The 93,751-nt window shown below is 63.2% G+C and carries 88 protein-coding genes and 1 tRNA gene; 33 read left to right on the forward strand and 56 right to left on the reverse strand.

Going from position 1 to position 93,751, the window contains the following annotated elements; all coding sequences use genetic code 11:
- Positions 1 to 496 precede the first annotated feature (496 nt).
- The 4 genes from AWB65_RS20850 to AWB65_RS20865 all read left to right on the forward strand — a co-directional run bounded on the left by AWB65_RS20850 (position 497) and on the right by AWB65_RS20865 (position 4,496).
- Positions 497 to 1,711: a DUF2863 family protein gene (locus tag AWB65_RS20850; protein ID WP_087668956.1), complete on the forward strand. Its 1,215-nt coding sequence runs from the start codon at positions 497 to 499 to the stop codon at positions 1,709 to 1,711.
- Between the two features lie 195 nt (positions 1,712 to 1,906).
- Positions 1,907 to 2,719 (forward strand): LuxR C-terminal-related transcriptional regulator, encoded by an 813-nt coding sequence (locus tag AWB65_RS20855; protein ID WP_087668957.1) that lies wholly within the window; start codon positions 1,907 to 1,909, stop codon positions 2,717 to 2,719.
- Between the two features lie 384 nt (positions 2,720 to 3,103).
- Positions 3,104 to 3,778 carry an energy-coupling factor ABC transporter permease gene (locus AWB65_RS20860; RefSeq protein ID WP_087668958.1) on the forward strand — a complete coding sequence of 225 codons (675 nt, stop codon included), beginning with the start codon at positions 3,104 to 3,106 and terminating at the stop codon, positions 3,776 to 3,778.
- Between the two features lie 127 nt (positions 3,779 to 3,905).
- Positions 3,906 to 4,496 carry a BspC domain-containing protein gene (locus AWB65_RS20865; RefSeq protein ID WP_087668959.1) on the forward strand — a complete coding sequence of 197 codons (591 nt, stop codon included), beginning with the start codon at positions 3,906 to 3,908 and terminating at the stop codon, positions 4,494 to 4,496.
- A gap of 88 nt (positions 4,497 to 4,584) precedes the next feature.
- On the opposite strand, the gene AWB65_RS20870 is transcribed toward AWB65_RS20865, so the two are convergent.
- Positions 4,585 to 5,739, reverse strand: a complete 1,155-nt coding sequence (locus tag AWB65_RS20870; protein ID WP_087668960.1) for a M14 family metallopeptidase — start codon at positions 5,737 to 5,739, stop codon at positions 4,585 to 4,587.
- Positions 5,740 to 5,757: 18 nt separating this feature from the next.
- Positions 5,758 to 6,537, reverse strand: a complete 780-nt coding sequence (gene yaaA / locus AWB65_RS20875) for a peroxide stress protein YaaA (protein WP_087668961.1) — start codon at positions 6,535 to 6,537, stop codon at positions 5,758 to 5,760.
- 56 nt (positions 6,538 to 6,593) lie between these two features.
- Between yaaA and AWB65_RS20880 the strand changes: the two genes are divergently transcribed.
- A complete protein-coding gene (locus AWB65_RS20880; RefSeq protein WP_087668962.1) occupies positions 6,594 to 7,079 on the forward strand; it encodes a putative toxin-antitoxin system toxin component, PIN family in 486 nt (161 codons plus the stop codon).
- A gap of 34 nt (positions 7,080 to 7,113) precedes the next feature.
- Positions 7,114 to 8,295: a pyridoxal phosphate-dependent aminotransferase gene (locus AWB65_RS20885; protein ID WP_087668963.1), complete on the forward strand. Its 1,182-nt coding sequence runs from the start codon at positions 7,114 to 7,116 to the stop codon at positions 8,293 to 8,295.
- 33 nt (positions 8,296 to 8,328) lie between these two features.
- On the opposite strand, the gene AWB65_RS20890 is transcribed toward AWB65_RS20885, so the two are convergent.
- Positions 8,329 to 8,976 carry a glutathione S-transferase family protein gene (locus AWB65_RS20890; RefSeq protein ID WP_087668964.1) on the reverse strand — a complete coding sequence of 216 codons (648 nt, stop codon included), beginning with the start codon at positions 8,974 to 8,976 and terminating at the stop codon, positions 8,329 to 8,331.
- A 109-nt stretch (positions 8,977 to 9,085) separates the two neighbouring features.
- Here AWB65_RS20890 and AWB65_RS20895 point away from each other — a divergent pair, with 109 nt between their 5' ends.
- The 6 genes from AWB65_RS20895 to AWB65_RS20920 all read left to right on the forward strand — a co-directional run bounded on the left by AWB65_RS20895 (position 9,086) and on the right by AWB65_RS20920 (position 15,398).
- Positions 9,086 to 10,621 (forward strand): 3-hydroxyacyl-CoA dehydrogenase, encoded by a 1,536-nt coding sequence (locus tag AWB65_RS20895; RefSeq protein WP_087668965.1) that lies wholly within the window; start codon positions 9,086 to 9,088, stop codon positions 10,619 to 10,621.
- A gap of 3 nt (positions 10,622 to 10,624) precedes the next feature.
- A complete protein-coding gene (locus tag AWB65_RS20900) occupies positions 10,625 to 11,413 on the forward strand; it encodes an oxepin-CoA hydrolase, alternative type (RefSeq protein ID WP_087668966.1) in 789 nt (262 codons plus the stop codon).
- Positions 11,410 to 12,138: a histidine phosphatase family protein gene (locus AWB65_RS20905; protein ID WP_087668967.1), complete on the forward strand. Its 729-nt coding sequence runs from the start codon at positions 11,410 to 11,412 to the stop codon at positions 12,136 to 12,138. Before AWB65_RS20900 ends, AWB65_RS20905 begins: the two co-directional genes overlap by 4 nt.
- A gap of 84 nt (positions 12,139 to 12,222) precedes the next feature.
- The gene (locus AWB65_RS20910) at positions 12,223 to 13,329 is read left to right on the forward strand and encodes a phosphotransferase (RefSeq protein WP_087668968.1); all 1,107 of its coding nucleotides are present in this window, start codon (positions 12,223 to 12,225) and stop codon (positions 13,327 to 13,329) included.
- Positions 13,330 to 13,358: 29 nt separating this feature from the next.
- Positions 13,359 to 14,585 (forward strand): acyl-CoA dehydrogenase family protein, encoded by a 1,227-nt coding sequence (locus tag AWB65_RS20915; protein ID WP_087668969.1) that lies wholly within the window; start codon positions 13,359 to 13,361, stop codon positions 14,583 to 14,585.
- A 123-nt stretch (positions 14,586 to 14,708) separates the two neighbouring features.
- Positions 14,709 to 15,398 carry a glutathione binding-like protein gene (locus AWB65_RS20920; RefSeq protein WP_087668970.1) on the forward strand — a complete coding sequence of 230 codons (690 nt, stop codon included), beginning with the start codon at positions 14,709 to 14,711 and terminating at the stop codon, positions 15,396 to 15,398.
- A gap of 6 nt (positions 15,399 to 15,404) precedes the next feature.
- Here AWB65_RS20920 and AWB65_RS20925 read toward each other — a convergent pair whose 3' ends face one another.
- The 28 genes from AWB65_RS20925 to AWB65_RS21060 all read right to left on the reverse strand — a co-directional run bounded on the left by AWB65_RS20925 (position 15,405) and on the right by AWB65_RS21060 (position 42,352).
- Positions 15,405 to 15,866: a MaoC family dehydratase gene (locus AWB65_RS20925; protein WP_087668971.1), complete on the reverse strand. Its 462-nt coding sequence runs from the start codon at positions 15,864 to 15,866 to the stop codon at positions 15,405 to 15,407.
- Positions 15,863 to 16,321 (reverse strand): MaoC family dehydratase, encoded by a 459-nt coding sequence (locus AWB65_RS20930; protein ID WP_087668972.1) that lies wholly within the window; start codon positions 16,319 to 16,321, stop codon positions 15,863 to 15,865. Before AWB65_RS20930 ends, AWB65_RS20925 begins: the two co-directional genes overlap by 4 nt.
- A gap of 19 nt (positions 16,322 to 16,340) precedes the next feature.
- Positions 16,341 to 17,447, reverse strand: coding sequence for an acyl-CoA dehydrogenase family protein (locus tag AWB65_RS20935; RefSeq protein WP_087668973.1), 1,107 nt, complete (start codon positions 17,445 to 17,447; stop codon positions 16,341 to 16,343).
- A 10-nt stretch (positions 17,448 to 17,457) separates the two neighbouring features.
- Complete coding sequence (locus AWB65_RS20940) at positions 17,458 to 18,654, reverse strand: acyl-CoA dehydrogenase family protein (RefSeq protein WP_087668974.1); 1,197 nt, start codon at positions 18,652 to 18,654, stop codon at positions 17,458 to 17,460.
- Positions 18,655 to 18,712: 58 nt separating this feature from the next.
- Positions 18,713 to 19,162 (reverse strand): DUF1178 family protein, encoded by a 450-nt coding sequence (locus AWB65_RS20945; protein ID WP_087668975.1) that lies wholly within the window; start codon positions 19,160 to 19,162, stop codon positions 18,713 to 18,715.
- A 204-nt stretch (positions 19,163 to 19,366) separates the two neighbouring features.
- On the reverse strand, positions 19,367 to 19,966 hold the full coding sequence (locus AWB65_RS20950) for an NUDIX domain-containing protein (RefSeq protein WP_087668976.1): 600 nt from the start codon (positions 19,964 to 19,966) through the stop codon (positions 19,367 to 19,369).
- A gap of 41 nt (positions 19,967 to 20,007) precedes the next feature.
- Complete coding sequence (locus tag AWB65_RS20955) at positions 20,008 to 20,310, reverse strand: DUF2818 family protein (protein ID WP_087668977.1); 303 nt, start codon at positions 20,308 to 20,310, stop codon at positions 20,008 to 20,010.
- Positions 20,310 to 21,782 carry an NADH-quinone oxidoreductase subunit NuoN gene (nuoN, locus tag AWB65_RS20960; RefSeq protein ID WP_087668978.1) on the reverse strand — a complete coding sequence of 491 codons (1,473 nt, stop codon included), beginning with the start codon at positions 21,780 to 21,782 and terminating at the stop codon, positions 20,310 to 20,312. Before nuoN ends, AWB65_RS20955 begins: the two co-directional genes overlap by 1 nt.
- Before the next feature lie 25 nt (positions 21,783 to 21,807).
- A complete protein-coding gene (locus AWB65_RS20965; RefSeq protein ID WP_087668979.1) occupies positions 21,808 to 23,298 on the reverse strand; it encodes an NADH-quinone oxidoreductase subunit M in 1,491 nt (496 codons plus the stop codon).
- 13 nt (positions 23,299 to 23,311) lie between these two features.
- Positions 23,312 to 25,378, reverse strand: coding sequence for an NADH-quinone oxidoreductase subunit L (nuoL, locus tag AWB65_RS20970; protein ID WP_087668980.1), 2,067 nt, complete (start codon positions 25,376 to 25,378; stop codon positions 23,312 to 23,314).
- 17 nt (positions 25,379 to 25,395) lie between these two features.
- Positions 25,396 to 25,701, reverse strand: coding sequence for an NADH-quinone oxidoreductase subunit NuoK (gene nuoK / locus AWB65_RS20975; protein WP_007588140.1), 306 nt, complete (start codon positions 25,699 to 25,701; stop codon positions 25,396 to 25,398).
- A gap of 19 nt (positions 25,702 to 25,720) precedes the next feature.
- Positions 25,721 to 26,410 carry an NADH-quinone oxidoreductase subunit J gene (locus tag AWB65_RS20980; RefSeq protein ID WP_087668981.1) on the reverse strand — a complete coding sequence of 230 codons (690 nt, stop codon included), beginning with the start codon at positions 26,408 to 26,410 and terminating at the stop codon, positions 25,721 to 25,723.
- Between the two features lie 157 nt (positions 26,411 to 26,567).
- Positions 26,568 to 27,056 carry an NADH-quinone oxidoreductase subunit NuoI gene (gene nuoI, locus AWB65_RS20985; RefSeq protein ID WP_062637266.1) on the reverse strand — a complete coding sequence of 163 codons (489 nt, stop codon included), beginning with the start codon at positions 27,054 to 27,056 and terminating at the stop codon, positions 26,568 to 26,570.
- A gap of 19 nt (positions 27,057 to 27,075) precedes the next feature.
- Complete coding sequence (nuoH, locus tag AWB65_RS20990; RefSeq protein ID WP_087668982.1) at positions 27,076 to 28,140, reverse strand: NADH-quinone oxidoreductase subunit NuoH; 1,065 nt, start codon at positions 28,138 to 28,140, stop codon at positions 27,076 to 27,078.
- On the reverse strand, positions 28,141 to 30,480 hold the full coding sequence (nuoG, locus tag AWB65_RS20995; protein ID WP_087668983.1) for an NADH-quinone oxidoreductase subunit NuoG: 2,340 nt from the start codon (positions 30,478 to 30,480) through the stop codon (positions 28,141 to 28,143).
- Positions 30,481 to 30,510: 30 nt separating this feature from the next.
- On the reverse strand, positions 30,511 to 31,833 hold the full coding sequence (gene nuoF, locus AWB65_RS21000) for an NADH-quinone oxidoreductase subunit NuoF (protein ID WP_087668984.1): 1,323 nt from the start codon (positions 31,831 to 31,833) through the stop codon (positions 30,511 to 30,513).
- Complete coding sequence (gene nuoE / locus AWB65_RS21005; protein WP_087668985.1) at positions 31,830 to 32,315, reverse strand: NADH-quinone oxidoreductase subunit NuoE; 486 nt, start codon at positions 32,313 to 32,315, stop codon at positions 31,830 to 31,832. The genes nuoF and nuoE overlap by 4 nt, the downstream gene beginning before the upstream one ends.
- Before the next feature lie 147 nt (positions 32,316 to 32,462).
- On the reverse strand, positions 32,463 to 33,716 hold the full coding sequence (locus tag AWB65_RS21010; RefSeq protein ID WP_087668986.1) for an NADH-quinone oxidoreductase subunit D: 1,254 nt from the start codon (positions 33,714 to 33,716) through the stop codon (positions 32,463 to 32,465).
- A gap of 9 nt (positions 33,717 to 33,725) precedes the next feature.
- The gene (locus AWB65_RS21015) at positions 33,726 to 34,328 is read right to left on the reverse strand and encodes an NADH-quinone oxidoreductase subunit C (RefSeq protein ID WP_087655557.1); all 603 of its coding nucleotides are present in this window, start codon (positions 34,326 to 34,328) and stop codon (positions 33,726 to 33,728) included.
- Positions 34,329 to 34,347: 19 nt separating this feature from the next.
- Positions 34,348 to 34,827 carry a NuoB/complex I 20 kDa subunit family protein gene (locus AWB65_RS21020; protein WP_087655712.1) on the reverse strand — a complete coding sequence of 160 codons (480 nt, stop codon included), beginning with the start codon at positions 34,825 to 34,827 and terminating at the stop codon, positions 34,348 to 34,350.
- A gap of 61 nt (positions 34,828 to 34,888) precedes the next feature.
- Positions 34,889 to 35,248: an NADH-quinone oxidoreductase subunit A gene (locus tag AWB65_RS21025; protein WP_087655558.1), complete on the reverse strand. Its 360-nt coding sequence runs from the start codon at positions 35,246 to 35,248 to the stop codon at positions 34,889 to 34,891.
- Positions 35,249 to 35,421: 173 nt separating this feature from the next.
- Positions 35,422 to 35,506, reverse strand: a tRNA-Leu gene (locus AWB65_RS21030).
- Between the two features lie 127 nt (positions 35,507 to 35,633).
- Entirely contained in the window at positions 35,634 to 35,999 is a 366-nt protein-coding gene (gene secG / locus AWB65_RS21035) for a preprotein translocase subunit SecG (protein WP_087668987.1), read from the reverse strand.
- Between the two features lie 79 nt (positions 36,000 to 36,078).
- On the reverse strand, positions 36,079 to 36,852 hold the full coding sequence (gene tpiA / locus AWB65_RS21040) for a triose-phosphate isomerase (protein WP_087668988.1): 774 nt from the start codon (positions 36,850 to 36,852) through the stop codon (positions 36,079 to 36,081).
- Between the two features lie 175 nt (positions 36,853 to 37,027).
- Positions 37,028 to 38,053: an NAD(P)H-quinone oxidoreductase gene (locus AWB65_RS21045; protein WP_087668989.1), complete on the reverse strand. Its 1,026-nt coding sequence runs from the start codon at positions 38,051 to 38,053 to the stop codon at positions 37,028 to 37,030.
- Between the two features lie 146 nt (positions 38,054 to 38,199).
- Positions 38,200 to 40,344: a polyribonucleotide nucleotidyltransferase gene (gene pnp, locus AWB65_RS21050; RefSeq protein ID WP_200821756.1), complete on the reverse strand. Its 2,145-nt coding sequence runs from the start codon at positions 40,342 to 40,344 to the stop codon at positions 38,200 to 38,202.
- Positions 40,345 to 40,659: 315 nt separating this feature from the next.
- Entirely contained in the window at positions 40,660 to 40,929 is a 270-nt protein-coding gene (gene rpsO / locus AWB65_RS21055) for a 30S ribosomal protein S15 (protein ID WP_035924595.1), read from the reverse strand.
- A gap of 184 nt (positions 40,930 to 41,113) precedes the next feature.
- Complete coding sequence (locus tag AWB65_RS21060) at positions 41,114 to 42,352, reverse strand: branched-chain amino acid ABC transporter substrate-binding protein (protein WP_235007711.1); 1,239 nt, start codon at positions 42,350 to 42,352, stop codon at positions 41,114 to 41,116.
- Positions 42,353 to 42,568: 216 nt separating this feature from the next.
- On the opposite strand from AWB65_RS21060, the gene AWB65_RS21065 reads away from it, so the two are divergent.
- The 3 genes from AWB65_RS21065 (at position 42,569) to AWB65_RS21075 (ending at position 45,585) form a co-directional block, all read left to right on the forward strand.
- Entirely contained in the window at positions 42,569 to 43,084 is a 516-nt protein-coding gene (locus AWB65_RS21065) for a hypothetical protein (RefSeq protein ID WP_087668992.1), read from the forward strand.
- Positions 43,085 to 43,294: 210 nt separating this feature from the next.
- Positions 43,295 to 43,939 (forward strand): carbonic anhydrase, encoded by a 645-nt coding sequence (locus AWB65_RS21070; RefSeq protein ID WP_087668993.1) that lies wholly within the window; start codon positions 43,295 to 43,297, stop codon positions 43,937 to 43,939.
- 77 nt (positions 43,940 to 44,016) lie between these two features.
- Positions 44,017 to 45,585: a SulP family inorganic anion transporter gene (locus tag AWB65_RS21075; RefSeq protein ID WP_087668994.1), complete on the forward strand. Its 1,569-nt coding sequence runs from the start codon at positions 44,017 to 44,019 to the stop codon at positions 45,583 to 45,585.
- An 84-nt stretch (positions 45,586 to 45,669) separates the two neighbouring features.
- Here AWB65_RS21075 and AWB65_RS21080 read toward each other — a convergent pair whose 3' ends face one another.
- The 6 genes from AWB65_RS21080 to AWB65_RS21105 all read right to left on the reverse strand — a co-directional run bounded on the left by AWB65_RS21080 (position 45,670) and on the right by AWB65_RS21105 (position 52,638).
- Positions 45,670 to 47,211 carry a 2-isopropylmalate synthase gene (locus AWB65_RS21080; RefSeq protein ID WP_087668995.1) on the reverse strand — a complete coding sequence of 514 codons (1,542 nt, stop codon included), beginning with the start codon at positions 47,209 to 47,211 and terminating at the stop codon, positions 45,670 to 45,672.
- A gap of 334 nt (positions 47,212 to 47,545) precedes the next feature.
- On the reverse strand, positions 47,546 to 48,409 hold the full coding sequence (pssA, locus tag AWB65_RS21085; protein ID WP_087655567.1) for a CDP-diacylglycerol--serine O-phosphatidyltransferase: 864 nt from the start codon (positions 48,407 to 48,409) through the stop codon (positions 47,546 to 47,548).
- Between the two features lie 34 nt (positions 48,410 to 48,443).
- The gene (locus AWB65_RS21090) at positions 48,444 to 49,088 is read right to left on the reverse strand and encodes a phosphatidylserine decarboxylase (RefSeq protein ID WP_087668996.1); all 645 of its coding nucleotides are present in this window, start codon (positions 49,086 to 49,088) and stop codon (positions 48,444 to 48,446) included.
- 105 nt (positions 49,089 to 49,193) lie between these two features.
- Entirely contained in the window at positions 49,194 to 50,210 is a 1,017-nt protein-coding gene (gene ilvC, locus AWB65_RS21095) for a ketol-acid reductoisomerase (protein ID WP_062637307.1), read from the reverse strand.
- 70 nt (positions 50,211 to 50,280) lie between these two features.
- Positions 50,281 to 50,772, reverse strand: coding sequence for an acetolactate synthase small subunit (gene ilvN, locus AWB65_RS21100; protein ID WP_035939651.1), 492 nt, complete (start codon positions 50,770 to 50,772; stop codon positions 50,281 to 50,283).
- A 102-nt stretch (positions 50,773 to 50,874) separates the two neighbouring features.
- On the reverse strand, positions 50,875 to 52,638 hold the full coding sequence (locus AWB65_RS21105) for an acetolactate synthase 3 catalytic subunit (RefSeq protein WP_087668997.1): 1,764 nt from the start codon (positions 52,636 to 52,638) through the stop codon (positions 50,875 to 50,877).
- Positions 52,639 to 53,014: 376 nt separating this feature from the next.
- On the opposite strand from AWB65_RS21105, the gene AWB65_RS21110 reads away from it, so the two are divergent.
- From AWB65_RS21110 to AWB65_RS21155, 10 genes are all read left to right on the forward strand, one after another.
- Entirely contained in the window at positions 53,015 to 53,578 is a 564-nt protein-coding gene (locus AWB65_RS21110) for an RNA polymerase sigma factor (RefSeq protein WP_087655714.1), read from the forward strand.
- A complete protein-coding gene (locus AWB65_RS21115; protein WP_087668998.1) occupies positions 53,575 to 54,015 on the forward strand; it encodes a DUF3619 family protein in 441 nt (146 codons plus the stop codon). Before AWB65_RS21110 ends, AWB65_RS21115 begins: the two co-directional genes overlap by 4 nt.
- An 18-nt stretch (positions 54,016 to 54,033) precedes the next feature.
- Positions 54,034 to 54,786, forward strand: a complete 753-nt coding sequence (locus AWB65_RS21120) for a DUF3106 domain-containing protein (protein ID WP_087668999.1) — start codon at positions 54,034 to 54,036, stop codon at positions 54,784 to 54,786.
- A 4-nt stretch (positions 54,787 to 54,790) separates the two neighbouring features.
- Positions 54,791 to 55,306: an RDD family protein gene (locus AWB65_RS21125; RefSeq protein ID WP_087669000.1), complete on the forward strand. Its 516-nt coding sequence runs from the start codon at positions 54,791 to 54,793 to the stop codon at positions 55,304 to 55,306.
- 396 nt (positions 55,307 to 55,702) lie between these two features.
- Complete coding sequence (locus tag AWB65_RS21130; RefSeq protein ID WP_087669001.1) at positions 55,703 to 56,638, forward strand: UDP-2,3-diacylglucosamine diphosphatase; 936 nt, start codon at positions 55,703 to 55,705, stop codon at positions 56,636 to 56,638.
- A 26-nt stretch (positions 56,639 to 56,664) separates the two neighbouring features.
- On the forward strand, positions 56,665 to 57,696 hold the full coding sequence (locus tag AWB65_RS21135; RefSeq protein WP_087669002.1) for a glycosyltransferase family 4 protein: 1,032 nt from the start codon (positions 56,665 to 56,667) through the stop codon (positions 57,694 to 57,696).
- Entirely contained in the window at positions 57,693 to 58,292 is a 600-nt protein-coding gene (locus tag AWB65_RS21140; RefSeq protein ID WP_087669003.1) for a diacylglycerol kinase, read from the forward strand. Before AWB65_RS21135 ends, AWB65_RS21140 begins: the two co-directional genes overlap by 4 nt.
- 148 nt (positions 58,293 to 58,440) lie before the next feature.
- Positions 58,441 to 59,172 carry a TetR/AcrR family transcriptional regulator gene (locus AWB65_RS21145; RefSeq protein ID WP_087655577.1) on the forward strand — a complete coding sequence of 244 codons (732 nt, stop codon included), beginning with the start codon at positions 58,441 to 58,443 and terminating at the stop codon, positions 59,170 to 59,172.
- Positions 59,172 to 59,756 carry an LOG family protein gene (locus tag AWB65_RS21150; protein ID WP_087669029.1) on the forward strand — a complete coding sequence of 195 codons (585 nt, stop codon included), beginning with the start codon at positions 59,172 to 59,174 and terminating at the stop codon, positions 59,754 to 59,756. The genes AWB65_RS21145 and AWB65_RS21150 overlap by 1 nt, the downstream gene beginning before the upstream one ends.
- A 27-nt stretch (positions 59,757 to 59,783) precedes the next feature.
- Positions 59,784 to 60,530, forward strand: a complete 747-nt coding sequence (locus AWB65_RS21155; protein WP_087669004.1) for an SDR family oxidoreductase — start codon at positions 59,784 to 59,786, stop codon at positions 60,528 to 60,530.
- On the opposite strand, the gene AWB65_RS21160 is transcribed toward AWB65_RS21155, so the two are convergent.
- From AWB65_RS21160 to sugE, 6 genes are all read right to left on the reverse strand, one after another.
- Positions 60,527 to 61,105 (reverse strand): DUF924 family protein, encoded by a 579-nt coding sequence (locus AWB65_RS21160; protein ID WP_087669005.1) that lies wholly within the window; start codon positions 61,103 to 61,105, stop codon positions 60,527 to 60,529. The genes AWB65_RS21155 and AWB65_RS21160 overlap by 4 nt on opposite strands.
- Complete coding sequence (locus tag AWB65_RS21165) at positions 61,105 to 61,836, reverse strand: alanyl-tRNA editing protein (protein ID WP_087669006.1); 732 nt, start codon at positions 61,834 to 61,836, stop codon at positions 61,105 to 61,107. The genes AWB65_RS21160 and AWB65_RS21165 overlap by 1 nt, the downstream gene beginning before the upstream one ends.
- Before the next feature lie 238 nt (positions 61,837 to 62,074).
- Positions 62,075 to 62,479, reverse strand: coding sequence for a group II truncated hemoglobin (locus AWB65_RS21170; RefSeq protein ID WP_087669007.1), 405 nt, complete (start codon positions 62,477 to 62,479; stop codon positions 62,075 to 62,077).
- 26 nt (positions 62,480 to 62,505) lie between these two features.
- Positions 62,506 to 64,995, reverse strand: coding sequence for an ABC transporter permease (locus tag AWB65_RS21175; RefSeq protein WP_087669008.1), 2,490 nt, complete (start codon positions 64,993 to 64,995; stop codon positions 62,506 to 62,508).
- A 59-nt stretch (positions 64,996 to 65,054) separates the two neighbouring features.
- On the reverse strand, positions 65,055 to 65,684 hold the full coding sequence (locus AWB65_RS21180; protein ID WP_087669009.1) for a DUF4126 domain-containing protein: 630 nt from the start codon (positions 65,682 to 65,684) through the stop codon (positions 65,055 to 65,057).
- A gap of 229 nt (positions 65,685 to 65,913) precedes the next feature.
- Positions 65,914 to 66,234 (reverse strand): quaternary ammonium compound efflux SMR transporter SugE, encoded by a 321-nt coding sequence (gene sugE / locus AWB65_RS21185; RefSeq protein ID WP_087669010.1) that lies wholly within the window; start codon positions 66,232 to 66,234, stop codon positions 65,914 to 65,916.
- Positions 66,235 to 66,580: 346 nt separating this feature from the next.
- Here sugE and AWB65_RS21190 point away from each other — a divergent pair, with 346 nt between their 5' ends.
- Together AWB65_RS21190 and cydB are read left to right on the forward strand one after the other, a co-directional pair.
- A complete protein-coding gene (locus AWB65_RS21190) occupies positions 66,581 to 68,008 on the forward strand; it encodes a cytochrome ubiquinol oxidase subunit I (protein WP_087669011.1) in 1,428 nt (475 codons plus the stop codon).
- 14 nt (positions 68,009 to 68,022) lie between these two features.
- Positions 68,023 to 69,027, forward strand: coding sequence for a cytochrome d ubiquinol oxidase subunit II (cydB, locus tag AWB65_RS21195; RefSeq protein ID WP_087669012.1), 1,005 nt, complete (start codon positions 68,023 to 68,025; stop codon positions 69,025 to 69,027).
- Between the two features lie 10 nt (positions 69,028 to 69,037).
- On the opposite strand, the gene AWB65_RS21200 is transcribed toward cydB, so the two are convergent.
- The 3 genes from AWB65_RS21200 to AWB65_RS21210 all read right to left on the reverse strand — a co-directional run bounded on the left by AWB65_RS21200 (position 69,038) and on the right by AWB65_RS21210 (position 71,445).
- Positions 69,038 to 69,520, reverse strand: coding sequence for a hypothetical protein (locus tag AWB65_RS21200; RefSeq protein WP_087669013.1), 483 nt, complete (start codon positions 69,518 to 69,520; stop codon positions 69,038 to 69,040).
- 19 nt (positions 69,521 to 69,539) lie between these two features.
- Positions 69,540 to 70,103, reverse strand: a complete 564-nt coding sequence (locus tag AWB65_RS21205; protein ID WP_087669014.1) for a peroxiredoxin — start codon at positions 70,101 to 70,103, stop codon at positions 69,540 to 69,542.
- Positions 70,104 to 70,164: 61 nt separating this feature from the next.
- Positions 70,165 to 71,445 carry an EAL and HDOD domain-containing protein gene (locus AWB65_RS21210; RefSeq protein ID WP_087669015.1) on the reverse strand — a complete coding sequence of 427 codons (1,281 nt, stop codon included), beginning with the start codon at positions 71,443 to 71,445 and terminating at the stop codon, positions 70,165 to 70,167.
- 450 nt (positions 71,446 to 71,895) lie between these two features.
- Between AWB65_RS21210 and AWB65_RS21215 the strand changes: the two genes are divergently transcribed.
- Together AWB65_RS21215 and AWB65_RS21220 are read left to right on the forward strand one after the other, a co-directional pair.
- Positions 71,896 to 73,737, forward strand: a complete 1,842-nt coding sequence (locus AWB65_RS21215; RefSeq protein ID WP_087669016.1) for a putative bifunctional diguanylate cyclase/phosphodiesterase — start codon at positions 71,896 to 71,898, stop codon at positions 73,735 to 73,737.
- A 147-nt stretch (positions 73,738 to 73,884) separates the two neighbouring features.
- On the forward strand, positions 73,885 to 75,360 hold the full coding sequence (locus AWB65_RS21220) for an HDOD domain-containing protein (protein ID WP_087669017.1): 1,476 nt from the start codon (positions 73,885 to 73,887) through the stop codon (positions 75,358 to 75,360).
- 149 nt (positions 75,361 to 75,509) lie between these two features.
- Here the strand turns inward: AWB65_RS21220 and AWB65_RS21225 are convergent, their stop codons facing one another.
- The gene (locus AWB65_RS21225) at positions 75,510 to 77,162 is read right to left on the reverse strand and encodes a methyl-accepting chemotaxis protein (RefSeq protein WP_087669018.1); all 1,653 of its coding nucleotides are present in this window, start codon (positions 77,160 to 77,162) and stop codon (positions 75,510 to 75,512) included.
- 366 nt (positions 77,163 to 77,528) lie between these two features.
- Between AWB65_RS21225 and AWB65_RS21230 the strand changes: the two genes are divergently transcribed.
- Positions 77,529 to 78,779 (forward strand): MFS transporter, encoded by a 1,251-nt coding sequence (locus AWB65_RS21230; protein WP_087669019.1) that lies wholly within the window; start codon positions 77,529 to 77,531, stop codon positions 78,777 to 78,779.
- A gap of 74 nt (positions 78,780 to 78,853) precedes the next feature.
- Here the strand turns inward: AWB65_RS21230 and AWB65_RS21235 are convergent, their stop codons facing one another.
- The 5 genes from AWB65_RS21235 to AWB65_RS21255 form a co-directional block, all read right to left on the reverse strand.
- The gene (locus AWB65_RS21235; RefSeq protein ID WP_087669020.1) at positions 78,854 to 80,746 is read right to left on the reverse strand and encodes a propionate--CoA ligase; all 1,893 of its coding nucleotides are present in this window, start codon (positions 80,744 to 80,746) and stop codon (positions 78,854 to 78,856) included.
- Between the two features lie 62 nt (positions 80,747 to 80,808).
- Positions 80,809 to 81,291, reverse strand: a complete 483-nt coding sequence (locus AWB65_RS21240) for a hypothetical protein (protein WP_235007710.1) — start codon at positions 81,289 to 81,291, stop codon at positions 80,809 to 80,811.
- The gene (locus tag AWB65_RS21245) at positions 81,288 to 81,527 is read right to left on the reverse strand and encodes a hypothetical protein (protein ID WP_087669022.1); all 240 of its coding nucleotides are present in this window, start codon (positions 81,525 to 81,527) and stop codon (positions 81,288 to 81,290) included. Before AWB65_RS21245 ends, AWB65_RS21240 begins: the two co-directional genes overlap by 4 nt.
- An 88-nt stretch (positions 81,528 to 81,615) precedes the next feature.
- Positions 81,616 to 82,362 carry a 5'-methylthioadenosine/adenosylhomocysteine nucleosidase gene (locus AWB65_RS21250; protein ID WP_087669023.1) on the reverse strand — a complete coding sequence of 249 codons (747 nt, stop codon included), beginning with the start codon at positions 82,360 to 82,362 and terminating at the stop codon, positions 81,616 to 81,618.
- 5 nt (positions 82,363 to 82,367) lie between these two features.
- Entirely contained in the window at positions 82,368 to 84,731 is a 2,364-nt protein-coding gene (locus AWB65_RS21255; RefSeq protein ID WP_087669024.1) for a UvrD-helicase domain-containing protein, read from the reverse strand.
- Between the two features lie 150 nt (positions 84,732 to 84,881).
- Here AWB65_RS21255 and AWB65_RS21260 point away from each other — a divergent pair, with 150 nt between their 5' ends.
- Positions 84,882 to 87,749: a valine--tRNA ligase gene (locus AWB65_RS21260; RefSeq protein ID WP_087669025.1), complete on the forward strand. Its 2,868-nt coding sequence runs from the start codon at positions 84,882 to 84,884 to the stop codon at positions 87,747 to 87,749.
- A 65-nt stretch (positions 87,750 to 87,814) separates the two neighbouring features.
- Complete coding sequence (galU, locus tag AWB65_RS21265; protein ID WP_087669026.1) at positions 87,815 to 88,696, forward strand: UTP--glucose-1-phosphate uridylyltransferase GalU; 882 nt, start codon at positions 87,815 to 87,817, stop codon at positions 88,694 to 88,696.
- A gap of 78 nt (positions 88,697 to 88,774) precedes the next feature.
- Here the strand turns inward: galU and AWB65_RS21270 are convergent, their stop codons facing one another.
- The 4 genes from AWB65_RS21270 to AWB65_RS21285 are packed head-to-tail and all read right to left on the reverse strand — an operon-like array spanning position 88,775 to position 91,961.
- The gene (locus tag AWB65_RS21270) at positions 88,775 to 89,002 is read right to left on the reverse strand and encodes a sulfurtransferase TusA family protein (RefSeq protein ID WP_062637362.1); all 228 of its coding nucleotides are present in this window, start codon (positions 89,000 to 89,002) and stop codon (positions 88,775 to 88,777) included.
- 55 nt (positions 89,003 to 89,057) lie between these two features.
- Positions 89,058 to 90,089, reverse strand: a complete 1,032-nt coding sequence (locus tag AWB65_RS21275) for a Gfo/Idh/MocA family oxidoreductase (protein WP_087669027.1) — start codon at positions 90,087 to 90,089, stop codon at positions 89,058 to 89,060.
- Positions 90,086 to 91,090 (reverse strand): inositol 2-dehydrogenase, encoded by a 1,005-nt coding sequence (iolG, locus tag AWB65_RS21280; protein WP_087669028.1) that lies wholly within the window; start codon positions 91,088 to 91,090, stop codon positions 90,086 to 90,088. Before iolG ends, AWB65_RS21275 begins: the two co-directional genes overlap by 4 nt.
- Positions 91,080 to 91,961 (reverse strand): MurR/RpiR family transcriptional regulator, encoded by an 882-nt coding sequence (locus AWB65_RS21285; RefSeq protein WP_087669030.1) that lies wholly within the window; start codon positions 91,959 to 91,961, stop codon positions 91,080 to 91,082. Before AWB65_RS21285 ends, iolG begins: the two co-directional genes overlap by 11 nt.
- Positions 91,962 to 92,154: 193 nt before the next feature.
- On the opposite strand from AWB65_RS21285, the gene AWB65_RS21290 reads away from it, so the two are divergent.
- Positions 92,155 to 93,207, forward strand: coding sequence for a sugar ABC transporter substrate-binding protein (locus AWB65_RS21290; RefSeq protein ID WP_087655605.1), 1,053 nt, complete (start codon positions 92,155 to 92,157; stop codon positions 93,205 to 93,207).
- Positions 93,208 to 93,751: the final 544 nt, after the last annotated feature.

The following is a 93,751-nucleotide window of genomic DNA, read 5'->3' on the forward strand; positions in this document are numbered from 1 at the left end:
CCGAAAACCTGGAAGCCGCGTCGCCATCAAGCGCCCACACTTATCGGCTGTTAGTTTTTAAAGAACATTCGCGAGAACCCGCACCCAACCTTCAGCGCTTCGTTCTGCGTCGCTGCATCAGCAGCAGAGAAACGAGATTATGAAGAACGTTTTGTGACTCGTCAACCGGTTTTTTTAACCACCCAACCTGTCGAGCGCGTCGTAGCACCCATCCAGCAAGGCTCTCCGACTTAAGCACCCACCCCTCCTTCCCGCTCCCTTCGCCGCCCAGTGAGCTGCGAAGGAACGGAATTCTAGTGCCCGCCTACGCGTTTCGCAAGCGGTTTTTCAAAGATTTTTACTAACGCTTGTCGCGTCCATTTATGTACGTGAATTTATGCACGTGACGATAGCAAAGCGGGCTTGGCCGATTGGTCGGCTTTCGGCGTCGACCGGTAAAAGCGGCTGCATAGCGACTACAATTAAAGGTTCTCTGCACCTGACCACTCCAATACCTATGCGCTCGCGAATCGCCAAACGTCTTCCTCCGGATGCCGACAAGCTCGTCGGCCTCGCACTAGCCTTGTTCGCGTCCGGCAGCCGCATCGAGGATCGCTTCTGGGAAGCGCGCCTCGATGCGCTTCTCGCGAAAATCGTGCGCAACGGCAATCAGACGACGCTCGACGCCGCTCTCGATCACCTTCAGCAAAATCATCCCGACGCCTACGGCGCGCTCGCCGACATGGCCGAGACGCACAGTGAATCGTTCACGACCGACATCGACGGCACGTCCCACGAAGCCCTCCTGATCGCCGCGCCGGTCCTCGCGTGGACGCGCTATGCGATTCCTTCAGGGCCGCTGAAGGCCGACGTCGCCGACGCGCTGCGCACGCAAATGCAGGCGCACGTGCTCGGCGCGGGCGCGCGCATCGCGGTCGCGCCCTATCTATACAGCATCGACCAGTTGCCGCGCCATCACATCGATACCGCGCGTCTCGCGCAACAGCTCATGCAGACCGCCCTCGGCGGCCCCGCGGCGCGCCTGAATCTTTCCGATTTGCCCGAAACGTCGCCGATTCTCGCCGACCCGCGTTTTCTGCTCGCCATCGCCGTCGTGCCGGCTGGCGCGCCGCTCTTTCGCTGGCAGGAAGACGAGAACGGCAACCGGATTGAGCGCGGACAATGCCTCGAACAGTGGACCGCGCAGGGCGGCCCGAGCTTCGCCGCGATCCTGCCGGGCTGCGAACTGGAGTGCCTGCTGCCGGACGCCTACTACTCCGCTTGCCGCGACGCCGACGAGCAAGTCCGCCCGCACACCGTGCGCACGGCAGTTCGCTATCTCTTCGATACGCTCGGCGCGGCGCCCCAGGAATTGCGCGCGGTGATCGCCGGCTTCGGCGAGCGGCGAGTCGACGAATACCGCATCGGCTTTACGCGGCGCGGCAGCAATGAGGTGATCTACGGCGTCGTCTGGCCGCTTTATGGTCGCGAGAACGGCGAGATCGGCATGGAGGACGAGGCGGTCGATCTCGAAGGCGCAGATGGCCCGGTCGAGGAAATCGTTGCGCTCTTGAAGAAAACCGGCGTCTCGGAAGTGCGCCGCCATGCGGGCCGCTTCGAACCGGAATACTGCGACGACTGCGGCGTGCCGCTCTACGCCGATCCGCTCGGCGAAATCGTCCACGCCGAAATGCCCGAGGACGCCGAGCCCGCCCAGCCGCATTTTCATTGAAAGGCGCTGCGTCACATCCTTGAAAAGCAAGCCCCGCCATCGAGCGGGGCTTTTTGCATTTCGGCCTATGCCATCCGGACAGGGCGCCAAACCGCGCGGATTTTGTCACTATTGGATCGGCGGCGCATCGATCGTCGCCAAAGGGTTCGGCCGGAGAGAGCCGACCGCGTAAAACCAAAACCATAAGAGGCAGGCATGAAATTCACACTGATCAATTCGAATCCGGAACGGCGCGAGGGGCTCAAGACGCTGCTGCGGCATATCGACCGCCAAGGGCAGTTCAACGAGGCGAAGGACTGGCGGCAGGCGCGGCACGCCATCGCGCGGCTGAAGCCGGATCTGATCGTGATCGACTGGCAGGAAAGCATGAAACCATCCGATCTGCACGACTTGTTGCTCCTTTGCCCCGGCACCCCTGCAGCGGTCATCGTCGACGATGTGACGGGCGACCGCGCCCGGCGTCTCTTGATGGCGGGCGCGCTCGGCGTCGTCCCGCGGGCGCTCGATCCGCAATTGCTGGTGCGCGCGCTCGAGATGGTGCTGCTCGGCGGTCACTACGTGCCGGCAGGCGCGCTCGACCCGAACCTCACGGCCGAGTTCGCGCCGCGCCGTTTCGCCGATCCCCTGAAGTTCATGCAAACCACGCGGCGCTGCACGACGCTCTCGCCGCGCCAGCAACAGATCATGCGCTGCGTGCACATGGGCAATACCAACAAAGTAATCGCAAAGACGCTCGGCATCAGCGAAGGCACTGTGAAGATCCACCTCGCGAGCATTTTCCAGCAGCTCGGCGCCGTCAATCGCGCGGCGGCCGTCGCGATCTACAACGGCTGGCAGAACGGCTGTCTCGAAGTTCTGCGACGCGAAGACCATGCCGCGATTCGCCCGACACTTGGGCAAGCCGGGCCGATTCCCTTGCGCGCGGCGAACGCTCGCTATCCCGATCCGGCCGACAATGACGAGCAGATGCTGCTCGCGGCCGAGCCCGTCAAGCCTTTCGGGCCGTGATGAAACCTGTGGCAGACGCCGATATGCCGGACGGGCCGTGACGAAGCGGGTGGCGAGGCATGCAATTCGGGCGGTGATAAAACTCGTGGCCGGGCGCCGCGCATTCTCGTTGCGCCTTAATGAGGTTCGTGGCGGGGCCCGGCACGTCGTCGGACCATGACAAGGGCGACGGAGGCCGGCCCGCCGGACAGGCCGTAACGAAGCTGGTGGTGAGGCATGCTATTCGGGCAGTGATAAAGCTCGTGGCCGGGTTCCGCGTCCCCGTTGCGCCGTAATGATGCTCGTGGCAGGGCCCGGGAGGTCGTCGAACCATGACAAAGCCTGCGGCCGTTTGTTGCGCCACTTGGCGCGCATGTTTTACGCGCAACGAGTAATATGCGACTCATGGGGTTCTTCTACACACCGCTTCCGCTTTGGCTCTCGGCCGGTGGCTGGATCGTCGCCGCGGGCGCGCTCGCGCTCGCGTTTGCGCAGAAGCCCTTTCGCCGTGTGCAGGACCCAACGCTTCAACATGTGTGGCTCGGCATCATCGTGGCGATTACCGTGCTGTGGGCGTGCAATGCCTGGTTCGACGACGGGCCGGTCATCCACCTGCTCGGCGCCACGCTGATGGTCACACTGTTCGACTGGCAGCTTGCGCTGATTGGCATGGCCGCCACCACCGCCCTGGCGGCGGTCGTGCTCGATGCCTCCTGGCTCACCGCGCCGTTCACCTATCTCCTGTTCGGCGCGTTGCCCGTCGGCGTGTCGACGCTCTTCGAGCGCGCGAGCAACGCCTGGCTGCCGCGCAATCTCTTCACGTTCATCATCGGTCACGGCTTCATCGTTTCGGCGCTCGCCGTCGGCGCGGCGTGCGGTGCGATGGTGCTGTTCGAATTCGCGCTCGCCGGTCGAATGCTCCCCGTTCCTCCAGCCTTTATGCGCGGGTCGCTGTTGCTCGGCGCCGGCGAGGCTCTCTTCACCGGGCTTCTTACCATACTCATTTCGGTCTACAAGCCCGCGTGGGTCACGACTTACGACCTCCGGCGCTATCGTCTCGATCGCGGACCGCGTGTCTGAATCGAGTGCTGCAACGTTGCGGCAGCCCTTGTGCTGAAGGCAAATCGTTGCAGTAATTGCGATAAGATGGAACTCCTTCCCCCTGCAAGGCATCTTACGTGCCTGTGTCTTTTTTGCGCCGAAATTGATGGAAAGAAATCACGCATCGCGCCGACTGCTTCGGCTGGCCGGCCGGTTGGTCGTATGCGCCTCGCTCGCCTGCACCGCCACCGCTTTTGCCGACTCGCTCGATGAACGCAACGAACTCGTCCACCACTTCGTCACCGATTTTCACGCCAATCCGCTGATCGCCGATTGCGCCGCACATGGCAGCTTCGTCGCGAGTACGTCGACGGCGTTCGATCACGTCGAGTTCCCCGCTACTTCGTTCGATGCATCGCACTCGTCGCTGATGCCATGGAACGATTCCTTCGATGATCACAAGCAGCGCATCAAGGTCGACAACGTGGTGACGGTCGAAGGACTCGGCGTCGGCAAGAACGCCGATCGCGATCCGGCCACGCTCAAGTTCCGCTGCGGATACGTCGGCAGCCAGATGCTCGCGTTCGGGTGGAACGATCCGGTGCCGCCGTCGAAAGCCCGCGCCGAACCGCGCTCGACGCGTGGAGGCAAAGGCAAGCACTCGACGAAGGGCAAGTCCAAGTCGTCGAATGCGGCGGCCAAGTCGTCGAGCAGCAAATCCACGAAATCAAATTCGAAATCGACCAAGAAACACTGAGCCATCAACCGCGGAGAAAGACCAAGGGCGTGATCACCAAGCGGTGATCACGCCCTTCTCTTTTGGCGCCGTAGCTACAACAGAAACGTCAGAACGTTTCGACGTGACGCAAGATCGCCTGCAGCATCGACGCCCCCAGCGCCGCGCTGCGCTCGCCGTTCCAGCCGACGCGCTCGTCCGGCAAGCCCGCGTTGTCCTTGAACGGCATTTCGAGCGTCAGCGACAGGCAGCCGAACGCATTGCCGATGTATTTCGACGCGAGCTTCAGCGCATCCGTCTGATACTTGCTCGACTCGTAGCCGTGCACGTCCTGGAAGTCCGGGCTCGACTGCTTGAAGAATTCGATGAACGCCGCCTGTTCCTTCGACTGCCGTTCCGTGAAGCCGGGCAGCATTTCCGACCCAGCGACGAACACGTAGGGAATCGCTTCGTCGCCGTGGATATCGAAGAAAAGATCGCAGCCGCGCGCGTGGATCGCGTTGCGCACGCACAGCACTTCGGGGCTGCGAGCGGCGTCCGGCTCCATCCACTCGCGGTTCAAGTTCGCCCCCGCCGCGTTGGTGCGCAGGTTGCCGAGCACGCTGCCGTCCGGGTTCATGTTCGGCACGATATGGAAGACGGCGCGATCGAACAGCTTGCGCGCAACCGGATCGCCCGACCAGTCGCCCCAGCCCGCGAGACGCTTGACGAGCCCTTCGACGAACCATTCCGCCATCGTCTCGCCCGGATGCTGACGCGCGATGATCCAGATGTTCTTCTTCGGCGCGGCGTCGTCGGCGCTGGAGACGCCGAGCGTGAGCACCGACATCGGCCGGCCCTGAACGGTCTGGCCGATCTCGGTGAGCGCGGCATGCGGCATCTGCTGGACGGCGCCGAGGAACTCCGAATGACGCTCCTCGCTGTACGGCTCGAAGTACGCGTAATAGATGCGGTCGAAGTCCGGCGTGTGGTCGATCGTCATCACGCGGCCGTCGTAGGACGTCGGCACGCGGAACCAGTTCACGCGATCGTAGCTCGCGACCGCCTCATAGTCGCGCCAGCCTTCGGCGAACGCGCAGTCGGCGGCGTTTTCGAACGTCATCACGAGACGCTCGCCGCGCGCGCCCGACACCCGGAAATAGAACCACTGCGCGAATTCGGCGTGGCTGTCGGGGCGAACGCGCAGGCGGACGTCGGCGGGATTGTCTGCTGCCACGACGTCGATGGCGCCGGCGTCGAAGTTGCTCGTAATTGAAATGCTCATGACGTTTCCTTTATTCCATCACTCGGCGATACGCCGGCGAAACACGTAAGTCGTATCGTTCGATGCTTTTTTGTCGAACTTGTAGCCTTCGCTGTGAAAGCCTTGCAGCCCTTCGGGCGCGTCGATGCGGTTTTCCACCGCATAGCGCGCCATCATCCCGCGCGCGCGTTTCGCGTGGAAGCTGATGATCTTGTAGCGGCCGCCCTTCCAGTCCTCGAAGACGGGCGAAATCACGGGGGCCTCCAGCTTGTTCGGCCTGACCGACTTGAAATACTCCTCCGACGCGCAATTGATCAGCACGCGCGCGCCGCGCTGCTTTTTCATCTGCGTGTTGAGCGCCGCCGTGATGCGCTCGCCCCAGAACGCGTACAGGTCGCGGCCGCGCGCGTTTGCGAACTTCGTGCCCATCTCCAGCCGGTAAGGTTGCAGCAAATCGAGCGGCCGCAGCAAGCCGTACAGCCCGGAGAGCACGCGAACATGATTCTGCGCGTAGTCGAGATCGCTCGCCGACAGCGACTTCGCGGCGAACCCTTCGTACACGTCGCCGTTGAACGCGAGCATCGCCTGCTTCGCGTTGTCCGGGCCGAACCGCTTCGACCAGTCGGCGTAGCGCTGGAAGTTGAGCTGCGCGAGCGGGTCCGAAATGCTCATCATGCTGCCGATTTGCTGCGGCGAGAGCTTTCTCAGGCCGTCGATCAGTTCGGCGGCGTCGTCGATGAATTCGGGGAGCGTGTGCTTCTTGACGTGCGGCGGGGTCTCGTAGTCGAGCGATTTGGCTGGCGAAAGAACGATTATCATGGAGGCTCGCCGGCGCACCGCCGACGATCAAGGACACAAACCTCCGATTGTATCGAATGGAAAATTCCCCTGCGTCGCCCGTATTGAGCGTGGTGCTGGATTCGAACGTGTGGATCGACATCCTCGTGTTCGACGATCCCGCCACCCGCCCGATCCGCGCCGCGCTCGAAGCGCGCACGCTCATCGCGCTGATCGACGCGCGCTGCCTGAACGAACTCACGCGCGTGCTCGACTATCCGCAGTTCGTGCGGATGGCCGTCGACAAGACCGCTGCGCTCGCAACCGTCGCGCGCCTGTCGCAACTGATCGCGCCCGAGCCGCCGGCCGACGAACGCCCGCTGCCCAAATGCCGCGATCGCGACGACCAGAAGTTCCTCGAACTCGCGCATGCATCGAGGGCGGCGTGGCTCGTGTCGAAGGATCGCGCGGTGCTGAAGCTCGCGCGCCGCACCGCGCGCGACTTTGGCTTCCGGATCGCGCAGCCCGCGCCGTTCGTCCTGGCTTTCGAAGCTGAGGACCTCGCCGAATCCGCTGCTGTTTAAAATAGACCGCGAAACCGTACACGCCACCGCCACCATGAACGCCACGCACGAACTCACTCAAACGCCCGCCGAACTCGCCTTTCCTTCGCGCCTGCCGAACGTCGGCACGACGATCTTCACCGTGATGAGCGCGCTCGCCGCGCAAAAGGGCGCGGTCAATCTCGGCCAGGGCTTCCCCGATTTCGATTGCGATCCGCGCATCGTCGATGCGGTCGCCCAGGCGATGCGCGACGGCCACAACCAATACCCGCCGATGGCTGGCGCCGCGCCGCTGCGCCAGGCGATCGCGAAGAAGATCGACCGCCTCTACGGCCGCGAATACGACGCCGATCGCGAAATCACCGTCACCGCCGGCGCGACGCAGGCGCTTTTGACCGCGATCCTCTGCTGCGTGCATCCGGGTGACGAAGTCATCGTGATCGAGCCCATGTACGACAGCTACGTGCCGTCGATCGAACTGGCGGGCGGCACGCCGGTGTTCGTCGCTCTGGAAGCGCCGGACTATGCGCTGCCCTTCGACAAGATCGCCGCCGCAATCACGCCGAAGACACGCCTTTTGATGATCAACACGCCGCACAATCCGACCGGCCGCGTCTGGCGCGAAGCCGACATGCGGAAGCTCGAAGAGATCGTGCGCGGCACGAACGTGCTGATCGTCTCCGATGAAGTCTACGAGCACATGGTCTACGACGACGCGCCCCACGAAAGCGTATCGCGCTATCCGGAACTCGCGAAGCGCAGTTTCGTGGTGTCGAGCTTCGGCAAGACGTTTCATGTGACGGGCTGGAAGATCGGCTACGTGGCCGCGCCGACCGCTCTGACCGCCGAGTTCCGCAAGGTTCACCAATTCAACGTGTTCACCGTCAACACGCCGATGCAAATCGGCCTCGCGCACTATCTGGAGGACCCGGCGCCGTATCTGAACCTCCCCGCGTTCTATCAGAAGAAGCGCGACTTCTTCCGCGCCGGCCTCGCGAACTCGCGCTTCAAGATGCTGCCCTGCGACGGCACGTATTTCCAGACCGTCGATTACTCGGCGATCAGCGACCTCCCTGAAGCCGATTTCGCGCAATGGCTCACGAGCGAGATCGGCGTCGCGGCGATTCCGGTCTCGGCGTTCTATCACGAGAGCCACGAATCGGGAGTCGTGCGCTTTTGCTTCGCGAAGAAGGAAGAGACGCTGCAACTCGCGCTCGACCGTCTCGCGAAACTCTGACCGATGGCGCGGGCGATGCGAAAGCCGTTTCGTTCACCCGCGCTTCTGCGCTTCCATATAGGCGAGCCGGTCCGCCGTCACCTGTTGCGCGGCGGGCCGCTCGCCGACCTTCTTGACGTGCGCCTTCCAGTCGATACCGGCGTCGAGCAGGAAATCCCTTCCGTAGACCACCTTCGTCGCCAGCCCGACGAGTGGCAGGCTCACGAACGCGCAGACATCGGCGATACTGAAGTCAGGGCCCGCGACATACGGCCCGAATTTCGCGATCCGCGCGAAGCCCGCGGCATGCCGCGTCAACAGCTTTTCGACGCGCGATTTCGTGTAATCGGTGACGGTGCCGCCGAAGAACGCCTGCTTGTACAGATCGCGCGCGACGAGTTCCAGATGCATGTCGATGAACACCGACAATTCGCGCGCCTTCGCGGCGGCGTAAGAATCGGCGGGGAAAATGGGCTTGTCCGGATACGCCGCCGCCAGATATTCGACGATCACCTGCGACTCGCAAAGCGGCCCGGCATCGGTGTCGATGTACGGCACCTTGCCGAGCGGCGAGCGCGTGAACGTGATCTCGTCCTGGGCGAAACCCGCGCGCACTTCCTCGAACGGGATGCCGTGCTCGAGCAGTACGAACTTGACCTTGTTGAAATAATTGGACAACGGAAACCCGTACAGCCTGATCATTGCAGCATCTCCTTGTTTGAATCCAAGCGTCTCCCTTGCGAAGACGTGACACTATCCCAAAAACAGCACGGCCGTGCTAACTTGCAGATATCAGGAGTCGAGACACACCATGAGCTTTCGCGATTTTGACGTGGGGACAATCGGTATCGTAGGCAGCGGCGCGATGGGGCGCGGCATCGCGCAGATCGCGGCCCTCGGCGGACTCACCGTGCGTCTCTTCGATACGAACCCGCAAGCGGTCGCCGCCGCGCGCGACTATCTTTCCGACACACTGAACAAGCTCGCGGCAAAAGGCAAGATCAAGGAAGCCGACGCGCACACCGCGCTCGCGAACGTCCACGCGGCGAACGAGATCGGCGCGCTGTCGGATTGCCAGGTCGTGATCGAGGCGATCGTCGAGAAGCTCGACGTGAAGCGTGCCCTCTTCCGCGATCTCGAAGCCGTGGTCGGCGAGCGCTGCATTCTGGCGTCGAATACATCGTCGCTGCCGATCACCGCGATCGCCGCCGGATGCGCGCATCCCGGGCGCGTCGTCGGCTATCACTTCTTCAACCCGGTGCCGTTGATGAAAGTCGTCGAAGTGATCGACGGCCTGCGCGGCGACCCGACCGCCGGCGACGCGCTCATGGAACTCGCGCGCCGCATCGGCCACACGCCGGTGCGCGCGAAGGACATGCCCGGCTTCATCGTGAACCACGCCGGACGCGGGATGAACACCGAAGGCTTGCGGATCGCGAGCGAGGGCGTGGCGAGTTTCGTCGACGTCGACCGGATCATGCGCGAGCAGGCCGGGTTCAGGCTCGGGCCGTTCGAACTGCTCGACCTGACCGCCCTCGACGTGTCGCATCCGGTGATGGAGTCGATCTATCACCAGTTCTACGAGGAGCCGCGCTTCACGCCGTCGCCGATCACCGGCACGCGGCTCGCGGGCGGGCTGATCGGGCGCAAGGCGGGCGAAGGCTTCTACAAGTACACCGACGGCAGGCAGCAGACGCCTGACGAAGCACCCGCGCCGACCGCGATGCCGCGTCGCGTATGGATCAGCCGCGCGTCGCATGGAGCGCGCGAGCAGGTGCTGAAGCTGATCGCGAAGTCGGACGTCGCCGTCACCATCGATACCGGCAACACGCCCGCGCCCGACTCGCTGATCATCGTGACGCCGCTCGGGCACGATGCGACGACCGCCGCGCTCGCCGAGAATCTCGACGCAACGCGCGTCGTGGCCGTCGACACGCTCTTTCCGCTCGATACCGTCGCGCGCCGCACGCTGATGACGACGCCCGCGACCTCGCACGCTGCGCGCGACGCCGCGCACGCGCTTTTCGCCGCCGATGGCGTGCCCGTCACCGTGATCCGCGATTCGACCGGCTTCGTCGCGCAACGCGTGGTGGCGACGATCGTCAACATCGGTTGCGACATCGCGCAGCAGCGGATCGCGACGCCGCAGGACATCGACCTCGCCGTGACGCTCGGCCTCGGCTATCCGCACGGGCCGCTCGCGCTCGGCGACACGCTCGGCGCGAAGACGATCCTCACGATCCTGCGCAACATGCACAGCGTGCTGGGCGACCCGCGCTACCGGCCTTCGCCGTGGCTCGCGCGCCGCGCGCAGCTGGGCCTTTCCCTCACCCACCCCGAGGAATAAGCGATGAGCGCCGAACTTCTGACCCACCGTCCCGCCGGCAGCGACTCCACGCTCGTCCTCAAGCTCTCGAACCCGGGCGCGAAGAACGCGCTGCATCCTGACATGTATGCCGCCGGCATCGAGGCGCTCAACACGGCCGAGCGCGATGCGTCGGTACGCGCGATCATCCTGACCGGCGCCGACAACTTCTTCTGTGCGGGCGGCAATCTAAACCGGCTGCTGGAAAACCGCGCGAAGGAGCCGTCGGTGCAAGCGTCGAGCATCGACTTGCTCGGCGAATGGATCAGCGCGATCAGGGCGTCATCGAAACCGGTGATCGCGGCGGTAGAAGGCGCGGCGGCGGGCGCGGGCTTTTCGCTAGCGCTCGCGTGCGACCTGATCGTTTCCGCCGACGACGCCCGCTTCGTGATGTCGTATGCGCGCGTGGGCCTCACGCCGGATGGCGGCGGCTCGTGGTTTCTCACACGCGCCCTGCCGCGCGCGCTCGCGAGCGAAATCCTGCTGGAAGCGAAGCCGATCGGCGCGGTGCGCCTGCACGACGTCGGCGTAGTCAACCGTCTGACTCGACGTGGCACCGCGCTCGATTCGGCGGTCGCCTGGGCCGACGATCTCGGCAGCCTGTCGCCGAAATCGCTCGCCCGCATCAAGTCGCTGATCACGTCCGCCGACGTCCAGCCACTCGCCGCGCATCTCGACGCCGAACGCGACAGCTTCGTCGATGCCCTGCATCACGGCGACGCGCTCGAAGGCATCAACGCGTTCCTCGAAAAACGCCAGCCAAACTACAAATGAGCGCCTACGAGTTGCCTAAACGCCGCCGCATCTTTCTGATGCGTCACGGCGACGTCACCTATTTCGACGACTCCGGCCGTGGCATCGATCCCGTCAGCGTGCCGCTGAACGAACGCGGCCGCGAGGAAGCGAGTGCGGCGGGACGCGAGTTCGCGACGCAAGGCGTGCGCTTCGATCGCGTGATCGTGAGCGGCTTGCCGCGCACGCTCGAAACGGCGCGGCGCGTGCTGGACGAGTGCGGCCAGTCGGTGGACATCGAAATCTGGCCGGAATGGGAAGAGATTCGCGGCGGCCATCTGAAGAATCTTTCGACGGACGACATCGAGCGCGCGTTTCTCTCCGTGTTCGATGGCGTCGTGCCGGAGGAGACGCAGTTTCTCGGCGGCGAGACGATCGGCGAATTGCTCGATCGCGTGCTACCGGCAATGGCGCGGCTGCGCGCGGACGCATCGTGGGATACCGTGCTGCTCGTGCTGCACGGCGGCGTGAATCGCGCGCTGCTGTCGCATGCGATCACCGCCGGCGGTCGCGCGTTCTTCGGGCATCTGTCGCAGGCGACCGGCTGCATCAACGCGCTCGATGTCGGCGAGAAGAGCGGCGACTGGGTCATCCACGCGATCAATCATTCGCCGCCCTCGCCGCTTCACACCGGCGTGCGCAATACGACGATGGAACTGCTCTACGCGCAATTCATCAAGTTCTCACGGTCGATCCGCAGTTCATGAAGTGACATCCCATCGATCCGGGCGCGCATACACAGCGTCGTCGACGACGCGGCCCAGCGCCCGGACCAGAACACGGAGGAGACAATGCCAGACAGCGACGCCCAGCAGCCGCAGGATTTTTCCGCGTTCGAAGGAACGCGGCCCGTCAACGAGCGCCTGCGCTTCGACACCGATGCGCTCGCCGCGTGGCTCGCCGCGCACGTCGATGGTTTCGTGGGACCGCTCACCGTCGAGCAGTTCGCGGGCGGCCAGTCGAATCCCACGTACAAGCTGATCACCCCCGCGCGCAGTTATGTAATGCGCTCGAAGCCCGGTCCGGCGGCGAAGCTCCTGAAGTCGGCGCATGCGATCGAGCGCGAGTATCGCGTGATGCATGCGCTTGCCGCCACTGACGTTCCCGTCGCGAAGATGTTCGCGCTCTGCGAGGACGAAAGCGTGATCGGCCGGGCGTTCTATGTGATGGAGTTCATCGAGGGCCGCGTGCTGTGGGACCAGGCGCTACCCGGCATGACGCTGGCCGAGCGCGGCGCCATCTACAACGAGATGAATCGCGTGATCGCGGCGCTGCATTCCGTCGATGTCGATGCGATCGGCCTCGCGGACTACGGCAAGCCCGGCAACTACTTCGAGCGGCAGATCGGGCGCTGGAGCAAGCAGTACGTGGCATCCGAGACCGAGCCAATCGAATCGATGAACAAGCTCATCGACTGGCTGCCGAAACACATTCCGCGCGGTTCATCCGAAGCAACCGAGCGCGTCTCGATCGTTCACGGCGACTATCGCCTCGACAACCTCATCTTCCATCCGAGCGAGCCGCGCGTGCTCGCCGTGCTCGACTGGGAACTCTCCACACTCGGCGATCCGCTCGCCGACTTCGCTTACCACTGCATGGCGTGGCACGTCGATCCGTCGCAGTTTCGCGGCATCGGCGGACTCGACTGGGCCGCACTCGGCATCCCCGACGAAACCGCCTATGTCGCGAAGTATTGCGAGCGGACCGGCTTCACTATCGAAGGCGACTGGAATTTCTATCTCGCCTACAACATGTTCCGCATCGCCGCGATCCTGCAGGGGATCATGAAGCGCGTGTCGGAGGGAACGGCATCGAGCGAGCAAGCCATCGACGCCGGCAAGCGCGCAAAGCCGATGGCCGAACTCGCCTGGCTTTATGCGCAGAAAGTCGGCGAGTGAGCGCGTCAGGCAAAACAAAAGGGAATCGCATGAATTTCGACTACACCCCGAAGGTGCAGGCGCTGCGCGAAAAACTGCTCGCCGTCTTCGATGAACACATCTATCCGAACGAGCGCGCGCTCATCGATGAAATCGCCGCCAATCGCTCGAACGGCAACGCATGGGTTCCTACTGAGCTTGTCGAAAAGCTGAAGGACAAGGCGCGCGAGGCCGGGCTGTGGAATCTGTTCCTGCCCGCCTCGGCGCGCGGCGCGGGGCTGACGAATCTCGAATACGCGCCGCTCTGCGAAATCATGGGACGCGTGCCGTGGGCGCCGGAAGTGTTCAACTGCAACGCACCCGATACCGGCAACATGGAGACGATCGAACGCTACGGCAGCGACGAGCAAAAGCAGCAATGGCTCGAACCGCTGTTGCGCGGCGAGATCCGCTCGGCGTTCCTGATGACGGAGCCGGAGGTGGCATCGTCGGATGCGACGAATATCCAGTGCAGCATCACGCGCGATGGCGACAGCTACGTGATCGACGGCCACAAGTGGTGGTCGTCAGGTGCAGGCGATCCGCGCTGCAAGGTCTATATCGTGATGGGCAAGACCGATCCGGAAGCGCCGAAGCACCAGCAGCAGTCGATGATCCTCGTTCCGGCGGATGCGAGCGGCATCACGGTGCATCGGCCGTTGAGCGTGTTCGGCTACGACGACGCGCCGCACGGCCACATGGACATCGCGCTCCAGAACGTGCGTGTGCCCGCATCGAACATCCTGCTCGGCGAAGGACGCGGCTTCGAAATCGCGCAGGGACGCCTCGGGCCGGGTCGCATTCATCACTGCATGCGTTTGATCGGCTTGGCCGAGCGCGCGCTCGAATTGATGTCGAAGCGCACGCTCGCACGCGTCGCGTTCGGCAAGCCGATCGCGCAGCATGGCGTGACGCAGGAACGCATCGCCGAGGCACGCATCATGATCGAGCAGGCGCGGCTGCTGACGCTCAAGGCCGCGTACATGATGGATACCGTCGGCAACAAGGGCGCGCGCGGCGAGATCGCGATGATCAAGGTGGTCGCGCCGAACGTCGCGTGCCAGGTGATCGACTGGGCGATCCAGGCGCACGGCGCGGGCGGCGTCAGCGACGACTTTCCGCTCGCGTATGCGTATGCGTCGGCGCGCACGCTACGCCTCGCCGACGGTCCCGACGAAGTGCATCGCAACGCGATCGCGAAACTCGAACTGTCGCGCTACATGGAACCGCACGGCTGAACCGGCGCACCGGCCGCTTCAGCACGGCTAATCGAAACATGGTCTAATTTTCGCCTGACTTTTGCGGCGTTTTGCTTGCTTGCACGACGCCGCCCCAATCATCGACGGGATTCAGGAGCGAAAATGATCGACGTCTATAGCTGGGCGACGCCCAACGGCCACAAGATCCACATCATGCTCGAGGAGACGGGGCTCGAGTACAGCGTGCATGCCGTCGATATCGGCGCGGGCGACCAGTTCACGCCCGACTTCCTCGCGATCAGCCCGAACAACAAGATCCCCGCGATCATCGACAACGCCGGACCCGAAGGCACGCCGCTCGCGCTGTTCGAATCGGGTGCAATCCTGCTGTATCTCGCCGAAAAGACCGGCAAGTTCCTGCCGGCCGATCCCGTCGGACGGTACGAGACGATTCAATGGCTGATGTTCCAGATGGGCGGTGTCGGACCGATGCTTGGGCAGACGCATCACTTTCGAAACTACGCGCCGGAGAAGATCGAGTACGCGATCAACCGTTATTCAAACGAGGCGCGGCGGCTCTATGGCGTGATGGACAAGCAGTTGGGCGTGACGCAGTACCTCGCGGGCAACGAATACACGATCGCCGATATCGCGACGTTCCCGTGGACGCGGTCGTGGGAAAACCAGGGCATCGTGCTCGACGAATTCCCGAACGTGAAGCGCTGGTTCGATGAGATTGCCGCGCGGCCGGCGGTGAAGCGCGGCGTAGAAGTGCTCGCGCGGGAGCGCAAGCCCTTCACCGACAAGGAAAAGGAAGTGCTCTTCGGTGCGACGCAGTACGCGAAGCACTGAGCATGTCTAGAAGTAGTGGCGCGTGATGAACTCGGCGACGCACACCGGCCGCTCGGCGCCCTGCCGCTCGACGGTCACGAGCCACTCGACCTGCACGCCGCCCGCATCGACATCGGCAACTTTTTCGATCGCGAAGGTCGCGCGCAGCATCGAGCCGACCGGCACCGGCGACATGAAGCGCACGCGGTTCAGGCCGTAGTTCACGCCCATCCGCTGCACGAGCGGCACGCATCGCTCGAGCCACATCGGCACGAGCGCGAGGGTCAGGAAGCCATGTGCGATCGCCCCGCCGAACGGCGACTCGCGCCGTGCGCGGTCAGGATCGACGTGGATCCACTGATGATCGTCGGTGGCATCGGCGAAGCGGTTCACGCGCCCCTGATCGACCTCGGTCCATTCGCTCTCGTACCGCGCGTGGCCCGCCGCCGCATGAAAATCCGCGGGACTGGCGAGGCGTGCCGCTGTCATCGGTTCGCTGCCGGGTTGCGCAAGCCGAAGAGCGCCGCCGAATCGACGGTCAGCACGAGTTCGCCGCGCTGGTTGTGCGCTTCCCAGCGCGTCGAGACGATGCCGCGATCCGGCTTGCTCGCCGAGACACGCTTGTCGAGCACGCGCACGGTCAGGCGCACCGCATCGCCGACGCGCACCGGCTTGAGCCAGCGGATGTTGTCGAGGCCGGGCGAACCCATCGACGTGGAATCGGCCAGCATGTCGCGCACGAGAATGCCCATCATCGCGGAACAGGTGTTCCAGCCGCTCGCGACGAGGCCGCCGAAGTGCGACGCCTCGCCCGCTTCCTCCGATGTGTGGAACGGCTGTGGATCGTACTTCGACGCGAATTCGACGATCTCCTCGCGCGTGAAGGTATGCGCGCTCAGTTGCCGCGCCTCGCCGACTTCAAAATCTTCGTAGCTGTAGGTCATGCTTGTTTCCCTGTCTCGTTTAAATGTCCGCGAAAGTCGAGAGCGACGCAAAGCGCGCGAGATGGTGATCGACGTCGCCGAGCGTCGTTTCGATGATCGCGAGGCGCTTGAACCAGTGCGCGGCCGCGACTTCGTTCGTCACGCCCATGCCGCCGTGCAGTTGCACCGCCTGCTGTCCGACGAAGCGCGCAGCCTGTCCGACGCGTGCCTTGGCGGCGGAAATCGCCTGACGACGCGCGTCGGCATCCGTGCTCGCGTAGCGCGCGGCGGCGAGATACGTGATCGAACGCGCCTGTTCGGCGTGGATCAGCATCTCGACCATGCGATGCTGCAGCGCCTGAAAGCGCGCGATCGGCGCGCCGAACTGCTGGCGGTTCTTCGTGTAGTCGACGGTGGCGAGGTTCAGGGCATCGAGCGCGCCGATGGCTTCCGCGCATAAGAGCAACGTCGCGTAATCGGCGATGTGTTCCAGCGTGGCCGCGCCAGTTCCGAGAGGCGTCGCGGGCGTGCCGGTGAATCTGAGCGTCGCGGCGCGCTGGCCGTCGATCGTCCGGTAATCGATGATTTCGGTGTTGACGGCATCGCGCGCGATCACGAAGAGCGCGATCTCGCCGTCCAGTCGCGCCGGCACGATCCAGTAGTCGGCCTGCGCGCCGTGCTGGACGATCGACTTCTCGCCGGTGAGAGCGTGAGTGTCGCCTTCGGCGCACGCGGTCGTGCGGATGTCGAAGAGGTCGTAGCGCGCGTGCGGTTCGTGGAATGCCACGGCGAGCCGGATCTCGCCCAGCGCGGCACGCTCCAGGAGCGCGTTGCCGGGCGATGATGAAGCCAGCCGCAACGCCTCGATACCCACCGCCGTCGCCCAATATGGTTCGACGACGAGTGCCCGCCCGAGTTCCTGCATGACGACGAGCATATCGAACGCTGCACCGTCGAAACCGCCCTGCTCCGACGGCACCGGCAGCGCGGTCAGTCCGAGCTCGGCGAACGCGCTCCAGTGCTTCGCATCGACGCCCGGCTCCGACGCCACGATCTTCTGCCGCGCGTCGAAGCGGTACTCGTTATCGAGATAGCGACGCAGCGCATCGCGGAACTGTTCCTGTTCGTCCGTGAAATTGAAGTCCATGCGCCGCTCCTCAGAGTCCGAGAATCATCTGCGCGATGATGTTCTTTTGAATTTCGTTCGAGCCGCCGTAGATCGAGGTCTTGCGGAAGTTGAAGTAGTACGCGGCGAGCGGCGCGGCATCGTCGTCGCCGGCAATGCTGTGTTCGCGCTCGCCTTCGAGGAACGCCGGATCGAACGCGGCGGCCTGCGGGCCGATTGCTTCGAACATCAGTTCGGTCAGCGCCTGCTGGACTTCGGTGCCCTTGATTTTCAGCATCGACGCCTCCGGTCCCGGCCCGCGCCCGCTCGTCTCGCTCGCGACAACGCGCTGCACCGTCACCTCCAGCGCCATCAATTCGATTTCAAGCGCGGCGATCTTTGCGCCGAATACGGCGTCATGCAACAGAGGCCGGCCTTGCTTCGTCTGCTTGAGCGCGAGTTGCTTGAGAAATACAAGCTCGCGCTTCGATTGCCCGATTCGCGCAATGTTCGTACGCTCGTGGCCGAGCAGATACTTCGCGTAAGTCCAGCCGCGATTCTCCTCGCCCACGAGGTTTTCGACCGGCACTTTCACATCATCGAAGAAGACTTCGTTGACTTCGTGATCCTCATCGAGCGTGATGATCGGACGCACAGTGATGCCCGGCGTCTTCATGTCGATCAGAAGGAACGAGATGCCCTCCTGCTTCTTCGCGGCGGGATCGGTGCGCACGAGACAGAACATCATGTCGGCGTGCTGGCCGAGCGTGGTCCACGTCTTCTGGCCGTTGACGACGTAGTGATCGCCCCGGCGATCGGCGCGCGTCCTGAGCGACGCGAGATCGGAGCCCGCACCCGGCTCGGAATAGCCCTGGCACCACCAGTCGGAGCCATCGAGAATGCGCGGGAGGTAGTGGGCTTTCTGCGCTGCGCTGCCGTATTTCATCAGCACGGGCGCCACCATCGATACCCCGAATGGCAACACGCTGGGCGCTCCGGCGAGGGAGCATTCTTCGTCCCAGATGTGGCGCTGGGTGGCGTTCCAGCCCGGACCGCCGTATTCCTTCGGCCACGCGACCACCGACCAGCCGCGCGCGCCGAGCAGCTTGTGCCAGCTCGCGAAGTCGTCGCGGTTCAATCGTTTGTGGTGGAGTACCTTGTCGCGCAGTGCGTGCGGCAGGCTGGCTTCAAGCCAGGCGCGGATGTCTGAGCGAAAGGCTTCGTCGGCGGGGGAATAGTTCAGGTCCATGCGCAGTGTCTCCTGTCATGGCCCGCAATCGACCACGCTGGAGACGCCGCGCAATGACTTACTGCAGCGGCTCTTTCAGTGCGGCCGGAACGGGCAGCGGCATCACGTCGATGCCTTCTTCGAGCAAGGCGTGCGCATCCTCGGGCGTCGTGACGCCGCGAATGTTGCGCGACGGCGCTTCGTTGTAGTGAATGCGCCGCGCTTCCTCGGCAAAGCGGTCGCCCACGTTCTCAGTCTTTTCAAGGACCTCGCGCAGGAACTGCAGCGCACGCGCCTGGACCGCGGACGGATCGACCGTATCGCCACTCGCGCGAGGCGGCGGCGTAGCGTCGTTCCGGCTTGACGACAGATTCAGGCGCGGCGCCGATGGCATGCGGCTCACCTCGGCTGTCGAGCAAACCGGACATGCGACCAGTCCGCGCGACAACTGCGATTCGAACTCTTCCGTTGAAGCAAACCAGCCTTCGAAGCGATGTTCGTGCGAGCACTTTAAATCGAGGACCTTCATGCTGATCGGAGCTTTGTCTGAGTGTATCTCAAAATCGCGTTTTTGGAACGATCGTTCGTAAAAACGCATTGGCGTGGTGGATTTGGAAAACCCGCACGGTGGAGGAATGATTCTAGCCTGTCGGCCCAGCGTCTGCCGAACGTACGTCCGGAAACGACAAAGCGGCCGTGACGGCCGCTTTGCATGCGATGTCGATCGGAAAATTCAGGCGTCGATCGGATCGCCGAGCTTCCACTCGCCCGACAGGATTTTTTCGACCCAGAACGCGCCGATGATCGTCTTTACGTCGCTGATCTTGCCGCTCTTGACCCATTCGGCGAGCTGCGCCTGCGTCGCGACGAAGGTCTCGAGGAACTCGCCGTCGTCGAGCTTGCTTTCGCCTTCGGTAAGGCCGCGCGCGAGATAGAGATCGATGAACTCCGTAGAGTACGAAATGACCGGATGAACGCGCGTCAGGAAAAACCAGTCGCGTGCCGTGTAACCCGTCTCTTCCTGCAACTCGCGCTTCGCGCAGGCAAGTTCGTCCTCGTTCGGATCAAGCTTGCCGGCGGGAAATTCAAGCAGCACCTTCCCGATCGGATAGCGGAACTGGCGTTCGAGCAGCACGCGACCGTCGTCGAACATCGGCAGGATCATCACGGCGCCCGGATGCTCGACGTATTCGCGCGTCGCGTGCTTGCCGTCGGGCAATTCGACCGTGTCGCACTTGAGCGTCAGGAACTTGCCTTCGTGAACGGTCACGCTTTCGACCGTCTTTTCGATAAGGCCGTCGTCGCTGTCGGGAAGAGAGGAATGGTCAGCCATCGTGCGCCCTATGCGAATGAGCCGCGACAGCGGATGAGCTGTCAGCGGCGTTTGACGAGGTATTGATACGTGAAGCCGGGAAACGCGAGCACGACGAACAGGCTGAAGGTGATGGCGTAGAACTGCCAGCCCTGTTCGAAGCGATTGCCCGCGCGCGCTTCGAGCATAAAGCCGAGCGCGCCCACGACAAAATAAAGGACGATCAGCTCGGCGATGCGAATCCAGGCATTCTTCTTCGCCGCCTTGATCTTGAGCGGCACGACAGCGAAGAGACGCTGGTTCAGAAACGGAAGGTTGGCGCCGACGAGCGCCAACAACACGATAAACCAGCCCGCAGCTGACATCAGAACGAGAGCGTATGCGTGATCGCCGTGAGACACGCCGACATCAGCGGACCCGGCACCAGGCCGAGCACGAGCACGGCCAGACCGTTGAACGCCAGCAGACCACGGTTCAGGCTGCTCGCGACGATCGGCGAGGCGTCCTGCGGTGCATCGAAGTACATCAGCTTCACGATGCGCAGGTAGTAGAACGCGCCCACCAGCGACGTAATCACGGCCAGCACGGCGAGCCACGTGAGGCCGGCGTTCATCGTCGCTTCGAGGACGGCGAGCTTCGCGTAGAAGCCGACCGTCGGCGGGATGCCGGCGAGCGAGAACATCATCACCATCATCACGAACGCGAACACCGGGCTGCGCTGATTCAGGCCCTTGAAGTCGTCGAGCGTTTCGGCTTCGAAGTCGCGGCGCGCAAGCAGCATCACCACGCCGAACGTGCCGAGCGTCGTCACGAGATAGATGATGCTGTAGAACATCGCGGAGCTATAGGCGCCGGCCGCGCCGGTCAGCTTGCCGTCGACCACGCCCGCGAGCAGGCCGAGCAGCACGAAGCCCATGTTCGAGATGGCCGAGTAAGCCAGCATCCGCTTGATGTTCTTCTGCACGATACCGGTGACGTTACCGACAATCAGCGACAGCGCCGCGAGGATCACCAGCATCTCCTGCCAGTCGACGGCGAGCGGCAACAGGCCCATCACCAGGAAACGCAAACCCCATGCGAAAGCCGCGACCTTCGGGCCGCCGCCGGTGAGGAGCGTCATCGCGGTTGGGGCGCCCTGGTACACGTCCGGCACCCACATGTGGAACGGCACCGCGCCCATCTTGAACGCCACGCCGGCCACGACGAAGATCACGCCGAAGAGCAGCACGGCATCGTTGATACGGCCCGATGCGACAGCCTTCAGCACTTCGTTCAGCTCCAGCGAACCGGTCGCGCCGTACAGCATTGAAATGCCGTAGAGCAGGAAACCGGATGCCAGCGCGCCGAGCACGTAGTACTTCATCGCCGATTCGTTAGCCTGCGGCGAGTCCTTGCGCAGCGCGATCACCGCGTACAGCGAGAGCGACATCAGTTCGAGGCCGAGATACAGCATCAGGAAGTTGTTGCCCGAGATCATCACGCACTGGCCGAGCAGCGAGAAAAGACCGAGCAGGAAGAAGTCGCCGCGAAACAGGTCGCGGTCTTCGAGATATTTCTTCGAGTAGATCACCGTCACCGCATAACCCAGGCACACGACCGCTTTCATGGCGCTCGCGAACGAATCGACGACGTACATGCGCGAGAAGTAGTAATGCGGCACCGGATCGAGCGCGACGAACGCGAACCACACGCCAACGACGAGCGTCGACAGCACGGCGATCAGATACGTGACGCGACGGCTCGGCGGTCCGAAGATCGTGTCGTTCAACCAGGCCACGACGATCGCGAGCATCAGGATCGTGTCGGGCAACAGGGCACTCATAGGGGCGTTTTGCATGATCTTTTAGTTCCTCCGCACGACGTTACTGGGTGAGCGGCAGCTTCGACTGCGCGACGTGGGAGAGGAGGTTTGCCACGGATTCGTGCATCACATCGGTGAAGGGCTTCGGATAGAGGCCCATGTACAGCGTGAAGATCGCGAGCACGGCCAGCATCAGGATTTCGCGCTTGTTGATGTCCGTGAGCTTCGCGACGTGGTCGTTCGTGACCGCGCCGAAGTGCACGCGCTTGTACATCCACAGCGTGTAGGCCGCGCCGAGGATCAGCGTGAACGTGGCAAGGAAGCCGATCCAGAAGTTGTACTTGACGGCAGCCAGGATCACCATGAACTCGCCGACGAAACCCGACGTGCCCGGCAGGCCGCAATTGGCCATCGCGAAGAGCATCGAGAACGCGGCGAACTTCGGCATCGTGTTCACGACGCCGCCGTAATCCGCGATTTCACGCGAGTGGACTCGGTCGTAGAGCACGCCGATCGAAAGGAACATCGCACCCGACACGAAGCCGTGCGAGATCATCTGGATGATCGCGCCTTCCACGCCGAGCTGGCTGAAGATGAAGAAGCCAAGTGTGACGAAGCCCATGTGCGCAATCGACGAATACGCGACGAGCTTCTTCATGTCCGTCTGCACGAGCGCGACAAGACCAATATAGATCACCGCGATCAGCGACAGCGTGATCACCACGGGCGCAAGGAAGTGGCTCGCGTCAGGTGCGATCGGCATCGAGAAGCGCAGAAAACCGTACGCGCCGAGCTTCAGCATGATCGCGGCCAGCACGACGGAGCCGCCTGTCGGCGCTTCCACGTGGGCGTCGGGCAACCACGTGTGGACCGGCCACATCGGCACTTTCACGGCGAACGCGAGGAAGAACGCGATGAACAGCAGCACCTGCGGCGTGAAGCCGATCTTCGCGGCTTGCCACGTGGCGAGGTCGAACGTGTGGGTCTGCGTGTACAGGTACAGGAGCGCGATCAGCATCAAGAGCGATCCCATCAGCGTGTACAGGAAGAACTTGAACGCCGCGTACACGCGGTTCGGTCCGCCCCACACGCCGATGATGATGTACATCGGGATCAGCGTCGCTTCGAAGAACACGTAGAAGAGCATGCCGTCGGCGGTCGAGAACACGCCGACCATGATGCCCGACAGGATCAGGAACGCCGCGAAGTACTGCGCGACGCGCGTCGTGATCACTTCCCAGCCGGCGATCACGACGATCACCGTAATGAGCGCGGTCAGCACGACAAACCACATCGAGATGCCGTCCACACCGAGGTGGTAAGTGATGTTGAAGCGTTCGATCCAGTTCGCCTGTTCGACGAACTGCAGCGCGGCCGACGACGAATCGAAGCCGGTGATGAGCGGAATCGTGACGAGCAGCCCGAGGATCGAGCCGATCAGCGCGACCCAGCGCGCGGGCGCGGGGTTGCTATCGGAGCCAACAGCCAGGACCAGGACGCCGAATACGATCGGCAGCCAGATCGCGACACTGAGAATCGGAAAAGAGTGCATAGGGTCCCTCGCCTTATTTGCCGCCGAGCGTTACAAACAGGGTCAAGAGCCCCAACATGCCGATAATCATGGCGAACGCGTAGTGATAGATGTAACCGGATTGAAGGAAGCGGATCACGCCGGCGAACCAGCCGACGAACCGCGCACTGCCGTTGACGATACCGTCGATGACGGCGACGTCGCCCTCCTTCCAGAGTCCGCGGCCGATCGCGACCGCGCCCTTTGCAAAGACGACTTCGTTGATCTTGTCGAAGTAGTACTTGTTGTCGAGCAGCGCGTAGACGCCCGGGAACCGCGCGCGGATCTTGCCCGGCAGGTCCGTGCGCTTCAGGTACAGGAACCACGCGACGACCACGCCCGCAAGCGCCAGCCACACCGGCAGGCCCGTGAGCGAATGCACCGCCATCGCGGCCCAGCCGTGGAATTCCTCGGCCATTTCGTGCAGCGCCGGATGGTTCTCGCCGATGAAGATGACTTTCTCGAACACGACGCCGTGCGCGAAGAAATCGCCGTACAGCAACGGACCGATCGCGATCGCGCCGATCACCACTGACGGAATCGCCAGCAGGACAAGCGGCAGCCAGACCACCCATGGCGTTTCATGCGGCACGTGCGCGTGACCGTGATCGTGATCGTCATGACCGTGACCATGATCGTCGTGACCGTGGCCGTGCGCCGCTTCGATCGCCATCGGCGATTCCGGATGCTTCGGACCGCGGAAGCGCTCCTCACCGTGGAAGACCATGAAATACATGCGGAACGAGTACAGCGCCGTGACGAACACGCTCGCCACCACCGCGAAGTATGCGAAGCCCGAACCCGCCAGATGCGAATACTTCACGGCCTCGATGATCGAATCCTTCGAATAGAAGCCCGAGAAGAACGGCGTGCCGATCAGCGCAAGCGACCCGATCAGCGACGTGATCCACGTGATCGGCATGTACTTGCGCAGGCCGCCCATGTTGCGCATGTCCTGATCGTGGTGCATGCCGATGATCACCGAACCCGCGCCGAGGAACAGCAGCGCCTTGAAGAACGCGTGCGTCGCGAGGTGGAACACCGCTACCGGATACGCCGACACGCCGAGCGCCACCGTCATGTAACCGAGTTGCGACAGCGTCGAGTAAGCGACGACGCGCTTGATGTCGTTCTGCACGACGCCGAGGAAGCCCATGAACAGCGCGGTAATCGCGCCGATCACCGTGACGAACGACAGCGCCGCATCCGAGTGCTCGAAGAGCGGCGACATGCGCGTCACCATGAAGATACCGGCCGTCACCATGGTTGCCGCGTGGATCAGCGCGGAGATCGGCGTCGGGCCTTCCATCGAGTCCGGCAGCCAAACGTGCAGCGGAAACTGCGCCGACTTACCCATTGCGCCGATGAAAAGACAAATACACGCGACGGTCAACAGGCCCCAGTCGGTGCCCGGGAACGTCATGCCCGCGAGCTGGTTGCCTTGCGCAAAAACCTCACCGTAGTTGAGCGACCCGCCGAACGCGAGCAGCAAGCCGATGCCAAGCAGAAACCCGAAGTCGCCGACGCGGTTCACGATGAACGCCTTCATGTTCGCGTAGATCGCGCTTTCGCGGGTGTAGTAGAAGCCGATCAGCAGGTACGACACGAGACCCACCGCTTCCCAGCCGAAGAAGAGCTGCAGGAAGTTGTTGCTCATCACGAGCATCAGCATCGAGAACGTGAAGAGCGAGATGTACGAGAAGAAGCGCTCGTAGCCGTCGTCTTCGGCCATGTAGCCGATCGTGTAGATGTGCACCATCAGCGAGACGAAGGTCACGATGACCATCATCATCGCGGTCAGCGAATCGACGAGGAAGCCGATTTCCATCTTCAGCGAGCCGACGTTCATCCATTGGTAGATGGTGGCGTTGAAGCTCGCGCCCTTCATCACGTCGACGAGCACGATCGCGGACAACACGAACGAGATCATCACGCCGAGAATGGTCACGCGATGCGAGCCCTTGCGCCCTACCGCTTTCGCGAACAGCCCGGCGATCAGCGAGCCGGCTAGCGGCGCCAGCGGAATCGCGAGCAGAAGGTTTTCATTGAGTGTCGTGGACATAACAGCCTAGCCTGAATTTAACCTTTGAGCTGATCGAGATCCTCGACGTTGATCGTGTCGAGGCTACGGAACAGGGTCACGAGAATCGCGAGACCGATCGCCGCTTCGGCGGCGGCCACGGTCAGCACGAAGAACACGAAAATCTGGCCATGCACATCGCCGAGATAGTGTGAGAACGCGACGAAATTGGTGTTCACCGCGAGCAGCATCAATTCGATCGCCATCAGGATGATGATCACGTTGCGGCGGTTCAGGAAAATCCCGACGATGCTGATCGCGAACAGGATCGCGCCGAGCACGAGGTAATGGGCAAGACTCAACATTTTCTTCTCTCCTTCTCGCTCAGCCTTTGTTGTCGACCGTGCCCGCGCCGGCATTGCCGGTTACCGGGGGATTGGTCGCCGCATCGGGCGCTTCCGTTTCAGACTTCATCTTGACCAGGCGCACGCGATCCGACGCGCGCACCTTCACCTGCTCGCTGATCGTCTGGCGCTTGTTGTCTTTCTTCTCGCGGATCGTGAGCGCGATCGCCGCGATGATCGCGACCAGCAGGATCAGGCCCGCGATTTCAAATGCGAAGATGTAGTCGGTGTAGATGACCTTGCCGATCAGGCGCGTGTTCGACATCGCCGCCCCGCCGCCGACGCCCGCGCCCGCCGTCACGTCATGCACCGGCGTGACCGTCGCGCCGAAGCCGTGCCAGAGGATCAGCGCGGTCTCGATGATGATGATCGCGCCGACGATGCTCGCGAGCGGCACGAACTTCTTGAAGTCACGGTGCAGTTCGTCGAGGTTGATGTCGAGCATCATGACCACGAACAGGAACAGCACCATCACGGCGCCGACGTAGACGAGAACCAGCAGGATCGCAAGGAATTCGGCCTGGAGCAGCATCCAGATCGCGGCCGCGTTGAAGAACGCGAGCACGAGGAACAGCGCGGATGCCACCGGATTGCGCGAAGTGATCACCTTCAGCGCCGACAAGGTCAGCAACAGCGCGAAGATATAGAACAGTACGGTCGTGAATTCCATGATTACCGGTTCATCGTTAGGCCATCATCAGGCATTGTGTTGTGACGCGGGCGCTGGCCTGCGCCGCGTTTGCAGCGCATCCGGCGCGCGGGCCGGAACAGCAGGTGTCATCGTTTCGAGCGGGGACGTCGTTCTGATTCTTCCCCGTGCCAGCAGATCAGCGGTAAGGCGCGTCAGCCGCCTTCGATGCCGCGATTTCCGTCTCGTAACGGTCGCCGACTGCCAGCAGCATGTCCTTCGTGAAATACAGGTCGCCGCGCTTCTCGCCGTGATATTCAAGGATGTGCGTCTCGACGATCGAATCGACCGGGCAGCTTTCTTCGCAGAATCCGCAGAAAATACACTTGGTCAGGTCGATGTCGTAGCGCGTCGTGCGGCGGGTGTTGTCGGCGCGCGTCTCGGACTCGATCGTGATCGCGAGCGCCGGGCACACCGCTTCGCACAGCTTGCACGCGATGCAGCGCTCTTCGCCGTTCTCATAGCGGCGCAGCGCGTGCAGGCCGCGAAAGCGCGGGGAAATCGGCGTCTTTTCCTCTGGGAACTGCACGGTGATCTTGCGCTGGAACGTGTAGCGTCCCGTCAGCGCGAGGCCTTTGAGCAGCTCGGTCAGGAAGAAGGTCTTAAAAAAATTCTGAATTGCGGTCATGGTTTAGTTCATCCGCCCATTATTTCCAGATGTTCAGCGGCGACATGATCCAGAAGCCGACCACCACCACCCACACCACCGACACCGGCAGGAACACCTTCCAGCCAAGGCGCATGATCTGGTCGTAGCGATAGCGCGGGAACGTCGCACGCGCCCAGATAAAGACCGACAGCAGAAGGAAAATCTTGAATACGAACCAGAAAAAGCCCGGAATGAACGACAGGAAGCCAAACGGCGCGTCCCAGCCGCCGAGGAACAGCGTCGTTGCGATCGCCGAGATCACGATCATGTTGATGTACTCGGCGAGGAAGAATAGCGCGAACGCCATGCCCGAGTAATCGATCATGTGACCCGCGACGATTTCCGATTCGCCTTCCACCACGTCGAACGGGTGACGATTCGTTTCGGCGATGCCCGAGATGAAGTACACGACGAACATCGGCAGGAGCGGCAGCCAGTTCCACGACAGGAAGTTGACGCCGAAGCCGGCGAAGATGCCGCGCTGCTGCGACGTCACGATCTCCGACATGTTCAGCGACCCGGCCACCATCAGCACGACGACGAGCGCGAAGCCCATCGAGATTTCGTACGACACCATCTGCGCCGCGGCGCGCATCGCGCCGAGGAACGCGTACTTCGAGTTCGACGCCCAGCCGGCGAGAATCACGCCGTACACGCCGACCGATGAAATCGCCATCACGTAGAGCAGCCCGGCGTTGACGTCGCCGAGTACCGCCTTCGCCTGGAACGGAATCACCGCCCACACGGCGAACGCCGGGACCACCGTCATGACCGGCGCGATCAGGTAGATCCACTTGCTCGCCTGGCTCGGCTGGATCACTTCCTTCAGCAGGAGCTTCAGCACGTCGGCGATCGGCTGCAGCAAGCCCATCGGACCGACGCGGTTCGGTCCCAGACGCACGTGCATCCAGCCGATGAGCTTGCGTTCCCATAGGATCAGGTACGCCACGCACAGCAGGATGACGACGGAGACCACCAGGATGCGGACCAGCGCCCACACCGTCGGCCATGCGACGCCGAGAATCTGCGTGCCGCCCGCGTTGATCGTATCGAACAAGCCCATTTACGCCTTCTCCACTACCAGTTCACCGAACAAGCCGCCGAGCGCGGCGCCAGCAGCCGTCCCCGCCGACACGCGGACCACCGTTTCCGCCAGGTTCGCATCGCGAACCGCGGGCAGGACCACCGAGAGGTTGCCTTGAGCGACGCGCACCGCGTCGCCGTTCTTCAGGCCGAGCTTGTCGAAGAGCGACGTTGGCAACGCGGCGACGTTCGCATCGCGTGCGGCGGCCGTCAGATGCAGCGATTCCGCGCGGCGCGAGAGCGCGTCGGCGTGGTAGATCGGCACATCGGCGAGGCGCTCGAACTTGCCTGTTTGCGTCGTGGCCGTCGCCGTCTTGCGCGCCGGTGCGACGGTCGTCTTGTTCGACAGTTGCGCCGTCAGGTCGCCCGTTCCGAGCGCGGCATTGCGCACTTCTTCGGCGGTATCAAACTCGAAGCCCGGCAGGCCGAGCACGCTGCCCAGCACGCGCAGAACCTTCCAGCCCGGACGCGTCTCGCCGAGCGGTCGCACGATGCCGTTGAACGACTGCGCGGTGCCTTCGGCATTGACGAACGTGCCCGACGTCTCCGAGAACGGCGCGATCGGCAGCAGCACGTCGGCGTAGTCCGCGCCGTGCTTGAACGCCGACAGTGCAACGACCATCTCCGCCTGCTTCAACGCGGCGAGCGCTTGCGCGGGGTTCGCCGTATCGAATTCGGGTTCGACGTTCAGGAGCACGTAGCCCTTGCGCGGCTGCTCGAATACTTCACGGGCGTTCAGGCCGCCCTCGCCCGGCAATGCATCGACGAGATGCGCGCCGACCGTGTTCGCCGCTTCCGTCAGGAAGCCGAGTGTCGCGCCGGTGTTGTCGGCGATCCATTGGGCCGCCGCTTGAATCTGTGCGAAATCGGGATGCTGGACCGCGCTGTTGCCGAGCAGTACGACGCGCTTCTCGCCCGCCGACAGCGATGCCGCCACGTCCTTCGCCGCCGCTGACACTTCGCGCCCGGCGAATGCGTCCGGCAACGCGACGCCGCGCCCTTCGGCCACCGCCGCAGCGATGCCCGCGAGTTGGTCGAGCCACGCCGACGGCGCCGCGACCACGCGATGCGCGGCCGGGATCAACGAGTCGTCGTTGCTGGCGTGCAGGAACGTGAGCTTCGCGCCGCTCTTCGCAGCCTGACGCAGACGCGCGGCGAACAACGGATGATCGCGACGCAGGAACGAGCCGATGACAAACGCGGTATCGATATTCGACAGATCCGCGATCTTCACGCCGAGCCACGGCGCACCGACGCCCACGGGCGCCGAGAAATCGCTCTGACGCAGACGGAAATCGATGTTCGGCGTACCGACGCCTTCAGCCAGTTGCTTCAGCAGATACAGTTCTTCGACCGTGCTGTGCGGCGTCGCCAGCAATGCGACGGCGTTGGCGCCGTGATCGGCCTTGATGCCCTTGAAACCCTTTGCAACGTATTCGAGCGCCGTCTGCCAGTCTGTTTCGAGCCACTTGCCGTCCTGCTTGAGCATCGGCGTGGTGAGACGGTCGGCGCCGTTGAGCGCTTCGTACGAGAAACGGTCCTTGTCCGAGATCCAGCATTCGTTGATGGATTCGTTCTCCATCGGCAGGACGCGCATCACGCGATTGTTCTTCACCTGCACGACGAGGTTCGCGCCGACGGAATCGTGCGGGCTCACCGACTTGCGCCGCGACAGTTCCCACGTCCGCGCGCTGTAGCGGAACGGCTTGCTCGTGAGCGCGCCGACCGGGCACAGGTCGATCATGTTGCCCGACAGTTCGGAATCGACCGTCTTGCCGACGAACGACGTGATCTCCGAATGCTCGCCGCGACCCAGCATGCCGAGTTCCATTACGCCAGCCACTTCCTGGCCGAAGCGGACGCAGCGCGTGCAATGGATACAGCGCGTCATTTCTTCCATCGAGATCAGCGGACCGACGTTCTTGTGGAACACGACGCGCTTTTCTTCGTTGTAACGCGACTGCGACTTGCCATATCCGACGGCCAAGTCCTGCAGCTGGCATTCACCGCCCTGATCGCAGATCGGGCAATCGAGCGGATGGTTGATCAACAGGAATTCCATCACGGACTGCTGCGCCTTCACGGCCTTGTCCGACGTCGTGCGCACGATCATGCCCGCCGACACCGGCGTCGCACAGGCGGGCACGGCCTTCGGCATCTTCTCGACTTCGACGAGACACATCCGGCAGTTCGCCGCGATCGACAGCTTCTTGTGATAGCAGAAGTGAGGAATATACGTATCGACCTTGTGCGCAGCCTGGATCACCATGCTGCCCTCAGGCACCTCTACCGTCTTGCCGTCAATTTCTAGTTCAACCATGATGGGGAATGGTCCTTAACCTTTTTTCGCTCACGCGGTAAGCGCTTCGGACGCCGCGTGGTGCGCGTGTCCGCCGACGAGACAATGCTTGTGCTCGACGTGATATTCGAATTCGTTCCAGAAGTGCTTCAGCATGCCGCGCACCGGCATGGCGGCCGCGTCGCCGAGGGCGCAAATCGTGCGGCCCATGATGTTTTCGGCCACCGAGTTCAGCAGATCCAGATCTTCCTTGCGGCCAAGACCGTGTTCGATACGATGCACGACGCGATACAGCCAGCCCGTACCTTCGCGGCACGGCGTGCACTGCCCGCACGATTCCTCGTAGTAGAAGTACGACAGGCGCAACAGCGAGCGCACCATGCAGCGCGTTTCGTTCATCACGATCACCGCGCCGGAACCGAGCATCGAGCCGGCCTTCGCGATCGAGTCGTAGTCCATGTCGGTTGCGAGCATCATCTCGCCCGGCACGACCGGCGCCGACGATCCGCCCGGAATCACCGCCTTGATCGACTGGCCGCGCACGCCGCCCGCGAGTTCCATCAGCGTCGAAAACGGCGTGCCGAGCGGAATCTCGTAGTTGCCCGGACGATTGACGTCGCCCGAGATCGAGAAGATCTTCGTGCCGCCGTTGTTCGGCTTGCCGAGTTCGAGGTAATTCTGCGGGCCGATTTCCAGCAGGAACGGCACGGCAGCAAACGTCTCGGTGTTGTTGATCGTGGTTGGCTTGCCATACACGCCAAAGCTCGCCGGGAACGGCGGCTTGAAGCGCGGCTGGCCCTTCTTGCCTTCGAGCGATTCGAGCAGCGCCGTTTCTTCGCCGCAGATATACGCGCCGTAACCGTGGTGCGCATGGAGCTCGAACGAAAAACCCGAGCCCAGGATGTTCGCGCCGAGATACCCGGCCGCGCGCGCTTCTTCCAGCGCCGCTTCGAACACCTTGTAGGTTTCCCAGATTTCGCCGTGAATATAGTTGTAGCCGACGGTGATGCCCATCGCATACGCACCGATGGCCATGCCTTCGATCAACGAATGCGGGTTCCAGCGCAGGATGTCGCGATCCTTGAACGTGCCCGGCTCGCCTTCGTCCGAGTTGCAGACGAGATACTTCTGCCCCGGGAACTGACGCGGCATGAAGCTCCACTTGAGGCCGGTCGGGAAGCCCGCACCGCCACGGCCACGCAAGCCCGACGCCTTCACGTCGGCAATCACTTGCTCAGGGGGAATCTTCTCTTCGAGGATACGGCGCAACTGTTTGTAGCCGCCACGCGCGACGTAGTCTTCGAGATGCCAGTTCTCGCCGTTCAGGCCAGCGAGGATCAGCGGTTTGATGTGACGATCGTGGAGAGACGTCATTTCGAAAGTTCCTCGATCAACTGGTCGATCTTCTCGCGGCTCATGAAGCTGCACATGCGATGGTTGTTCACGAGCAGGACCGGCGCGTCGCCGCACGAGCCGAAGCACTCGCCTTCCTTCAAGGTGAATTTGCCGTCGGCGGTGGTTTCGCCGAAGTCGATGCCGAGCTTCTGCTTCAGATATTGCGCCGCGCTGTCCGAGCCGCCGTCCGGGCCGAGCTGACACGGCAGATTCGTGCAGAGCGTGATCTTGTGCTTGCCGACCGGCGACGTCTGGTACATCGTGTAAAACGTCGCGACTTCCTGCACGGCGACCGCCGGCATGCCGAGATAGTCGGCGACGAACTGCATCAGCTCGGGCGACAGCCAGCCGTGCTCTTCCTGAGCGGTAGCCAGCGCCGACATCACCGCGGATTGCTTCTGCTCCGCGGGATATTTCGCGATCGCACGATCGATTTCTTTCAGGCCTTCAGCTGAGATCATTTTCAGACACGACTCTTTCAATTCCTACCGAACGAAAACCTGCCGCGCCCTTCTTGTTGCGGCAGACCTGGCGTCCTGCTGTTGCTTGTTCGCTCGGTGTCCGCGGCGTTGAAGTCAGCGCGCGTCTCGCCAAGCGACCGAATTTGATCAGCGATCGATCTCGCCGAACACGATGTCCTGCGTCCCGATGATCGTCACGGCATCGGCGATCATGTGGCCGCGCGCCATTTCGTCGAGCGACGCGAGGTGCGCGTAACCGGGCGCGCGAATCTTGAGGCGATACGGCTTGTTCGCGCCATCCGAAATCAGATAGATGCCGAACTCGCCCTTCGGATGCTCGACCGCTGCGTACGTCTCGCCTTCCGGCACGTGGAAGCCTTCCGTGAAGAGCTTGAAGTGGTGAATCAGCTCTTCCATGTTGGTCTTCATGCCTACGCGCGACGGCGGCGCGATCTTGTGATTGTCGATCATCACCGGACCGGGGTTCTTGCGCAGCCACTCGATACATTGCTTCGCGATGCGCGTCGACTGACGCATTTCCTCTACACGCACGAGGTAACGGTCATAGCAATCGCCGTTCACGCCAACCGGGATATCGAAATCGAGCTGGTCATACACTTCATACGGCTGCTTCTTGCGCAAATCCCACTCGATTCCCGAGCCGCGCAGCATCGCGCCCGTCATGCCGAGTTGCATCGCGCGCTCCGGGCTCACCACGCCGATACCGACCAGACGCTGCTTCCAGATGCGGTTGTCGGTCAGAAGCGTCTCGTATTCGTCGACGCAATGCGGGAAACGGTTGAAGAAATCGTCGATGAAGTCGAGCAGCGACCCTTGGCGGGTCTCGTTCATCTTCGAGAGCGCCTTCGCATTGCGAATCTTGGACGCCTTGTATTGCGGCATTGCGTCAGGCAGGTCGCGATACACGCCGCCCGGACGATAGTACGCCGCGTGCATCCGCGCGCCCGACACGGCTTCGTACACGTCCATCAGGTCTTCGCGCTCACGGAACGCGTACAGGAAGACGGCCATCGCGCCGACGTCGAGCGCGTGCGAGCCGATCCACATCAGGTGGTTCAGTACGCGCGTGATTTCGTCGAACAGCACGCGAATGTATTTCGCGCGCACCGGCACGTCGATGCCGAGCAGCTTTTCGATCGCCATCACGTAGCCGTGCTCGTTGACCATCATCGACACGTAGTCGAGACGATCCATGTACGGCACCGACTGGATGAACGTCTTCGTTTCAGCGAGCTTCTCGGTCGCGCGATGCAACAGGCCGATGTGCGGATCGGCGCGCTGGATCACTTCGCCGTCGAGTTCGAGCACGAGGCGCAGCACGCCGTGCGCTGCCGGGTGTTGCGGGCCAAAATTCAGCGTGTAGTTCTTGATCTCTGCCATGGCGTTCTCTTAGTGTTTCAGACCGCCATAGCGATCTTCGCGGATCACGCGCGGCGTGATTTCGCGCGGCTCGATCGTCACTGGCTGGTAGACCACGCGCTTTTCTTCCGGGTCGTAGCGCATTTCGACATAGCCCGACACCGGGAAGTCCTTGCGGAACGGATGGCCAATGAAACCGTAGTCGGTGAGAATGCGGCGCAGGTCGGGGTGACCTTCGAACACGATGCCGTAGAGGTCGAACGCTTCGCGCTCGTACCAGTTCGACGACGACCAGACGTCGACCACAGACGGCACGATCGGCACTTCATCGTCCGGCGCGAACACGCGCACGCGCAGACGCCAGTTGTTCGAGATCGACAGAAGATGGAGCACGGCGGCGAAACGCGGGCCTTCGTAGGCGCCTTCGCCGTAGGTCGAGTAATCGACGCCGCACAAATCGACGAGTTGTTCGAAGCCGAGCTTGCGATCGTCGCGCAGTTGCAGGGCGACATCGGCGTAGTTGCTCGCCTTGACGACGACCGTCAGTTGCCCAAGCGCCTCGGTAATGCTCTGGAGGCGGTCGCCAAACGCCGCCTCGAGGTTCGCTTTAAGGGTCTCGAGTTTGCTTGCCATAATTGGGGAGGCTCAGGCCTTATGTACGGGCGATGGTGTTGGTGCGGCGAATCTTCGCTTGCAACTGGATTACGCCGTACACCAGCGCTTCCGCCGTCGGCGGACAACCCGGCACATAGACGTCGACCGGGACGATCCGGTCGCAGCCGCGCACGACGGAATACGAATAGTGGTAATAGCCACCGCCGTTCGCGCAGGAACCCATCGAGATCACCCAGCGCGGTTCGGCCATCTGGTCATAGACCTTGCGCAGCGCGGGCGCCATCTTGTTGCACAGCGTGCCGGCCACGATCATCACGTCGGACTGACGCGGACTCGGACGGAACACCACGCCAAAACGGTCGAGGTCGTAGCGGGCCGCGCCCGCATGCATCATCTCGACCGCGCAACACGCGAGACCGAACGTCATCGGCCAGAGGGAGCCGGTGCGCGTCCAGTTGATCAGCTTGTCAGCCGTGGTGGTGACAAACCCTTCCTTCAAGACCCCTTCGATACTCATTTGCTTTCCACTCCAGATGAGCAGCCAGCCAAAGCCGCCCATGAATCCGGTGATTTAACTGTCATTCCCAGTCGAGACCGCCCTTTCTCCAGATGTAGGCGAAACCGAGCAAAAATTCGAGCAGGAAAATCATCATGGCCATGAAACCCGGCCAGCCGATATCGCGCAGGGCAACACCCCACGGAAACAGGAAAGCCGTTTCAAGGTCGAAAATAATGAACAGAATGGCGACGAGATAGTAACGCACGTCAAATTTCATACGGGCGTCTTCGAAGGCTTCGAAGCCGCATTCGTACGGTGCGTTCTTTTCGGTGTCAGGCCTGTTGGGACCGAGGATCTTGCCGATACTGACCAACGCTATGCCTAAACCGGTGCCCACGAGCAGGAACAACAAGACGGGGTAGTAGGGTGCGAGGTTCAAGGCTATCCTCAAATCGGTTGGGTCAGTTAATTGATACGTGCGTTTCTTCCGGGACAGACCACCCGGTCAAGAATTTCGCTTCGGATCGCTCACGAACACAATCGGATCGTAAGCATACTCCAGAAGTGACAATGCCAGCCGAAGCGATGCATGCGGCTGGCATTGGATAACTTTGGTGCCGACGGCGAGACTCGAACTCGCACAGCTTTCGCCACTACCCCCTCAAGATAGCGTGTCTACCAATTTCACCACGTCGGCACTGTCTCGCAATCCGGGAAAACAACTTGTTATCGCTGCGAATCGCTTCAAGACTTGAATTATAACTGGGCCCAACAGTTTGTTCAACGCACAAAAAGCGAATTTCGCGAAAAATTTAATTCGGCATTTATTTGGGCACGTCAGCGCCCGGCGCGGACGAAACGACCGGCGCGGAAGCCGGCGCCGATCCAGCGACAGCCGCCGAAGCAGGCGCCGTAGCCGCACCCGCCAGCACGCCCGCCGATGTCTGCGGCTTGTAGCTGCCGAGATAGGTAAGCGCGAGCGTCGAAATGAAGAAGACAGCGGCGAGAACCGCGGTCGTGCGCGAAAGAAAGTTCGCCGAGCCCGTGGCGCCGAACAGGCTGCCCGATGCGCCGCTGCCGAAGGCGGCGCCCATGTCGGCGCCCTTGCCATGCTGCAACAACACGAGGCCGATAACGCCCAACGCCGACATCAACTGGACGACGATGATCAAAGTCTTCAAATACAGCATTTCCACTCACCCGAATCTTTAATGTTGACGCGACACCGAATGCGTCGCGCTTCCTGCCTACTGCTTGAGCGATGCCAGCTCAGTTCGACACGTCTTGTGCCGCCTGGCAAATTGCCAGAAAATCCTTCGACTTCAACGCCGCGCCACCGATCAGCCCGCCGTCGATATCCTGCTGCGCAAACAATTCCTGTGCATTATCCGGCTTGACGCTGCCGCCGTAGAGCAACGGCACGTCGGCGACCGATGCACCCTTCTCCGCCAGCTTCGCCCGCAGGAACGCGTGAACCTGCTGCGCCTCGGCCGAACTCGCACTCTTGCCCGTGCCGATCGCCCAGACCGGCTCGTACGCGACGACGATCCTCGCCGCCTGCTCTTCCGTCAGCACGAGCAGCACCGCTTCGAGCTGCGTGCCGACGACCTGCTCCGTCACACCGGTGTCACGTTGTTCGAGTGTCTCGCCGACGCACACGATCGGCGTAAGCCCCGCTTCCAGCGCCCGACGCGCCTTCACCGCGACGAGATCGGACGATTCGCGATGATACGCGCGCCGCTCCGAATGCCCAACGATCGCGTAGGTCGCGCCGAAATCGACGACCATTTCTGCTGCAACCTCACCGGTGTATGCGCCCTTCTCATACGCCGACACATCCTGCACGCCCCAGGCGACAACTGATCCGCTCAACAACGCCTGCGATTGCGGCAAATACGGACACGGGACGCAAACACCGACCCGCACGCCCTTCTGCAAAGCCGATGCCCCCGATGCCACCTCGGTCAACAGCGCGCCATTCTCCGCGAGCCGACCATGCATTTTCCAGTTCCCGACTACCAGTTTTGCTCGTTGTTTCGACATGTGTCTCGCCGCCCGGCCGCGCCGTTACGGGTTCTTGGTATGGTTTTCGGTGTGCGCGCCGATCTTTTCGATACCACGGCGCGCCGCGCAAATCGTCTGCAAAACACACGATTTTACTGTGTCGCGGCGAACCCGGTCAAACCGGCACGATTTTCGCCCGCGTGTCCCGCGCGTGTTACGCGCCCTGAGTCCAGTCCAGCACGATCTTGCCGACGTGCGTGCTGCCTTCCATCAGCGTGTGTGCTGCGGCGGCATCGGCGGCGGCAAAGACTTCGTGGATCACCGGCTTGATGCGCCCCGCCTCGATTTCCGGCCAGACGCGCTCTTTTAGTTGCGCCGCGATCTTCGCCTTGAACGCGACCGGACGCGGACGTAACGTCGATCCGGTGATGACGAGACGTCGCCGCAACACGTCGTTCAGGTTGATCTCCGCCTTTGCCCCGCCGAGCAGCGCGATCACGCAGACGCGTCCGCCATCCGCGAGCGCCTTCAGTTCGCGCGGCAGATAATCGCCCGCGACCATGTCGAGAATCACGTCGACACCGCGGTCGTTCGTGAGCGACTTCACCACTTCGACGAAATCTTCCGTCTTGTAGTTGATCGCCCGCTCGGCGCCCAGCGCTTCGCACGCGCGGCATTTTTCGTCGGTGCCGGCCGTGACGAACACGCGATGACCAAGCGCCTTCGCGATCTGGATCGCCGTCACGCCGATCCCGCTCGATCCGCCCTGGATCAGCAGCGTCTCTTCCGCGCCGTTTTCGCCCGCGCCGAGATGCGCGCGCTCGAACACGTTGCTCCACACGGTGAAAAACGTCTCCGGCAGCGAAGCCGCCTCGACATCCGACAAGCCCTTCGGCGCCGGCAGACATTGCTCCATTGGCGCGACGGCGTATTCCGCGTAGCCGCCACCCGCAAGCAACGCACACACGCGATCGCCCTTCTTCAGACCAAACGGATTGTGCTTCGGATCGAATGCGTCCTCGGCGGCGTCGACGATTTCGCCCGCCACCTCCAGCCCCGGCAAGTCCGACGCGCCCGGCGGCGGCGCATAGCCGCCCTTCCTCTGAAACACGTCCGGACGATTCACGCCCGACGCCGCGACCTTGATCAACACTTCGCCCGATTTCGGCGCGGGCAGCGGGCGCTCGCCCAGTTTCAACACTTCGGGTGCGCCAAATTCAGTGATTTCGATCGCTTTCATCTGCTTCCCTTTGAGTCGGATTCGTCGGTTTTCTTGACCGGATGGCGGTGTGGACGCCAGCAAAGCTTAATCCACACGGCCATCGAGTCAGGCAAAAAAACGGCCGGTGCGCAAGAAACGCGACCGGCCGGTGAGACGTTACCGCATTAGTGCTGCGGATGCGTCGGTTCTGCTTGCGGCGCACCTTCGTTCAGCAGCGCCTTCGCCGACAGACGCACGCGACCCTTCTCGTCCGTCTGGATGACCTTCACGCGAACGATCTGGCCTTCCTTCAGATAGTCGTTGATGTCCTTGATGCGCTCGTTGACGATTTCCGAGATGTGCAGGAGACCATCCTTGCCCGGCAGAATGTTAACGATCGCGCCGAAGTCCAGCAGCTTGAGCACCGGGCCTTCGTAGATCTGTCCGACTTCCACTTCGGCCGTGATGTTCTCGATGCGCTTCTTCGCTTCCGCCATGCCTTCGCTGCTCGTGCTCGCGATGGTCACGACGCCGTCATCCGAAATGTCGATCGTCGTGTTGGTTTCTTCGGTCAGCGCGCGGATCACCGAACCGCCCTTGCCGATCACGTCGCGGATCTTTTCCGGATTGATCTTGATCGTGATCATGCGCGGCGCGAACTCCGACAGCACCGTGTTCGTGCCCGGAACGGCGGACGTCATCTTGCCGAGGATGTGCATGCGACCTTCCTTCGCCTGCGCGAGCGCAACCTGCATGATTTCCTTCGTGATGCCCTGGATCTTGATGTCCATCTGCAGTGCCGTCACGCCTTGCGCCGTGCCCGCCACCTTGAAGTCCATATCGCCCAGATGATCTTCGTCGCCGAGGATGTCGGTCAGAACCGCGAACTTGTTGCCTTCGAGGATCAGGCCCATCGCGATGCCCGCAACGTGTGCCTTCATCGGCACGCCAGCGTCCATCAGCGCGAGACAGCCGCCGCAGACCGAAGCCATCGACGACGAACCGTTCGATTCCGTGATTTCCGAGACGACGCGGATCGAGTAGCCGAATTCGTCGGCGGACGGCAGGCACGCGGCCAGCGCGCGCTTGGCCAGTCGACCGTGACCGATTTCACGGCGCTTCGGCGAACCGACGCGCCCCGTTTCGCCGGTCGCGAACGGCGGCATGTTGTAGTGGAGCATGAAGCGCTCGCGATATTCGCCTTCGAGCGCGTCGATGTTCTGTTCGTCGCCCTTCGTGCCGAGCGTCGCGACGACGAGCGCCTGCGTTTCGCCGCGCGTGAAGAGCGCCGAGCCGTGGGTGCGCGGCAACACGCCCGTGCGGATTTCGATCGGGCGGACCGTGCGCGTGTCGCGGCCGTCGATGCGCGGCTCGCCGTTCAGGATCTGCGAGCGGACGATCTTCGCTTCGATGTCGAACAGCACGTTGCCGACCGTCGCCTTGTCGGCGGCGACCGAGCCCGATGCCGCGGCGTCCTGCTCGAGCGAAGCCGACGTCGCTGCGTAGATTTCCTTCAGCTTGGCCGAACGCGCCTGCTTGTTGCGCAACTGATAAGCGGCGAGCAGATCGGCTTGCGCCAGTTCCGTCACGCGGCCGATCAGCGTTTCGTTCTTCGGCGCCGGCGCCCAGTCCCATTCCGGCTTGCCACCGTCACGGACGAGTTCGTGGATTGCGTCGATCGCGGTCTGCATCTGCTCGTGGCCGAACACGACGCCGCCGAGCATGATTTCTTCGCTCAACTGCTTCGCTTCCGATTCCACCATCAGCACGGCGCGCTCGGTACCGGCGACGATCAGGTCGAGCGCCGATTCCTTCATCTGCGTGCGCGTGGGGTTCAGCACGTATTCGTTGTTGATGTACGCGACGCGCGCGGCACCGACCGGCCCGTTGAACGGCAGGCCCGACACGGCGAGCGCCGCCGACGCGCCGATCAGCGCGGGGATGTCGGCGGGAACGTCCGGGTTCAGCGACAGGACGTGGATCACGACCTGAACTTCGTTATAGAAGCCTTCCGGGAAGAGCGGACGCAGCGGGCGGTCGATCAGGCGCGAAATCAGCGTTTCGCCTTCCGACGGACGGCCTTCGCGGCGGAAGAAACCACCCGGGATCTTGCCGGCGGCGTAAGTCTTTTCGAGGTAATCGACAGTCAGCGGGAAGAAATCCTGACCCGGCTTGGCCGTCTTCGCGCCGACGACGGTCGCGAGCACCACGGTGTCTTCGATGTCGACGATCACCGCGCCGCCCGCCTGGCGAGCGATCTCACCGGTTTCGAGGCGGACCGTGTGTTGTCCCCACTTAAATTCTTTGACGATTTTATTGAACATCATCACTCCTTGTTCGTTACGCCGCGCTGCGCCCGATCGCAACTGCCGATGGACGGCGCTAAGCCAGTCGACGGCCGGACCGCGCAAGAAGAGGTGTGTTATGCCATTCCAACGCAACACGACACGCGAAGCGCATGACGCGCTGGAATGACACAAAGCTCCGCCGCGAGGCACAGGCCGGGTGTCGGATTCTTCAGAATCCCGGTGAAACAGGGTAAAGCGCTTGAAACACCTACCGGCCAGCGACCGTTCAAAAACAAAATGCCTGTATCAGCGGACTGACACAGGCACTTCGATGGACCGCTGGCCGCTTGTTGCCAATTACTTACGCAGGCCCAGCTTCTCGATCAGCGAGCGATAACGGTCAGCGTCTTTGCCCTTCAGGTAATCGAGCAGCTTGCGACGACGGCTCACCATGCGCAGCAGGCCGCGGCGGCTGTGGTGATCCTTCGTGTGAGCCTTGAAGTGCAGGGTCAGTTCGTTGATGCGGGTCGTCAGCAGTGCGACTTGCACTTCAGGCGAACCGGTGTCGTTGGCGGCGCGCGCGTATTCTGCGACGACGTCGGACTTCTTGACTTGAGCTACGGACATTGATTTTTCCTTTAAAACAGACAGGCGGTCACGGAAGAAAGGCCGTGCCGTGGGTTACTTGATCGCTTCACTTTCTTCATCGCTTCTTCGTTTTAGGATCGGTCCGATGGACACGTTGCCCCAAAGCCTCCCCAAAACGAAGCGCGAATTATAGCACAGCTCCGGTGCCCGTTGACCCGTGACGCTACGGCCGTGCCATGACGCAGGTCGTCGGCGGGGCGGTCTTGTCGGCGGGAAGCGCGAGCAGCGTGCGAAAGCCGTAGCCGGAGCCCTCGTTGTCGAAGCGCACCCCGGGCGTGCCCGCGCGATCCATCTCCATCACGTATAGGGGCTGGATCAACTGATGGTCCTGCGCGCGCATCGTGGACGCGTGGAAGCCGCTGTCGGACTTCATGCCCTCCAACGCCCGGGCGACGGCCGTCGGATCGGCGCTGCCGGCGCGGGTCATCGCTTCTGCAAGCATGTCGATCATGAGCGGCATGCGCAGCACGAGGTAGTCGTCGGCGGCCGACGGGTAACGCGCGCGAAACGCCTGATAGTACGCATCGGAGGCCGCGCCGCCCGCGTTCGGATGCCAGTCGGCGACGGCCACCACGCGCTTCACGCCCGCGTCGCCGAGCGCGGCCGGCGCGCCCAGACTGTTCCCGTAGAACGTGTAGAACTTCGTGTTCAGGCCCTGCTCGCGTGCCGCCTTGACGAGCAGCGTCAGATCGTTGCCCCAGTTGCCGGTCACCACCGCGTCCGCGCCGCTCGCGCGAATCTTGGCAACATACGGCGCGAAATCCTTCACGCGACCAATCGGATGGAATTCGTCGCCGGCGATCTCGATGTCCGGCCGGCGAGCCTTCAGCGCCCGCTGCGCTTCGCGGCTCACATCGTGACCAAAGCTGTAATCCTGGTTCAGCAGATACACCTTCTTCATCGACTGATCGCGCTGGATCACGTCCGCGAGCGCGTCCATGCGCATGCCGGCGTGGGCGTCGAAGCGGAAATGCCAGAAACTGCAGGCGGCGTTGGTCAGCGCGGGATCGTCGGCGGAATAGTTGAGGAACACGACGCGCGAATCCGGTTCACGCGCGTTCTGCTTGTCGATGGCGGCGATCAGCGCCGCCGCCACCGCCGAACTGTTGCCCTGCATCACGAAGCCGATCTTCTGGTCGACGACGGCGCGCAACTGCACGAGACTCGCTTCGCTGCTGCCCTTGCCGTCGAGCACAATGAGTTCGAGCGGATGCGCACCGTCGGCAAGTTTCACGCCGCCGCGCGCGTTCACTCGCTCGACGCCGAAGCGCAGGTTGCGCTCGACGGCCGCGCCGGCATTGGCGAACGGCCCCGACATGCCTTCGATCATCGCGATGCGGATCGGCGCTTTGTCGGCCGCCGATGCGGTCATGGAGACGGCACAAACCGCCGCCAACATCATTCCTGTCAATATTTGCAGTTTGTTCGCGCTCCGCATTGCCGATGTTCCACCCAGGGTCCGAGAGCGCGGATCATAGGCCGCGACGCATCGGTGGCGCAAGCCAGCGCCGAATATCCTGACCCCATGGCGGAAGCTTTTCACCGTTCGCGTGTCAAAATCGAAAACACCAAGAAATCCCGGCCGCAACGCCGGGGCACAAGGCTTCTGGAGGATTCCATGCCGCTCGAACCACACCGCGCCACCCGCGCCCTCGCCGCCTTTGGCCTCGCGCTGCTGCTTACGGCCTGCGCGCAGCCGTGGCAGAACTATCAGGCCGGCGCCGACGCATCGACGATCACCGCCCGCTTAGGCCCGCCGCGCGAAGTCTACGATCTCCCCGACGGCGGCAAGCGCCTGATGTGGCCGACGCAGCCGCTCGGCGAAGTCACCACCGCCGCCGACATCGACGCCTCCGGCAAGATCGTGAACGTGCGTCAGGTGCTCGACGAAAACGAGTTCTACAAGGCGCAGATCGGCACCTGGACGAAAAAGGACGTTCTCGTGAACTTCGGCCGGCCGGTCGAGACTTCGTATTTCCCGTTGATGAAGCGCGAGGTCTGGACCTACCGCTACATGGAGGCGAACGTCTGGTACATGATGTACAGCTTCTATTTTGACGACCAGGGCATCCTGCGTCTCACGCAGAAGACGCCCGATCCGCTCCATGACCCGGATCGGCGTAACGTGTTTTGAAACGCCCGCTTAAATCGTTCAGATCAATGATCTGATGAAAATGTCGCCCACTCAGGCGGCATTTTTTTATCAGTAGACGAATGTGAACTTTTTCTGAGAAAGTATTTCGTAAGGTTTCCGCTGCGCTGCAACGAAGCGCGGAAATATCGAGATAGCTGCCCCAGCGCGGTGCATGGCGTGGCTGCTCGTCCCCGAACCGGAGTTCACCTGATGAATCGTCCCAAACGCATGCTCGTCGAAAACATCGCCTGGGCGCGTGAAACCGCCGATAGCGATCACGCCTTCTTCCCTCGTCTGGCTGAAGGCCAAAGCCCGCGCGTGCTGTGGATCGGCTGCTCGGACAGCCGCGTTCCCGCCGAAACTGTCACCAACGCCAATCCCGGCGATCTGTTCGTGCACCGCAACATCGCGAACCTGTTTTCCCCCGCCGACGACAACGTGATGAGCGTCCTCGAGTACGCCGTGCGCGTGCTCAAAGTCGACGACATCATCGTCTGCGGGCACTACGGCTGCGGCGGCGTGCGCGCCTCACTCTTGCCGGCGTCGCCCGATTTGCCGCACGTGAACCGCCGCATCGCGCCGCTTTGCGCGCTGGCGCAGAGGCATCGCGGCGAACTGGAGCGCGTCGCCGATGCCGACGAGCGCGTCAACCGCCTCGCCGAACTCAGCGTGCTCGAGCAGGTGCGCGCGCTGCGCGAGACGCCGCTCGTGCGCGACGCCAACGCGCCGCCGCGCGTGCACGGCTGGATCTTCGGCCTGCACGATGGCCGCATCAAAGTCCTCGCGACGGGCTATCCGGACGACCAACCCGTCCTCTTCGAACCCGAACCCGCGCTCGAAACCGCCGGCCGCTAGGCCCGGCTCCGCTCATCCCGCAAACAATCCAATGCGGCGCCGAAGACGCCGCACGGCTCAACTCGTCCTGAGAAAACATGAACCTACGAGAAACCTTCGCCACCTTTCCGCGCGACATGTTCGCGGGCACTGTCGTCTTTCTGGTCGCGATGCCGCTCTGTCTCGGCATCGCCAACGCGTCGGGCGTCGATCCGTTCGCGGGCCTGCTCTCGGGCATCATCGGCGGGCTGGTGGTCGCGCTTTTGAGCGGCTCGCACCTGAGCGTGAGCGGCCCGGCGGCAGGCCTGATCGTGATCGTCGTCGATGGCATCGCCCGGCTCGGCAGCTTTTCCGCGTTCCTGCTCGCCGTGCTGCTGTCGGGCGCGATCCAGTTCGGCTTCGGCATGCTGAAGGCCGGGCGCTTTGCGGCGTACGTGCCGTCGTCGGTGATCAAGGGGATGCTCGCGGCCATCGGACTTCTGCTGATCATCAAGCAGGTGCCGCTCGCCGCCGGCTTCGCCAACGACGGCAACGCGCTCGCCTCACCCGGCGTTGGCACGCTCGACACCCCGTTCGGCGCGATGTCGATCGCGGCCTGCGTGATCGCCGTGGCGTCGCTCGCGATCCTCGCCGGCTGGGAAACCCGCGCGCTGCGCCGCTTCTCCCTCGTGCGCGCGACGCCCGCGCCGCTCGCCGTCGTGGCGCTCGGTATTGGCGCGACGCTCCTGCTCGATTTCGCCTCGCCCGGCTTCGCGCCGCCAGCGGAGCATCGCGTGGCGCTGCCCTCGCTGGCCTCGTTCGCGGCGCTCTCGGCGGCGCTCGAATTGCCCAATTTCGCGCAGCTCGTGAACCCCGACGTCTGGCGCCTCGCCATGGCGCTCGCCATCGTCGCGAGTCTCGAAACGCTGCTGAGCCTCGAAGCGGTCGAGCAGCTCGATCCGAAAAAGCGCGCCGCACATCCGGATCGCGAACTGAAAGCGCAGGGCATCGGCAACATGATGGCCGGCGCGCTCGGCGCCCTGCCGATCACGTCCGTCATCGTGCGCAGCTCCGCAAACGTTCACGCGGGCGCGCAAAGCCGCTGGGCGTCGTTCGTGCACGGCGTGCTGCTGCTCGCGAGCGTCTTCGCGCTCGCGAGCGTGATCAACCTGATCCCGCTCGCCTGCCTCGCCGCGATCCTGATCTTCACGGGGCTCAAGCTCGCGAAGCCCTCGCTGTTCGCGGCCGTCGCGAAACAGGGGTTCGAGCGCTTCGCTCCGTTCATCGTGACCATCGCGGGCGTGCTGCTCACCGATTTGCTGATCGGCATCGTGCTCGGCATCGCGTGCAGCGTCGCGCTCGCGATCCACGCGAACCTGCAGCGGCCGATCACCATCGCGCAGCACGACGACCACTTCCTGCTGTCGTTTCGCAAGGACGTGTCGTTTCTTGGCAAAGTCGCGCTGAAGCATCATCTGCGGCAGATTCCGGACAACGCAACGGTGATCGTCGACGCCACGCGTGCCGATTTCATCGATCCCGACGTGCGCGAACTGATCGACGCCTTCGTCGACGCCGCGCCGGCGCGCGGCATCCACGTCGAATGCAGGCAACTGGAACGCGCGACGCGCGAGCGGCCGTCGATGCGCGAGCGGCTGCCGTTTTTCGGGCGCTCGGTGGCGAAATAAGGCGCCCACAACGCAAAAGCCCTCGCTTTTGGCGAGGGCTTTCAGCTTGCCTGTGACGCGATCGGCGTCACGAGCAAAAGCACATCAAAGCTGCGGATTGAGCTTTTCGACCTTCGAATGCAGTTTGTTCAGCGCGGCGATGTACGCCTTCGCGGACGCCGCGACGATATCCGGATCGGTGCCGACGCCATTCACGATGCGCCCGCTCTTCGAGAGCCGCACTGTCACTTCGCCCTGCGCCTGCGTGCCGGTCGTGATCGCGTTGACCGAGTACAGCACGAGTTCCGCGCCGCTCGACACCTTCGATTCGATCGCGTGCAGCGTCGCGTCGACAGGGCCGTTGCCGCGCGATTCGCCCGTCACCTCGGAGCCGTCGACGGCGAACACCACGCGCGCATGCGGTTGCTCACCGGTTTCCGAATGCTGCGCCATCGAGACGAAGCGAAAGTGTTCCTTCGCCTGCGCTTCCGCCGATTCCTCGGACACGATCGCCATGATGTCTTCGTCGAAGATTTCGGCCTTGCGGTCGGCGAGTTCCTTGAAGCGCGCGAACGCGGCGTTGACGTCGCCTTCCGATTCCAGCGTCACGCCGAGTTCCTGCAACCGCTGCTTGAACGCGTTGCGGCCCGAGAGCTTGCCGAGGACGATCTTGTTGGTGGCCCAGCCCACGTCTTCCGCGCGCATGATTTCGTAGGTGTCGCGCGCCTTGAGCACGCCGTCCTGGTGGATGCCCGACGCGTGCGCGAACGCGTTCGCACCAACCACCGCCTTGTTCGGCTGCACGACGAAACCGGTGATTTGCGAGACGAGCTTGGAAGTCGGCACGATCTGCGTCGTATCGATACCGACGTCGAGCCCGAAATAATCCTTGCGCGTCTTGACCGCCATCACGATTTCCTCGAGCGACGTATTGCCCGCGCGCTCGCCTAGACCGTTGATCGTGCATTCCACCTGCCGCGCCCCGCCGATCTGCACGCCGGCGAGCGAATTCGCGACCGCGAGACCGAGGTCGTCGTGACAATGGACCGAGAAGATCGCCTTATCCGAATTCGGGATGCGCTCGCGCAGTGTCTTCACGAGTTGGCCGTACATCTCGGGCACGCCGTAACCGACCGTGTCGGTGATGTTGATCGTGCGGGCGCCTTCGTCGATCACGGCTTCGAGCACGCGGCAAAGGAAGTCGAGATCCGAGCGGCTGCCGTCTTCCGGCGAGAATTCGACGTCATCGGTGAACTTGCGCGCGAAACGCACCGCGAGGCGCGCCTGCTCGTACACCTGCTCAGGCGTCATGCGCAGCTTTTTCTCCATGTGCAGCGCGGAAGTCGCGATGAACGTGTGGATGCGGAACTGGTTCGCGGGCTTGAGGGCATCGGCGGCGCGCTGGATGTCCTTGTCATTCGCGCGAGCGAGCGAGCAGACCGTGCTGTCCTTCACGAGCGAGGCGATCGTCTGGATCGCGTCGAAGTCGCCGTTCGAGCTCGCGGCGAAACCCGCCTCGATCACGTCGACCTTCATCCGTTCGAGTTGCTTCGCGATACGGATTTTCTCTTCCTTCGTCATCGACGCACCGGGCGATTGTTCGCCATCACGCAAGGTCGTGTCGAAAATGATCAGCTTGTCTGCCATGTCGGCCTCCAGTGGGGAGATTTTGGATTTTGAAAAACGGTGGGGAAAACAAATACGGAATCCGGGCGTTCGCGCCACCGCTGGCGTCGAAAACCACGAACGAGCAGACGGGAGGCGAGACGGATTAGCGCGGTAGGCGCGCTAGTAGCGATAGCGCGCATAGCGGCGCACCAGCTAGAAGAGACGAGAAGGGGAACGGGAAAAAGTTCATCCGCAAACTATAACGAGATTTCAGGATGCGTGCAATTGGGCTTTCCAATGAGGACGATTTGCGCGGCGCACCGCGTTTCCCCAATGAAAAGGCGGCGGGCCTTGCGGGCCGCCGCCTTCGATTTCAATGATCCCGCTGCGAACTGCGCGCGGGATTCGGTCTGCCGCGCATCGCCATGTAGCCCCACCACGCGTAGCCGGAGAAGCCATAGAGCACGAAGAGGCCGAAGAGCATCAGCGGCGGATCGGACGAAACCAGCACGAACGCCACGACGACCAGCAACACGCCCGCGAACGGCACGCGATAGCGCACGTCCAGCGCCTTGCCGCTGTAAAACGGCGCGTTCGAAACCATCGTCACCCCAGCGTAGATCGTCAGCGCAAAAGCGACCCACGGCAGCCACACGAGTTTGAGCGGCACGCGGTTATCGGTCGCGAGCCAGACGAAGCCGGCGATCAGCGCCGCCGCCGCAGGACTCGGCAGACCCTGGAAATACCGCTTGTCAACCACGCCGACGTTCGTATTGAAGCGCGCGAGCCGGAGCGCCGCGCCCGAGCAGTACACGAACGCCGCGAGCCAACCCCACCGGCCGAGGTCCTTCAGCACCCATTCGTACATCACGAGCGCCGGCGCGACGCCGAACGACACCATGTCCGACAGGCTGTCGAACTGCTCGCCGAACGCGCTCTGCGTGTGCGTCATGCGCGCGACGCGGCCGTCCATGCCGTCGAGCACCATCGCGACGAAGATCGCGATCGCCGCGATCTCGAACCGCACGTTCATCGCCTGGACGACGGCGAAAAAGCCGCAAAATAGCGCGGCCGTGGTGAACGCGTTCGGCAGCAGATAGATGCCGCGCTTTCTCAGGAACTGCTGCCGCTGCGCGCGCCGCGTTTCCACGGTGGCGACGTCCTGCGCCTTGTTACGACGAAACGCGCGCGGAGGCGTGCCGTTGGTCCGGGTACGGCGCGGTTTGAATGCCGCCATCGAGTTCTCCCTTGTGCCGCTTGTTTTAAGTTCGTTATTCGGCGAATTCGGCAAGGATGGTTGACGATGCAGAAACCTTCTCGCCAATCGACACGCGCGGACGGCTGCCCACCGGCAGATACACGTCGACGCGCGAGCCGAAACGGATGAAGCCGTAACGCTGGCCGCGCGTGAGCGGCTCGCCCACGTGGACGTAGCACAAAATGCGCCGCGCGATCAGCCCGGCGATCTGCACCGAAGTCACGGTATGCCCCGCGGCCGTCTGGATGACGATGGCGTTGCGCTCGTTCTCGGTCGATGCCTTATCGACGGCGGCGTTCAGGTAGGCGCCCGGAAAATATTCGACCTTGCTGATCGCGCCATCGACAGGCGAGCGCTGCGAGTGAACGTTGAACACATTCATGAACACGCTGATCTTCACGGCTTCGCGGCCCGCGTACGGATCATGCGCGCTTTCGACGGCGACGATCCGCCCATCGGCGGGACACAGCACGGCGTTCGGCTGCGTCGGGATGGGACGCTGCGGATCGCGGAAGAACTGCACGATGAAGATCACGATCAGCCAGAAGAGCCACGCAAAGCCGAAGCCGCCGATCGCGTGAACGATCAGGGCAACGACGACCGCGGCGGCGATGAACGGCCAGCCTTCGCGGGCAATGATCGGATGGGGATAGTTCATGGATGAGTTCGAGTTTTTTAAAACCGTAGGATAGCAAAAGCCGTCCGGGGTCAGCGACGCCCGGACGGCTCTCAGGTGTTACCGCACTGCGTGGTGCCTAAAACTTTAGTTCTTCGACTGATCGACGAGCTTGTTCTTCGCGATCCACGGCATCATCGCGCGCAGCTTCGAACCGACCTGTTCGATTTCATGCTCGGCCGTCAGGCGGCGGCGCGATTGCAGCGTCGGCGCGCCGGCGCGGTTCTCGATGATGAAGCTCTTCGCGTACTCGCCCGTCTGGATGTCCTTCAGGACGGCCTTCATCGCCTTCTTCGTTTCTTCCGTCACGATGCGCGGACCCGTCACGTACTCGCCGTACTCGGCGTTGTTCGAGATCGAGTAGTTCATGTTCGCGATGCCGCCTTCATAGATCAGGTCGACGATCAGCTTCAGTTCGTGCAGGCACTCGAAGTACGCCATTTCCGGCGCGTAGCCCGCTTCCACCAGCGTCTCGAAGCCGGCCTTGATCAGGTCGACGGTGCCGCCGCACAGCACGGCTTGCTCGCCGAACAGGTCGGTTTCGGTTTCTTCGCGGAAGTTGGTTTCGATGATGCCGGCACGGCCGCCGCCGTTCGCCGCCGCATACGACAGCGCGACGTCGCGCGCCGAGCCCGACTTGTCCTGCGCGACCGCGATCAGGTGAGGCACGCCGCCGCCTTGCTGGTACGTGTTGCGCACCGTGTGGCCCGGGGCCTTCGGCGCGATCATGATCACGTCGAGGTCGGCGCGCGGGATCACCTGGCCGTAGTGCACGTTGAAGCCGTGCGCGAAGGCGAGTGCCGCGCCTTCCTTGGCGTTCGCGTGCACTTCGTTCTTGTAGACCTCGGCGATCTGCTCGTCGGGCAGGAGCATCATCACGACGTCGGCGCCCTTCACGGCTTCCGCCACTTCCTTGACGGTCAGGCCCGCGTTCTCGGCCTTGCTCCACGATGCGCCGCCCTTGCGCAGGCCGACCGTCACCTTCACGCCGCTTTCCTTCAGGTTCAGCGCGTGCGCATGGCCTTGCGAGCCATAGCCGATGATGGTCACTTGCTTGCCCTTGATGAGGGAGAGGTCGGCGTCCTTGTCGTAGAAAACTTTCATGGTGGTTCCTTGAGTCGTGATTCGTTGAAATTTGGTGAAGCTTGAAATGCGGTGGAACTGCTGGCCGCGCCTAAACCTTCAAAATGCGCTCGCCCCGGCCGATGCCGGAACTGCCCGTGCGAACTGTTTCCAGGATCGCCGTGGCGTCGAGGCCCTGGATGAACGCATCGAGTTTGTCGCTCGCGCCCGTCAGTTCCATCGTGTAGGTCTTCTCGGTCACGTCGATGATGCGGCCGCGGAAAATGTCCGCCATCCGCTTCATTTCTTCGCGTTCCTTGCCGACCGCCCGAACCTTGATCAGCATCAGCTCGCGCTCGATGTGGGCGCCCTCTGTCAGGTCGACCACCTTCACCACCTCGATCAGGCGGTTGAGATGCTTCGTGATCTGTTCGATCACGTCGTCCGAGCCGATGGAGACGATGGTCAGCCGCGACAGCGAACTGTCCTCGGTCGGGGCCACCGTCAAGGTTTCAATGTTGTAGCCGCGTGCCGAAAAGAGCCCGACGACGCGCGATAACGCGCCCGGTTCGTTTTCCAGCAGCACGGAGATGATGTGTTTCATGATGTCAGCGTTCCCGATTTATCCAGTTTTCACTCGGCCCGCGCGCGGCGGACGTCCTTCGTGAAGACGCGCGCGCGCGAGCCTCGAAAAAGGCCCGAAGCCTTATAGATCTTCCGATCCGAGCAGCATTTCCGTGATGCCCTTGCCTGCCTGGACCATCGGAAAGACGTTTTCGGTGGGATCGGTCTGGAAGTCGAGAAATACGGTGCGATCCTTCAGGCGCAACGCTTCCTTCAGCGCCGGCTCGACGTCGGCCGTCTTCTCGACACGGATGCCGACGTGACCATACGCTTCAGCCAGCTTCACGAAATCGGGCAGCGCGTCCATGTACGAACTGGAATAACGCTTCTTGTATTCGATCTGCTGCCACTGGCGCACCATGCCGAGATAGCGGTTGTTGAGCGAAATGATCTTGACGGGCGTGTTGTATTGCTTGCACGTCGAGAGTTCCTGGATGCACATCTGGATCGAGCCTTCGCCCGTGATGCAGAGCACTTCTTCATCGGGGAACGCCATCTTCACGCCCATCGCCGCCGGCAGGCCGAAGCCCATCGTGCCGAGGCCGCCCGAATTGATCCAGCGGCGCGGCTTGTTGAAGCGATAAAACTGGGCGGCCCACATCTGGTGCTGGCCGACGTCGGAGCAGACGAACGCGTTGCCGTCGGTCAGTTCCCACGCCTTTTCCACCACGTACTGAGGCTTGATGATCTCGCTCTTGCGGTCGTACGCGAGGCAGTCTTTCGAGCGCCAGGCTTCGATGTCCTTCCACCAGTCGGCGAGCGCCTTGGTATCGGGGCCGTGGTCGGCGGTCTGGAGCTGCTCGAGCAATTCCTTCAGCACTTCCTTCACGTCGCCGACGATCGGGATATCGACCTTCACGCGCTTGGAAATGGACGACGGATCGACGTCGATATGGATGATCTTGCGCGGCGACGACGCGAAATGCTTCGGGTCGCCGATCACGCGGTCGTCAAAACGCGCGCCGATCGCGATCAGCACGTCGCAGTTCTGCATCGCCATGTTGGCTTCGTACGTGCCGTGCATGCCGAGCATGCCGAGGAACTTCTTGTCGCTCGCACGATAGCCGCCGAGGCCCATCAGCGTGTTGGTGACCGGATAGCCGAGCAGGTCGACGAACTGGTTCAGTTCGCGCGCCGCATCCGCGAGGATGATGCCGCCGCCGGTATAGATATACGGACGCTTCGCCGACAACAGCAGTTGCACCGCCTTGCGGATCTGGCCCGAATGGCCCTTCGTGACCGGGTTGTACGAACGCAGCGACACGCTCTTGAGCGGCTCGTACTTGCAAGGCGCCTTCGACACATCTTTCGGAATGTCGATCAGCACGGGACCGGGACGGCCGGTGCGGGCAATGTAGAACGCTTTCTTGACGGTGGCGGCGAGATCGCGCACGTCCTTCACGAGGAAGTTGTGCTTCACGCACGGCCGCGTGATGCCGACGGTATCGCACTCCTGGAACGCATCGAGACCGATCGCGGCAGTCGGCACCTGGCCGCTGATCACGACCATCGGGATCGAATCCATGTAGGCGGTGGCGATGCCGGTGACCGCATTGGTGACGCCGGGGCCGGAAGTCACGAGACACACACCGACGTTGCCGGTGGAGCGCGCGTAGGCGTCGGCGGCGTGGACGGCGGCCTGCTCGTGGCGCACGAGGATGTGCTGGATCTGGTCCTGCTTGTACAGCTCGTCGTAGATATAGAGTACCGAGCCGCCGGGATAGCCCCAGATGAACTCGACGTTCTCGTCCGCCAGCGCGCGCATGAGCACGGTGCCGCCGATGGATTCAGAGTCGTGCGAGGGGGTCGTATCCGACGTGGAGAATTCCGCGCTGGGCATATTCATTAATCACCTTTCGAATTTTCGGCAAAAAATTGATCGGGTGCTCTCTGCCGGGCTTGTGGCTCGGGTTCAAGCGGCGCGTCTTGGTTTGACAGGCGTGCTTCTTGGGCTCGCCTCAAATTAGACATTCACTTTATGATGCGAGTCGGAAACGATAGCTTGGCGCGATCGGCCGGTCAAGCAAAAAGTTGAGGATTCGCCCGCGAAACGCTGCAAAACACAGCGAATCCGTGCCGCTTTCGCACGTTTTCGATGCCGCGCGCGAGAAAACCGGCGACGGGTTTCTATCGGGGCGAGCAAAAGTTTGCTAGCATCCGCAGGTTTCTCAAAAAATCTCACGAACCCTTTCGACGCACACTCGCTGCGCCGGCCCCCACGGATGGCATCAGACAAGGAACTCGCCGATTTTTTGGCGGGCGTCGAAAGACGCGCGTTCAAGCAGACCGTCTACACCGTGCGCGACGACGACGCGGCGCTCGACATCGTGCAGGATGCGATGATCAAGCTCGCCGAAAAATACGGCGATCGTCCTCCGGCGGAGCTCCCGCTATTGTTTCAGCGTATCCTGCAGAATGCGACGCATGACTATTTTCGCCGCCAGAAGGTGCGCAATACGTGGGTGAGTCTGTTCTCGTCGTTCGGCAATGCAGATGACGACGAATTCGACCCCCTCGAAACCTTCGAATCCCAGGACGGAACGGTCGGCGCGGAGAGCAGCGAGAACAAGCTCGAGCGTGAACAGGTGCTCAACCTGATCGACGCGGAGATCCAGAAATTACCGACTCGTCAACGGGAAGCCTTTCTCATGCGTTACTGGGAAGATATGGATGTCGCCGAGACCGCCGCGGCGATGGGCTGCTCCGAGGGCAGCGTAAAGACGCATTGCTCCCGGGCGACGCACGCGCTCGCACACGCGCTGAAGGCGAAAGGGATCACGCTATGAGCACCGCTCTTGAATCGAAAGAAAATGAATTCGCGCGCAAGGTAGTTCACGCGCTCGACGAAACGACGTCAGCCATTCCGGCTGCGGCCGTCGACCGGCTCGCTGCTGCAAGGCGCGCCGCGATCGCGCGCAAGAAGCCGGAGAAGGTAGCCGTCACGGCGCCGGCGTTCACGCCCGCTTTCGCGGGCGCGGCGGGCGGCCAGTTCAGTTCGCCCAATGTTTCCGGGCCGCGCGGCCGGTTTGCGCGCTTCGGACGCTTCGGCCTTGCGTGGCCGGTGCTCGCATTGGTCATCGGACTGGCCGGCATCGCTTACTGGGAAGACCAGGAGCGCACGGCGGAACTCGCCGACATCGACGCCGCCATGCTGAGCGACAACCTGCCGCTCGACGCCTACCTCGATCACGGCTTCAACGCGTACCTGACGCGCAATCACTAAGACAGCAGGAGTTCCCGGGTGAGTTACAAGCGCGGTCTCGCGATTGTTTTTGGATGCGCGATTGCGGGAATGGTCGCGTTTGCCGCGACTTATCCGCGCTTCTACTCGCCCTCGACCGCCACGTCCGCCAGCGTCGCCACGCCCGCTGGCGCAAGCGCCGGTTCGGGTGGCAGTCTCCTCGCGCTATCGTCGTCCAGTCCGCTTTCGTGGAATCGTCTGACTGATCTGCAGCGCGCCGCGCTCGCGCCGTTCGCCGAGCAGTGGGACCAGTTCAGCGACGAGCGCAAACAGAAATGGCTGAAGATCGCGTCACGTTATCACCGGATGTCGCCTGAAGCGCAAAAGCGGCTGCACCAGCGCATGGCCGAATGGACGCGCATGACGCCCGATCAGCGCAAGGTCGCGCGCGAGAACTATCAGGTGTCGAAATCCGTGCCGGTCGAAAAGCGCGAGAGCGCCTGGGACGCTTATCAGAAGCTGTCCGAGGAGCAGAAGAAGAAGCTTGCCGCGACCGAGCGCACGCGACGGCCGAACGTCGTCAGCGCGCCGCCGAGCGGCAAGACCGAACTCAAGGACATCAATCGCATCGTGACCGCGCGCGAACAGGGTCACGCAGCCGAGCACGCGGAACACGGGTCCGAGGCACCGGGCGCCGCACTGCCCGGCTCCCAGCCGATCGCGCCAGCGATCCCGAGTGCGGGCAGCTTCGTCCCTGCGACGCCGATTCCGGTTTCGCCGCAGCAGGCGCCGTCGATCTTCAACGGTTCGTGAGCCGATGCGCGCACCGGATGCCCCCGTCGTCCCGCCGATGCGCGCGCCCGCCCTGCGCCGCCGGCTCGCGACGATGCTCTACGAAGGCGTGATTCTCTTCGGCATCGTGTTCATCGCGGGATATCTCTTCAGCACTCTCACCCAGCAACGCAACGGCCTCACGCATCACAACCTGCTGATGACGTGGATCGGCATCGTGCTCGCGGCGTATTTCGTCTGGTTCTGGACGCACGGCGGACAAACCCTGCCCATGAAGACCTGGCGCCTCAAGGTCGTCGATTTGCATGGCCGGCCCGTGCGGCCTGTGCGGGCGCTCGTGCGTTACGCGCTCGCCTGGCTGTGGTTTTTGCCGCCGCTCGCATTGCATCCGCTTTTCGGACTTTCAGTGCCGCAGACGCTTGGTCTAGCGGGCGTCTGGATCGCGCTATGGGCCGCGACCGTGTGGCTCGATCCTGCGCGGCAGTTTCTGCACGATCGCATCGCGGGGACGCGGATCGTCGCGGTGGCGGCTTCGGCTTGAACGGCGAGGCATTGGCGTTTCCTGCGTGCGTTTGCAGCCCTCGCGCAGCTTCACATATTCGAGGCTCGTCACGCGAGAACGCATCGCACATGCGCATGCCACGCTGAGTCGCCCCGGCAACCCGCGAATAAACCGTGACACGTCGATCACGGCGAATTCCGAGACAAGCGGCGCGGGGGACGCGCAACCCGTTTGGACGCCCGGTCGCACCCGTTCCCTCGATCTCCCGTCATAGGTGCGTTAGCGACGCAAAAGCGCAACGCGTCGACAAACCCCGCATCACTGTCGCAACGGCGCATCACCCCCAGCCCGAGTAATAAGAACTTCTCATGACTGTCATGGCTCCGTCACGGCTGCATGGCGCAATGCGCTTACTGCAACCCGACGCGCGAGCCAATGGCCTTCAGACCGTCCGCGACTTTCCGTTTGCGCAAGCCCGAGTCGACCATCGACCCGCTCGCGTTCCTTCCCAGCGCCCACGCAGGCGCGACGGCTTTGGCGCCCGAGCGCCTCGACGACGCCCAAACAGCGCCTGCAATCGACCCCGACGAAGCGCCGCACCGCTACCGCACGATCTGGCTCTCGGACATTCATTTAGGCTCCGGCGGCTGCCAGGCGCCGTATCTGCTCGATTTCCTGCGACACAACGATTCGGAATACCTGTACCTCGTCGGCGACATCATCGACGGATGGCAGCTCCGCAAAGGCTGGTTCTGGCCGCAGGCGCACAACGACGTCGTCCAGAAGATCCTGCGCAAGGCGCGCAAAGGCACGCAGGTCGTCTACATCCCTGGCAATCACGATGAAGCCGCGCGCCAGTTCTGCGACCTCGCGTTCGGCGACATCCACGTGCGCGGCGAAGCCTTCCATACGACGCTCGCCGGCAAGCGCCTCTGGATCGTGCACGGCGATCTCTTCGATGGCGTCATTCAGCACGCTAAATGGCTCGCCTACCTCGGCGACACGCTCTACACGCTGATCCTGCTTCTGAACCGCTGGTTCAACCGTGTGCGCTCGCGGCTCGGGCTGAACTACTGGTCGCTCTCGCAGTACCTCAAGCACCAGGTCAAGAACGCGGTCAACTTCATCTCGCAATTCGAGCGCGTGATGACCGACGAAGCGCGCCGCCGCGGCTGCGACGGCGTCGTCTGCGGGCACATCCACAAGGCGGAGATCCGCGATATCGACGGCGTTCTCTACTGCAACGACGGCGATTGGGTCGAGAGCCTCTCGGCGCTCGTCGAAACGCTCGACGGCGAGCTGAAGATCGTCTACTGGACCGTCATGCGCTCGCCCGAAGAAGCCACCGAAAAAGCCCGGGCGACCGCCTGAGCTACACACTACCTGGGCCGAATACGATGAAGATCATGATCGTCACCGATGCATGGGAACCGCAGGTCAACGGCGTCGTCCGGACGCTGAAGAACACGACGCGCGAACTGACTGCGCTCGGCCATCGCGTGGAATTGCTCACGCCGCTCGAGTTCAAAACGATCCCCTGCCCGACCTATCCCGAAATTCGTCTCTCGCTGATGTCGAAGCGGCGCGTCGCGCGGCGCATCGACGAATACGCGCCCGATGCGCTCCATATCGCGACCGAGGGCCCGCTCGGCATGGCCGCGCGCGCCTACGCGATCCGCCACGGCCTGCCGTTCACGACGGCCTATCACACGCGCTTTCCCGAGTATGTCCACGCGCGCTTCGGGATTCCCGTCACGCTGACGTATCGCTTCCTGCACTGGTTCCACAAGCGCTCGCAGGCGGTGATGGCGCCGACGCCCGTCGTCCAGAGCGACCTGGAGAAGCACGGTTTCACGAACGTCGTGCTGTGGACGCGCGGCGTTGATCTCGACATCTTCCAGCCGATGGAGTCGAAGGTGCTGAACACCGCGCGGCCGATCTTTTTGTACGTCGGGCGCGTGGCGGTCGAGAAGAACGTCGAGGCGTTTCTGAAGCTCGATCTGCCCGGCTCGAAGTGGGTCGCGGGCGAAGGCCCCGCGCTCGCCGAGCTCAAGTCGCGCTATACGAACGTGAATTATCTGGGCGTGCTGTCGCAGCCGGAACTGGCGAAGGTCTACGCCGCGGCCGATGTCTTTGTGTTCCCGAGCCGCACCGATACGTTTGGCCTCGTGCTGCTCGAAGCGATGGCGTGCGGCACGCCCGTCGCAGCGTATCCGGTGACGGGTCCGATCGACGTGCTCGGTACCGAAGGCCCCGGCGCGCTGAACGAAGACCTGCGCGAGGCGTGCCTGCAGGCGCTGAAAATCGAACGCGCCGATGCCCGCGCCTGGGCCGAGCGTTTTTCGTGGCGCGCGGCGTCGGAGCAGTTCGCGTCGCATCTGAAGCCGCTCGGCTCGCGCGGCGCGAGCACCAAGCGGGCGACCGCATGACGCGGCGCGCGCCGGCAGGCGCGGGGGCTCGGGTCGGCGGAGAGCGCACGCGCACGACGCGCCGCAATGCGACGCCTCGCGCTACCATCGCCGCCATGCGCGCCCCTTTCGAACAAGACCCCACCGACGAGCAAGAGACCGACCGGGAGCGCGAGCGTCCCGAGCCGCTCTCCCCCGACGATCCGCTCGCCCCGCTGCCCTTCAATCCGTACAAGGGCAATCGCGGTTTCACACGTGCATGGCATGCGCTGAAGAATTCGCTCTGCGGCATCCGCGTGGCGATCCGCGAGGAAAGCGCGTTTCGTCAGGAACTCACGCTCGCCGCGATCCTCGTGCCGTGCGGCATCGTCGTGCCGGTCGCGCCGGTGGAGCGCGCCGCGCTGCTCGCCACGGTGCTGCTCGTGCTGATCGTCGAGTTGCTGAATTCGAGCGTGGAAGCCGCGATCGACCGCATCTCGCTCGAACGCCACGAGCTCTCCAAACGCGCGAAGGACTTCGGCAGCGCCGCCGTTCTGCTCGCGCTCGCCGTCTGCGTGCTGACGTGGGCGCTGATCGTCGGGCCGCTCGCCTGGCATTGGCTCGCGCGTATCTCATAATCAAGAATCTTGTTAAGCGCAAGCCCGTGTCCGGGGGCCCGAACGACCGGTTTATAATCGTCCGATATTCTCAAAAATAGCAACCGATCCAGGGTCCGCGACGCTTTTAACGAGGCCGATGCGCCCCGGATAACAAGGTACGGACGAAATGGAAGCCAAACCTCCCCGCCGCACCCGCGAACGGATACTCGAGTTGTCGCTAAAGCTGTTCAACGATATCGGCGAGCCGAACGTCACGACGACGACGATCGCCGAAGAGATGGAAATCAGTCCGGGCAACCTGTACTACCATTTCCGCAACAAAGACGACATCATCAACAGCATCTTCGCGCAGTTCGAGCAACAGATCGAAAAGCGGCTGCGTTTCCCCGACGACCATCGTCCGACGATCGACGAAATGTGGTCGTATCTGCAGTACATGGCCGACTTTCTCTGGACCTACCGGTTCCTCTACCGCGACCTGAACGACCTGCTCGCGCGCAACCGCACGCTGGAGACGCACTTCAAGCAGATCATCACGCATAAAGTGCATTTCGCGAGCCAGTTGTGCGAGGCGCTCGTCGCCGATCAGGAGATGGTCGCGACGCCCGCCGAGATCAAGGTGATCGCGACGAACATCGGCGTGATCGCGACTTACTGGCTGTCGTATCAGTACGTGATGAATCCGCGCAAGTACAACGATCAGGAAGCGATCCGTGCCGAATTGCATCAGGCGAGTTTGCATATCATTTCGGTGATGGCGCCGTATCTGCGGGGCCGCTCGCGGCAACTCTTCGACGATCTGGCTTCCGGCAAGATGCCGATGCGCCAGTACGCCGACTTTCTTCCGCCGCGTGACGATGCAGCGTCGAAAAACGAAACACCCAAGGATTCGAGATGATCAAGGCGGTTTGTGTGTATTGCGGCTCCGCGCCCGGAGCCAAGCCGGTTTATGCCGAAGCCGCGAAGGCATTCGGCCGCGCGCTGGTCGAGGCGGACATGTCGCTCGTGTACGGCGGCGGACGCGTCGGCTTGATGGGGCTCATCGCCGATGAAGTGCTCGCCTGCGGCGGCCGTGCGGTCGGCGTGATTCCCGAATTGCTGCTCAGCAAGGAAGTCGGCCATACGGATCTGACCGAGCTTCACGTTGTGCCCGACATGCACGAGCGCAAGAAGAAGATGGCGGATCTGTCGGATGCGTTCGTCGCCATGCCCGGGGGCGTAGGGACGTTCGAGGAACTGTTCGAGGTTTATACGTGGGCGCAGCTTGGTTATCACCAGAAGCCGGTCGCACTGCTCGATGTCGATGGATATTACGATCCGCTCATCGCGATGCTCAAGCATACGGTCGAGGAAGGGTTCATGCGGGCGGCGTATCTCGACATGCTGCAGGTGGCAGCGGACCCGGCCGCGATGATCAAGTTGCTGCAGCGCTACGTGCCGCCCTTAATCGACAAGTGGGCCGAGAAACGTAACGCCGTTTGAATTTTCGCTGGCGCCTGAGGGAAAAAAATGTCGAAGACGATTTTGATAACCGGCGCCAGCCGAGGCATCGGCCACTCGACGGCCGTGCTGGCCGGAGCCCTCGGCTGGTCGGTCAGCGTGAACTACGCGACCAACGCGTCCGCCGCCGGGCAAACGGTCGCCGCGGTGAAATCGGCCGGCGGCAACGCCATCGCGATCCAGGCCGACGTCACCGATGAAACCGCCGTCATCGCCCTGTTCGACGCGACGCGCGAAGCCTTCGGCCCGATCGACGGTTTCGTGAACAACGCGGGCATCGTCGCGCCGGGTTCAGCCCTCGCCGACATGGACTTCGCGCGCCTGAAGCGCATCTTCGACACCAACGTCCTCGGCGCCTATCTCTGCGCGCGCGAAGCCGCCCGCCACATGTCGCGCTCACGCGGCGGCAACGGCGGATCGATCGTGAATCTTTCCTCAGCGGCAGCGCGACTCGGCGCACCGAACGAATACGTCGATTACGCGGGATCGAAAGGCGCCATCGATACGCTCACCATCGGACTCTCGAAGGAACTCGGCCCGGAAGGCGTGCGCGTGAACGCCGTACGTCCCGGCCTCATCGATACCGAGATCCACGCGAGCGGCGGCAAGCCGGATCGCGCAGCGGTCCTCGGCAAGCAAACGCCGTTAGGACGCCCGGGAACCGCCGATGAAGTCGCGGAATCGATCATCTGGCTGCTGTCGGATGCGTCGTCCTATGTGACGGGCGCGATCATCGACGTGACTGGCGGGCGTTAGAACCCGCCGTGCTCCTTGAGCCACACTTCCTCTTCGGGCCGCGTCGCGCGGCCGAGAATACGGTTGCGATGCGGAAAGCGCCCGAAGCGCTCGATCACTTGCGCATGCCGCAGCGCGTACTTGAGCAAATCGCCGTCGCGCAACGCCGTGAACAACCGCACCGATTCGCGCTGGCTCGCGAGCGTTTCGTCGTGCTCGAACGGCATATAGACGAAACTGCGGTGCTGCGGAGTCGGCATCCGAAGATCATCGCCCGAAGCGACCAGCGCTTTGGCTCGTGCGAGCGCTTGAGCATCGCCCGCGAACGCGCGCGGTGTGCCGCGATAGCAGTTGCGCGAAAACTGGTCGAGCATCACGATCAGCGCGAGCGCGCCGAGCGGCGTGTCGGCCCAGTGCGCCAGCTTTCCAGCTTGCGCTTCCTCAAGCAGCGCGCCGAAGCGCTCGGACAACGCCGCATCGAATGCGCGGTTTTTCTTGAACCACGCCTTCCTTTCCGTGCCGAATTCCGCCGATCCAGGCGCGCCAAACCATGCATCGAGCACCTGTTGCGCGCGCGGTTCCAAAAGCACTTCCATCAAACGAATTCCAGTACCAGCCGACGCGTACGCGCACTCTTCTTCTCGACCTTCGCCACCCGCAGCCGCCCGATCTCGCCCGTGTTGCGTACGTGCGTGCCGCCGCACGGCTGCAAATCGACGTTCTGAATGCGCAAAAGCCGCACGCGTCCGAGCCCCATCGGCGGCTTCACGCTCATCGTGCGCACGAGTTCGGGACGCTCGGCCATTTCATCATCGGTGATCCATTCGGTCTCGACCGCGTGTGATCCACCGACGAGTTCCGCCAGCCGCGCCTCGACGAACTCGCGCTCGATCGGCTCGACGGTCGCGAAATCGAGCCGCGCGTAGTCGGTTGTGATACTGCAGCCGTCGACGGGATAAGGCAGCACCGCGCACATCAGGTGGCTCGCCGTGTGCAGGCGCATATGCCGGTAACGTCGCTCCCAGTCGATCTCAGCGCTCACGCGATCGCCCGGTGTCAAGCCCGCGAGCGTTTCTTCCTGCCCCGGCGCGGGAACGTGGACGGCGTCATCGGGCGTCGCGCCTTCGAATTGGGCCTTGCGCGTGTCGGCGATCGTCAGCACCGTGCCGTCGGCGAGCGTGAGGGTGCCGGCATCGCCCGCCTGGCCGCCGCCGAGCGGATAGAAGACGGTTTGATCGAGATGGATGCCCTGTTCGTCGATGGCGGTGATCGTCGCGTCGCAGCGCGTCTGATAGGCGTCCTGGCGAAAAAGTGCGCGTGTGCTCATGGGATTGTCCTTTGTGATGCCGTCCAGAAAGCGAACGAACGGTCATTATGCCCGGTCGTTCTTGCCCCGTTACGCTGCAAAGTGCGCCAAACGGCATGTATTGATCGGTTAGACTCGAATTAGCGACTTAAGCGGCTTGAAATTACCGATTAACAGCATTCATAGTGCTCGCGCCTGCTCGACACCGCGGGACGCGATGACTCGTGTAATCGCCAAGGCGTGGTCGAGCCGAGCCTGACTAACGACGGTTGCGCATCCAGTCGGCGGTATCGAAGAAGGAAGTGAGCAGTCGTTCGCGCAGCGCCACGTCGAGGCCGATATCTTCCATCGCCCACGCCATGCAGCGCAGCCACTGGTCGCGCTCATCGGTGGCGATCGCGAACGGCAGATGCCGCGCCCGCAAACGCGGATGGCCGAAACGGCTGATGTAATGGTCCGGGCCGCCCATCCAGCCGCACAGGAACCAGAAGAACTTGTCGCGCGAGCCGTCGAGTGTCGGCGGATGCAGCGCGCGGATGCCCGCGAACTCGGGTTCGAGGTCCATCAAGTCATAGAACCGGTCGACCAGAGCGCGCACGCGCTCTTCGCCGCCGACGAGTTCGAACGCCGTCGGTTGCGGCGCTTCGCTGTTCACTTCGCTCATAAGTTCAGAAAAGGTCGATAAAGGGTCTAGGCATCCCGCAGCGATTGCAGCGCGGGCCGCGCGAGCACGCGCCGCAAGCTGAGCCAGCCGCCGACGCCCGCGCACGCCACGCCCGCGACGATGCCGGCCGGCAGGAGCCACGGATTGAAATCGATGTGGAATTCGAACACGCGCGACGCCAGCACGTAGCCGATCGCCTGCGCGCCGAGCGCCGCCATCAGGCCCGCGAGCGCGCCGACCGCGACGAATTCCGCCACCTGCACCGAGCGCACTTGCTTGTGCGACGCGCCGAGCGCGCGCAGGAGCGCCGACTCGCGCATGCGTTCGTCGCGCGTGCCGGCGAGCGCCGCGTACAGCACGAGCACACCCGCGGCGAGCGTGAAGAGGAACAGGAACTGCACCGCGCCGATCACCTGCGCGAGCGTGCGCTGGATCTGCGCGAGGATCGGCGCGGTGTCGATCGCGGTGACGTTCGGATACTGCGCCACGATGCCGTCGATCAGCGCCTGCTGGTTCGGTGGCAGATAAAAACTCGTGATGAACGTCGCGGGGAAATCGGCAAGCGCGGCGGGCGGCATCAGCACGAAGAAGTTGACCTTGAACGAATTCCAGTCGAGCTTGCGCACGCTCGTGACGGGCCCTTCCACCTGCAACCCGGCGACGTCGAAGCGCAGCGTATCGCCGAGTTTCACGTTGATCGTCTTCGCCAGCCCCTGCTCGATCGAAACCTGCGGCTTCTCGTTCGTGCCGAACCAGTCGCCCTCGACGACGCGGTTGTCGCTCGGCAGTTCGGTCTGGTACGACAGGTTGAATTCGCGGTCCACGAGGCGCTTCGCGTCGGCTTTCTGGTAATTGTCCGGGCTCACCCGCTTGCCGTTGATCGCGATCAGCCGGCCGCGCACCATCGGCGAGAGTGCCGCGTCGGCCTGGCCGTGCTGCTTCAGGTAAGTGGCGACGCCCGGCCGCTGGTCCGGCTGGATGTCGATCAGGAACTGGTTCGGCGCGTCGGGTGGCGTGGCGTTGCGCCAGCCCGCGATCAGGTCGTTACGCGTCATCGCGATCAGTAGCAGGCACATCAGGCCGATACCGAGCGCCGTGATCTGCAGCGCGCTCGCGCCGCTCCGGCGCTCCAGCGACGCCAGCGCATAGCGCCAGCCGACGCCCGCGCCGCCGCGCTCGCGCCGCACATAGCGCGCCGCTGCCCAAAGCGCCGCGCGCGCGATCGCGCCGAAAATGAGCAGCCCGCCCGCAAACCCGCCCGCGACGATCCCGCCGAGCTTCCACTCGCCCGCCGCGATCACCAGCAGCAGCCCGAACAGCAGCACGCCGACGCCGTAAGCGGCATGCGCGACGCGTTCCTCTGCGCCGATTTCGCGCCGGATCACGTGGACCGGCGGCACGCGCGTGAGCGGCAGGAGCGGCGGCACCGCGAACCCGAGCAACAACACGAGCCCCATCGCGATGCCTTGGAGCGCGGGCCAGACGCTCGGCTTAGGCAATTCCACTTCGACCAGCGTCCCGAGCCAGTTCAGCAGGACGAGATGTCCGCCGAACCCCAGCACGACGCCCACGACGCTCCCGAGCACGCCGATCGTCAGGAACTCGCCGATGAAAAGCGAGCGCAGCGTCCACTGGCTGACGCCGAGGCAGCGCATCGCGGCGCAGCCGTCGAGATGGCGCCGCGCGAAACGGTGCGCGGCCATCGCGATGGCGACCGCCGCGAGGAGCGCCGTCAGCAGCGAAACGAGCGTGAGGAAATGACTTGCGCGATCGATCGTCTGGCGCACCTGCGGCTGGCCGTCCTGCAAAGATTCGAGATTGACGCCGCGCAGCTTGCCGCCATCGACGCGTTCGCGCGCCCACATCGCGAACCGGTCGACCTGTGCCTCCGGTCCCGCGACCAGCAGCCGGTACGTGACGCGACTTCCATAGCCGATGAGACCGGTGCCCGCGAGTTCGTCGGCGCGCATCATCAGGCGCGGCGAGAAATTGACGAAGCCGAAGCCGCGATCCAGCTCGCGCGTAATGACCGCCGCCACCGTGAACGTGCGCGTGCCGACCTTCACCGTGCCGCCGACGCGCGTCTTCAGCGCATCGGCAAGTGCCGGGTCGAGCCAGACCGTGCCAGGTGCGGGAATCGTCGTCGCGGGGGCATCGGCGGCGCCGGGCGCGGGCGCAATCCGCACGGCGCCGCGCAACGGATAACCCGGCGACACGCCCTTGATCGCCGCGAGCCGCGACACCGGCTGCGCACCGGTCGCGCTGATCATGCTGGGGAAAATCGTGGTGGTGGCCGTCGCGAGCTTGAGCGCGGCCGCTTCCTGCGCGAACGACGGATCGACCGGATGATCGGCGCGCACTAGAAAATCGGCGGCGATCATCTGGCGGGCATCACGCTCGAGACCGTGGCGCATCCGGTCGGCAAGAAAGCCGACGCTCGCGAGCGCCGCTACGGCGAGCACGAGCGCGAACAGGAGCATCGTAAGTTCGCCCGCGCGCCAGTCGCGCGCGGTCATGCGGAGGGACTGGCGGAAGGTATCGGTGAATCCGGGGCGGTTTTTCCGGGACGCGGCGCTCAATCGTGCTTGCTCCGCAGCCGGCTGAAGCGCTCGACGCCGCCCGGCAGCATGTGCTTCGCCATGCGGCTCACGCCACCGTGCACGCCTCGCACCAGGCGCGGCAGCGCCCAGCCGGCGAACACGAGAAACGCGATCACGAGCACGAGGAAGAGCAGCGGCACGAACAGCGCAAGCGTGAGACCGCCAAGCGCGCCGACATCCTCGGTCGCCGACGCGGCCCAGTTCGACACCGGTTCCGGCGACAGATTGATCAGTGCGCGCGTGCCCGCTTTCGCGAAATGCGACGCGCCAGCAAGCGTGCCGCCAGCAAGCGCGGCAACGGCGACGAGCGCCGGATCGGCGTGACCGAATGACGCAGCCGCGAGCACGGCGCCCGCTGGAATGCGGATCAGCGTGTGGACGGCGTCCCAGAGCGAATCGAAGGCGGGGATTTTGTCAGCGAGAAACTCGACGACGGCGAGAAAGCCCGCCATGCCGATCACCCACGGTGAACTGAGCACGGCCAGCGTGTCGGGCAGATGCACGAGACCCATGCGCTCAAGCACACCCGCGACGAAAATCGTGAGATACAGGCGCAGCCCGCTGGCCCATGAAAGGCCCGCTGCGAGCGAAAGAGTTTCCAGCATTGCCGCCTCCTTGCGTGCTGCACGCGAAGCCGCGCTTGGCATGCGCGGCCAGGTCGGTCGCTTCCGCCGAAGTTGCCGGAAGAAGCCGCCCGCATCGCGAAAGATGCCGGCAATTGATGTGACGGTTGCGGCCCGAAGGATAAATTCGAGATGACTTCAGACCATTATAGCCACGCACGGGCAGCCATTGCATTTAGCATAAAAACGCACGATGCATTCCCGCAGGCGTTCAATGTCCCGAAGAAAGCTTCAGCCCGATGAGTCCGATCAAGATCAGCGCCGCGCTCGCGACCCGCGCGACGCTCAGCGCCTCCCCCATCACGACGATGCCGAACACGAACGCGCCGACGGCGCCGATGCCCGTCCACACGGCGTAGGCCGTGCCGAGCGGCAACTGGCGCATCGCGATGGCGAGCAGCACGAAGCTGCCGACAGCGGTGACGAGCGTGAACACCGACGGCCAGAGCCGCGTGAAGCCTTCGGACGTTTTGAGACCGGCGGCCCAGGCGACTTCGAGCAGGCCGGCGATGAGAAGAAGAATCCAGGACATCGGAGACACTCCATAAAAAACATGGGGCCGTCCCCGTTGATGATCGAGCGCACGCGGTCGTCCGCGTGGCTGTAGGTGAAGTGTAATTGTACCAAAATGGTGCAGATCGTTCAGCGCAGAGGATTCGTCGAGCTGTCTTATATGAACGACGGATAAATTGATAACCCGCGCTTGATCCGCTTTAAATGTCTTCGGCAGACAAAACCGAAGCGTGGAATAAAGCGCGTTAATCGACAAATTCGTGTATTAATCTGAATGGCGTGACACCTTTAATTCGTCGGCGGTTTTGGCGTACAGCATGGCGAAAGCGGGATAACCCAATCGACATCTTCGACGCGGAGTGCTCATGGAGTTCGATGCCGTCCTCTTGTCCCGCTTCCAGTTCGCCTGGGTCGTCGCGTTTCATATTCTCCTGCCGGCTTTCACGGTCGGCTTGTCGTGCTTTATCGCCACGCTCGAATTCAACTGGTGGATCACCAAGCGCGACGTCTATCGACGGCTTTCCGCTTTCTGGCTGAAGATTTTCGCGGTCTCGTTCGGGATGGGCGTGGTTTCCGGCATCGTCATGCCGTTCCAGTTCGGCACCAACTGGAGCCGTTTTTCCGATGCCACCGCCAACGTCATCGGCCCGCTGATGGGCTACGAAGTGCTGACCGCGTTCTTCCTCGAAGCTGCGTTCCTCGGCGTGCTGCTCTTCGGGCGCAAGCTCGTGCCGCAATGGGCGCATGTGATGTCCGCGATTTTCGTGGCGACGGGCACCGTGGTGTCGTCGTTCTGGATTCTCGCGGTCAATAGCTGGATGCAGACGCCGCAAGGCCATCGAATCCTGCCCGACGGGCGCTTCGAGGTTGTCAGCTTCTTCGACGTGATCTTCACGCCTTCCTTTCCGTACCGGCTCGGCCACACGGTGAGCGCCTTTCTGGTGACGGCCGGCTTCGTGATCCTCGGCGTCGGCGCGATGTACATCCTGCAGCGGCGCGCGCTGGAGGAAAGCCGCGTGATGCTGAAGATGTCGCTGATTTTTCTGGTCATCATGGTGCCGGTGCAGATGGTGATCGGCGACATGCACGGCCTGAACACGCTCAAGCACCAGCCGGTGAAGATCGCCGCGATGGAGGGCCTGTGGGAAACCCGCTCGCGCGTGCCCGCCAATCTCTTCGCGATTCCCGATCAGGACGCCGAGAAGAATTATTTCGAGATCGCGATTCCGGTGCTCGGCAGCATCTACCTGACCCACGATCCGAACGGCACCGTGCAGGGCCTCAAGGCGTTCCCGCGCGAGGACCGGCCGAACGTCGCCGTCGTGTTCTTCGCGTTCCACATCATGGTCGGGATCGCGCTCCTGATGTTCGGGCTCGTGCTGTCCGGCATCGTGCTCTTCGCGCGCGGGCGCCTCGAACAAAGCCGCAAGTGGCTCCGGTGCGCGACGCTCAGCATGCCGCTCGGGTTCATCGCGGTGATCGCCGGCTGGACGACGACCGAAGCCGGCCGCCAGCCGTGGACCGTCTACGGCATCCTGCGCACCCGCGATTCGGTGACGCCGTCGCTCACCGCGGCGAACGTCGGGCTGTCGTGGCTGCTGTACGTGCTCGCGTATCTTGTGATCTTCGGCGCGGGGTTCACGCTGCTGCGGCGGCTGGTGCGCGTCGGGCCGTCGGAGGCGACGCAGGGCCAGGACAGCGAGCTACTGCCGCCGGAATCGCGTGCGGCGCGGCCGCTGTCGGCGTTATCGACGAAAACGGCGAGCAATGCCAAGCCGCCGTCCGGCGTCTGAAGAGGAGACCCTGCATGCTCGATCTCGTGCCGCTGTGGGCCGCCATTCTCGCGCTGGCGGTGTTCATGTACGTGCTGCTCGACGGCTTCGATCTCGGCGTCGGCATGGTTTTTCTCGTGCGCCGCGATCCGCACGACCGCGACATGATGATCAACTCCGTCGCGCCCGTGTGGGACTTCAACGAGACGTGGCTGATCCTCGGCGGCGGCGGGCTGCTCGCCGTGTTCCCGCTTGCGTTCGCGATCATCGTGCCGGCCGTCTACTTTCCGATCCTGTTCATGCTGCTCGGGCTGATCTTCAGGGGCGTCGCGTTCGAATTCCGCGAAGTGGTCGGCGCGCGCAAGTGGCTGTGGGATCGTGCGTTCGGCTACGGATCGCTCGTCGCGACGTTCTCGCAGGGTATCGTGCTCGGCATGTTCATCCAGGGCTTTCCGATTCGCGGCCGCGTGTTTTCCGGCACGAGCTGGGACTGGGTGGCGCCGTTTCCGCTGCTCGTCGGCGTGGGCCTCGTGTTCGGCTATGCGTTGCAGGGTACGACGTGGCTCGTGCTGAAAACCGAAGGCGACTTGCAGGCGTGGGCGCGGCGGATGGCGCGTTTTGCGCTGATCGGCGTGATCGCGTTCGTCTTGCTGATCAGCATCTGGACGCCGCTCAAGGACGCACGCATCGCTGCCCGCTGGTTCGATTTCCCGGTGAGCTTTGTCTTTGCGCCGGTGCCGGTTCTGACGGCGTTTCTCGCCTGGACGTTGTGGACGAGCCTCGCCAAGGGGCGCGAGGTGTTGCCGTTTCTGTGCTCGATCGGGTTGTTCTTTCTCGCGTTCACCGGGCTCGTGATCAGCTTGTGGCCCTTTATCGCGCCGCCCTCGGTGACCTTGTGGGATGCATCGGCGGCACCGCTGTCACAACAATTCCTGCTGATCGGGACGATGTTCCTGCTGCCGGTGATCGTGCTGTATGTGATCTGGTCGTACTGGGTGTTTCGCGGGAAGGTGCGGGGGGATATGGGGTATCACGGGTGAGTGCGGCTCCCTAAAGCCTCTGCTCCACCGCCCGCGACAAAATCCTCGCCCACTTGCGCGCCTCGCGCTGATCGCGCATCGGCAGGAGCCATTCGCGGCGCTGCGGGTCCTTCGCGTCGCGCACGTCCAGCGCCACCTGCCACGCGCCCGCCGCCGGCTGCACACGGGCACCGCGCAGGTCCGCGAAGATATAGCCGCCGCTTTGATCTCCGACGCGCAGATCGCACAGACGCTTGCCCGCCGACAGCCGCACGCCGCCCCAGTCGCGCGTGAGTTCGTGCGTCCAGTCGCCGTCCTGCCCTTTCGCGATGTTCGGCGCGACTTCGCGCCGCCGCTGCAGCCAGTACGCGATCGCCGCGACGATCAGCGCCGCCACCACGACCGCAACGCCCGTCGCGACGCCCACGCCGAAGCGCGCCGAGAGCGCATGAAACGACCACACCGCGCCGTAGATCAGCGCGACGAGTACGGCGAGGGCAACGACGATCGGCATGTTGGCGGCGTCGAAAAAATCACTGCGTCTTGTGCTTCGCGTTCCACTCGCGCAGCGCCTGCAGCGTGTTGGAAACGTGCTTCTCCGGCGAAAGGCTCGTGTACTCGTAGATCACCGTGCCGTCGGGCGCGATCACATACGACACGCGATTGGCCATCGTCGCGGTCATCGGCATCGAGGCATCGAAAGATTTGATGATCTTCGACTCGGCGTCGGCGGCGACCGGGAACTTGCTGCGGCATTCGCTCACCGAAAAGCGCTTCAACGTATCGATGTTGTCATGCGACACGCCGATCACCGTCGCGCCCTCGGCCTTGTACTGGTCGACGGCTTCGGCGAATTCGTGCGCCTCGATCGTGCAGCCCTTGGTGAACGCCGCCGGATAGAAATACAGCACGACCGGACCTTTCTTCAACTCTTCGGCTAGCGAATAGTCGTAGACGTTGCCGCCCAGCGACGCCTGCGCGACGAACGCCGGCGCGCGATCGCCCGGCTTGAGCGTCGCGAACGCGACGAGCGCATACACCGCAAGCCCGGCGCCGAGCGCGGCCGCGAGCATCCTGCCTGCAAATTTGCGTTTCATCTGTGCCCTGCCTTCGGTTGATTGTTTCGAATACGTCTAAAACAAAACACCAGCGCACGTCTCATTCCAGCCGGTGCGCCGCGAACCACGTCGCCGCATCGACCTGAAGCTTTGCCAGCAATGCGGGCGTGAGGTGCGCGAACGCGGGATCGGAGATGCTCGCGTCGACTTCCGGCGAATCGCCGCGATCCGCTGCCTGCGAGATCCGCAGCAGCATGCCCAATGCGCCCTCGCCGTCGATGATCGCCGCGCGGATCGACTCCGACACCTTCAACTGGTCGAGGACCTCCGCGGGCGGCATGTCGAGCACCACGTGCACGAGCGAAAAGATGCCGGTGAGAAAAGCGGCGTCGGCGAACGCTTCATCTGATGGACGCAACTCGCGCGCCGCAAGTTCCATGAATCGCGCGCGCGTGCCGACGAGCTGCACGAGCGGGTCGGAGCGCCACGGCAGGCCGCGCCCGCCCGCGTAGAGCAGCAACTGCGTCCAGCGCGCGATCTGCCGCGTGCCGATCGCCGCGACCGCCTCGCGCAACGACGACACTTGCCGGCTCAAGCCGAACGCACTCGAATTCGCGACGCGCAACAATTGCACGACGATCTCCGGATTGCGCTTCAATTCGAGTTCGAGCCGCCCCATCGCGGGTTCGTCGGCGAGCAGCGTCAGAAGGCTCAGGAGCGCGGCGCGCGATGCGCTCGGACGGCGGGTCGCGAGCACTTGCGGTCGCGCGAAGAAATAGCCCTGAAAGTAGTCGAAGCCGAGATCGCGCGCGCGCACGAAGTCCTCGTGCGTCTCGATCTTTTCGGCGACGAGCGCCTTGCCGTGGCGCTTGAGCACGCGCGCAAGCTCGGGCAGGCGCCCTTCCTCGACGCCAAGGAAATCGACCTTCACCTTGTCGACGTAAGGCAGCGCGCTCAGGATCTGGTCATCGAGGGCGACGACGTCATCGAGCGCGAACTGGAAGCCCGCCTCGCGCAACTGCGTGCAGCGCCGAAAGAGCGCGGCGTCGAAGGTGATCGTTTCCAGCAACTCGAGCACGAAGCGCCCGGGCGGCATGATGTGGACGATGTCGTCGAAGAGCAGCGCGCGATTCATGTTCACGTAGCCGCGATAGTCGCCCAGCACCGCCGACAGCCCGATCTCGCCGACCGTGCGCGCGACGACATGCGCGGTCGCCTGGACGTCGTCGTGGATGCGCGCGCGGTTCTCCGGGCTGTCGCGAAACAGCAGTTCGTAGGCGTGCAGTGCGCCGGCGCGATCGAGAATCGGCTGGCGTCCGAGATAGACGCTCTCCGGTTCGCGTGCTTCGCCGGGTTCAGCCGGCTTCAACAAATCTTCCATGACTCGAACATGACAGGGAAAGTGCAGCCATTGGCCGCAAGGAACTCGCATCACACATGATCAGGCAAGTCGAGGACGTGATGTGCGGATCGGAATGCAACAGGCAAATAGCGCGTATTAGATGATTGTTTTGGCTCGCCTGGCGCATGAAAAATCCGCTGGCGAGCGGCGCTATGAGATTCGCGACACTGTAACCGAAAACGCTTTCGCACACCCTGATACCCCCACGCGGACAAACCCTTGACACACTGATCCCACAAGCATCGCGCGACACACGCTGCCGGGGCGGCGGTCAATTAAAGAAAAACCCTGACAAAGCCGATAACCTGCCTGATAGGGCGTGTAACTGCCGCGCGAAAAAGCCTCGGCGAACCGTGCGCGGCGTCCCTCACGGACGTGCCGTTATTCGTCCACCCGATGGGTCGCGCAACCAGAAAACCAAACGAAAACATGCAAGCGAACCGGATCACCGCCAAACGCCGCAGTCCCTGGCGCATCGCACTCGAGACCGTGCTCGGGCTCGTGCGGGCGCGTCCCCGGGCCGTGGTGGCTGCGTCGTTGCCTGTAGAAGACGCGACGCCGCCCGAAGCCGTGCTGAAACCGCTCGAAGCCACACTCACCGCCGTCGATTTCCTCGCGCAGATCGACGACGCGCTGCGCTTCGTCTACGTGTCCGATGCGAGCATCGCATTCATTGGCTATCACCGCGACTATCTCGGCATGCTGACGTTGCACGACCTCGTGCCGTCGTCCGAAGCCGACGAACTGAACGCGCTCGTCGCGCGTGCGAAGACGAGCGGCAAGCTGGAATCGGCGACGCTCTCGCTCGTCAAGTCGCTGACCTATCCGATCTGCGTCGAATTGCGGCTCTTTTCGACCGCCGCGCAAGGTGTGCCCGGCTTCGCGCTCGCCGCGTTCGAGGTCTCGCACTGGCGTGACAACGAAGCGAAGCTCACGCACGCGCTGAACCACGACCCGCTGACGGGCCTGGCCAATCTCGCCGCGCTGATCCCGGCCGTCAACGCCGTGCAGGCGGAAGCCGAGCACACGCGCACGCAGGCCGCGCTCGTGCTCATCGATATCGACGACTATCAACGCATCAACCGCGCGCTCGGCTACGACGCCGGCGACGACATGCTGCGCGAGACCGCGCGGCGCATCCAGCACGCGGCCGGACAGGGCGAGACCGTGGCGCGCATCGCGAGCGACGAATTCGCCGTGCTGCTGCCCGCCGGCGCGACCGCGGAATCGGCCGAGAACCTCGGCCGGCGCCTCTTGACCGCCATCGCGCAGCCGTACCGGTATCGCGGACAGCACACGCATTTGTCGGCGAGTGTCGGCGTGGCGTTGTATCCGGACCACGCGGGACCGGCGACGAGCGCGCCCGGTACCGTCGACGCGCATCTCTTGCGCATGGCCGACCACGCACTCGCGGAGGCGAAGGAAGCGGGCGGCAATACACTCGTCTTCCACGCAATCGACGACGATACCGCCGACGCCGAGCGCCTGAAGCTCGAAGCCGACCTGTACGAGGCCGTGCGCAACGGCGAGTTCTCGCTGCACTTTCAGCCGATCACGAGCAGCCTGTCGGGCGGCGTGGTGGGTGTCGAAGCGCTGATGCGCTGGCAGCATCCGGTGCACGGCCTCGTGCCGCCGTCGGATTTCATTCCGCTCGCCGAGTCGATCGGGCTCATCAATTACCTGGGCAACTGGGTGCTGAAGGCGGCCTGCATGCAGCTCGTGCAATGGGACGCGATCGGCATCCGGCTCGAATATGTGTCGGTGAACGTGTCGCCGCAGCAGTTCCGCGACAAGCGCTTCACCTTCGCCGTGCAGGAAGCGCTCGCGCTGACAGGACTCGATCCCGAGCGGCTCGTCTTCGAGATCACCGAAAGCCTGCTGATGCACGATCCTGAAGAGGCCACGCGTCTCCTGGAAACGCTGCGGGCGTTCGGCATCCGCTTTGCCGTCGACGATTTCGGCACCGGCTATTCGAGCCTCGCCTACCTGCAGCGCTTCCCGTTGTCGAAGCTTAAAATCGACCGGAGTTTCGTCGAGAACCTGCTCACGTCACGCAATAACCGTGCGATCGTGAGCGCCGTAGTGGGGCTTGCGCAGTCGCTCGGGCTGGAACTCGTTGCGGAGGGCGTGGAGACCGAGGCGCAGCGCGACTTGTTGACCGAGATGGGGTGCGACCACATACAAGGCTGGCTGATCAGCCACGCGTTGCCGTCGGAGGAGCTGGCCCGGTCCTTCAAGTCCAATTCGCTGTTCCTGCACGAGGCATTATGATTCAGGGCACGTTCGTGTTTTAATCGGACAGCGTGCTGCACCATCGGATATCGTCCGGCCTGATATGACTTCAGGGTCTCCTCGCCGATGATTTACGCCGCGCCGGCCAAGCCGACGCGGCACGTGTAGGGCTTTCTCACAATACGCATGGCAAGCACCGTCAAGGCCGAATTACTGGACAAGCTGTGGCAGCGCATGAGCGAGCGCGGGGATTTCCCGATGCTCTCGCAGGCGCTGCGCACGACCGTGTCCGCGATGAGCGACGACGACCTCGACTTCACCGCCCTCGTGCAAGTCGTGCTGTCGGACTTCGGCCTCACGCAAAAGGTGCTGCGCCTCGCCAATTCGGCGATGTACATGGCGTTCGGCGGCAACATCACGACCGTCACGCGCGCGCTGATGGTGCTCGGCATGGATGCGGTCGGCCATCTCGTCGTAGGGCTCAAGCTCGTCGATCATTTTCATGCGAGCGCGCCGCGCCGGATCGACGCCAAGCTCGAACTCAACCGCACCCTGCTTTCCGGCGCCGTCGCGCGGCAGATCACCGAGAACACCGACCTGCGTTCGGCCGAGGAAGCGGTCGTCTGCACGCTGATGCGGCAGATCGGCAAGCTGCTCGTCGCGTTTTATCTTGAGAGCGAGTGGGATCAGTTGCGCCGCAAGGCTGCCGCCGAAAACATTACCGATAGCCACGCTTGTGCCGTGCTGCTCGGCGTGTCGTTCGAGGAGATCGGGATCGAGGCCGCGGACCGCTGGCGTCTGCCCGAGACGATCCGTTCGGGCATGCAGGTGAGCGATCCGCTCGCGCCGCCCGACGAAACCAAGCCGCGCCACGTGCGCTGGCTGCAGGCGGTCACCAATTATTCGACCGAAGTCGCCGATGCGCTCACCGCGCAAAACATGGCTGACGCCAGCCGCGAGACGTTGCTGGTCGATATCGCGAACCGCTACAGCGTCGCGTTGAACACCGACGCCGAGACGCTCGCCGCGATGAGCCTCGCGCTCGCGAACGAAGAGAGCGGCGACGGCGTGATGCGCGAGATCGTCGAGCTGCGCGCGAATGCCGATGCTATTGCGCGGGCGGGAATAACGGCGGAGGCGCGCATCGGCGCGGGTCTCGAGGATCTGCGTTCGCTGCCTTCCAAAAACGCGCTTGGGCCGGTGCTTGCGCTGGCTTCTGAAGCAGTGCTTGCGGGGCTGGGATTTTCACGCACGGTGGTCTTCGTGCGGCAGGCCAATGACGAGTTTCAGGCGCGGCTGGGACTTGGGCCGAACGTCGAGAAGATGCTGCCGGCGTTGCGGTTCGATGCGGCTTTTCAGCCGGATGTGTTTCATCTTGCGATCTCGAATCCTGTCGGCATATTTATCGAGAACGCTCACGATCCGCGGATCGATGCGCGCCTGCCGCGATGGTTCAAGAACGCTTTCGGCGACGCACAGGCGTTTGTTCTGCTGCCCGTGAAGGCCAAGGATTCGACCGTCGCGCTCGTATACGGTGATTGGACGTTGCAGCCGCAGGTGCGCAAGATCACGCCGCCGGAGATGAGTGCGCTCAATGAGCTGACGCGGGAACTTAGCCGGTTCTTTTCCAATGCGGATTGGAAGGAAGTGGAGCTTTTGTAGGCGCTGAGGTGCTTGCGCTTTTTACATTGAAACGCTTGATGTGCTAAGACCGCTAAGGAATGATTTTCCTTAGCGGTCTTTTTGCTTTTTTGATGCGCTTAGGCGTCTATGAAAAGACCACTGGCGCATCAACGCGCCAGCGATTATCTTCACGCCAGTTGAAACTTCTGCACAAGCCCTTTGAGCGCCCGCGCCTGATCATCGAGCGATTGCGCCGCAGCCGCAGCTTCCTCGACGAGAGCCGCATTCTGCTGCGTCCCCGCATCCATCTGCGTGACGGCGTGGCTGATCGCCTCGATTCCGCTCTTCTGCTCGGCCGAAGCCGCTGAAATCTCGCCCATGATGTCGGTCACACGCTTGACCGCCCGCACGACCTCATCCATCGTCGCTCCGGCTTCCTGCGCATAAGTCGATCCATCCGTCACCCGCGAAACGGACGCGTGAATCAGCCCTTTGATCTCCTTGGCCGCCGCCGACGATCGTTGGGCGAGACTGCGCACCTCGCCCGCGACGACAGCAAACCCGCGCCCCTGCTCCCCGGCACGCGCCGCCTCGACGGCCGCGTTCAAAGCAAGGATATTGGTCTGAAAGGCAATGCCTTCGATCACGCCGATGATGTCGCCGATACTCCTTGAGCTAGCGTTGATCTGCTCCATCGTCGCGACGACGCGCCCAACCACCACCCCGCCCTTCTCCGCAATCGCCGATGCGTTATGCGCAAGCACGCTCGCCTGCTGGGCGTTATCGGCGTTCTGGCGCACCGTCGACGTCAACTGCTCCATGCTCGTCGCGGTCTTTTCGAGCGCGACCGCCTGCTGCTCCGTGCGATGCGATAAATCGACGTTGCCCGTAGAAATTTCGCTCGACGCCGATGCAATCGCCTCCGCGCTCGCCGCGATCTCGCCTACCGTCGACGACAACCCCGACTGCATCTCCGACAGCGCGCGCAGCATGCTTGCGTTGTCGCGCTTCGCGATATCGATGTGGTTCGACAGATCGCCCGCCGCGATCCGGCGCGCGATTTCCTTCGCATAGACCGGCTCGCCGCCGAGTTGCCCCGCCAGGCGCCGCACGACCCATTCACTCACAACGATCGCCAGCACGAAGATCGCGACGGTTAGCGCGGAGAGCATGACGAACGACGAGTGATAGATGAACGAGGCGGCATCGATGGTCGATTTGGCCGCGCTGCCGCGACGCGTGACGAGATCGTCGACCATCTTTTCGAGCTTGCCCGTCTCCACTAGCAGCGACACATCCTGAATGCCGACCTGCCAGTTCATCTGCGACAGATCGAGCGGCTGTTCCTGCACGAGCTTGACGAAGGCGCGCAGATTGCCGCTCCACGTCGTGATCGCGGTGGCGAGGCGCTTTTGCTGCGCAAGCGCGTCCTGATCCGACGCATCGACGTATTGCCGCAACTGCGCCTGTTCCCGGCCGATGTCGCCGAGCGCGCGATCGATCTGCCCGCCGAGTTCTTCGCGTTCCTTCGCGGTGGTCGCGGTGAGCAACATCTTCTGCGAACGGCTCGCGCGCAGCACGTAGCCACGCGTTTCCTCGGCGGCGCGGCTTGCGACGTACCCCTGCGTGTAGATCGTTTCAGTCGAAGCGTTGAGACGGCTGATCTGCGTGAGCGCGATGATGCCGATCGCGAGCGTGCCCGCCAGAATCAGCGCAAAGGCGAGCCTGAGCGATGCCTTGACTGTCAGGCCGCCCTTGGCCGCGCGATGGGTGTGCCGGAGGTTGGCGGCTTGCGAGACGAAGCCCGCGCCGGTATGGCCGCGTAGCGAAAACGGTTTCATCGATTCATTCCCCGAATGATTCTGGTTGCAAGGCGATGTCGCTTGTGACGCACGCCTTTGTCACTGGTCTACGGCAGCTTCGTTGCGATACTTGAATGAGCGTATACGCGCGGGGCGTTTCACAATCCGGCAGCCGGTTCCGCGTTATACCCGGCCAAAATAAACGCGCGTGCGGAAAAGGCAGACGAAAGCTTTCAGGCTTCGTCCGCTGTCCGTTTCGCGACAAAGGTTGGCAGGACAACGCATACCGGACAAACTACACTACGAGAAATGCCACCCGCTCATGAATCGATTAAAACAACACGCGGGCGGGAAACGCTTCACGCGACGAGAATCACGAGACAACCTTCCGGGCCTTTTCTCACCATGCAAACGAGTATCGACAAAGCCGCGCTTGCGGCGACGCCTTCTGCTACCGCGAATACAACGGCTGCCATCAATCCGCAGCGCACCGTTTATTCGGTGCTGGGCGCGATCAGCTTTTCGCACCTGCTGAACGACATGATCCAGTCGCTGATCCTCGCGATCTATCCGATGTTCAAGAGCGAATTCGCGCTCTCGTTCGGCCAGATCGGGCTGATCACGCTCACTTACCAGATAACGGCGTCGCTTCTGCAGCCGCTCGTCGGCCTCTACACCGACAAGCATCCGAAGCCGTATTCGCTGCCCGTCGGCATGGGCTTCACGCTTTCGGGTCTGTTGCTGATGTCGGTTGCGGGCAACTTTCCAACGCTCCTCGTCGCGGCGGCGCTCGTCGGCTGCGGGTCGTCGGTGTTTCATCCGGAGTCGTCGCGGGTGGCGCGCATGGCGTCCGGCGGCAAGCACGGTCTCGCGCAATCGCTCTTTCAGGTGGGCGGCAACGCCGGTTCGTCGCTCGGGCCGCTGCTCGCCGCGCTGATCGTGATTCCGCACGGCCAGAAGAGCATCGCGTGGTTCTCGGCGGCGGCACTGGTTGCGATCGTCGTGCTCACGAATATCGGCCGCTGGTACAAGCGTCATCCCGCGACGAAGAAGGGACGCGCACAAGTTGCACATGCAACTTTACCGCGCAACAAGGTCATCGCCGCGATGAGCGTGCTCGTGCTGCTCGTGTTCTCCAAGTATTTCTACATGGCGAGCATCATGAGCTACTTCACGTTCTATCTGATCAGCAAGTTCGGCATGAGCGTGCAGACGGCGCAGATTCATCTGTTCGTGTTCCTCGCGGCTGTCGCGGCGGGGACGATCATCGGCGGGCCGGTCGGTGACCGTATTGGGCGCAAGGTCGTGATCTGGGTATCGATCCTGGGCGTCGCGCCGTTCACGCTGCTCCTGCCCTATGCGAATCTGTTCTGGACGGGCGTGTTGTCGGTGATCATCGGGCTCGTGCTGGCATCGGCGTTCTCGGCGATCCTCGTCTATGCGCAGGAGCTGATTCCCGGCAAGGTCGGGATGGTCGCGGGGCTGTTCTTCGGCTTCGCGTTCGGGATGGGCGGCATCGGTGCGGCCGTGCTCGGCCATCTCGCCGATGCGACGAGCATCGACTACGTATACAAGCTGTGTTCATTCCTGCCGCTGCTTGGCTTGCTCGCGGTGTTCCTGCCAAGGACGACGGAGCCGAAGTTGAAGAAGGCTTGAGGTCCAAGCCATGCCTTAGCCGGAAAGAAAAGCCGCTTCGAACTTTCGAAGCGGCTTTTTAGCTTTTTACAGCGCTATTCGCTCAACGCAGCTTTCACCTGCTGCAACGCGCTTATGTCCTCGATGGTCGGCAATTCGCCCGGCTCGCGTCCTTCCGCGAGCGCAGCGATTGCACGACGCAGGAGCTTGCCCGAACGCGTCTTCGGCAGCATCGATACGAAATGCACGCGCGCCGGCCGCGCGATCGCGCCGAGTTGCGTATCCACGGTATGCGTCAGTTCCGCCTCCAGTCCTTGCCGCGCGCCCGGCGCGTTCAGCCGCTCCGCGTCGCGCAACACGACGAACGCGAGCGCCGCCTGCCCTTTGAGCGCATCCGCGACGCCGACCACCGCCACTTCCGCCACCGCCGGATGGCTTGAAAGCGCCTCCTCGATCTCCCGCGTGCCCAGCCGATGCCCCGCCACGTTGATCACGTCATCGGTGCGGCCGAGGATCGACACATAGCCGTCCTCGTCGCGCACGCCCCAGTCGAAGGTCGAATAGACCTGCTGGTTCGGCACGCTTTTCCAGTACGTATCGATGAAGCGCCGGTCGTCGCCCCAGACCGTCTGCATGCAGCCCGGCGGCAGCGGATAGTCGAGCGCGATCACGCCTTTTTCGCCCGGCGCGCAAACCTCGCCCGTCTGCTCGTTGCGCACGGTGAGGTTGAAGCCCATTGACGGCACGCCGGGCGAGCCGAGCTTCGGCGGCAAGTCCTCGATGCCGTGCGGGATCGCGATCATCGGCCAGCCGGTTTCGGTCTGCCAGTAGTTATCGATGACGGGGCGCTTCAGCGCGCTCTGGATCCATTGCGCGGTGGGTTCGTCGAGCGGTTCGCCGGCGAGAAAAAGCGCGCGCAGGCTCGACAGATCGGCCTGCGACATCAGTTGCGGGTCCTGCTTCTTGAGCACGCGGATCGCGGTCGGCGCGGTGAACATCAGGTTGATCCTGTACTGCTCGACGAGCCGCCACCAGATGCCGCCGTCCGGCCGCACCGGCGTACCTTCGTACATGACGGTGGTGAGCCCCGCGATCAGCGGCGCATAGATGATGTAGCTGTGCCCGACTACCCAGCCGATATCCGACGCGGTGAACATCACATCGCCGGGCGCGCCCTGGAAGATATGTTCCATCGATGCCGCGAGCGCCACCGCATAACCGCCGACGTCGCGCTGAACGCCTTTCGGCCGGCCCGTCGTGCCGGACGTGTAGAGCACGTACGACGGCTCGTTCGATTCGAGCCATTCGCACGGCACGTAGGCATCGAAGAACTTTTCGCGCAGCGGCTCGTAGGCGATCAGGTAATTCGCCTGCAGACGCTCGGGCGCGAGCTGCCGGTCGATCAGCAAGACCTGCGGCACCTTGTACTCGGCGCGCGCAAGCGCTTCGTCGACGAGCGGCGTGTAGTCGATCACCTTGCCCGCACGCGCGCCGGCGTCGGCCGTGATGATGAGCGCGGGCTTCGCGTCGTCGATGCGCGCCGCGAGATTCGGCGCCGCGAAGCCGCCGAACACGACCGAATGGATCGCGCCGAGCCGCGCGCAGGCGAGCATCGCGAAGAGCGCCTCGGCGATCATCGGCAGATAGATCAGCACGCGATCGCCCTTCTTCACGTTCAACGAGCGCATCACCGCGGCCATGCGGTTCACTTCGGCATGCAGTTCCGCGTACGTGTAGCGGCGCTCGATGCCCGTCTCGGTCGAAACGTAGATCAACGCGTTCTGTTGCGCGCGCGTCGCGAGATGGCGATCGACGGCGTTATAGCAGAGATTCGTCGTTCCGCCGATGAACCAGCGCGCGAACGGCGGACGACTGCGGTCGAGCACCTGTTCGAACGGCGTCTCCCAGTGGATGCGGCGGGCCTCTTCGGCCCAGAACTGCTCGGGTTGCTCGATCGAACGGCGAAACTCTTCACGATAAGTCGGCATTCGCTCCCTCTGATAGCAGTGTGCAGGCTGCTTCAGAGCATAGAGCAGGCCGTCAGGGCGTGCTAGAGAGGGGCGGCCCTATGCGCGGGCGCGTGTTCCTGCTCGCCGGGCGAGTGCTTCAGAAGCACCGGCGCGAGTTCGCCCGCGACGCGCATTCCCGAGACGATCACCGTGCGAACGCCACTGCCCTGCGTCACGACGCGCCACGCTTCGCGCGTCGTCGCGCGGGCTTCGATGCGCGGTTCGATCACGATGAAACCACGGCAATACGCCGAGAGCGTCGCCTGCTGCGAGCGCAGCCAGGCGGCGCGCAGACGCGTGTCGTCGGGGGTTTCGTCGGCGCAATGCTCGCTGACGATCACGAACGGCGTCGCAAGCGCGAGCAGCCGCTGCATTTCGGCGCGCCATGCGAACGCGTAGCCCGATTGCACCGCCCGCCGGCGCAGGCGCACGAGCGGGAAGCGGCTGGCGTCGTGCATCGGCTGGTCAGGGGCATGCGGGACTCGGGCCGGCGCGAGTGTGGACTTGAGGTCGGATGCAATCACAGCGGTCTTGGGCTCCAATAATTCAATGCGGCGACGAGGTTGCCCCACTGCGAGCGGCGCGGCCGAACCCGTTTCTTCGACGATGCCTTTTGCGTCGCACGCTCGCTCTCAACGGGCGCGGCGGCCGCGCTCGTCTGCCACGCGCGGCGCGTGGTGTCGAGCACCTTCGCCGCGTTCGCGGAGATCGCGGATGTCGGCTGATCGGTCGGTATGGAATCGGTTGGCGCCTGTGGCATGAAAGCCTCCTGTCGTGCGAAACCCATTGTAGTTGAGAATGATTCTCAACTACAAGCAGGATTTATCCGATTGTCCGATGGCGCGATTTCAGGTTTGCGCGCGCAGGAAACGCGACAGAACGCCGGAGGAGTAAGTGGAGGCAATCGCCGCGAGGAATTCGGCGAAGGAGGCGGGAGCAGCGGCATCGGCGGTATCGGAGATCGTGCGCACGACCGCGCACGGCACGCCGTACTCATAGCAGACCTGCGCGAGCGCGGCGCCTTCCATCTCGACGGCGAGCGCATCGGGCAAGGCGTCGCGCAATGCCATCAGGCCCTCGTGACTCGCGATGAAGCGATCGCCGCTCACCACCAGCCCGCGATGCACGCGCGGACGCACGACCGCGAAGTGGCTCTGCAACGCCGCGCCTTCGTCGGCGAGAAACGCCTCGCAGGCGCTGAACAGCGCGGCGCTCAGTTCGGCAGAGGCCTCGAAGCGCGATTTGTCGAGCAGCGGCACCTCGAAGCGCGGAAACAGCGGTGACGCGTCGAGATCGTGCTGCAACAGCGCATCCGCGACGACGATATCGCCCACCTGCACGTCCGCATGCACGCCGCCCGCGACGCCCGTGAACAGAACCGCATCGACATTGAACGCGTGGATCAGCGCGCTGGCCGTCGTGGCGGCGGCGACCTTGCCGATGCGCGCGAGCGTCACGACGCAACGCACGCCGTGCGCCTCGCCGACGGTGTATTCGCGCTGACCGAGCGTCAGCGTTTCTACTTCACCGGCCGCACGCATCCCGGCGATCAGATCGCCGAGTTCCTGCGGCAGCGCGGCCATGATGCCGAGCATCGCCGTCACTCGACCGGCTGAAGTTTCGCGACCGCCAGCGCCAGCCACTTCTCGCCGTGGCGCTTGAAACGCACTTGCGCGCGGGCATCGGCGCCGGCGCCTTCGAGCGCCGTCACCGTGCCTTCGCCGAACTTCGTGTGAAAGACTCCCTGACCGACCTTGAAACCGGTGTCCGCGGCGCGCTGCGTGTTGGCGAACGCCGGAACCGGCGCGCCGGCGTCGGGATTCACATAGTCGGCGGTGCGCTCGCGACCGGGCCGCGCGAACCAGTCGCGGCCCCACCCAGCGTTGTCCGAGCGGCCGCCCCAGCGCGCGCCCGCCTCGACCTTCGGCGTGAGCCACTTGAGCGAGCCTTCGGGCAGTTCGTCGAAAAAGCGCGATCGGATGTTGTAGCGCGTCTGGCCGTGCAACATCCGGCTCTGCGCAAACGATAGATACAGCCGCTCCTTCGCCCGCGTGATCGCGACATACGCGAGGCGGCGCTCTTCCTCGAGGCCGTCGGTTTCCTGCGCGCTGTTCTCGTGCGGGAACAGGCCCTCTTCCATCCCGGTGATGAACACCGCCGTGAATTCAAGCCCCTTCGCCGCGTGCACCGTCATCAACTGCACGGCGTCCTGGCCGGCCTGCGCCTGGTTGTCGCCGGCTTCAAGCGATGCGTGCGACAAAAAGCCCGCGAGCGGCGTCATCGTGTCGGGGTTTTGCGCGGGATCGGCGGGACTCGCGGCGTCGAGCACGTCGATGCCGGGATCGTCGGTCGCGAGCGCGATTTCGGGCGCGGCCGTCGCGCCGGGGCGCAGCGGGATCGAGCGCGCGGGCGTGTCGAGTCCGTAACCCTCCTCGCTGACGAACGCCGCCGCCGCGTTCACGACTTCCTGCAAGTTCTCCAGCCGGTCCTGCCCTTCGCGCTCGGTTTCATAGTGCCCAGCGAGGCCGCTCGCGCGGATCACGTGCTCGACCGTCTCCGGCAGGCTCATCTGCTGCGTTTCGGCACGCATCTTCGCGATCAGCATCGCGAAACTGCCGAGGCTCGATCCCGCCTTGCCCGTCACGTAAGGCACGGCGGCGGCCATCGAACAGTTGTAGAGGCGCGCGGCGTCGGCGAGTTGCTCGATCGAACGCGCACCGATGCCGCGCGTCGGGAAATTCACGACGCGCGCGAAAGCGGTGTCGTCGTTCGGGTTGTCGATCAGGCGCAGGTACGCGAGCGCGTGCTTCACTTCCTGTCGCTCGAAAAACCGCAGGCCGCCGTACACGCGATACGGAATGCCCACGTTCACGAGCGTGTGCTCGATCGTGCGCGACTGCGCGTTGCTCCGGTACAGCACCGCGATCTCGCCGCGCGACAGGCCCGTATTGATCAGCGCCCTGATTTCCTCGACGATCCACCCCGCTTCCTGCGAATCGGTCGCGGCTTCGTAGACGCGCACCGGCTCGCCGTGGCCCGCGTCGGTGCGCAGGTTTTTGCCGAGCCGCCGCGAATTGTTCGCGATCAGGAAGTTCGCGGTATCGAGAATATGGCCGTGCGAGCGGTAGTTCTGCTCCAGCTTGATGAGATTTCGCACGCGGAATTCGCGCTCGAAGTCGTGCATATTGCCGACGTTGGCGCCGCGAAAGGCGTAGATCGACTGATCGTCGTCGCCGACCGCGAAGATCGCGTTGTGCTCGCCCGCGAGCATTTTCAGCCATGCGTATTGCAGCTTGTTCGTGTCCTGAAACTCGTCGACGAGGATGTTGCGAAAGCGCGCCTGGTAGTGCGCGCGCAACGGCGGATTGTGCGCGAGCAGTTCGTAGCAGCGCAGCAGCAGCTCCGGAAAATCGACGACGCCTTCTCGCTGGCACTGCTGGTCGTAGGCCTCGTACAGCTCGACGAACTTGCGGTTGAAGGCATCGGTGGCATCGACGTCTTTTGGACGCAGGCCCTGTTCCTTCGCGTTGTTGATGAAGTACTGCAGGTTCTTCGCCGGATACTTCTCGTCGTCGATGTTCAGGCCCTTCATCAGGCGCTTGATCGCGGAAAGCTGGTCGGCGGTATCGAGGATCTGGAAAGTCTGCGGCAGGCCCGCGTCGCGGTAATGCGCGCGCAGCATCCGGTTGCACAGCCCGTGGAAGGTGCCGATCCACATGCCGCGCGTGTCGATCGGCAGGAGCGCCTGCAGGCGCGCCATCATCTCGCGCGCCGCCTTGTTCGTGAAGGTGACGGCGAGGATGGTCGGCGGCGAGGCGTAGCCGTGCTGGATCAGCCACGCGATGCGCGTGATCAGGACGCGCGTCTTGCCGCTGCCGGCGCCCGCGAGGATCAGCGCCGGCTCGTTCGGCAGCGTCACGGCAGCGAGTTGTTCGGGATTCAGATTGGCAAGCAGATCGGGCATGAGGGAAGTCTTCCGGTGGGTCGAACATTATAAGACCGCTCCGATGGCAGCGCCGCCCGCCGCTTTGCCCGATTCGTCGACGGTGCCGGTAAAACCTTATAATTGCCCGTTCCCCCGCATTTTTTCACGCATTTTTCGGCAGATCCCACAATGAGCGACAGCACGCTTGCGAAGAGCTTCGAGCCCCAGAACATCGAGTCCCAGTGGGGCCCGGAATGGGAAAAACGCGGTTATGCCGCCCCGGCCTTCGTTCCGGGCGCGAAGAATTTCTCGATCCAGCTCCCGCCGCCGAACGTCACCGGCACGCTGCACATGGGCCACGCGTTCAACCAGACCATCATGGATGGCCTGACGCGCTACCACCGCATGCTCGGCGACAACACGCTGTGGGTGCCGGGGACGGATCATGCGGGCATCGCGACGCAGATCGTCGTGGAACGTCAGCTCGATGCGCAGGGCATGTCGCGCCACGACCTCGGCCGTGAGGAGTTTCTGAAACGCGTGTGGGCGTGGAAGCAGGAATCCGGCTCGACCATCACGAATCAGGTGCGGCGCCTGGGCGCATCGATCGACTGGCCGCGCGAATATTTCACGATGGACGACAAGATGTCGGCCGCCGTGCGCGACGTGTTCGTCACGCTCTACAAGCAGGGCCTGATCTATCGCGGCAAGCGGCTCGTGAACTGGGACCCGGTGCTTGGCACGGCGGTGTCGGACCTCGAAGTGGTCAGCGAGGAGGAAAACGGGAGCCTGTGGCACATCAAGTACCCGCTGCCGGACGGCTCGGGTCATCTGACGGTCGCAACCACGCGCCCCGAGACCATGCTCGGCGACGTCGCCCTGATGGTGCATCCGGAAGACGAGCGTTACGCGGCCCTCATCGGCAAAACGGTCATGCTGCCGCTGTGCGACCGCGAAATCCCGATCATCGCCGACGATTACGTCGATCGCGAATTCGGCACGGGCGTCGTGAAAGTCACGCCGGCGCACGATTTCAACGATTATCAGGTCGGCCAGCGTCATAAGTTGCCGCAGATCGAAATCCTCACGCTCGACGCAAAAATCAACGACAACGCGCCTGAAAAGTATCGCGGCATGGATCGTTTCGATGCACGCAAGCTCGTGGTCGCGGACCTCGAAGCGCTCGGCCTGCTCGATTCCGTCAAGCCGCACAAGCTGATGGTGCCGCGCGGCGACCGCACGGGCGTCGTCATCGAGCCGATGCTGACGGACCAGTGGTTCGTCGCGATGAGCAAGCCGGCGCCGGAAGGCACGTTCAATCCGGGCAAGTCGATCGCGGAAACGGCGCTCGACGTCGTGAAGAACGGCGAAATCAGGTTCGTGCCGGAAAACTGGACGACGACCTACTATCAGTGGCTCGAAAACATCCAGGATTGGTGCATTTCGCGTCAATTGTGGTGGGGCCATCAGATTCCCGCGTGGTACGGCGAGAACGGCGAGATTTTCGTCGCGAAGACGGAAGACGAGGCGCGCGCTGAAGCGCTGTCGCAGGGGTATACAGGCGCGCTCCGCCGCGACGACGACGTGCTCGACACCTGGTTCTCGTCGGCGCTCGTGCCTTTTTCATCGCTTGGCTGGCCCAATGAGACGAAGGAACTGCAGGCGTTCCTGCCGTCGTCGGTGCTCGTGACGGGCTTCGACATCATCTTCTTCTGGGTCGCACGCATGGTCATGATGACCACGCATTTCACCGGGACAGTGCCGTTTCACACCGTCTACGTGCACGGCCTCGTGCGCGACGCGGAAGGCCAGAAGATGTCAAAGAGCAAGGGCAATACGCTCGACCCGATCGATATCGTTGATGGCATCGCGCTCGACGAACTCGTCAGGAAACGCACGACCGGCCTCATGAATCCGAAGCAGGCTGCGCAGATCGAGAAGAAGACGCGCAAGGAGTTCCCCGACGGCATCCCGGCGTTCGGCACCGACGCGCTGCGCTTCACGATGGCGTCGATGGCAACGCTCGGTCGCAATGTGAATTTTGATCTGGCACGCTGCGAGGGGTATCGCAATTTCTGCAACAAGCTCTGGAACGCGACGCGCTTCGTGCTGATGAATACCGAAGGCCACGATTGCGGCTTTTCCAAGCCCGGCGCATGCGAGCCGGGCGACTGCGGCCCCGGCGGCTACACGGACTACTCGCCCGCCGATTTCTGGATCGTGTCGCTGTTGCAACGCGTGGAAGCGGAAGTCGAGAAAGGCTTCGCGGATTACCGTTTCGACAACGTCGCGAGCACGATCTACAAATTCGTGTGGGACGAATACTGCGACTGGTATCTCGAACTCGCAAAGGTGCAGATTCAGAACGGCACGCCGGAACAGCAGCGCGCCACGCGCCGCACGCTGTTGCGCGTGCTCGAAACGGTGCTGCGTCTGGCGCATCCGGTAATTCCGTTCATCACCGAGGCGCTCTGGCAGAAGGTCGCGCCCCTGACAGACGCATGGCCTGCGGAAGCGGCGGAAGGCGAGGCATCGATCATGGTGCAGCGTTATCCGCACGCGCAGACGGAAAAAATCGATGAATCGTCGGAACAGTGGGCCGCCGAACTGAAGGCTGTGATCGATGCGTGCCGTAATTTGCGCGGAGAGATGAATTTGTCGCCGGCGGTAAAAGTGCCGATGCTCGCCACCGGCGACGCCGCCCGTCTCACGACGTTCGCGCCTTATCTGCAGGCACTCGCGCGCCTGTCGGACGTGCAGATCATCGCCGACGAAGCCGCGCTCGACGCGCAGGCGCACGGTGCGCCGGTCGCGATCATCGGTTCGAGCAAGCTGGTGCTGAAAGTGGAAATCGACGTCGCGGCCGAGCGCGAGCGGTTGTCGAAGGAAGTCGAACGGCTCGCAAGTGAAGTTTCCAAATGTAACGCCAAGCTCGGAAATGAGAGTTTTGTTTCAAAAGCGCCGGCCACTGTCGTGGATCAAGAGCGAAAAAGGCTGGCAGAATACGAATCGACCATCGAAAAGCTCCAGGCGCAATTATTGCGTCTTCCTGCCTGATCGAGCGCAGACTTACCGATATTGCTCGACGTTTCAAACACGAATTAGAGGATCAGGGTCATCACATGCTAAAAGTTACTAAAGCGGTTTTTCCCGTTGCAGGTCTCGGTACCCGGTTCCTCCCCGCGACCAAGGCAAGCCCGAAGGAAATGCTGCCGGTCGTCGACAAGCCGCTGATTCAATACGCGGTGGAAGAAGCGATGGCCGCAGGCATTACCGAAATGATCTTCGTCACGGGCCGCAGCAAGCGCGCGATCGAAGATCACTTCGACAAATCGTATGAAGTCGAAGCCGAGCTCGAAGCGCGCGGCAAAGACAAGTTGCTGGAACTCGTGCGCAGCATCAAGCCGAGCCACGTCGACTGCTTCTACGTACGTCAGGCCGAAGCGCTGGGCCTCGGCCACGCGGTGCTGTGCGCCGAGAAGCTCGTCGGCGACAACCCGTTCGCCGTGATCCTCGCGGACGACTTGCTGTACGGCAAGCCGCCCGTGATGACGCAGATGATCGAAGTCTTCGACCACTATCACAGCTCGGTGATCGGCGTCGAAGAGATTCCGGCGCAGGACTCGAAGTCCTACGGCGTGATCGACGGCAAGGAATGGGAAAGCAATATTTTCAAGCTGGCCGGTATCGTCGAGAAGCCGGAACCGGCGGTGGCGCCGTCGAACCTGGGCGTGGTCGGGCGTTATGTGCTGAAGCCGCGCATTTTCGATCACATCCGCGCACTGAAGCCGGGTGCGGGCGGGGAATTCCAGTTGACCGACGCGATCCAGTCGCTCCTCGCCGACGAACAAGTGCTCGCGTACAAGTACCACGGTACGCGTTTCGACTGCGGCAGCAAGCTCGGCTATCTGAAGGCGACGGTGGAATTCGCGCTGCGCCATCCTGAAGTCGCGGCGGATTTCGAGGAATATCTGAAGACGCGTTCACCGATTCTCGAAGGCTGATTGCCTGAGAGTCGGTTCGAAAAAAATGCCCGCGATGCGAATCGCGGGCATTTTCGTTTTCAGGCTTTCAAAACGGCTTCAGCGGCGGCGCATCAGAAAAACAAACGTCTTGTCCTGCGCCGTCGATTCGACGATTTCGTTGCCGGTCTGTTTGGCGAATGCGGCGAAATCGCGTTGCGAACCCGGATCGGTTGCCAGGACTTTCAGAATCTGGCCGCTTTCCATGTCCGCGAGGGCTTTTTTCGCCCGCAAGATGGGCAGCGGGCAGTTGAGCCCGCGCGCATCGACTTCCTTGTGAACTTGCATCGGGTGAGCCTTGGTTTTGCTTAGCTGAGTTGCCTAAAATCGGAGCCTTCCGATTCTACCGCAGCGCCTGCAGGTTCACCGGTTGCCCGCTCTCGAACGCCTCCCGCAGCGCGATGCCGATCCTCGTCGCCTCGCGCGCGTCCGCGAGCGTGAGCCCGGTCGGCGCCCCGCCCCGCAACGCATCGACGAACGCGCGCGCCTCGTGCAGGAACGCTTCTTCGAAACGCTCGAAGAACGTCGGCGTGCATTCGTTGCGCACGCCCGAAGCATCGGCGATTTCCACGCGATTCGCCCGCGCGCCGCGCCCCACTGCGAGCATGCCGCCCGTGCCGATCACTTCGGTTTGCGTGTCGTGGCCGTGCGCCATCGTCCGCGATGCGTAGAACACCGCGAGCCGACCGTCCTCGAATTCGCAGATGCCGACGCCGTTATCGATGTCACCGCATTCGCGCAGGCCTTCGTGGATCGCGATCGTGCCGCTCGCGAAGACGCGTTTCGGCTTCGGATTGCCGAGCAGCCAGCGCGCGAGATCGATGTCGTGGACGCTGCAATCGAGGAAAAGTCCGCCTGAAGTCGGCGCGAAACGCACGAAAAAGCCATCGGGATCGTTCTTGTCGCAGGTTTGCGAGCGCACCATGAACGGCCGGCCGATTGCGCCCTTCGTGACTTTTTCGAAAGCGTCGCGATAACTCGGGTCGAAACGGCGCACGAAGCCGATCATCACCTGCAATTCCGGACGTCGCGCGCTTTCTTCGAGTACGCGGTCGCATTCGTCGAGATCGAGCGACAGCGGTTTTTCGCAGAACACGTGCTTGCCTGCCCGCAACGCGTCGATGATCTGCGCCGGATGCAGCGACGTCGGCGTGACGAGCCAGACGGCGTCGATCGACTTGTCGGCGAGCAAGGTGTCGTAGTTATCGTAAATCGCGAGTTCCGGCAGGTTCGCGCGAGCCCAATCGCGCTCCTCGGCGACCGGACTGCACGCCGCGACGAGCGTCGCGCCCGGCACGCGCCACGCGAGGTTTTCCGCGTGCCGGCGCCCCAGCCGCCCCAGCCCGACGATCCCGACTCTCACCGGCGCGCTCATGCGACGTTCTCCCCGAGCTCGACGACGCGCCCTTCGCGCCACGAAAGCGTCGCGGCTTCGGCGAGTTCCAGCGCTTTCAGGCCGTCCGCGACGGTCGTGCGCACGGGTTTTCCATCGGTCACCGCTTCGAAGAAATGCGCGATTTCGAGCGCGTACGCCGCGCGATAGCGTTCGAGGAAGAACGCCTCGGGCACGTCGCTGGAGACCGCCGTTTTCGAATACGCCGTGACTTCGGTCGGGCGCACGTTGCCCGCCTGCAGCATCCCGGCGCTGCCAAGCAATTCGAAGCGCTGATCGTAGCCGTACGCCGCGCGCCGCGCCGTGTTGATCTGGCACAGGCGCCCGCGCTTCGTGCGGATCGTGACGGCCGTCGAATCGATGTCGCCCGCGTCGGCGATCGCCGGGTCGGAGAGGCAACTGCCGGTCGCGTGCAGCGTGTCGGCTTCGTCGTCGAGCATCCAGCGGAAGATGTCGAAATCGTGGATCAGCATGTCCTTGAAGATGCCGCCCGAATGCCGGATGTAGTCCACCGGCGGCGCGCCCGGATCGCGGCTCGTCACGACGAGCATCTCTGGCTCGCCGATCTCGCCCGCCTCGACGCGCGCCTTCAACGCCGAGAACGTCGGATCAAAGCGCCGCTGAAAGCCGATCATGCACACGACACCCGCCTTCGCGACCGCATCGGCGCAGGCGCGCGCGCGCTCGACCGTGAGATCGACCGGCTTCTCGCAGAACACATGCTTGCCCGCTCCCGCCGATTGCAGGATCAGGCCGGCGTGTGTATCGGTGCTCGAACACACGACCGTCGCGCCAATCGACGCATCGCCCATCGCGCCGTCGATGTCCGCGACTTGCGCGCCGTGAATCGCCGCGAGCGCGGCGGCCGCGTCGCGGTTCACATCGACGACGTATTTCAGCCGCACGCCCGGCTGCCGCGCGAGATTCGCTGCGTGAATCCTGCCGATGCGTCCCGCCCCAAAAACCGCCACATCAATCGTCATAGCCACCTGTCTCCTTGGATTCTTCGACGTTCAGTTCGAGCCGGTACGCGAGCGCGATGAAGAGCGCCTGGCACAGGCAGATGGTGCTCGTGAGCGAGCGGAACGCGAACGCGCTCCCCTCCTTCACGAACAGATGCGCGCTCGCGTGACGCGCGAGCGGCGAAAGCTGGCTGTCAGTGATCACGAGCGTTTTCGCGCCGTGATGCTGCGCGGCGCGCACGCAGTACTGCGTCTCCTTGCCGTACGGCGCGAAGCTGATCGCGACGACAACATCGCCCTTCCTCACGCTGCGGATCTGCTCGCGATACATGCCACCGAAGCCCGACACGAGATGCACGCGCTTCGGCGTATGTTGCAGTGCATAGACGATGTAGCTCGCGACCGCGAACGAGCGCCGCACGCCGATCACGTAAATGTTCTCCGCCTGCTGCAGCATCTTCACGGCGGCTTCGAAGTGCTCGTCGTCGAGACCGGCTTCGAGTTCGTCGAGGCCCGTGCGGCTCGCCGCGATGAACTCGCGCGCCACCGACACACCGGACACCTTCCCCGCCTTTTCGTCGATCAGTTTCCGGATGCGCTGCTGGTAGCTCTGCGGCGAGCCGCTCTGTCCGGCATACGCCTGCTTGAATACGGCCTGCAAGTCGGAGAAACCGGAAAAGCCGAAGCGCTGCGCAAACCGCACGACCGCCGACGGGTGCACGCCGCACGCGCTCGCGATATCGCTCGTGCGGTCCATCATCACGTTCGACCGATGCTGCTCGATATACGTCGCGACGCTCTTCAACTGTCGCGGCAGCGTCTCGTAAGCCTCGGTGATCCGCTGCATCAGGTCGTCGACGTTCTGCACGTCCGCGCTCGTTTCTTCCTGCATGGGAGACTCTTCTTCGACACATTCGATGCTGCTGATTATAGGGAGCGGATTCACGAAATGGAATGTATTTTCCATTTGCCTGACGCTTAAAATTTCCATTGCAGAGCGCGCGAACTTGTCCTAATCTTGGTCGTGAGCAGCGGCATCGAGATGCGGCGCTCGCTTAAAACAACAACCTGGATAGGTGGAGACAATGAGACTTTGCAAAGGCCGGACCGCGCTTTCCGCGCTGGTCGCAGCCGCCGCCTTGTGCGGCGCCGCAGCAATGACGTCGACGGCAGCGCTTGCTGCACCCGATGCCAAGTTCGTCCTGATCAGCCACGCGCCGGATTCCGACTCGTGGTGGAACACCATCAAGAACGCGATCAAGCAGGCCGACGAGGACTTCAACGTCCAGACCGATTACCGCAATCCGCCCAACGGCGACATCGCGGACATGTCGCGGCTGATCGAGCAGGCGGCCGCGCGCAACTACGACGGCGTGATCACGACCATTGCCGACTTCGACGTGCTGAAAAGCTCGCTGAACAAGGTGACGGCGAAGAAGATTCCGCTCGTCACGATCAATTCCGGCACCGAGGAACAGAGCGCGCAGCTCGGCGCGATCATGCACGTCGGGCAGCCGGAGTACGTCGCGGGCAAGGCCGCCGGCGAGAAGGCGAAGGCGGCGGGCGTGAAGTCGTTCCTGTGCGTGAACCATATCGCGACGAACACGGTTTCCTTCGACCGCTGCCGCGGCTTCGCGGATGCGCTCGGCGTCGATTACAAGGGCGCGACGCTCGATTCGGGGCAGGACCCGACAGAGATCCAGTCGAAGGTCGGCGCGTATCTGCGCAACCATCCGAACACGGACGCGATCCTGACGCTCGGACCGACGCCCGCCTCGGCGACGCTCAAGACCGTTACGCAGATGGGCCTGCAAAACAAGATCTACTTCGTGACTTTCGACTTCTCCGACGACATCGCGAAGGCGATCAAGGACGGCACGATCAAGTTCGCGATCGATCAGCAGCCGTACCTGCAGGGTTATATCCCGGTCGCGGTGCTCGCTATCGTGAAGAAGGACAAGACTACCGATCCGGTGAAGATCCGCCAGATCCTCGAAGCGAATCCGAAGTTCAAGGCGCGTCTTGAGACTTATGGCTTGCAGCCGTCGTATGGGCCTAAGAACATTCGCTCGGGGCCGGGGTTTATTACCAAGGAGAACCTCGACAAGGTTCAGAAGTACGCGGGGCAGTATCGCTAGCGCTTTGGGTTCTTGTTTTGCTTAAACCGTTCGATGCGCTCGTGCTCCCATGGAACTTGCTTTCTTAGCGGTCTATTAGCTCTGCCCCTGTCCGGGGCGGGACTCACTTTCTTTGCACAGGGCTTGACGCTGGCGCTTGAGGTGGGTTTGTTGAACGCCGTCTGATGCGCTTGAGCTTCTATGGAACTTGCTTTCTTAGCGGTCTATTTGCTCTGCCCCTGTCCGGGGCGGGACTCACTTTCTTTGCACAGGGCTTGACGCTGGCGCTTGAGGTGGGTTTGCTGAACGCCGTTTGATGCGCTTGAGCTTCTATGGAACTTGCTTTCTTAGCGGTCTATTTGCTCTGCCCCTGTCCGGGGCGGGACTCACTTTCTTTGCACAGGGCTTGACGCTGGCGCTTGAGGTGGGTTTGTTGAACGCCGTTTGATGCGCTTGAGCTTCTATGGAACTTGCTTTCTTAGCGGTCTATTTGCTCTGCCCCTGTCCGGGGCGGGACTCACTTTCTTTGCTGCTGCAAAGAAAGTAAGCAAAGAAAGCAGCTTCC

Source organism: Caballeronia humi, assembly GCF_001544475.1.
Lineage (GTDB): Bacteria > Pseudomonadota > Gammaproteobacteria > Burkholderiales > Burkholderiaceae > Caballeronia > Caballeronia humi.

What these genes read in the sequence shown, in the direction of transcription:
- AWB65_RS20850 (WP_087668956.1), top strand. Translation starts at nt 497, where the DNA reads ATGCGCTCGCGAATCGCCAAACGTCTTCCTCCGGATGCCGACAAGCTC.
- AWB65_RS20855 (WP_087668957.1), top strand. Translation starts at nt 1,907, where the DNA reads ATGAAATTCACACTGATCAATTCGAATCCGGAACGGCGCGAGGGGCTC.
- AWB65_RS20860 (WP_087668958.1), top strand. Translation starts at nt 3,104, where the DNA reads ATGGGGTTCTTCTACACACCGCTTCCGCTTTGGCTCTCGGCCGGTGGC.
- AWB65_RS20865 (WP_087668959.1), top strand. Translation starts at nt 3,906, where the DNA reads ATGGAAAGAAATCACGCATCGCGCCGACTGCTTCGGCTGGCCGGCCGG.
- AWB65_RS20870 (WP_087668960.1), bottom strand. Translation starts at nt 5,739, where the DNA reads ATGAGCATTTCAATTACGAGCAACTTCGACGCCGGCGCCATCGACGTC.
- yaaA (WP_087668961.1), bottom strand. Translation starts at nt 6,537, where the DNA reads ATGATAATCGTTCTTTCGCCAGCCAAATCGCTCGACTACGAGACCCCG.
- AWB65_RS20880 (WP_087668962.1), top strand. Translation starts at nt 6,594, where the DNA reads ATGGAAAATTCCCCTGCGTCGCCCGTATTGAGCGTGGTGCTGGATTCG.
- AWB65_RS20885 (WP_087668963.1), top strand. Translation starts at nt 7,114, where the DNA reads ATGAACGCCACGCACGAACTCACTCAAACGCCCGCCGAACTCGCCTTT.
- AWB65_RS20890 (WP_087668964.1), bottom strand. Translation starts at nt 8,976, where the DNA reads ATGATCAGGCTGTACGGGTTTCCGTTGTCCAATTATTTCAACAAGGTC.
- AWB65_RS20895 (WP_087668965.1), top strand. Translation starts at nt 9,086, where the DNA reads ATGAGCTTTCGCGATTTTGACGTGGGGACAATCGGTATCGTAGGCAGC.
- AWB65_RS20900 (WP_087668966.1), top strand. Translation starts at nt 10,625, where the DNA reads ATGAGCGCCGAACTTCTGACCCACCGTCCCGCCGGCAGCGACTCCACG.
- AWB65_RS20905 (WP_087668967.1), top strand. Translation starts at nt 11,410, where the DNA reads ATGAGCGCCTACGAGTTGCCTAAACGCCGCCGCATCTTTCTGATGCGT.
- AWB65_RS20910 (WP_087668968.1), top strand. Translation starts at nt 12,223, where the DNA reads ATGCCAGACAGCGACGCCCAGCAGCCGCAGGATTTTTCCGCGTTCGAA.
- AWB65_RS20915 (WP_087668969.1), top strand. Translation starts at nt 13,359, where the DNA reads ATGAATTTCGACTACACCCCGAAGGTGCAGGCGCTGCGCGAAAAACTG.
- AWB65_RS20920 (WP_087668970.1), top strand. Translation starts at nt 14,709, where the DNA reads ATGATCGACGTCTATAGCTGGGCGACGCCCAACGGCCACAAGATCCAC.
- AWB65_RS20925 (WP_087668971.1), bottom strand. Translation starts at nt 15,866, where the DNA reads ATGACAGCGGCACGCCTCGCCAGTCCCGCGGATTTTCATGCGGCGGCG.
- AWB65_RS20930 (WP_087668972.1), bottom strand. Translation starts at nt 16,321, where the DNA reads ATGACCTACAGCTACGAAGATTTTGAAGTCGGCGAGGCGCGGCAACTG.
- AWB65_RS20935 (WP_087668973.1), bottom strand. Translation starts at nt 17,447, where the DNA reads ATGGACTTCAATTTCACGGACGAACAGGAACAGTTCCGCGATGCGCTG.
- AWB65_RS20940 (WP_087668974.1), bottom strand. Translation starts at nt 18,654, where the DNA reads ATGGACCTGAACTATTCCCCCGCCGACGAAGCCTTTCGCTCAGACATC.
- AWB65_RS20945 (WP_087668975.1), bottom strand. Translation starts at nt 19,162, where the DNA reads ATGAAGGTCCTCGATTTAAAGTGCTCGCACGAACATCGCTTCGAAGGC.
- AWB65_RS20950 (WP_087668976.1), bottom strand. Translation starts at nt 19,966, where the DNA reads ATGGCTGACCATTCCTCTCTTCCCGACAGCGACGACGGCCTTATCGAA.
- AWB65_RS20955 (WP_087668977.1), bottom strand. Translation starts at nt 20,310, where the DNA reads ATGTCAGCTGCGGGCTGGTTTATCGTGTTGTTGGCGCTCGTCGGCGCC.
- nuoN (WP_087668978.1), bottom strand. Translation starts at nt 21,782, where the DNA reads ATGCAAAACGCCCCTATGAGTGCCCTGTTGCCCGACACGATCCTGATG.
- AWB65_RS20965 (WP_087668979.1), bottom strand. Translation starts at nt 23,298, where the DNA reads ATGCACTCTTTTCCGATTCTCAGTGTCGCGATCTGGCTGCCGATCGTA.
- nuoL (WP_087668980.1), bottom strand. Translation starts at nt 25,378, where the DNA reads ATGTCCACGACACTCAATGAAAACCTTCTGCTCGCGATTCCGCTGGCG.
- nuoK (WP_007588140.1), bottom strand. Translation starts at nt 25,701, where the DNA reads ATGTTGAGTCTTGCCCATTACCTCGTGCTCGGCGCGATCCTGTTCGCG.
- AWB65_RS20980 (WP_087668981.1), bottom strand. Translation starts at nt 26,410, where the DNA reads ATGGAATTCACGACCGTACTGTTCTATATCTTCGCGCTGTTGCTGACC.
- nuoI (WP_062637266.1), bottom strand. Translation starts at nt 27,056, where the DNA reads ATGACCGCAATTCAGAATTTTTTTAAGACCTTCTTCCTGACCGAGCTG.
- nuoH (WP_087668982.1), bottom strand. Translation starts at nt 28,140, where the DNA reads ATGGGCTTGTTCGATACGATCAACGCGGGCGGCACGCAGATTCTCGGC.
- nuoG (WP_087668983.1), bottom strand. Translation starts at nt 30,480, where the DNA reads ATGGTTGAACTAGAAATTGACGGCAAGACGGTAGAGGTGCCTGAGGGC.
- nuoF (WP_087668984.1), bottom strand. Translation starts at nt 31,833, where the DNA reads ATGACGTCTCTCCACGATCGTCACATCAAACCGCTGATCCTCGCTGGC.
- nuoE (WP_087668985.1), bottom strand. Translation starts at nt 32,315, where the DNA reads ATGATCTCAGCTGAAGGCCTGAAAGAAATCGATCGTGCGATCGCGAAA.
- AWB65_RS21010 (WP_087668986.1), bottom strand. Translation starts at nt 33,716, where the DNA reads ATGGCAGAGATCAAGAACTACACGCTGAATTTTGGCCCGCAACACCCG.
- AWB65_RS21015 (WP_087655557.1), bottom strand. Translation starts at nt 34,328, where the DNA reads ATGGCAAGCAAACTCGAGACCCTTAAAGCGAACCTCGAGGCGGCGTTT.
- AWB65_RS21020 (WP_087655712.1), bottom strand. Translation starts at nt 34,827, where the DNA reads ATGAGTATCGAAGGGGTCTTGAAGGAAGGGTTTGTCACCACCACGGCT.
- secG (WP_087668987.1), bottom strand. Translation starts at nt 35,999, where the DNA reads ATGCTGTATTTGAAGACTTTGATCATCGTCGTCCAGTTGATGTCGGCG.
- tpiA (WP_087668988.1), bottom strand. Translation starts at nt 36,852, where the DNA reads ATGTCGAAACAACGAGCAAAACTGGTAGTCGGGAACTGGAAAATGCAT.
- AWB65_RS21045 (WP_087668989.1), bottom strand. Translation starts at nt 38,053, where the DNA reads ATGAAAGCGATCGAAATCACTGAATTTGGCGCACCCGAAGTGTTGAAA.
- rpsO (WP_035924595.1), bottom strand. Translation starts at nt 40,929, where the DNA reads ATGTCCGTAGCTCAAGTCAAGAAGTCCGACGTCGTCGCAGAATACGCG.
- AWB65_RS21060 (WP_235007711.1), bottom strand. Translation starts at nt 42,352, where the DNA reads ATGATGTTGGCGGCGGTTTGTGCCGTCTCCATGACCGCATCGGCGGCC.
- AWB65_RS21065 (WP_087668992.1), top strand. Translation starts at nt 42,569, where the DNA reads ATGCCGCTCGAACCACACCGCGCCACCCGCGCCCTCGCCGCCTTTGGC.
- AWB65_RS21070 (WP_087668993.1), top strand. Translation starts at nt 43,295, where the DNA reads ATGAATCGTCCCAAACGCATGCTCGTCGAAAACATCGCCTGGGCGCGT.
- AWB65_RS21075 (WP_087668994.1), top strand. Translation starts at nt 44,017, where the DNA reads ATGAACCTACGAGAAACCTTCGCCACCTTTCCGCGCGACATGTTCGCG.
- AWB65_RS21080 (WP_087668995.1), bottom strand. Translation starts at nt 47,211, where the DNA reads ATGGCAGACAAGCTGATCATTTTCGACACGACCTTGCGTGATGGCGAA.
- pssA (WP_087655567.1), bottom strand. Translation starts at nt 48,409, where the DNA reads ATGGCGGCATTCAAACCGCGCCGTACCCGGACCAACGGCACGCCTCCG.
- AWB65_RS21090 (WP_087668996.1), bottom strand. Translation starts at nt 49,088, where the DNA reads ATGAACTATCCCCATCCGATCATTGCCCGCGAAGGCTGGCCGTTCATC.
- ilvC (WP_062637307.1), bottom strand. Translation starts at nt 50,210, where the DNA reads ATGAAAGTTTTCTACGACAAGGACGCCGACCTCTCCCTCATCAAGGGC.
- ilvN (WP_035939651.1), bottom strand. Translation starts at nt 50,772, where the DNA reads ATGAAACACATCATCTCCGTGCTGCTGGAAAACGAACCGGGCGCGTTA.
- AWB65_RS21105 (WP_087668997.1), bottom strand. Translation starts at nt 52,638, where the DNA reads ATGAATATGCCCAGCGCGGAATTCTCCACGTCGGATACGACCCCCTCG.
- AWB65_RS21110 (WP_087655714.1), top strand. Translation starts at nt 53,015, where the DNA reads ATGGCATCAGACAAGGAACTCGCCGATTTTTTGGCGGGCGTCGAAAGA.
- AWB65_RS21115 (WP_087668998.1), top strand. Translation starts at nt 53,575, where the DNA reads ATGAGCACCGCTCTTGAATCGAAAGAAAATGAATTCGCGCGCAAGGTA.
- AWB65_RS21125 (WP_087669000.1), top strand. Translation starts at nt 54,791, where the DNA reads ATGCGCGCACCGGATGCCCCCGTCGTCCCGCCGATGCGCGCGCCCGCC.
- AWB65_RS21130 (WP_087669001.1), top strand. Translation starts at nt 55,703, where the DNA reads ATGGCCTTCAGACCGTCCGCGACTTTCCGTTTGCGCAAGCCCGAGTCG.
- AWB65_RS21135 (WP_087669002.1), top strand. Translation starts at nt 56,665, where the DNA reads ATGAAGATCATGATCGTCACCGATGCATGGGAACCGCAGGTCAACGGC.
- AWB65_RS21140 (WP_087669003.1), top strand. Translation starts at nt 57,693, where the DNA reads ATGACGCGGCGCGCGCCGGCAGGCGCGGGGGCTCGGGTCGGCGGAGAG.
- AWB65_RS21145 (WP_087655577.1), top strand. Translation starts at nt 58,441, where the DNA reads ATGGAAGCCAAACCTCCCCGCCGCACCCGCGAACGGATACTCGAGTTG.
- AWB65_RS21155 (WP_087669004.1), top strand. Translation starts at nt 59,784, where the DNA reads ATGTCGAAGACGATTTTGATAACCGGCGCCAGCCGAGGCATCGGCCAC.
- AWB65_RS21160 (WP_087669005.1), bottom strand. Translation starts at nt 61,105, where the DNA reads ATGGAAGTGCTTTTGGAACCGCGCGCGCAACAGGTGCTCGATGCATGG.
- AWB65_RS21165 (WP_087669006.1), bottom strand. Translation starts at nt 61,836, where the DNA reads ATGAGCACACGCGCACTTTTTCGCCAGGACGCCTATCAGACGCGCTGC.
- AWB65_RS21170 (WP_087669007.1), bottom strand. Translation starts at nt 62,479, where the DNA reads ATGAGCGAAGTGAACAGCGAAGCGCCGCAACCGACGGCGTTCGAACTC.
- AWB65_RS21175 (WP_087669008.1), bottom strand. Translation starts at nt 64,995, where the DNA reads ATGACCGCGCGCGACTGGCGCGCGGGCGAACTTACGATGCTCCTGTTC.
- AWB65_RS21180 (WP_087669009.1), bottom strand. Translation starts at nt 65,684, where the DNA reads ATGCTGGAAACTCTTTCGCTCGCAGCGGGCCTTTCATGGGCCAGCGGG.
- sugE (WP_087669010.1), bottom strand. Translation starts at nt 66,234, where the DNA reads ATGTCCTGGATTCTTCTTCTCATCGCCGGCCTGCTCGAAGTCGCCTGG.
- AWB65_RS21190 (WP_087669011.1), top strand. Translation starts at nt 66,581, where the DNA reads ATGGAGTTCGATGCCGTCCTCTTGTCCCGCTTCCAGTTCGCCTGGGTC.
- cydB (WP_087669012.1), top strand. Translation starts at nt 68,023, where the DNA reads ATGCTCGATCTCGTGCCGCTGTGGGCCGCCATTCTCGCGCTGGCGGTG.
- AWB65_RS21200 (WP_087669013.1), bottom strand. Translation starts at nt 69,520, where the DNA reads ATGCCGATCGTCGTTGCCCTCGCCGTACTCGTCGCGCTGATCTACGGC.
- AWB65_RS21205 (WP_087669014.1), bottom strand. Translation starts at nt 70,103, where the DNA reads ATGAAACGCAAATTTGCAGGCAGGATGCTCGCGGCCGCGCTCGGCGCC.
- AWB65_RS21210 (WP_087669015.1), bottom strand. Translation starts at nt 71,445, where the DNA reads ATGGAAGATTTGTTGAAGCCGGCTGAACCCGGCGAAGCACGCGAACCG.
- AWB65_RS21215 (WP_087669016.1), top strand. Translation starts at nt 71,896, where the DNA reads ATGCAAGCGAACCGGATCACCGCCAAACGCCGCAGTCCCTGGCGCATC.
- AWB65_RS21220 (WP_087669017.1), top strand. Translation starts at nt 73,885, where the DNA reads ATGGCAAGCACCGTCAAGGCCGAATTACTGGACAAGCTGTGGCAGCGC.
- AWB65_RS21225 (WP_087669018.1), bottom strand. Translation starts at nt 77,162, where the DNA reads ATGAAACCGTTTTCGCTACGCGGCCATACCGGCGCGGGCTTCGTCTCG.
- AWB65_RS21230 (WP_087669019.1), top strand. Translation starts at nt 77,529, where the DNA reads ATGCAAACGAGTATCGACAAAGCCGCGCTTGCGGCGACGCCTTCTGCT.
- AWB65_RS21235 (WP_087669020.1), bottom strand. Translation starts at nt 80,746, where the DNA reads ATGCCGACTTATCGTGAAGAGTTTCGCCGTTCGATCGAGCAACCCGAG.
- AWB65_RS21245 (WP_087669022.1), bottom strand. Translation starts at nt 81,527, where the DNA reads ATGCCACAGGCGCCAACCGATTCCATACCGACCGATCAGCCGACATCC.
- AWB65_RS21250 (WP_087669023.1), bottom strand. Translation starts at nt 82,362, where the DNA reads ATGCTCGGCATCATGGCCGCGCTGCCGCAGGAACTCGGCGATCTGATC.
- AWB65_RS21255 (WP_087669024.1), bottom strand. Translation starts at nt 84,731, where the DNA reads ATGCCCGATCTGCTTGCCAATCTGAATCCCGAACAACTCGCTGCCGTG.
- AWB65_RS21260 (WP_087669025.1), top strand. Translation starts at nt 84,882, where the DNA reads ATGAGCGACAGCACGCTTGCGAAGAGCTTCGAGCCCCAGAACATCGAG.
- galU (WP_087669026.1), top strand. Translation starts at nt 87,815, where the DNA reads ATGCTAAAAGTTACTAAAGCGGTTTTTCCCGTTGCAGGTCTCGGTACC.
- AWB65_RS21270 (WP_062637362.1), bottom strand. Translation starts at nt 89,002, where the DNA reads ATGCAAGTTCACAAGGAAGTCGATGCGCGCGGGCTCAACTGCCCGCTG.
- AWB65_RS21275 (WP_087669027.1), bottom strand. Translation starts at nt 90,089, where the DNA reads ATGAGCGCGCCGGTGAGAGTCGGGATCGTCGGGCTGGGGCGGCTGGGG.
- iolG (WP_087669028.1), bottom strand. Translation starts at nt 91,090, where the DNA reads ATGACGATTGATGTGGCGGTTTTTGGGGCGGGACGCATCGGCAGGATT.
- AWB65_RS21285 (WP_087669030.1), bottom strand. Translation starts at nt 91,961, where the DNA reads ATGCAGGAAGAAACGAGCGCGGACGTGCAGAACGTCGACGACCTGATG.
- AWB65_RS21290 (WP_087655605.1), top strand. Translation starts at nt 92,155, where the DNA reads ATGAGACTTTGCAAAGGCCGGACCGCGCTTTCCGCGCTGGTCGCAGCC.